Below are 101,386 nucleotides of genomic sequence, written 5' to 3' on the forward strand. Positions count from 1 at the left end.
ACCTGTGGCCTCTTCCTTATCAGGGAAGCGCTCTAACCGTCTGAGCTATAGCCCCTTGCCGCACTGAAAGATTAGCGGACCGATCGCCGATCCCCCAAATCCGATACGCCCGGGCCCCCGCCGGGCCGCTCCGGGACGGGCAGGTCGGACGCGGTGCCCGGGGCGGTACCGAAGGCGGCTCCGGGGGCGACCAGCCACTCCTCGCGGGTGGCGGGGAGGCGGGCCGAGCCCTCGGCGGTGGTGCGCACCGCGAGGATCTGGTTGACACCGATCCGGTTCTCCTCGAAGGCCAGCGCGCAGGCCGCCATGTAGAGCCGCCAGACCCGCGCCCGCCCCCGGCCCACCAGCCGGACCGCCTCCGTCCAGTGCGCCTCCAGGTTGGCCACCCACTCACGCAGGGTCAGCCCGTAGTGCTCGCGGAGCGACTCCAGGTCGCGCACCTCGAAGCCCGCCTCCTCCAGCCGGGAGACGGTGGAACCGACCGGGGACAGCTCGCCGTCCGGGAAGACGTAGCGGTCGATGAACGGGCTGGGGCGGTACGGCTCGCCGGGCCGGTCCGGCCGGCGGGCGATCTGGTGGTTGAGCAGCCGGCCTCCGGGCACCAGCAGCCGGTACAGGTGCTCCGCGTACACCCGGTACTGGGCCTCGCCGACGTGCTCGGCCATGCCGACGCTGGAGATCGCGTCGAACGGGCCGTCCGGGACCTCCCGGTAGTCCTGGAGCCGGATCTCCACCCGGTCCGCGAGACCGGCCTCCTCGACCCGCCGGCGGGCCAGCGCGACCTGCTCCTCGGAGATCGAGACGCCGACCGCCGTCACCCCGTGGTGCCGGGCCGCGTGCAGCACCAGCGAGCCCCAGCCGGAGCCGACGTCCAGCAGCCGCATCCCGGGCCGTAGGCCGAGCTTGCGGCAGATGAGCTCCAGCTTGGCCTCCTGGGCCGCCTCCAGGCTCTTGGCCGAGGGCTCCCAGTACGCGCAGGAGTAGACCATCGACGACCCCAGCACCAGGCGGTAGAAGTCGTTGCCGACGTCGTAGTGGTGGTGGATCGCCGCGCGGTCCCGGCTGCGGCTGTGCGCCCGCCCCCGGCCCGTCGGGGCCTCCTCGGGCGGCGGGGCCGGCTCGGGGCCGAGCGCGCCGGCCCGCAGCAGGGCGCCCACGGCCCGGCGGCCCCCGGCGCCCAGCACGTCCCCGGGTCCGAGCCGCAGCCGGCGGATCTCCGGGAGCTCGGTGAAGTGCGCGACGGCCCGCAGCACCTCGTACAGGTCGCCGCCCGGCGCGACGTCGAGGTCCCCGGCGACGTAGGCGCGGGCCAGGCCCAGCTCGCTCGGCCGCCAGAGCAGCCGGCGCAGCGCGCGGCGGTTGCGCAGCACCAGGGTGGGCGCGCCCGGCGGCCCCGCGACGCTGCCGTCCCAGGCCTGCACCCGCACCGGCACCGGTACCCCCAGCAGCCCGTCCAGGGCCTCGACCAGTCGCCTTGCGAGCTCCGCCATCGCGCGCCTCCGTCCTGCCGTGCCTGTGCGGCCGTGCCGGCCCCGCCGGTGGGTCCGGGGGACCGGGGGGGAGCCTGCGGCGGTCGGGTGGCGCGGAACGGCGGACCAAGCTAAGCCCACCGCGCCCCCGGCCCGTCCGGGAGGCGCGCCGCGCACCGCGGCTGTCACCCGAAATGCCGACGGGCCCCACCGGCTGCAACAGCCGGTGGGGCCCGTCGATTCCGTCCACGAAGGAATCGCGCCGTACGCGAAGGGAACTGAGCCCCGGTCACGCCCGGGTGGTCGGTCCGCCTCGGTCAGTGCTCCGCGGCCGGTGCTCCGAGGTCAGTCCTCCTCGGCGAGGGTGAGCTCGATGCCGCCGGTGAAGCCGGCCGCCGCGTTGTAGATGAACGCCGAGAGCGTGGACAGCGCGGTCAGCAGCACCACGTCGACCACGGCGATCAGCGAGGTGAAGGTCATCACCTTGCCGAAGCCCACGTAGTCCATGAGGTTCAGGCCGCCGCCGTTGGTGTCCGAGCCGGTGACGTCCTTCAGCGTCTTGGCCAGCGAGTCGAAGACGCCGAGCGAGTCCAGCGTCATCCACAGCACCGCGGCCGCCACGATGATGATGATCCCGACCGCCAGCGACAGCAGGAAGCTGACCTTCATGACCGACCACGGGTCGGCCTTGGTCACCCGCAGCCGGGCCTTCCTGGTCCGGCCCAGGCCCCCGGAGGCCGCCGGCGGGGCGGCCGGACGCCGGGTGCCCCCGGCGGGGGTCCCGCCAGGCGGCGGCGTGGGGCCGCCGCCGACCCGGGTGCCCCGGGGCGGGGTCGGCTGACCCTTGGCATAGGTGGTCGGCTGCGAGAACCCGCCGCCACCCGACGCCGGCGCGCCCGGCGGCGGAGGGGTCGGCTGACCGCCGTACCCCGCGCCGCCCTGGGCCGCGCCACCCACCGGGGGCATCAGCGAGGTGGACGCGGCCGGGTGCTCGGCCGGCGGCTGCGGCACGCCGTACGCCCCGCCGCCCTGTGCTGCGCCCGGACGGCCGCCGGTGGCTCCTCCCGCAGCACCCGTGGCTCCACTCACTGGTCCTCCCGCACTTCCCACCAGGGCGGCCGCACCGCCCTGCTTCGTCACTCGTCATCCAGCGCCCGGCGGGATTGCCCGGTACTGGTCGGCGGCCGGTACCGGCACGTCGTGTACGCATGTACGGACGTGACGGTACCGGCCGACGCGGTACGAGGTCAGGCCTCGGCGGTCTCCCCGCCCGGCGCCGTCCCCGTACCTTCGGCCGTCTCGGTGGTCTCGGCGGCCTCGGTGGCCACCTCGTCCTCCGCCGACTCCTCGTCCTCGGCCTCCGCGTTGCGAGCCATGCCCACGACCGCGTCGCGCTTACCCAGGTTGATCAGTTGGACGCCCATGGTGTCACGTCCGGTTTCACGAACCTCGGAAACCCTTGTGCGGATCACTCCGCCGGAGAGCGTGATCGCCATGATCTCGTCGCTCTCGTCCACGACGAGGGCGCCGACCAGCGAGCCCCGGCCCTCGACGATCTTCGCCGCCTTGGTGCCGTAGCCGCCGCGTCCCTGCACACGGTACTCGTCCACGCCGGTCCGCTTGGCGTAGCCGCCGTCGGTCGCGGTGAAGACGTAGGTGCCGGGCCGGACCACGTTCATCGAGAGCAGTTCGTCGTCCTCGCGGAAGGCCATGCCCTTGACGCCCGAGGTCGCGCGCCCGGTCGGGCGCAGCGCGTCGTCGGTCGCGGTGAAGCGGATCGACTGCGCCTTCCTGGAGACCAGCAGCAGGTCGTCCTCGGCGGAGACCAGCTCGGCGCCGATCAGCTCGTCGTCCCGGCCCTCGTCGTCCTGGCGCAGGTTGATCGCGATCAGACCGCCGGAGCGCGGGGAGTCGTAGTCCTTGAGCGGGGACTTCTTCACCAGGCCGGCCCGGGTGGCGAGGACGAGGTAGGGCTTGTCCTCGTAGGTGCGGACGGCCATCACCTGGGCGATGTGCTCGTCCGGCTGGAAGGCCAGCAGGTTGGCCACGTGCTGGCCGCGGGCGTCGCGCCCGGCGTCCGGCAGCTCGTAGCCCTTGGCGCGGTAGACCCGGCCCTTGTTGGTGAAGAACAGGATCCAGTTGTGGGTCGTCGTCACGAAGAAGTGGTCGACGATGTCGTCCTGCTTGAGCTGCGCGCCGCGCACGCCCTTGCCGCCGCGCTTCTGCGAGCGGTAGAGGTCGGAGCGGGTGCGCTTGACGTAGCCGCCACGGGTGATCGTGACGACGATGTCCTCCTCGGCGATGAGGTCCTCGATGGAGAGGTCGCCGTCCGAGGGGATGAGGGTGGAGCGCCGCTCGTCGCCGTACTTCTCGACGATCGCGGTGAGCTCCTCCGAGATGATCTCGCGCTGACGGGTCGGCGAGGCCAGGATCGCGTTGTACTCGTCGATCTTGCGCTGCAGCTCGTCGTGCTCGTCCATGATCCGGCGGCGCTCCAGGGCGGCCAGCCGGCGGAGCTGCATCTCCAGGATCGCGTTGGCCTGGAGCTCGTCGATGTCGAGCAGGCCCATCAGGCCGGTGCGGGCGGCGTCCGCGCTCTCCGAGGCCCGGATGAGCGCGATCACCTCGTCGATCACGTCCAGGGCGCGGAGCAGGGCGCGCAGGATGTGGGCGCGCTCCTCGGCCTTGCGCAGGCGGAAGGTGGTGCGCCGGACGATGACCTCGACCTGGTGGTTGACCCAGTGCCGGATGAAGGCGTCGAGCGAGAGCGTGCGCGGCACGCCGTCGACCAGGGCCAGCATGTTGGCGCCGAAGTTGGTCTGCAGGTCGGTGTGCTTGTAGAGGTTGTTCAGCACGACCTTGGCGACGGCGTCGCGCTTGAGCACGATCACCAGGCGCTGGCCGGTGCGCGAGGAGGACTCGTCGCGGACGTCGGCGATGCCGGCGACCCGGCCGTCCTTGACCAGGTCGGCGATCTTCAGGGCGAGGTTGTCCGGGTTCACCTGGTACGGCAGCTCGGTGATCACCAGGCACTGGCGGCCCTGGATCTCCTCGACCTCGACCACGGCGCGCATGGTGATCGAGCCGCGACCGGTGCGGTACGCCTCCTCGATGCCCCGGCGGCCGACGATCAGGGCGCCGGTCGGGAAGTCCGGGCCCTTGATCCGCTCGATCAGCGCCTCCAGCAGCTCCTCGTTGGAGGCCTCGGGGTGCTCCAGCGCCCAGAGCGCGCCGGAGGCGACCTCGCGGAGGTTGTGCGGCGGGATGTTGGTCGCCATGCCGACCGCGATGCCGGTGGCACCGTTGACCAGCAGGTTGGGGATGCGGGCCGGCAGGACGGTGGGCTCCTGCGAGCGGCCGTCGTAGTTGGCGGCGAAGTCGACGGTCTCCTCGTCGATGTCGCGCATCATCTCCATGGCCAGCGGCATCATCTTGCACTCGGTGTAGCGCATGGCCGCGGCCGGGTCGTTGCCCGGGGAGCCGAAGTTGCCGTTGCCGTCCACCAGCGGCATCCGCAGCGACCACGGCTGGGCCAGGCGGACCACGGTGTCGTAGATCGAGGTGTCACCGTGCGGGTGGTAGTTGCCCATCACGTCGCCGACGACGCGGGCGCACTTGTAGTAGCCCTTCTCCGGGCGGTAGCCGCCGTCGTACATCGCGTACAGCACGCGGCGGTGCACCGGCTTGAGGCCGTCGCGGACCTCGGGCAGCGCGCGGCTGACGATCACGCTCATCGCGTAGTCGAGGTACGAGCGCTGCATCTCGGTCTCGAGCTCGACGGGCTCGATCCGCAGGGTGACCGCGGCGGCGGCCTCGGGGGTCTCGGGCTGCTCGCCTTCGGGACGGTTGTCGTCGACCACTGGTGGTCAGTTTCCTTTCACGCGGACTGGTACGTGCGGGGCCTGGGTGCAGGCGTCACACGTCCAGGAAGCGGACGTCCTTGGCGTTGCGCTGGATGAAGGAGCGGCGGGCCTCGACGTCCTCGCCCATCAGGACGGAGAACAGCTCGTCGGCGCGGGCGGCGTCCTCCAGGGTGACCTGGAGCAGCAGGCGGTGGGCCTGGTCCATGGTGGTGACCCGGAGCTCCTCGGCGTTCATCTCGCCGAGACCCTTGAACCGCTGGATCGCGTCGTCCTTGGGCAGGCGCCGGCCGGCGGCCACGCCCGCGGCGATCACGGCGTCGCGCTCGCGGTCGGAGTAGACGTACTCGAAGTCGTCCTTGCCCCACTTGATCTTGTACAGCGGCGGCATCGCCAGGTAGACGTAGCCGGACTCGACCAGCGGCCGCATGAAGCGGAACAGCAGGGTGAGCAGCAGCGTCCGGATGTGCTGTCCGTCGACGTCGGCGTCGGCCATCAGCACGATCTTGTGGTACCGGAGCTTGGCCTCGTCGTAGTCCTCCTGGATGCCGCAGCCGAAGGCCGAGATCAGCGCCTGGACCTCGGTGTTCTGCAGCACCTTGTCGATCCGGGCCTTCTCGACGTTCAGGATCTTGCCGCGGATCGGCAGGATGGCCTGGATCCGCGGGTCGCGGCCCTGCTTGGCCGAGCCGCCGGCGGAGTCACCCTCGACGATGAAGATCTCGCACTCGGCCGGGTCCTTGGACTGGCAGTCGCTCAGCTTGCCGGGCAGCGAGGCGGACTCCAGCAGGCCCTTGCGGCGGGTGAGGTCGCGGGCCTTGCGGGCGGCGACGCGCGCGGTGGCGGCCTGGATGGACTTGCGGATGATGTCCGCGGCCTCGTTGGGGTTGCGGTCCAGCCAGTCGTTGAGGTGCTCGTGGACGACCTTCTGGACGAAGGTCTTCGCCTCGGTGTTGCCGAGCTTGTCCTTGGTCTGGCCCTCGAACTGCGGCTCGCCGAGCTTGACCGAGATGATCGCGGTCAGGCCCTCGCGGATGTCCTCGCCGGAGAGGTTGTCGTCCTTCTCGCGGAGCAGCTTCTTGTCCCGCGCGTAGCGGTTGACCAGACCGGTCAGCGCCGCGCGGAAGCCCTCCTCGTGGGTGCCGCCGCCGTGGGTGTGGATGGTGTTGGCGAAGGAGTAGACCCCCTCGGTGTACGAGGAGTTCCACTGCATGGCGATCTCGACCGAGATCGCCTTGTCCTTGTCCTCCGCCTCGAAGTCGATCACCGAGGGGTGGACCACGTCGCCCTTGCGGGAGTTGAGGTGGGCGACGAAGTCGGCGATGCCGCCGTCGTACTTGTAGGTGACGGAGAGCGGCTGGCCGGCCTCGTCGACGTGCTCGGGGCGCTCGTCGGTGAGGGCGATGGTCAGGCCCTTGTTGAGGAACGCCATCTCCTGGAAGCGCCGGGAGAGCGTCTCGAAGGAGTAGACCGTGGTCTCGAAGATGTCCGGGTCGGCCCAGAAGGTGACGCTGGTGCCGGTGTGCTCGGCGGCCTCGTGCTGGGACAGCGGGGCGACCGGCGTGCCGGCCTTGTACTCCTGCGTCCAGCGGTGGCCGTCGGTGTGGATCTCCACGGCGAGGCGCGTGGACAGCGCGTTCACCACGGAGACGCCGACGCCGTGCAGACCGCCGGAGACCGCGTAGCCGCCGTTGCCGAACTTGCCACCCGCGTGCAGGACCGTCAGCACGACCTCGACGGCGGGCTTGCCCTGGCCCGGCATGATGCCGACCGGGATGCCGCGGCCGTTGTCGACCACGCGCACGCCGCCGTCGGCCAGGAGCGTCACGTCGATGGTGTCCGCGTGCCCGGCCATCGCCTCGTCGACGGAGTTGTCCACGATCTCCTGCACCAGGTGGTGCAGGCCGCGCTCACCGGTCGAGCCGATGTACATGCCGGGGCGCTTGCGGACGGCGTCGAGGCCCTCCAGCACCTGGATGGCGCTGGCGTCGTACGACCGCTCGGACTGGTCGGTCTGGTCTGGGGTCTGGCTGGGGTTGCCGGAATCGGCCACGAAGCGCCCTCTCTGGCACAGCGCGGGCCGCATCCCCGCTCCCTGACGGGCGGGCGTGCGACCACGGCGTTTCGACTCGGTTGCCACTAGCAACAGTGTTTGGCCCCCAGTCTACCGGTACGACTGACATCGATGGGCGTTTGGCAGCCTCTGAGGGCAGAAATGCCGCTCTGAATCCCCTCGGGACATGTCCCGATACTCGCCCCGGGGGCTCAGAGCGTCTGGAAGGGCCGTCAGGGGTTCCGGAGGATTACGGTCCGCTCCTTTCCGGAACCCTCCGGGGTCACCCCCAGGTGTCGCCCGGGCCCTTGCTGCCGGGGGCGCGCAGCCGGCCGTAGCCGCGCACCGGGGCGGCCGGGCCGAGCACCTTGATGGTGCGGACCGTGCCGTGGCCCAGCTCGTGGTTCAGACGGGCCACCAACTGCCGTGCCAGCCAACGGAGTTGGGTCGCCCAGGCGGTGGAGTCGCACTGTACGGTGAGCACCGCCGCCTCGTCGTCGTAGGCGGTCGGGGTGCAGTGCGCGGCGATGTCAGGACCGACGATCTGCGGCCAGCGGCCCATCACCCCGCCGACCGCCGCCGAGGACTCCCAGCCGCGTTCGGTCAGCAGCCGGTTGAGCGCCGCCCCCAGCGGCACCGGGTCGCGGCCGTCCGAGCGGGCCCCGCTGCGCAGGCCGTGCCGCTTCGCCTCGCGCTTCTCGCGCACCTGTTCGCCGCGCGTGCGGGCCTGCGCCCGGGCCGCCCGCAGCGCCGAACGCGCCAGATCGGCACCGGTCGGCTCGGGGTGCTCCGCCGACTCGCTCACGGCGATCTCCTTATCCCCACCCTGTGGACAACGGTGAGCCGTCCAGCGTACGGGAGCCGGACGGGCCCGCGGCGGCGTGGGCGGGCGTCGTCGGACCCGGCTCCGCGGCCGCCCGACGGGGGCCTCGGAGGGGGGAGAGGCATGGAGGGCAGGATGGGGCTCAGCCGGTGACGCGCTGGACGGCGCCGTCGGCGACCGTGTACCGGGCGCCGGCCAGCGCCTTCGGCACGTCCTCGGCGACCGCCGCGGTCACCAGCACCTGCTCGCCGCCGGCCACCAGCTCGGCCAGCCGGTCGCGGCGGGCGGCGTCCAGCTCGGCGAAGACGTCGTCCAGGATCAGCACCGGCTCTCCCCCGTCCGAGCGCAGCAGCTCGTAGGAGGCCAGCCGCAGCGCCAGCGCGAACGACCAGGACTCGCCGTGGCTGGCGTAGCCCTTGGCGGGCAGCGGACCGAGCTTGAGCACCAGCTCGTCCCGGTGCGGGCCGACCAGGGTGATCCCCCGCTCGACCTCCTGCTTGTGGAGCGTCCGCAGGGCCTGGAGCAGCTGCTCCTCGGCCTCCTCGCGGCTGTTCGGCAGCTCGCCCTCGAAGGAGCTGCGGTACTCCAGGGCGGTCTCGCCGCCGGCCGGGGCGAGCTGCCCGTAGGCGCCGGAGACCAGCGGCTGGAGGGCGGCCACCAGCTGGAGGCGGAAGGCGGTGAGCTCGGCGCCGGCCCGGGCCAGGTGCCCGTCCCAGACCTCCAGGGTGGAGAGGTCGGCGCCCTTGCCGCCGCCGGCCCGGCGGGCCATCGCGGCGGTCTTCAGCAGGGCGTTGCGCTGCTTGAGCACCCGCTCGTAGTCCTGCCGGACCCCGGCCAGCCGGGGCGCCCGGGCGGTCAGCAACTCGTCCAGGAAGCGCCGTCGCTCCCCCGGGTCGCCCTTGACCAGGGCGAGGTCCTCGGGGGCGAACAGCACGGTGCGCAGCAGGCCCAGCACATCGCGCGGGCGGACGTTGTCGGAGCGGTTGATCCGGGCCCGGTTGGCCTTGCCGGGGGTGATCTCCAGCTCCACCAGGGTGGAGCGCCCCCGGTCGACCACCGAGGTGCGGATCACCGCCCGCTCGGCGCCCAGCCGGATCAGCGGGGCGTCGGTGGCGACCCGGTGGCTGCCCAGGGTGGCGACGTAGCCGACCGCCTCGACCAGATTGGTCTTGCCCTGGCCGTTGGGGCCGACGAAGGCCGTCACGCCCGGGTCGAGGGGAACCTCGGCCCGGGCGTAGGAACGGAAGTCGGCGAGCGACAGGTGCGCGACGTGCATGGCGGTGGACTGCGCTCGCCTTCTGTGGAGAACCTTCGGGACTACTTCGACTCGACCGCGTGGCCGCCGAACTGGTTGCGCAGCGCGGCGATCATCTTCATCTGCGGCGAGTCCTCCTGGCGGGAGGCGAAGCGGGCGAACAGCGAGGCGGTGATCGCCGGCAGCGGGACGGCGTGGTCGATCGCGGCCTCGACGGTCCAGCGGCCCTCGCCGGAGTCGGCGGCCCAACCCTTGAGCTTGGCCAGGTGCTCGTCGTCGTCCAGGGCGCGGACGGCCAGGTCGAGCAGCCAGGAGCGGATCACGGTGCCCTCCTGCCAGCTGCGGAAGACCTCGCGGACGTCGGTGACCTCGGGGGCGGCCTCCAGCAGCTCCCAGCCCTCGGCGAAGGCCTGCATCATCGCGTACTCGATGCCGTTGTGGACCATCTTGGCGAAGTGGCCGGCGCCGACCGCGCCCGCGTGCACCGAGCCGAAGTCGCCCTCGGGCTTGAGCGCGTCGAAGACCGGCTGCACCAGCGCGACGTGCTCGGCGTCGCCGCCGTACATCAGCGCGTAGCCGTTCTCCAGGCCCCAGACACCGCCGGAGACGCCGCAGTCGACGAAGCCGATGCCCTTGGCGGCCAGCGCCTCGGCGTGCTTGATGTCGTCGGTCCAGCGGGAGTTGCCGCCGTCGACGACCACGTCGCCCGGGGACAGCAGCTCGGCCAGCTCGTCCACGGTGGCCTGGGTGGCGGCGCCGGCCGGGACCATGACCCAGACCACGCGCGGGCCCTGCAGCTTGGAGACCAGCTCCTGGAGGCTCTCGACGTCGGAGATGTCGGGGTTGCGGTCGTAGCCGGTGACGGTGTGGCCGGCGCGGCGGATCCGCTCGCGCATGTTGCCGCCCATTTTGCCGAGACCGATGAGGCCGAGCTCCATAGCCAAATCCTTACCTGTGGTGACGTCCCTGCGGGCGGCGCCGTTGCCGCGCTTCCCTGAGCCTACGTGCTGGAGCGCAGGCGCCTCCCCGCGATCGGGCCGACCGGGGGAGGCGTCCACAGGTTTGCTCACAGGGCTGTGGACGAACGGCCCGGCGGGCCGGGCCGGTGTCACCGGCCCGGCCCCGGGGGCGTCGCCCGCTCGGTGCCCCGGCTCAGCCGGAGAGGCGGACCGGCATGATCAGGTACTGGTAGGCCTCGTCGGCCTCGGCGTCCACCGCGGCCTTGCCGCTGAGCAGCGCGGGCTTGGTCGGGGTGGTGAAGCTCAGCTGGGCGTAGGCGGAGTCGATGGCCTTGAGGCCCTCCTCCAGGTAGCCGGGGTTGAACGCGATCGAGATGGCGTCCCCCTCCAGCGAGGCGTCGATCCGCTCGGTGGCCTGGGCGTCGTCGCCGGAGCCGGCCTCCAGGGTGAGCACGCCCTCCTCGAAGTTCAGCCGGACCGGGGTGTTGCGCTCGGCGACCAGGGAGACGCGCTTGAGGGCCTCCAGGAAGGGCTGCGTCTGGATCGCCGCGATCGCGTTGAACTCGGTCGGGAAGAGGCTGCGGTACTTGGGGAACTCGCCCTCCAGCAGGCGGGTGGTGGTCCGCCGGCCGGCGCCCTCGAAGCCGATCAGGCCCTCGCCCGCGCCGCCCGAGGAGAGCGCGATGGAGACGCTGTCGCCGCTGCCCAGGGACTTGGCGATGTCCTGCAGGGTCTTGGCCGGGACCAGCGCGACCGCGGAGATGTCGGACTGCTCCGGCTTCCACAGCAGCTCGCGGACGGCGAAGCGGTAGCGGTCGGTGGCGGCCAGGGTGATCCGGTCGCCCTCGATCTCGACCCGGACACCGGTGAGCACCGGCAGGGTGTCGTCCCGGCCGGCGGCCACGGCGGCCTGGCTGACCGCGGAGGCGAAGACGTCGCCGGAGACGGTGCCGGTCGCGGTCGGCATCTGGGGCAGGGCCGGGTACTCGTCCACCGGGAGGGTGGGCAGGGTGAACCGGGAGCTGCCGCAGACCACGCTGACCCGCTGGCCGTCGGTGGAGATCTCCACAGGCCTGTTGGGAAGGTTGCGCGAGATGTCGTTCAGCAGCCGGCCGGAGACCAGCACGGTGCCGGCCTCCTCGATGTCGGCCTCCAGCTCGACCCGGGCCGAGACCTCGTAGTCGAAGCCGGACAGGGCCAGGCTGCCGTCCTGCGCCGTCAGCAGCAGGCCGGCCAGCACCGGCACCGGCGGCCGTGCCGGGAGGCTGCGGGCAGCCCAGGCCACCGCCTCCGCGAGGACGTCACGCTCCACCCGGAACTTCACCGGTAACCGCCTCCTGGATCGAGCGCTCCCGCTCGCACGTCTGGTTCTTCTGATCTTGGACTTCGGTGCGGCTGACCGCCGAGCTCCGCCGCTCCGCTTCCAGTCGCCGAGGACAGTCTGACGTACTCCACCGACAGACGGGGCAGACGGGCGGAAGCAAGTCGAACGGATGTCGGGGCGCAGTTGTCCACAGATTTCGAGCCCACCCGCTTTTGAACAAGGCGATGGGTCTATAGGTGTAGTGGTAGTAGTAGGGCCTGTGGAAACCGTGGATAACCCTGTTTGCGCAGGTCAGACCCGGTTTTTTGTCCACAGGACATGTGGATCGCGGCTGTGGACGAACACGGCCACCTGTGGACGGCGGAGCGTTACCCACAGGGCACGCTGAGTATCCACAGGTTATCCCCAGCACTGTCCCCAGATCTGGGCCGGGTTATCCACCGGCGCCGGTCAACTTTTCGTGACGCCTTTCACACCTGGGGGTGAACGTCCATCGAAGGTTGTCGAACTGTGGACACGGCTGTGGACAACCTGGGGATAACCTCCCCTTCCCTGGGGACAACCGGTGGACAACCCGAACGGCCCACTGACGGCCCGCCAATTGTCCACACCCTGTGGATAACCGTTGTGCACAAGTCCACAGGCACCTGACCTGCGCGGAAGAGCGTAGCGGTGGGCGCCCTGTGGAGGAATTCTGGATAACTCACAGCTCCCCGGCCTGTGGACAGTGGAGAACCGGCCCGGCCTGTGGATTTCCGCCTCGCGCACCCGGGGCGTTCGAATCCCTGGTCAGATGTTCGGCGCGACGTGCGGACTGGCGGAGCGTCCGTCCTCGGCATCCCTGCCCCGCCGGCCGGTGGCGCACACCTGTGGATATGCCGAAAGGGCGTCAGGATCGCTCCTGACGCCCTTTTCCGGCCACCCGCGGCCCGAACTCCGGGCCGGCGGCCGCGGCTAGCTCTTGATGCGGTTGGTGAGCTCGGTGACCTGGTTGTAGATCGAGCGCCGCTCGGCCATCAGCGAGCGGATCTTGCGGTCGGCGTGCATCACCGTGGTGTGGTCGCGGCCGCCGAACTGCGCGCCGATCTTCGGCAGCGAGAGGTCGGTGAGCTCGCGGCAGAGGTACATGGCGATCTGGCGGGCCGTCACCAGCACCCGGCTGCGGGAGGATCCGCAGAGGTCGTCCACGCCCAGGCCGAAGTAGGCCGCCGTCTGCTGCATGATCACCTGGGCGGTGATCTCCGGCCCGGCGTCCTCGTCGCCGCCCGGGATGAGGTCCTTGAGGACGATGCCGGCCAGCTCCAGGTCGACCGGCGCCCGGTTGAGGTTGGCGAAGGCGGTGACCCGGATGAGGGCCCCCTCCAGCTCCCGGATGTTCCGGGTGATCCGGGACGCGATGAACTCCAACACGTCCGCCGGGGCGTTGAGTTGCTCCTGGATCGCCTTCTTGCGCAGGATCGCGATCCGGGTCTCCAGCTCCGGCGGGGTGACGTCGGTGATCAGCCCCCACTCGAAGCGGTTGCGCAGCCGGTCCTCCAGCGTGGTCAGCAGCTTGGGCGGCCGGTCGGAGGAGAGCACGATCTGCTTGTTGGCGTTGTGCAGGGTGTTGAAGGTGTGGAAGAACTCCTCCTGCGTGGACTCCTTGCTCGCCAGGAACTGGACGTCGTCCACGAGCAGGATGTCCATGTCCCGGTAGCGCTTGCGGAAGGTGTCCGCCTTGCCGTCCCGGATGGAGTTGATGAACTCGTTGGTGAACTCCTCCGAGGACACGTACCGCACCCGGGTGCCCGGGAAGAGGCTGCGCGAGTAGTGCCCGATGGCGTGCAGCAGGTGGGTCTTGCCCAGCCCGGACTCGCCGTAGATGAAGAGCGGGTTGTACGCCTTGGCCGGGGCCTCGGCGACCGCCACCGCCGCCGCGTGCGCGAAGCGGTTGCTCGCGCCGATGACGAAGGTGTCGAAGAGGTACTTGGGGTTCAGCCGGGCGGCCGGCTCGTCCTTGCGGGGGCCGCCGGCCGGCGGGGCGCCGGGCGGCGCGGGGACCCCGGGCACCGCCGGCCGGTCGGTGGCGCGCTCGGCCGGTGCCCGGTCCGCGGCGCGCGCGGCGGGGCGTCCGGCCGGCGCGCGACGGCCGGATCCGGTCCGCGGGTGCTCGCCGGGGCCGGGGCCGTACGCGCCGCCGAAGAGGTCGCCCTGGGTGGTCGAGGACGACGGCAGGGCCCGCGGCGCGGGCCGGTCCATCGGCTCGTCGGGCTCGCGGTAGGCGGGTGGCCGCTCCTGGTAGCCGGGCCAGGGCGGACCGCCGGCCGGACCGCCGTACGGCGCGGGGCGCTGCTGGTAGCCGCCGTTGTCGTAGCGGGGCCGGTCGTAGTCCGGCTCGTAGGCCTGCGGGTGGCGGTAGCGCGGGTCCCCGTAGCCGTCGTCGTCGTGCTCGCCGTGCTCGTCGTGGCTGTCACGGCCGTCGTGCTCGTCATGGCCGGACGGGCTCGGGTACGGCTCGACGGGGGCCTGGGGGGCGGCCGCGGGCACGGTCGGCACCGCGTTGGCGTCGACCATCACGGCGATCCGCACCGGGCGGCCCAGCTCGCGGGAGAGCGCCTCGGTCAGCTGCGGGAGCAGCCGTCCCTCCAGCACCTGCTTGGCCCGCTCGTTCGGGGCTGCCAGCAGGGCGGTGTCGTGCATCATCCACATCGGTTGGGTGCGCTGCACCCACTGTTTGTCCATCTCCCCGACGTCCGGGTCGACGACCAGCCGCTCGACGACCCTCGCCCAGACCGGGACGAGGTCGCTGTTGACATCAGCCACTGGTGCACGCTTTCCAATGAACAAACCAGACAAGTCCTGCAACGGTAGTCAGCGAACAGAGCGGGATCAAGTCGTTGTCCACAGGCTGTGGGTAAACCGCCTCCGGGCGGCTGGTTTGACCCTCGTGCCCCGTCCCGCGTACCGTAACCAGGTCGAGTTGTCGATGGCCGCTGCCGCATGTCCGCGGGTCCACCCGCTCCATAAGGCGCGCAGCACGGGCGCCGTGGATTGCCTCAAACCCCAGCCGAACTGGGGCGATGGGCCGGATTTCCGTAACAGGGGAGATCACGCGGACGCACGGTGACGGCCAAGCGATTCCCCGTCATCCTACGATTCACCTCAGGAGCCCCCGAGTGAGCAAGCGCACCTTCCAGCCGAACAACCGTCGTCGCGCGAAGACCCACGGCTTCCGGCTGCGGATGCGTACCCGCGCCGGCCGCGCCATCCTGGCCGCTCGCCGTGGCAAGGGCCGCAGCAGCCTGTCCGCCTGATCCGCGCCAGAGTCTGTTGTGCTGCCCTCCGAGAATCGGCTGCGGCGGCGCCAGGACTTCGCGACCGCAGTGAAACGCGGTCGTCGGGCCGGTAGGCCCCTGCTGGTCGTCCATCTCGCCAGAGAGGACGGCCCCGGGGACCACACCGACCGGACCAGCGACACCTACCCGCACGTCGCCGAGGGGACTCCTTCGGCGCGTGCGGGTTTCGTCGTGAGCAAGGCCGTCGGCCCGGCGGTCACCCGCAACCTGGTCAAGCGCCGGTTGCGCCATCTCGTGCGTGATCGTCTGTCCCGGCTGCCCGCCGGTAGCCTGATAGTGGTGCGTGCGCTGCCTCCGGCCGCGTCCGCCTCGTACCAGGAACTCGAACGCGACCTGGACGCGGCGCTCAAACGGCTGCTCAAGGTCGAGCACGCCGCCTCGGCGCCGACGGGAGCAGGGCGATGAAGTACCTGCTGATGGGTCTGATCAGGGTCTACCAGTGGACCATCAGCCCACTGCTCGGTCCGGTGTGCCGCTACTACCCCTCCTGCTCCCACTACGGCTTCGAGGCCGTGAAGACGCACGGAGCGGTGAAGGGCGGCGCACTGACCGTGTGGCGCATCCTGCGCTGCAACCCATGGACGCCCGGTGGGGTGGACCATGTCCCGCCGCGCAAGCATCCGGTGTGGCACCGCCGGCTGCGGGACCGGCTGAAGGGCCGGTCCGCCGCCGACCAGCCGGTGATCATGCCCCCCGCCGGTCCGGACCCAGAGGGCCCGGCGACCATTGGCCCCGTGGGGCCAATCCCAATGTCCAAGGAGCCTGACCGGTGACCTTCTCCTTCCTCAACCCCCTGTACACAGCGGTGTCCTGGATCATCGTCCAGTTCCACTCGCTGTACAGCCACGTCTTCGATCCGAACGGTGGCTGGGCCTGGGGTCTGGCCATCGCCTCGATGGTGGTCGTCATCCGGATCTGCCTGATCCCGCTCTTCGTGAAGCAGATCAAGGCGACCCGGGCCATGCAGGCGATCCAGCCGAAGATGAAGGCCATCCAGGAGCGGTACAAGAACGACCGCCAGCGCCAGTCCGAAGAGATGATGAAGCTGTACAAGGAGGCGGGTACCAACCCGTTCTCCAGCTGCCTTCCGATCATCGTGCAGGCGCCGTTCTTCACCGCGCTCTACGGCGTGCTCGCCAAGGTCGCCGACGGCAAGCCGATCGGCGTGATCGACGGCACCCTGCTCGACAGCGCCCAGCAGGCCCACATCTTCGGCGCCCCGCTCTCGGCGACCTTCGTCGGCAGCAGCGAGGTCAGCGTCAAGATCGTCGTCGCCGTGATGATCATCCTGATGTCGCTGTCGCAGTTCATCACCCAGCGCCAGCTGATGACCAAGAACGTCGACCTCACGGTGAAGACGCCGTTCATGCAGCAGCAGAAGATGCTGATGTACGTCTTCCCGCTCATGTTCGCCGTGATGGGCATCAACTTCCCGGTCGGTGTCCTGGTCTACTGGCTGACCACCAACGTCTGGTCGATGGGCCAGCAGCTGATCGTCATCCGCAACAACCCGACGCCGGGCAGCAAGGCCTGGGACGAGCGCCAGGACCGTATGAAGAAGGCGGGCCGGCTGAACCCGGACGGCTCGGTCATCCAGGGTCCGCTCTGGGGCCTCCTGCCGGCGAAGAAGTCGGCGGCCACCGCCGAGGCCGTGGTGGAGGAGTCGGTGCAGGTGCGCCGGCAGCAGCCGCGGAAGCAGACCAAGTCGCAGCGCCAGCACGGCGGCGGCCAGCCCGCGAGCCTGACCAAGGACGCCCCGGCCGAGCAGCCCGCGGACGCCGTCCCGGCCGACGCGGCCGAGTCGGCCAAGGCGGCGGGTACCGGTGCGGGCGCGGCGGCCGGTGCGGCTGGTGCGGCTGGTGCGGCCAAGCAGACCGCGGCCCGGCCGGCGGGTGCCAAGCCGGGTGCGGCCCGTCAGCCGGGCGGCCGGCAGCAGCCCAAGCGCGGCGGGCAGCGGCCGAAGAAGAAGTGACCGGCCCGGTCCGGACCGCCCCCGCGGCCCCCTGAACCTCGTTACCGGCCCACCACCCGGGCCCATCTCCGAAGGAGTCCATCAGTGACGGAAGGCACCACCTCCGCCGTCGAGGCCGAGGCCGCCGCCAGCGCCGACGAGAACATCGTCGCCCGCCTGGAGCAGGAGGGCGACATCGCGGCGGACTACCTGGAGGGTCTGCTCGACATCGCCGATCTCGACGGTGACATCGACATGGACGTCGAGGGCGACCGCGCCCTGGTCTCCATCGTGAGCGACGGCAACGACCGCGCCCTGCAGCGGCTGGTCGGCCAGGACGGCGAGGTGCTGGAGGCGCTGCAGGAGCTGACCCGGTTGGCCGTCCACCGGGAGACCGGCGAGCGCAGCCGTCTCATGCTGGACATCGCCGGCTTCCGGGCCCGCAAGCGCTCGGAACTGGCGACCCTCGGGGCCCAGGCCGCGGATCAGGTCAAGAGTTCCGGGGAGCAGGTCAAGCTGCGTCCGATGACCCCGTTCGAGCGCAAGGTCGTCCACGACGCGGTGGCCGCGGCCGGTCTGCGCAGCGAGTCGGAGGGCGAGGAGCCCCAGCGTTGCGTGGTCGTGCTGCCGGCCTGACGGCAGGGTGACCGCCGGCCGCCCGGGCGGCCGGCTTGCGACACGAGGACCCGACCCCGTCCGCCAATGCGCGGGCGGGGTCGTCGTCCCTTCGCGGGGCGTCGGCCCGGCGAGAGATGTTTCACGTGAAACGGTGCAGGAGCGGGTCGATGGATCCGGGGAGCGGAGAGGTCGAGATGGACACGGAGAGCGCGGCTGCCGGCGGGCCGGAGACGGGGGCCGGCGGTCCGGGTGTCGAGGGTGCGGCCGTCGGCGGGCGTCCGGCGGTCGAACCGCCGCCCGTACCGCCGGCCGTCGCCCGGGAGGTCTTCGGCGAGCGGTACGACGCCGCCGTCCGCTACACCGAGCTGCTGGCCACCGCGGGCGTGACCCGGGGGCTGATCGGCCCCCGCGAGGTGCCCCGGCTCTGGGACCGCCATGTGCTGAACTGCGCGGTCCTCGCCGAGCTGCTGCCGGCCGGGACGACGCTCTGCGACGTCGGCTCCGGCGCCGGGCTGCCCGGTATCCCGGTGGCCCTGGCCCGTCCGGACGTCTCGGTGACCCTGCTGGAGCCGCTGCTGCGCCGGACCACCTTCCTGGAGGAGGTGGTCCGCGAGCTCGGTCTGGAGAACGTCACCGTGCTCCGCGGCCGGGCCGAGGAGATGGTCGGCAAGCTGGCGGTGGATGTGGTGACCGCCCGCGCGGTGGCGCCGATGGAGCGGCTGGCCGGCTGGGGCCTGCCGCTGCTGCGGCCGCACGGCCAGATGCTGGCGCTCAAGGGCGACAGTGCGGAGCAGGAGCTGACCGAATCGCGTGCCGCGCTGGCGAGGCTCGGCGCGGTGGAGTGGTCGGTGATCGCGGTCGGCGACGGCACCCTGGAGACCTCGACCCGGGTGGTCCAGGTCAAGGTCGGGGAGAGCCCCGGCGGGGTGCGGGCGGCGACCCGGCGGGCCAGGGCCGCGGCCAAGGCGGGCCGGACCGGGACGGGTGGTGCCGCCACGCGCGGCGGCGACCGGGCCCGGAGCCCCCGGCGGCGGGGCCGCTGAGCACCGCGGTAGGGCGTGACACGGGCGGGTGGTCCTCGGACCACCCGCCCGTGGTCGTTCACGGCGAGCCGCCCGGCGTTCACGGCGATCCGTCTGCGTTCCGGCTGGCGTCCCGGTGACGGCCGGCCTTTCGGTGACGGCCGGGTGGCCGTCGGGACGACGTCGGGTTCACCGGAGTGTCGCATCGTCAGAATTCCGACATTGCGGGCATGGTGTTTCACGTGAAACGTCGCTCTCTCCTCTCGGGAATCCTCTCGCGCAGCCGGGCGGTGACTGTTGCCGCTCCGGTTTCACGTGAAACACTGAGCCCCATGCAGGACTCGGAGACCATCGACCAGATCGATGACACGCCTATCGCGCGTGCCGCCCAGGCTGCGGTCCAGGCCATCGGCCGAGCGGGCGAAGGGCTGCCCCGGCCGGCCGCCACCCGGGTGATGGTGGTGGCCAACCAGAAGGGCGGGGTGGGCAAGACCACCACCACCGTCAACCTCGCCGCCTCGCTGGCCATGCACGGGCTGCGCGTCCTGGTGATCGACCTCGACCCGCAGGGCAACGCCTCGACCGCGCTCGGCATCGACCACCACGCCGAGGTGCCCTCGATCTACGACGTCCTGGTGGAGGGCAAGCCGCTGGCCGACGTGGTGCAGCCGGTGGTCGAGGTCGAGGGGCTGTTCTGCGTCCCCGCCACCATCGACCTGGCGGGCGCGGAGATCGAGCTGGTGTCGCTGGTGGCCCGGGAGAGCCGGCTGCAGCGCGCCATCGCCGCGTACGAGCAGCCGCTGGACTACATCCTGATCGACTGCCCGCCCTCGCTGGGCCTGCTGACGGTCAACGCCCTGGTCGCCGGCCAGGAGGTGCTGATCCCGATCCAGTGCGAGTACTACGCGCTGGAGGGCCTCGGCCAGCTGCTGCGCAATGTCGAGCTGGTCCGGGCGCACCTCAACCCGACGCTGCACGTCTCCACCATCCTGCTCACCATGTACGACGCCCGGACCAGGCTGGCCGCCCAAGTGGCGGAGGAGGTCCGGACGCACTTCCCGCAGGAGGTCCTGCACACCGCGATCCCGCGCTCGGTCCGCATCTCGGAGGCGCCCAGCTACGGTCAGACGGTGCTCACCTACGACCCCGGCTCCACCGGGGCGCTCTCCTACCTGGAGGCGGCCCGGGAGCTGGCACTGCGGGCGGTGTCCGCGGAGACCGGCGGATCGTTGGTGGGGCAGCAGCGGGACGGTTCGGGGCGGCACGGCGCCCCGGTGGCACAGCACGGTACGACGGAGGGCAATCGGTGAGTGGTCGCAGGGGTCTGGGACGAGGACTCGGGGCGCTGATCGCCCCCGCAGCCCCGGCGGTCGGCGGGGCCGGGAGCGCGGCGCCGGCCGCACCCGGTACGGCGTCGCCCACGGAGGTGCCGACGCTGCCCTCGGGCCGCGGCACGCTGGCGGCCAAGGCGGCCGCGGAGAGCCTGCGGGAGCAGGCCGCCGCCGAGGCGGGGCTCGCCCGGGTGGACGGCGCCTACTTCGCCGAGCTGCCGCTGGACGCGATCACCGCGAACCCGCGTCAGCCGCGCAAGGTCTTCGACGACGAGAAGCTGGACGAGCTGGTCGCCTCGATCAAGGAGGTGGGCCTGCTCCAGCCGGTGGTGGTGCGCCAGGCGGCAGCGGGGCGCTTCGAGCTCATCATGGGCGAGCGGCGCTGGCGGGCCACCCGGAAGGCCGGGCTGGAGCAGATCCCGGCGATCGTCCGGACCACCGAGGACGACAAGCTGCTGCTGGACGCGCTGCTGGAGAACCTCCACCGCGCGGAGCTCAACCCGCTGGAGGAGGCCGCCGCCTACGACCAGCTGCTGCGGGACTTCTCCTGCACCCACGACGAGCTGGCGGACCGGATCGGGCGCTCGCGCTCGCACGTGTCCAACACGCTGCGGCTGCTGAAGCTGCCGCCGGCGGTCCAGAAGCGGGTGGCCGCCGGAGTGCTCACGGCCGGGCACGCCCGGGCGCTGCTGGCGGCGCCGGACGCCGAGCGCCAGGAGACGCTGGCCAAGCGGATCGTCGCGGAGGGACTCTCGGTGCGGACCACCGAGGAGATCGTCAAGCTGATGGAGCGGGAGGAGCAGCCCAGGCGCCAGACTCCCAAGGCCGGCAAGCTGCTCTCGCCGGCCTTCAACGACCTGGCGAGCCGGCTCTCCGACCGCTTCGAGACCCGGGTGAAGGTCGAGGTCTCGCAGCGCGCCGGCAAGCTCGGCAAGGGCAAGGTGGTGCTGGAGTTCGGTTCGGTGGAGGACCTCAACCGGATCCTGGACAGCCTGGCGCCCGGTGAGGACGGGCTGCGGCTGTCGCAGGGCTGAGCCGCGCCGATTGCGGTACGCGATGGGTGCATGTGGCACGTGAGCGCTGTTTCACGTGAAACATGCACCCATCGGCGTTCGGGGGAATGCTCGACTGTGGAGTGGACGAGGAGGTGCGGGGCATGGGACGCCGGATCGTTCCGCTGACGCTGGACAACCTCGAGGATCTGCCGTCGACCTGCCGGTCCTGTGTGTTCTGGGAGCTGGACCCGGTCAGCGGCCGGGCGGCGGTCGAGTCCGGCAAGCCCGAGCTGGAGAAGGAGGGGTGGATCTCCGCGGTCCTGCTGGAGTGGGGATCCTGCGGCCGGATCGTCTACGTGGACGACCGGCCGGCCGGCTTCGTGCTCTACGCCCCGCCCGCGTACGTGCCCCGCTCGCAGTCCTTCCCCACCAGCCCGGTCGCCTCGGACGCCGTTCAGCTGATGGTCAGCCGGGTGCTGCCGGGCTTCCAGCGGCAGGGGCTCGGCCGGGTGCTGGTGCAGACGGTGGCCAAGGATCTGCTGGGCCGGGGGTTCCGGGCGATCGAGGCGTTCGGGGCGGTGGGGCGGCAGCCGGTCAGCTGTGTGCTGCCGGCCGAGCACCTGCTGGCGGTGGGCTTCAAGACGGTCCGCCCGCACCACCGCTACCCGCGGCTGCGGCTGGAGGCGCGGACCACGCTCTCCTGGCGGGGGGACGTCGAGGGGGCGCTGGAGCGGCTGCTGGGCGGCGGCCGGAAGGAGCCGGCGCTGCGGCCGTTCTGAGGCCGGAGGGCGGCCGGAGGGCACCCGGAGCGGGGTGGCGGGAACGGACGAGGGCGGGACTCCCGGTGGGGAGTCCCGCCCTCGTGGCGTCCTGGGGGACGGGGCTAGATCAGGCCGTCCAGCTCGCGCAGCAGCGCGATCTTCGGACGGGCACCGGTGATCTGCTTCACCGCCTCGCCGTTCTTGTAGAGGATCAGGGTGGGGATGGAGATCACGTTGTACGCCGCAGCGGTCTGCTGGTTGGCGTCGACGTCGAGCTTGGCGATGGTGAGCTTGTCGCCGTGCTCGGCCGCGATCTCCTCCAGGACCGGGGCGACCTGGCGGCACGGGCCGCACCATTCGGCCCAGAAGTCGACGAGAACGGGCTTGTCGCTCTTGAGGACGTCCGCCTCGAACGTCGCGTCGGTCACGGTGGTGGTGGCGCCGGCCACGGTCACTCCTAAGGGTCAAGCGGGAGAGGGGCTGCCAGGTCTACAACACCGCGGGAGGCGGTTCTGTTTCGTCCCGGCGGGACGGGTCTGTTTCACGTGAAACAGACCCGTCGGAGCGGTGGGTCGGTAGGGGTCAGACCGCCACGGTGACGGCCTGGGCCTCCAGGTCGGCCAGCGAGGCCAGGTAGCGCTCGGCGTCCAGGGCGGCGGAGCAGCCGGTGCCGGAGGCGGTGATCGCCTGGCGGTAGGTGTGGTCGACGACGTCGCCGGCGGCGAAGACACCCGGGATGTTGGTGCGGGTGGAGGGGGCCTCGACCTTGAGGTAGCCCTCGGCGTCGAGCTCCAGCTGGCCCTTGAAGAGCTCGGTGCGCGGGTCGTGGCCGATCGCGATGAACAGGCCGGTGACCGGGAGCTCGCGCAGCTCGCCGGTGGTGGTGTCGCGCAGGGTGACACCGGACAGCTTCGGGTCGCCGTGGATGGCCTCGACCGCGCTGTCCCACTCGAAGCTGATCTTCTCGTCGGCGAAGGCGCGCTCCTGCATCGCCTTGGAGGCGCGCAGGGAGTCCCGACGGTGGATGACCTTGACGCTGCGGGCGAAGCGGGAGAGGAAGGTCGCCTCCTCCAGGGCGGTGTCGCCGCCGCCGACCACCGCGATGTCCTGGTCGCGGAAGAAGAAGCCGTCGCAGGTGGCGCACCAGGAGACACCGCGGCCGGACAGCTTGTCCTCGTTGGGCAGCTCCAGCTTGCGGTGCTGGGAACCGGTGGTGACGATCACCGCGCGCGCCTTGTGGACGTTGCCCTCGGAGTCGGTGACGGTCTTGATGTCACCGGTGAGGTCGACCGCGACGATGTCGTCCGGGATCAGCTCGGCGCCGAAGCGCTCGGCCTGCGCCCGCATGTTGTCCATCAGCTCCGGGCCCATGATGCCCTCCCGGAAGCCCGGGAAGTTCTCCACCTCGGTGGTGTTCATCAGCGCGCCACCGGCGGTGACGGCGCCCTCGAAGACCAGGGGCTTCAGAGAAGCACGGGCCGTGTAGAGCGCGGCCGTGTAGCCGGCGGGGCCGGAACCGATGATGATCACGTTACGGACGTCGCTCACTGCATCTCCTGGTTCGCATCGCGACCCGCGTTTGCTGCGGGGAGGGCGGTCCTGCTCCGCCGCCCGGGACAACGACTGACCAGTGTCTCGCATTCCCAGGGGGATCAGTACCAGGTGGCCGCAGTGTGGGAGTGTCGCGCGGCCCGTGGCATGGATCGCACGGGAACCACCCGTCAGCGGGCGGGGACGGTGCGGTGCTGCAGGACCGGGCCGCAGTCGGGGGCGCGGAGGTAGACGTCGAGCTGGTCGGGACGGCCCGGCAGGGCGTACACCAGGAGGTCCACGGGCGCGCCGGCGTAGCTGCCGCGGTCGGTGGCCAGTAGGGCGGCGGTGCTGGGCGCCGGGCAGGCCGGGGTGGAGCGGCCGCCGCCGGTCAGGCCCTGACCGCCCTCGGCGGGCGGCACGGCGGTCGTACCGGGGACCTCCGAGGGGTCGGTGGCGCCGGCGCCCGAGCCGGGCCCGGCGGAGGGCTTGACCGGCAGGACGGGCCCGCTGGAGGCCGCTCCGGTGAGCAGCTGCCGGACCTGGGCGGCGAGCAGGTCGTCCTGGTAGGCCGTGCCGCCGGCGCCCCGGTCGGTCTTGGCACCGGTGGAGCTCTCGGCGGCGCTCGGGGCGGCGCTGGGGGCGGCGGTTCCGGCGGCGGGCCGGGCGGCGTCGGCGGTGGCGGTGAGGTCCTTGTGCTGGGAGGAGGACAGGGAGAGGAAGGTGCCGCCGAGGGCGAGGGCGAGCAGCGCGGCGGCCGAGCCGAGCAGCAGGGCCCGGCGGCGTCGGGGGCGTGCCCGGCCCGGTCCGGTGGCGGCGGCGGGGCGCGACGGCGGAGCGGTCGGCGGTGCCTTCGGCGACGCGGACAGCGCGGACGGCGCGGCCGGTGAGAGCGGGGTGGGCGGCGCGGACGGGGTCGGCTCGGCGGGCGCGGCGGCGGCCGCGAGGGCGGCGTCGATCCGCGCGGCGACGTCCTCCGGCATGGCCGGCGGCTCGGCCGCACCGAGCAGCGTCCGCACCTCGGTGAGCGCGTCGACGGTCTCCCGGCAGTCGGCGCAGCCGGTGAGGTGCCGCTGGAGCGCGTCGGCGTCGGCGGGGGCGAGCAGTTCCTCGGCCAGGTCGGCCATCTCGTCGACCGAGGGGTGCGGCCCGGCGGTGGGGTCGGGGGCGGAGAGCGGGGTCGTCATCGCGTGCTCGCGTCTCCTTCCAGAATCGGCCGGGCTGGATCCGGGACTGTCCCTGTGACGATGGGGCCGCCGGGTGGGTTCCCGGGCGGTCGGGCGGGGTCGGCGGCGGGCGGTGTTTCACGTGAAACATCGCTCCCCCGCGCCCCGGCGTCCGACTCCTCGCGCAGATGCCGGACCAGCGGCAGCAGCCGGGCACGGCCACGGGCGCAGCGGCTCTTCACCGTGCCCACCGGCACCCCCAGCAGCGCGGCGGCCTCGGCGACCGGGTAGCCCTGCATGTCGACCAGGACCAGCGCGGCCCGCTGCTCGACGGGCAGCTCGGCGAGCGCGGCGGACAGCTCGCGGTGCACCTCGGCGCGGACCACCGGGGAGTCGGCCGGTTCGGCGGAGCCCACCAGGGTGTCCAGCCGCTGCGGGTCGTCGTCGAGCGGCCGGGTCCGGCGGGTGGCCGCGCGTCGGGCGCGGTCCAGGCAGGCGTTGACCACGATCCGGTGCAGCCAGGTCGTGACGGCCGAACGGCCCTGGAAGGTGTGGGCGGAGCGGAAGGCGGAGACCAGGGCGTCCTGGAGGGCGTCGGCGGCCTCCTCGCGGTCGCCCAGGGTGCGCAGGGCGACCGCCCAGAGCCGGTCGCGGTGGCGGTTCACCAGCAGGCCGAAGGCCTCCCGGTCGCCGCCGACGTGCCGGGCGAGGAGCGACGCGTCGTCGTCGCCGCCCCCCGGTCCTCCGTCCTGCGCCACGTCCACCCCTCGTCGCTCGCGTCCCGTCACCGCCGCCCTCGGGTCAGCCGGAGACCTTCACGTCGAGGAGGTGACCCTGGTACTTGCCCGTGTTCTCCCCGGACGAGTTCCTGGACAGGCTGGTCAGCCAGACCAAGAGATAGCGGGTGGTGACCGGGCTGTCCAGGTTGTACTCGACGGCGGTGCCGGCCTGCTTGGCGAGCACGGTGAAGTCGCTCGGCTTGGCCGACTGCGGATTGCCGACGCCCTTGCCGGGCATGCGGAGCTCCGCCGTGGTGGGGGTGCCGAACTTGAGGCTGACCGAGGAGACCGTCTGCACCGAGCCGAGGTCGAGCAGCAGGCCGGTGCCCTCCTTGCTCTTCGGACCGAAGGGGTCGTTGTACCAGTTGGTCGTCCACTCGCTGGTCGGATCGTCGTCGATGGCCTTGCCCACGCTGGCCGCGCCGTCCGGCTGGGTGCCCAGCGGGTTGTAGGAGGTCGCCTCCTTGATCGGGATCGGCGCCGGGTCGTGGGTCGCCGCGTGGGCGCTCGGGCTGGCCGAGGAGCTGCTGGGCTGGGGGGCCGCGACGGCCTGGTTGCCCGCGCGCAGGTGGTCGACGACCTGCCAGGAGGCGACGCCGATGGCGCCGAGGGCGACCGTCCAGGCGGTCACCTTGACCACGGTGCGCAGCCGCCGCCCGCCGCGCCGCACCGGGGCCGCCACCGGGGTCGGCCCGGTGCCGGGGGCGGCGACCACCCGGGTCGGGTTGGGCGCGGTCGGCAGCGCGTGGGTGTTGTGGCGCGGCGGGCTGGTGAAGACCGGCAGCTCGGGTTCGGGCTGCCGGATGCGCGGCATCAGCGCGATCGCCCGGGCCAGCCCGTCGGGGGTGGTGATCGGCTCGGCGTGGTGCGGCGGGTGGTCGAACAGGGCGCGGGCGGCCAGCTCGGACAGCCCCTTGTGGACCCCGGCCCGCACCTGGTCGGGGGCCACCTCGCGGAGGTTCCTGGGCAGGCCCTGGAGGTCGTAGCGGTCCTCGGGGTACGGCCAGCGGTGGGTGAGCGCGGCGAACAGCAGGGCGCCGATGGCCCGGGTGTCGATGCGCTCGGCGTCCTCGCCGGTGGCCTCGCCGGGCAGGCCGCGCAGCGCGGCGTCCACCGCGATGCCGTTGATCCGGTACTGGCCGCTGTCGGTGCGCAGCACGCAGCGTGGGGTGAGCCGCAGATGGGCCTGGCCGCGCCGGTGGGCGGCGGCCACCGCGTCGGTGACCTGGCGGACCATCTGGTAGGCCTCGTGCGGCTCCATCGGCCCGTCGGCGAGCAGCTTGGCGAGGTCGGAGGCGTGCGGCAGCCACTCCCGCACGACGTAGACCAGCTCACCCTCCTGGACGGCGTCCAGGACCTGCACGAAGCGCGGGTCGCCGAGCAGGGCGGCCGACTTGGCGGCGGCCAGCACCTTGCGGGCGCGCTGGTGGCCGGCGGCCATCAGGTGGACCCCGACGGCCCGGCGCAGCTTCTCGTCGACCGCGCGCCAGCTGCTGAAGGTCTCGGTGGAGGAGATGCACTCCTCCAGCCGGTAGCGGTGGCCGATCATGTCGCCGCTGTGCCGCAGCGGGGCGGGGAGGGTCTGCGGCAGGGTGGCGGTGTCCCGGGGGTCGTGGGTGGGCTGCGGGTCCTGCGGCGGGCGCTTGGCGGGGCGGGCGGCGGGCGCGGTCTCGCCGGCGCGGCGGGCGGCGTCGCCCGCGGCCAGTTCGGCGGCGATCTCGGTGACCGACAGCGGGGCGGTCATCTCCGAGGTCTCCTCGCTCGGGGCCGGAGCCGGAGCCGGAGCCGCCTCGGCCGCGACGGGCGCCGGGTCGGCGGGGGCGTCCCCGTCGGCGTCGGTGCCCTCGTCCTCGTCGACGGCCTCGTCCTCGTCGGAGGCCTCGTCCTCGCCTTCGGCCTCGCCCTCGTCGGCGTCAGTGTCGGCGGCTTCGTCCTCGTCCTCGGCGACCGGGTCGCCGTCGGTGCGGGAGCCCTTCCCCGCGGGGGAGCCGGCCGCGGTGGCCCGGGCCGTGCCGTCGGCGAGTTCGTCGATCGCCGCCGCCAGCGCGGCCTCGTCCGCCGCACCGTCAGTTGCTGACGTGTCGACGACCGCCTTGGTGCCATCAGCCACCGTGGTCCTGCCTCCCCTTGTGTCGCCCCGGGCCTGAGAGAGAGTCGTTGGAGCGCTTCGGCCGGTGGCCCCGGTGCTCCAGGACAATTGTGCCCACTCTTCTCCACCTGGTACGACCGCCGAAAGGTCCGAGCGGTTGCCTGATGGTGGAGAGATGTGATGCATATCAGGCATCGGGCCGCCGTGCCCGGGTCCGGTAGCGGCCCGGGGCCCAGGTGGCGGCCCGACGCCGGGTCAGCGGCCCAGTCGGCCGCGCACCATACCCAGCATGGCGTTGAGTTCCTCGATCCGCAGCCGCTTCGCGATGAGCACGAAGACGGCCAGCTGGAGTCCGCCGGCCAGGACGACCGTCAGAACGGCCCCGGCCCAGCCTCCGACGACCCTGGTGACCGCCAGGCTGACGCCCAGACCGACCACCGCGGCCGGGACGGAGGCCGCCACGAGCCGGGAGTAGGTCTTGCCGATCCGCTTGGTGTCCAGGCCGCCGATCTTCTTCTTCAGCTTGGGCACCGCGACCGTCACTCCGATGGCGTACGCGAGACCGTAGCCGAACGCCATCCCGGTGACCGTCCACTCGGCGGGCAGGAGCACCCAGCAGAGCAGCGAGAAGCCGGCCTGGCAGGCGGCCACCCACACGGTGTTGGAGAACGGGGTGCGGGTGTCCTCGTAGGCGTAGAAGCCGCGGAGCATCACGTACTGCGCCGAGTACGGGATCAGGCCCAGGGCGAAGGCGGAGAGCATCAGGCCGACGTTCCGCGCGTTGTCCAGGGCCGTGGCGCCGCCGCCCACCGCGTAGATGGCCTGGCCGATGGCCGGCCCGAGCGCCAGGAAGAGGAACGCGCCCGGGACGACCGCGACGGCCGTGGTGCGCAGCCCGTAGGAGAGGTCGTCGCGGACGGCGCCGGCGTCCTCGTCGGCGGCCGCGCGGGACAGCCGGGGCAGCACCGCGCTCATGATCGAGACGGTGATGACGGCCTGCGGGAGCTGCCAGATCAGCAGGGCGTTGGAGAAGGCCGCGAGGCCGACGCCGCCGTGACCGCTCGCCTGGGCGTCGCTGCCGGCCGCGGTGGCCAGCTGGGTGATGACCAGGTAGCCGGCCTGGTTGGCGAGGACGAAGAAGAACGTCCACTTGGCCAGCCGGGCCGCCTTGCCCAGGCCGTGCCCGCGCCAGTCGAAGCGGGGGCGGAAGGAGAATCCGGCCGCCCGCAGGTACGGGACCATCGCCAGGGACTGCACGGCGAGGCCCACCAGGGTGCCGATGCCGAGCAGTCGGACGCCCTCGGGGGTGATGGTCTCCGGGGCGACGTGGGTGCCGTCGAAGCCGCCGTACACCCAGATGTAGGCGCCGAAGGTGAAGATCACCACGATGTTGTTGAGGACCGGGGTCCACATCATCGCGCCGAACCGGCCGCGGGCGTTGAGGATCTGGCCCATCACCACATGGACGCCCATGAAGAAGATGGTCGGCAGGCAGTACCGGGCCAGGGCGACGGTGGTGTCCGCGCGGGCCGCGTTCTCCATCATCGGGTGGGCGATCAGCTGGACCAGGACCGGTGCCCCGAGCACGGCCAGGAAGACCACGCCGGCCAGGCCGACCATCACCAGGGTGAGCAGCCGGTTGGCGTAGGCGGTGCCGCCGTCCGCGTCGTTCTTCATGCTGCGGACCAGCTGCGGCACGAAGACGGCGTTCAGCGCGCCGCCGCCGATCAGGATGTAGAGCAGCGTCGGCAGGGTGTTGGCCGCGTTGTAGGAGTCACCCATCACGGCGATGCCGATCGCGCCGGCGATCACCATGGTGCGCAGGAAGCCGGTGCCCCGGGAGACCAGGGTGCCGGCCGCCATGATCGCGCTGGAGTTCAGCAGCGAGGCGACCTTGCCGCCGCCACCGGCGGCCGGCTGCGCGGCGGGCGCGGCCGGGGCGGCGTCCGCGGGGCGGGCGTGCTCCTCGGCCGCGAGGTCGGCGAGCGGCTCCACGGCGGGCGGCAGCTGCACCGCGGCCACCTGGAGGGTGGCCTCCTCCTCGGAGAGCGGCGGGTCGAACTCGATCGGCGGGACGAACGGCCTGGGCCCGTCCGGACCGTGGCCGCCGTGGCCGCCGTGGCCGCCGTGACCGCGGTGGCCGCCGTGACCGGCGAGGCCGTGCGGGGGCTGCTGCGGCCCGTGCTGACCCGGGTACGCGCCGGCCGGGGGGAACGGCGCGGCCGGGGCGGTCGGGCCGGGTGCGGCCGTCGGCTGCGGGCCGGGCTGCTGGACCGGCTGCTGGACCTGGGGCTGGGGCTGGGGCTGCTGGAGCGGGGACTGCTGGGCCGGCGGGCGGGGCGCCTCGGCGGTCGCCCGGTCGCCGCCGAACAGCGCGTCCACCCCGACGTACTCGGTGGACTCGGCGTCCCAGGCGGAGTGCGCCGGGCCGGGCTGCCACTGCGGCTGCCCGCCCCACGCCCCGGCCGGGGAGGCCGGAGCCGCCGGCCCGCCGCCCTGCGCCGGGACCTCGCGCCAGTCCGCCTGCGCCGGGGTGTCCCAGCCGGGCTGGACCGGCGGCACCGGCGGGGTGAACGGCGTCGGCGGCACCGGAGCCGGGTAGTCGCCGCCCTGCGGCGGCAGCTGCGGCGGCACGTCGTACGCGGCCACCGGCGGCTGCGGCGCGGCGGGCGGGGTGGCGCGCAGACCGTACGGGTCCTGCTCGCCAGGAGCGCCCTGGTACGCCTCGGCGGCGTACGGGTCCTGGGCGTAGGTGTCGGCCACGTACCAGTCGCCGGACGGCGACTCGGCGCCCGGACGGCCCTCTCCGCGGCCCGGAGGCCGCTCATCGCTGCGCCCGGTCATGTCACCTTCTCGCTGTCGTGGGGGAGGCCGCTCCGGAGTCGGGCGGTATCGGCGGTGTCAAGGACCAACCTTCTCATCACTGGTGGCCCGATCCCGGCCATCCGCGCTGCTGTCGCGCGGTGTCCGCCCAGCTCCACCGCGTTCCGGCCGCTCCGGGCCGGTCCGGCCGTCCGCGTCCCGGGCGCCCCCGGACGCTTCCGACCTCCCCGTCCCCTCGGAGACCCCGGACCCCTCGGAGCCGTCCGGGCCGGTCCCGCCGTCCTGCGGGGCCAGCGGCGCGTCGCCCTCGTCGCCGTGCGCCACCCGGCGCTTGCGCTGGCGGACGAACCGCAGCGCCGCGAGCAGGAGCAGCACCAGGCCGCCACCGAAGACGTAGAGCACGCCGTTGGTCACCGAGGTGACCTCGACGGTGAACCTCACCGGCTCGCCGTACGGCTGCGGGTTGGGCCCGGTGGTGTACAGCTGGGCGATCATGCCGACCGTCCCGTTGTTCTTCGCCTCGGCCGGGAAGCGCAGGGTGACGCTCTGTGACGGCGGCAGCACCAGCTCCTCGGCCGGCAGCTCCACCCGGAGCCGGTTGGGCTGGCTCGGGGTCAGCACCAGCTTGAGGTTGGTGACCGTCTGGGTGAGGTCGTTGCGGACGCTGACCTGGAGCACGCCGGTGTTGCCGGCGAAGGTGATGATCCGCTTCGGCGGCACCTTCACCGCGCCGGTCAACTCCTTGAGGTACCCGCCCACGCCCTTGCGGTAGACGCTCCCGGCCTGGCCCTCGGTGCGCCACTCGGTGGACAGCGAGCGGACCATGGCCGCGCTGAACGGGCCGCGCACCCGCTGCGGCAGGGTCAGGACCCGCATCAGCGTGTCCAGGTCGGCCTGGATCTTGGTGGTGTCGGTCAGCTCGAGGGCGGACAGCTCCGAGTCGCGGGCCCGCCCCGGGTAGTCGGCGGGGGCCGGCACGGCCGTGTTGGCCTTCGGGTCCGGCGCCAGCTGGGCGAGTGTGTCCAGCTTGACCGGCTCCACCCACTTGCCGTCCTGGGCCGCCTGGAGGGCGACCGCGAGCACCTTGGCGGTGCTCGCGGTGAGCTCGCGCGGCGGCATCACCAGCAGGCCGCGCGGGTTCTGCGGCTCCTGGCGGGAGATCACGAAGGTCTCGGCGAGGAACCGCTGGACGACCCGGCTCTGGTCCTCCGGGGCCGTCAGGTCCTCCTCGAAGAGGGCGGAGATCACCTGGTCGGCGACCAGCGCGGTCTGCCCGTTGCCGATCGGCCGGGGGGCCGAGGGGGTGTACTTCAGCGCGTCCGACTCGGGCATGCTCGCGCCGTTCACCAGCACCAGGCCGTTGCCGGTGCGCTGGGCGACCGAGGCGATCCGCTGGTCCAGGTACCCCTGGTACGGCCAGGCGACGTCGGAGCGGGTGTCCACCGAGAGCCGGCCCTCGACGGTCAGCCGGCCGGCGGTGGCCGCCTTGCCGAGGGCGGCGTCGATGCCCTCCAGTTCGGGGGCGTTGTGCGCGATCGAGGCGAGGTCGGTGTCGGCGTACGGCAGCGCCACCACCTGGCTGCCCGGCCGGGCGACGGCGGCCCGCAGCTTCTCCAGCCAGGCCGTGGCGGCGGCCGTGCCGGTGCCGGCGACGGTGTTGTCCTCCTTGGCCGCGACGTTCTCGGTGCCCGGCTTCTGCACCACATAGCGCTTGGTCATCGCGAACGCGGTGTCCAGCAGGTCCGGGTCGACCACCCAGGTCAGTCCGGTCAGCGAGGCGCCGGTGTCGACCAGGGCGTACAGCCGCCCGCCGGGCGCGAACTCGGCGGCCAGGCTGTCGTCCCGGAGCACCGGGATGCTCTGGTCGTTGTCGGAGAGGGTCTGCGCGGCCAGCACCGGCGCGTGCACCAGCGGCCAGAGGGCGGTGACCTTGGACGGCTGCGCGTCGGCCGGGGTCGGGGAGTAGGGCAGGAAGGTGCGGGTGATGCCCAGCGGCCGGTCGCGCTGGTTGTCGGCGGTCGAGCCCCAGACGTCCACCGCCAGCTCGTACACGCCCTCGGTGGAGAACTCCAGGTCGGTGACGGCGACGCTCAGGGTGTACGGCTGGCTCTGGCCGGGGCCGAGCTCGTTCAGCGCGTACTGCGGGCTGTCCATCGAGATGCCGTCCGCGCCGACGGGCACGGTCCGGCCCATCACCGAGCCGAGTTCGCTGCGGGTGGTGATCGGCTTGTTCGACCAGGGCCTGCGGACCGCCGCGTGCGCGGACTTGAGCACCGACTTGCCGCCGTTGGTGACGTGCCCGGTGATCGTCACGGTGCCGTTCTGGACGGCCACCGGCTTGTTCACCGACTCGATGGTCAGGGCCACCGGGAAGTCCGCGGTGACCGCCGTGGTGCTGACCGGTCGCGGTCCCCCCGCCGGGGCGGCGCCGGCCGGGACGCCCGGCAGCGCCGCGGCGAGCACCAGTCCGGCGCCGAGCGCGCCGGTCAGCCGCCGGACGGTTCGTCCCAGGACCCGCCCCGGGCGCCCGTCCGCCCCCGTACCCGGGTGCCGTGCCGGCTCACTCACGCGGTTCGCCCTCGCTCACGGGTTCGCCCTCGCCGTTCTCGATCGCTGCTGCTGCTGCCGTGCTGCTGCGGATGTCCGTCGGCCGTGGAGGATGCCGCGAGGATCAGCCGTGAAGAACATGTGGTCGTCCGGAGCCCGGGCGGCCGTGACGGCGCACGGCGCCGCGGCCCGCGCTCGGTGCGCCGGATTCGTTCCACCGGAATGGTAACGATCTGCCGAGGGGTGCGGTGTTGCGGGCCGGGGAGTGAGCCGGTGGAAACGCGTGGGCGACCGGGGCTCCGGGCCACGTACCCTTGTGAGCCGTGTCCACTGCCAATGAGCCCACCGCCCATCCGACCGGTGCCCATCATCCCAGTTCCGCCGTCCAGGTCGTCCCAGGCCTGAGCGAGGCGCAGACCCTGGGTCTGCAGGAACTGCTGCGGGTCTCCCCGGTCGCCGACGAGATCGCCCGCCGCTTCCAGGCGGCCGGTCACCGGCTCGCACTGGTCGGCGGCTCGGTTCGGGACGCCCTGCTGGGCCGGCTCGGCAACGACCTGGACTTCACCACGGACGCCCGACCACAGCAGGTGCTGAAGCTGGTCAGGGGCTGGGCCGACGCGGTCTGGGACGTCGGCATCGCCTTCGGCACCGTCGGCGCGCGCAAGGACACCCCGCAGGGCTCCTTCCTGATCGAGATCACCACGTACCGCTCCGAGGCGTACGACCGCACCTCCCGCAAGCCCGAGGTGACCTACGGCGACACCATCGAGGAGGACCTGGTCCGCCGCGACTTCACGGTCAACGCGATGGCCGTCGACCTGCCAGGACGGGGCTTCGTCGACCCGCACCACGGCCTGGACGACCTGGAGGCCCGGGTGCTGCGCACCCCCGCCACCCCCGAGGAGTCCTTCTCCGACGACCCGCTGCGGATGATGCGGGCCGCCCGGTTCGCCGCCCAGCTGGACTTCGAGCCGGCCCCCGAGGTGATCGCGGCGATGACCGCGATGGCCGAGCGGATCACCATCGTCTCCGCCGAGCGGGTCCAGGCCGAGCTGAACAAGCTGCTGCTGGCCAAGCACCCGGTCAAGGGCCTGCGGCTGCTGGTCGACACCGGACTGGCCGACCACGTGCTGCCGGAGCTGCCGGCGCTGCGCCTGGAGCGCGACGAGCACCACCGCCACAAGGACGTCTACGAGCACTCGCTGACCGTCCTGGAGCAGGCCGTCGACCTGGAGCAGGACGGCCCCGACCTCACCCTGCGGCTGGCCGCGGTGCTGCACGACATCGGCAAGCCGCGCACCCGCCGCTTCGAGTCGGACGGCCGGGTCTCCTTCCACCACCACGAGGTGGTCGGCGCCAAGATGACCCGCAAGCGGATGCGCGAGCTGAAGTACTCCAAGGAGCTCACCGAGGACGTCTCGCGGCTGGTCGAGCTGCACCTGCGCTTCCACGGCTACGGCGGCGGCGAGTGGACCGACTCGGCGGTGCGCCGCTACGTGACCGATGCCGGGCCGCTGCTGGAGCGGCTGCACAAGCTGACCCGCTCGGACTGCACCACCCGGAACAAGAAGAAGGCGGCCGCGCTCTCCCGCACCTACGACGGTCTGGAGATCCGGATCGACGAGCTCAGGGCGCAGGAGGAGCTGGACGCCGTCCGCCCCGCGCTGGACGGCAACCAGATCATGGAACTGCTCGGCCTCAAGCCCGGCCCGGCGGTCGGCAAGGCGTACAAGCACATGCTGGAGCTGCGGCTGGAGCACGGCCCGATGGAGCACGACGCGGCGGTGGCCGCGCTGCGCGCCTGGTGGGACGCCCAGCAGTAGGGCGGCGGTCGGCCGCGGTACGGCGTGAGGGGTGGTCCCGGGTCTCCCGGGGCCACCCCTCGTCCGTCGGCGGGCCCGACGGGCCCCGCGGGTCAGAGCTTCTTCAGGCAGAGGACGAAGCTGAGCGCCTCGGTGCTGGAATCACGGGTGTAGGTGCTCTCGGTGCCGGTGACGTTGTCACAGGCCTTGTCGTTGTCGCTGGTCCCGTAGACCTTCTTGAGCACCTTGTACTGGGCCTTCGGGTCGCCGCACGGGAGCATGGTGATCCGCGGGCTGGCGTCGTGGGTGGCCGCGGTGCCGTTCTCGTTGCGCAGGCAGTCGCCGGCCTTGGCGGTGTCGATGTCGCTGGGCACCTTGGTGTTGGCGGACGGCGTCGGCATGGTGATCGTCGGGACCGGCGCCGGCGGCGGCATCGTGATGGACGGGAAGGTCGGCGCGGGGACGGTCGCCGTGCTCGCCGGGGGCAGCACCAGCGGCGGGTAGGAGTAGGAGCTGTCGTGCTTGGACGCGAAGAGCGCGCCGGTCGCGATCAGGACGATCCACGAGCCGATCCCGAGCACCGGCAGCAGCAGCATGAAGATGTGCGGTCGCTTGGTGAGCGGCACGCCCGGGTCGAGCTGCGGTCCGTGGGTGCCGGGGGCCGGCGGCGGCAGGTCCTTGATCTTGTTGTGGGCGGCGAGGTTCCGCAGCAGGGTGACGATGGTGAAGATGCCGGAGAGGTAGCTCCACCAGCCCTGGACCAGGGTGCGGGCGGACATGTCGCGGACCATCGCGGTGCCGCAGGTGCGGCAGAACGGTCCCGGCTGCTTCAGGAACCGCATGATGATGATGATGCCCTGGTGGCCGCGGACGGTCGTCTCGACGGCCGGGAAGCCGCCGCAGAACCGGCAGACCGGCCCGCCCTGCGGGGCGTAGCCGCCCGGCGCCGGGTAGCCGCCCGCCTGCGGCGGGGCGGCGGGGTAGCCGTAGCCGGGCGGGGCCTGGGCGGGCGCGCCGTAGGCGGGCGCGGCCTGCGGCGGGGCGGCCGGGTAGCCGTAACCGGGCGGGGCCGGGGCGCCCGCCGGCTGCGGGGCCGGGGCGCCGGCGTACGGATTGCCGGTGGCGTACGGGTTGGCACCGCCGGCGGGCGGCGTCGAGCCGTACGGCATCTGGGGCGGAACGGACAAGGGGATCCCCCGGGGGAAGTGCGGGTGGCGGACGGTCAGGACTTCTTGGCCGGCGGGGTGCCGGTGAGCGGGCCGAGGCAGAGCACGTACCGCTTCTTGTTCCAGCGGCGGCCGCTCTTGCCCGAGACGGTGCTGGTGGTGCCCGCGGTCTCGCGGCACCTGCTGGTGTCGGTGGTGGACTCGAACTTCGCCAGCACCTTGTAGTTCGCCTTGCTGTCGGTGCACTTGACCACCGAGACGTCGCGCGATCCGGCCGCCTTGACGCAGTCGCCGGCCTTGGCGCTGCTGACGCTGGGGCCGGTGACGAAGTAGCCGACGATCAGGGCGATCACACCCAGGACCAGGCCGACCGCCTTCAGCCGGGCCTTGCCGCGGCCCTTCGCTGGCGGTCCGGCCGACGGCGCGGCCGGCGGGTAGCCGTGCGGCGAGGCCTGGCCGTACGGGCCCTGCGGGCCGGGCGCGGGCGGCGCGGCCGGGTACGGGCCCTGCGGGTGGGCGGCCTGCGGGTAGGGCGGCGCGGCCTGCGGCGGGGCGGCCGGGTAGCCGTACCCCGGCGGGGGCGGCGGTGCGCCCCAGCCCGCGGGCGCCGGCTGGGGTGCGCCGTAGGGCTGCGGCGCGCCGTAGGGCTGTGGCGCCGGGGCGCCGTAGGGCTGCGGGACCGGCGCGGGCCCGTACCCGGGCGGCGGCGGCCCGTACGGATTGGGTGGTGTGCTCATCAGATTGTCCCCCGTGACAGCGTGCTGTGGCTCCGACAGATCTGACGTACCTTAGCGACTCGCCACGACGAGTTCGGGGGTGGAGGGGCCGCCGGGGCGGGAGGCCGTGGTCAGCGGGCCGGGTCACCGGGGAGCGGCCCGGTCCGGCGGGCCGCCCGCAGATAGAGCACGGCCGAGGCCGCGTACACCAGGGACACTCCCACGACGACCGTGACCGAGCGGCCGGAGAGCGGCAGCACCAGGGCGGTCACCAGGGCGGCGGCCACGAAGGCGACGTTGAAGAGCACGTCGTAGATGGCGAAGATCCGGCCGCGGAAGTCGTCCTCGACCGATTCCTGCACCACGGTGTCGGCGCAGATCTTGGTGCCCTGGGTGACCACGCCGAGCAGCAGTGCCGCGGTCAGGCAGGGCACCAGGCTGAAGCCGAGGCCCAGGGCGGGCACGAAGACCACCGGGGCGGCCAGACAGAGCGTCATCCACCCGGCGAGCCCGAGCCGGCGGCTGCACCAGGGGCTGATCACCGCCGCGATGAAGAACCCGGCGGCCGAGAGGCCGACCGCCTGCCCCAGGGTGGCCAGGCCGGCCGCGCTGTCCGTCGGGTCGTTGAAGGTGTACCGGGCGAGCATCACCACGACGACGATCAGCACGCCGTAGCAGAACCGGGCGGCGGTCACCGCGGCCAGCGCGTGCGCCGCCGGGCGGCGGTCCCGCACCAGGTGGGTGACGGCGGCCCGCAGTTCGCGGGCGGCCTGGGCCAGGGCCTGGCCGAGTGCGGGGCGGCCCGCGTGCTGGTCCGGTCCGAGCAGGTCCTTGTCCATCCGCAGCGCGGCCAGCGCGGCGGAGAGGTAGAGCAGCGCGGCGAGGGTCACCAGGGCCGCGTCGGCCCGGGGGCCGGGGGTCAGCACCTGGTGCAGCAGGAAGCCGAGCCCGCCGCCGCAGGCCGCCGCGACGGTGCCCAGGGTGGGGGAGAGCGCGTTGGCGGTCACCAACTCCTCGGGCCGCACCACCCGGGGCAGGGCGGCCGAGAGCCCGGCCAGGATGAACCGGTTGAGCGCGGTGACCAGCAGCGCGGAGGCGAAGAAGAGCCAGGTCGGCGCCTGGACCAGGAGCAGTCCGCCGGTGACCAGGCCGAGCCCGAAGCGGGCCAGGTTGCCCAGGTAGAGCACCTGGCGGCGGCGCCAGCGGTCCAGCAGGACGCCGGCGAACGGGCCGATCACCGAGAACGGCAGCAGCATCACGGCCAGCACCGAGGCGATGTCGGCGGGCGAGGACTGCTTCTCGGGGGAGAAGACGACGTAGGCGGCCAGCGAGACCTGGAAGACGCCGTCGGAGAGCTGGGACAGCACCCGGGCCGTCAGCAGCCGGCGGAAGTCGCGACCGCGGAGCAGGCCGAGGAGCGTGGCGCGGTGCGCGGCCTGGTGGGTACTGCCGTTCTCGGTGATCGCCACCCGCCCAGGGTGCCATGGAACGGGTCGGTGTTTCACGTGAAACATTCGCCGGGAAAAGGTGAACGGGTCCACGGTCGTCGACCATGGACCCGTTCGGTGCACAGCACCTCAGTACCTCAGCACTTCGACACCTCAGTGCCTCGGCGCCTCAGCGGCTCAGTGCGATCAGTGCGATCAGCGCTCGACCTCGCCGCGGATGAACTTCTCGACGTTCACGCGGGCCTCGTCGTCGAAGTACTGGACCGGCGGGGACTTCATGAAGTACGAGGAGGCGGAGAGGATCGGGCCGCCGATGCCGCGGTCCTTGGCGATCTTCGCGGCGCGCACGGCGTCGATGATGACACCGGCGGAGTTCGGGGAGTCCCAGACCTCGAGCTTGTACTCCAGGTTCAGCGGGACGTCGCCGAACGCGCGACCCTCGAGGCGGACGTACGCCCACTTGCGGTCGTCCAGCCAGGCCACGTAGTCCGACGGACCGATGTGGACGTTGTTGGCGCCCAGCTCGCGGTCGCGGATCTGCGAGGTGACGGCCTGGGTCTTGGAGATCTTCTTGGACTCCAGGCGCTCGCGCTCGAGCATGTTCTTGAAGTCCATGTTGCCGCCGACGTTCAGCTGCATGGTGCGCTCGAGGATGACACCGCGGTCCTCGAACAGCTTGGCCATCACGCGGTGCGTGATGGTGGCGCCGACCTGGGACTTGATGTCGTCACCGACGATCGGCACGCCGGCCTCGGTGAACTTGTCCGCCCACTCCTTGGTGCCGGCGATGAACACCGGGAGGGCGTTCACGAAGGCGACCTTGGCGTCGATGGCGCACTGGGCGTAGAACTTGGCGGCGGCCTCGGAGCCCACCGGCAGGTAGCAGACCAGGACGTCGACCTGGGCGTCCTTCAGGGCCTGGACGACGTCGACCGGGGTCTCGTCCGACTCCTCGATGGTCTCCCGGTAGTACTTGCCCAGGCCGTCGAGGGTGTGGCCGCGCTGGACGGTGACGCCGGTCGGCGGCACGTCGCAGATCTTGATGGTGTTGTTCTCGGACGCCGAGATGGCGTGCGCGAGGTCCTGGCCGACCTTCTTGGCGTCGACGTCGAAGGCCGCGACGAACTCCACGTCACGGACGTGGTAGTCACCGAACTGGACGTGCATCAGCCCGGGGACCCTGCCGGCCGGGTCGGCGTCCTTGTAGTACTCGACACCCTGCACCAGCGACGTGGCGCAGTTGCCCACACCCACGATGGCTACGCGAACCGAACCCATTTCCGGTTGCTCCCTGTGATCTCATGAGCGCCGCCGAGGGTCGGCGGTGCTCGTCCTGCTTCTTCGATGACTGCTGACGGGCGCATGACGCGCCCACTCCTGCCGCGCGGCACAGGGCAGACGCGGTGTCAGCGCTCCAGGTTGGAGCGCCCCGGGCGGTCGTGCGGTGGCCCGGACGGGTCCACGGACCCGTCCTCCTGGCCTCGGCCGTCCGAAGTCTTGGGTACTGCGGGGTCGGACCCGGCGGCGGACGCCCCGGTCCGGCCGGTGCGGTTGGCCCGCTCGGTCTCGATCAGCTCGTTCAGCCAGCGGACCTCGCGCTCCACCGACTCCAGTCCGTGCCGCTGCAGCTCGACGGTGTAGTCGTCGAACCGCTCCCGGGCCCGGGCCAGCGAGTTGCGCATCCGCTCCAGGCGCTCCTCCAGCCGGCTGCGGCGGCCCTCCAGGACGCGCATCCGCACGGCCCGGTCGGTCTGGCCGAAGAAGGCGAAGTGCACGCCGAAGTGCTCGTCCTCCCAGGCGTCCGGGCCGGAGTCGGCGAGCAGTTCCTCGAACCGCTGCTTGCCCTCGGGGGACAGCCGGTAGACGATCTTGGACCGCTTGCCGTTGAGCGCGGTGGCCGGGACGTACTCGACGTCCGGGTTGTCCTCGACCAGGAAACCCTGGGCCACCAGGCTCTTCAGACAGGGGTAGAGCGTCCCGTAGGAGAAGGCGCGGAACGAGCCGAGCAGGACGTTGAGCCTCTTGCGCAGCTCGTAGCCGTGCATCGGGGCGTCGTGGAGCAGCCCGAGAACGGCGAACTCCAGCACTCCTGAGCGCCTGCCCACTGCCGTCGTCCTCCCTTCCCCGGTCGGTCCGCGTCCCGCCTCGGTCGGCGGTATGTCGCTCCGATGTATCGGCTCGATATATCGAGAACAGTAAACCTGGGCCTGCGAACGGGCAAGGGGGACGCGCGTGAATGTGATCACAAGACGACGCGCGGGTGTGCTTGGCAACGGGCTTGTAATGATCTGTTGCCGTTTTGCGGTTATTAGAGGTTGATGCCCGATTAGGTCGGTTTCAGAGCTGCGTACGCTGTCGCGTGTGCACGAGGACCACCTCCGGGATCAGGGGGGTTGCGGGCATCGGACGTGGACCCTGCCTTCAGGCCGGCCTGGCGAGGAGTAGCTGGAACATGAGCGAACGACGGCGCAGGTCGCCCGGTGGCGACGGTCGTCCGCCGGGCGGCGACAACGGACGGTCGGAGGGGACCGGGAACGACGAGCTGGGCTCGCAGGGCCTGGGCCGACGGCGGCCGCCGGGCACGCGGGACACCGCCCAGCAGCCCCGGATGACCCGTGCCGAGATGCGCAAGGCGGCCCAGAAGGGCGGCCGGCGCGGCGGCGAGGCGGCGGGCGGCGCGGCCGCCGGGCGCGGCGGCTCCCCCGGTTCTCCCGGCTCCCCCGGCAAGAAGCGGTTCATCGACTACCCGCGCTTCGGCAAGCAGGGCGTCCGGCGCTGGCTGCCGTCCTGGCGGCAGTGGCTGAGCGCCGTGCTGCTGGTCTTCGCGGTGTGCGTGGGCGGGGTGTTCTACATCTACCAGAGCACCAAGATCCCGCCCCTGAACGCCCTGGTGAACGATCAGAACAACATCTACTACTGGGCCGACGGCACCGAGATGGTCCGCAAGGGCGAGACCAACCGGCAGATCGTCGAGCTGGCCGACATCTCGCCCAACCTGCAGAACGCGGTCATCTCGGCGGAGAACGCGACCTTCCGCACCGACAGCGGCATCGACCCCGGGGGCATGCTGCGCGCGGTGGTCAACATGGCCAAGGGCGGCCAGACCCAGGGCGCCTCGACGATCACCCAGCAGTACGTCAAGAACGCCTACCTGACGCAGGAGCAGACGCTCAGCCGCAAGGTGAAGGAGTTCTTCATCACCCTGAAGATCAATCAGGAGCTCGAGAAGAACGACATCCTCAAGGGCTACCTCAACACCAGCTGGTTCGGCCGCGGCGCGACCGGCGCCCAGGCCGCCGCGCAGGCGTACTACGGCGTCAACGCCAAGGACCTCGACCTGTGCCAGAGCGCCATGCTGGCCGCCCTGCTCAAGGGCGCGTCGTACTACGACCCGACCATCAAGGCCAACCAGGCGCGCGCCGAGGAACGCTGGAAGTGGATCCTCGACCGGATGGTGGAGACCAAGAACACCACCGCCGAGGAGCGGGCGAAGTGCACCGCCTTCCCCACCCCGATCAAGCAGGTCCCGTCGGCCAACATGAACGGTCAGATCAGCTACCTGGTCGACACCGCCAACAAGTACGTCATGGTCAAGGACCCGACGATCGACCAGCGGGCGATCGACAAGGGCGGCTTCAAGATCTACACGACCTTCCAGAAGGACAAGGTCGACGCCCTGAAGAAGGCCGTGGACGACGTCAAGGCGGAGACCCTCAACGCGCAGAAGCGTCCGAACAACGACAACTTCGTCCAGTTCGGCGCCGCCAGCATCGTCCCCAACGACGGTGCGCTCGTCGCCATCTACGGCGGTGACGGCGTGGAGAACGGGAACTTCGGCAACAACGCCGACGCCCAGGGCGTCCAGGTCGGCTCGACCTTCAAGCCCTTCGTGCTGGCCACCGCCATGCAGATCGGCGTGCAGACCGCGACCGACGACAAGGGCAAGCCGAAGCGGATCAACGCCGACAGCCGCTACCTCTCCGACGACATGTCGGAGATCCGCAAGCCGGACGGCTCGCTGGTGCTGGACGACAACGGCAAGCCCTACCGCCAGAAGAACGAGGAGAAGGGCAAGCGCGGCTACGTCTCGCTGCGGATGGCCATGCAGTACTCCTACAACGTTCCCTTCGTCCAGCTGAACCAGGACGTCGGCAGCCAGAACGTCATGCAGATCGCCGAGGCGATGGGCATCCGCAAGGAGAACATCGAGAAGGAGTCGAAGGCCGCGACCTTCCCGCTCGGCGTCTCCACCATCAGCCCGATCCGGATGGCCGACGCCTACGCGACCTTCGCCGCCAGCGGCAAGCAGGCCGACCCGTACTCGGTCACCAAGGTCCTGGTCGACGGCAAGGAGCGCCCCGGCTTCGGCAAGCACGAGACCAAGCAGGCGCTGGAGCCCGCCGTCGCCGACAACGTCACCGACGTGCTGGTGAACGTGGCGCGCAACGGTACCGGTAAGAAGACCAACACCCTGGGCCGCCCGGTGGCCGGCAAGACCGGTACCACCGACGAGAACAAGTCGGCCTGGTGGGTCGGCTACACCCCGCAGCTGACCACCAGCGTGGCGATGTGGCGCGAGGACCCGACCCAGCACGAGCGGCTCTCGCTCAACGGCACCGGCGGCAAGGACTCGGTGCACGGTGGTGACGTCCCGGCGGACGTCTTCACCCGGTACATGAAGGCCGCGCTGGCCAACGAGAAGAAGATGGACTTCCCGACCCCGCAGCCGGTCGGCTCGCAGGTCGACTCCTCGGGCGCGCCCAGCACGGCCAGCGCCGCGCCGACGCCGACCACGTCCGAGACCGCGCCCACCGCTCCGACGGACCCGAACGCCGACCAGCCGACCCAGCCGCCGGCCACCCAGGGCCCGGCCTGCGTCCCCGGCGTCGACTGCCCGGGCACCGTGCCCACCCCGCCGGCGCCGACCAAGACCAACCCGAACCCCGGCGGCGGGGCGACCGGCGGTGCCAACGGCGGCGCGACCGGCGGTGCCAACGGTGGCGGTGCCAACGGCGGCGGTGGCAGCAGCCCCTCGCCGGGCTGCTGGCTCGGGATCGGCTGCAGCAGCACGCCGACCCAGCAGCCGAGCCCGACCAGCGAACCGGGCGGCGGTGCCGGCGGGGCGACCGGCGGTCCGACCAGCAAGCCGCCGAAGCCGTCGAGCTCGCCCTCCGCGGGCGGGAGCGGCAACGCCGCGACGCCGTAGGACGGCGCTGACCGCAACGGCGGTGGGAGGCTCCCCGGAGCCCCCCACCGCCGTTTCGCCGTATTCGGAGCGATTCGTGCCGCTCCCCCGGCGGGCCCGCGTCCGGCACCTCGCCGCGGACCGGGAAAAGGGGGCAGGGGCCTCCTCGTACGGGCGGGCGGGGTGCGGCAGGATGTCCGCCATGACGTCCAGCACGCGTGACGAAGAGGACCGGGCCGCGCCGGTGGCCGGTCCGCAGGCCAACACCGTGGTGGTGCCGGCCGACGAGGACCCGGTCGCGGCCGCCGGCAGCGAGGTGATCGGAGGCCCGCCCGGACGGCGCGCCCTGCTCGGCGTCTCCTGGTGGATCCCCGCCCGCTTCCTGGCGCTGGCGGTGATCGTGGTCTCGGTGCTGGGCATGGCGCAGAAGCTGCCCTGCTACAACGCCGCCTGGTTCCAGCCCGGCTCGCCGCAGTACGTCCACGCCTGCTACAGCGACATCCCGCACCTGTTCTCCGGGCGCGGCTTCGCGGCCGGTCTGCACCCGTACCTGGACCGCATCCCGGGCACCTCGGGGGACCTCCAGTTCCTGGAGTACCCGGTGCTGACCGGCCTGTTCATGCAGGTCGCGGCCTGGCTGACGCCCGGCGGCGGCAGCCTGCAGGACCAGGAGCGCTGGTTCTGGACGATCAACGCGGGCCTGCTGATGGCCTGCGCGGTGGTCGCCGTGGTCGCGCTCTCCCGGACGCACCGCCGCCGCCCCTGGGACGCGCTGATGTTCGCCCTGGCGCCCGTCCTGCTGCTGAACGCCACCGTCAACTGGGACCTGCTGGCCGTGGCGCTGGCCGCCGTCGCGCTGGCCTGGTGGTCCGGCTCGCGGCCGCTTATTGCCGGTGTGTTCATCGGCCTGGCCACCGCGGCCAAGCTCTACCCGGTGCTGCTGCTCGGTCCCCTGCTGGTGCTCTGCTGGCGGGCCGGACGGTGGCGCGACCTGCGGGCGCTGCTCGGCGGCGCGGTCGGCGCCTGGCTGCTGGTCAACCTGCCGATCATGATGGCGAACTGGCAGGGCTGGTCGACCTTCTACGTCTTCAGCAAGCACCGCACCGAGGACTACGGCTCGCTCTGGCTGATCCTCATGCAGAACCGCGGCGTCGGACTGGCGAACCTCGACACCTTCATCGCCCTCGCGATGGTGCTGAGCTGCGCGGGGATAGCGTGGCTCGGGCTGGCCGCGCCCCGCCGTCCGCGGGTGGTCCAGCTGGCCTTCCTGGTGGTGGCCGCGTTCGTGGTGCTGAACAAGGTCTACTCGCCGCAGTACGTGCTCTGGCTGCTGCCGCTCGCGGTGCTGGCCCGGCCGCGCTGGCGGGACATCCTGATCTGGCAGGCCTGCGAGGTGCTCTACACCCTGGGCATCTGGGCCCACCTCGGCTTCGTCACCGGCGCCAAGCAGCAAGGGATCGGCGAGTCCTGGTACCACTTCGCGATCGTGCTGCACCTGCTCGGCACGCTCTACCTGGTCGGCCTGGTGGTCCGGGACATCCTGCTGCCGGACCGCGACCCGGTCCGCTGGGACGGCAGCGACGACCCGTCCGGCGGGGTGCTCGACGGGGCTCCGGACGTCTTCGTGCGCGGCGCCGCCCGCCGGCTGCGCGAGGAGGAGAGCTACGCCGGGTACGCGCCGGCCGGCCCCGAGGTGTGGCTCGACGAGCCGCCCGCCGCGGAACCGGCCGGAAGGGGCTGAGCGGACCGGCCCCCGCGGGGGCCGGGTCTCAGCGGTCGACCACCCGGTCGAAGTGCGTGGTGGTGTGCCGGACCTGGAGGCCCAGCTCGTCGCCGACCGCCGGCGGCTTGCTCTCGTCGTCCAGGAAGAGCAGCGAGACCTGCATGTGCGGCGGCTCGGCGAACCAGAGCTGCTTGCCCGCCCAGTGGTACGGCGACTTGGTCTTGTTGACGGTCGCCAGGCCGGCCCGGGCGATGCCCTTGGCCCGCGAGGACATGCCCTGGACGTACTTGGGCGCCTCCAGGCCGATGCCGTGCGCGGTGCCGCCGGCGACCACCAGCAGATGGCCGTCGGACGGCGCCGGGTGCTGGCGGTAGCCGTAGCGGTCGCCCTTCTGGATCGGGGTCACGTCCAGTACCGTGGCCCGGACCTCCAGCGCGCCGTGGTCGCCCAGCCAGAGCCGGGTGCCGATCCGGGCCCGGAAGACGGTCCCCGGGAAGCGCTGGGTCAGCTGGTCCATGCCCGCCGCGCCCAGGTGGCTGACGAAGACGGTGTGCACCGGGATGCCGGCGGCCCGGGCGGTCTCCACCCAGTACGCGACCTCCTCGACCGGGCTGGAGCCGTCCGGCCGGTCCATCGGCAGGTGCAGCGCGAGGCCCTCGAAGGCGACGCCCTCCAGCTCGGCGGCGACCGTCGGGAGGTCCGCCGCCGAGACGCCGTGCCGGCGCATGGTGGTCATGCACTCCAGCACCACCCGGGCGCCGTGCAGCGCCCGCAGGCCCGCCACGCTCGCCACCGTCCGGATCACCCGGGCGTGCGGCAGCGGGAGCGCCTCCTCGCCCACCCGGTACGGGGTGAGCACCAGCAGCTCGCCGCCGTACCAGTCGGCGGCGTCGGCGGCCTCGTAGGCGGTGCCGACCGCCAGGACGCCGGTGCCGAGGAGGGTCGCCTCCTCGGCCAGGCGGTGGTTGCCCAGTCCGTAGCCGTTGCCCTTCGCCACCGGCACCAGGCCGGGGAACTCGGCCAGGACGGAGCGCTGGTGGGTACGCCAGCGTTCGGTGTCGAGGTAGAGCGACAGCGTCATCGGGTCATCTCCCAGAGGGTGTTGGGCACGGCGGCTCGCGGGCTCGGCGGGGTTCCGCTCAGCGGCGCGACATGTAGAGGTCGAGGGCCTTGTGGAGCAGCTTGTTGAGCGGGAAGTCCCACTCGCCGAGGTACTCGGCGGCCTGGCCACCGGTGCCGACCTTGAACTGGATCAGGCCGAACAGGTGGTCGTTCTCGTCCAGGGTGTCGGAGATGCCGCGCAGGTCGTACACCCCGCCGCCCAGGGCGTAGGCGTCGCGCATCATCCGCCACTGGACGGCGTTGGACGGCTTGACCTCGCGCTTGTGGTTGGCCGAGGCGCCGTAGGAGTACCAGACGTGCTCGCCGACGACCAGCATCGTGGTCGCCGCCAGCGGCTCGCCCTCGTGGTAGGCGATGTACAGGCGCATCCGGTTCGGGTCCTCGGCCGTGAGGGCCTGCCACATGCGCTGGAAGTAGGAGAGCGGGCGCGGGGTGAACCTGTCGCGCTCGGCGGTCACCAGGTAGAGCTGGTGGAAGATCGGCAGCTCGTCGTAGCCGCCCTGGACCACCTCGACGCCGCTCTTCTCGGCCTTCTTGATGTTGCGGCGCCAGAGCTGGTTGAAGCCCTTCTGGATGTCGTCCAGCGAGCGGTTGGCCAGCGGCACCTGGAACACGTAGCGCGGCTGGACGTCGCCGAAGCCGGCGCCGCCGTCCTCGCCCTGCAGCCAGCCGGCCTTGCGCAGCCGGTCGGCGACCTCGAAGGCGCGCGGCTCGTACCAGTCGGCCTCGATGTCGCGCAGGCGCTTGGCCTCCTTCGCCGCGATGGCCTCCTTGATGGTCGGGGCGTTCCAGCGGCGGATGACCACCGGCGGGCCCATCTTCACCGAGAAGGCGCCCTGGGACTTCAGGTGCGCGAGCATCGGCTGCAGCCAGCGGTCGAGGTCGCGGTCGAACCAGTCGATCACCGGGCCCTCGGGCAGGTAGGCGAGGTAGCGCTTGACCTTGGGCAGCTGCCGGTACAGCACCAGGCCGGCGCCGACGAGCTGGTTGTTCTGGTCGAACCAGCCGATCGACTCGGTGCGCCACTCGGCCTTCACGTCGCCCCAGGACGGCACCTGCATGTGGCTCGCCGAGGCGCGGCTCCTGATGAAGGCGAGGTGCTCCTCGCGGGTGATCGTCCTCAGGCGCAGGCTCATGCTCGGTGCTCCTCGTCGGTCGGGCTGCGGTGGGCCCCGTGTTCTCGGGGTGACCCTATCGTCCGGGGTCCCGCCGGCTGTGGGCACGGCGGCTGTGGGCAAGGCGGCTGTGGGCACGGCGGCGCCCCCGCCGCGTATCGGTCTGCTGAAGACAGATACGCGGCGGGGGCGCCGGGGGTTCCGCGCCGGGTGGGGCTAGCCCCAGAGCCCGCCGCGCGCGATGCCGAGGTAGAAGCCGATCGCGGAGGCGCCGAGGGTGACCATCAGGACGAAGCGCTCCGCCGTGGTCACGGAGACGTACATCCCCACCAGGCCCGTGATGATCCCGAACAGGCCGGTCCACGAGGTCAGCAGATGCAGGTTGTGGAAGAACGAGGTGATGAACGCGATCGCGCCCAGCACGGCGGTGAGGCCGACCAGGGTGTTCTCGCGCGGGTGCGGGTGGCCGTCGGTGTTCAGGGTGAGGGCGGGCATGCGGTGGACGGTCTGGGCCATGTGTCCCACCTCCTGGCGTGGAGACGAACGAGCAGGAAACCCGTTCCGTCCAGATTGCGGCGGTTGGACCGGTCTCACAACCCCTATGCGTTTTGTTCGTCCGTCCGGGTGCGGGTAGGGTGTGTCGTCTGCACTGGTGTAGCTGTGCCCCCCCTCTGCCCTCTTACGGGTGAACGAGGACGGGCTGTCCGACCCGGCCGCTACGGTGGCCGGTGTCGTCACTGCTCCGGTGCCGACGCTGCACAACCCTCCTGCCACGGAGAGACCGTGGCCGTTGAGTCCAAAGGAGGTGGGTTACTCATGCGTCACTACGAGGTGATGGTCATCCTCGACCCCTCGGTCGAGGAGCGCGCCGTTTCCCCCCTGATCGAGAGCTTCCTGGCTGTCGTCCGCAACGCGGGCGGCAAGGTCGAGAAGGTCGACACCTGGGGTCGCCGCCGTCTGGCCTACGAGATCAACAAGCAGTCCGAGGGCATCTACTCGGTCATCGACCTCCAGGCCACGCCTGAGGTCGTCAAGGAGCTCGACCGCCAGATGGGCCTGAGCGAGTCGGTTCTGCGGACCAAGGTCCTGCGCCCGGACACCCACTGAGCCACCTCTGAGGCCTTCGGGTCTCGGGTAGCTCGCGTCCGCTGTTTCACGTGAAACAGCGGTGAACGGACATCTTCCCGAGAGGTCATCACCACCATGGCAGGCGAGACCGTCATCACCCTCGTCGGCAATCTCGTCGACGACCCCGAGCTGCGCTTCACCCCGTCGGGTGCGGCGGTCGCGAAGTTCCGCATCGCGTCCACCCCCCGCACCTTCGACCGCCAGACCAACGAGTGGAAGGACGGCGAGAGCCTCTTCCTCACGTGCAACGTCTGGCGGCAGCCGGCGGAGAACGTGGCCGAGTCGCTGCAGCGCGGCATGCGCGTCATCGTGCAGGGCCGACTGCGCCAGCGGTCTTACGAGACCAAGGAAGGCGAGAAGCGGACGGTCTTCGAGGTCGAGGTCGACGAGGTCGGTCCGAGCCTGCGCTCGGCGACCGCGAAGGTCACCCGGGCCAACCGGTCCGGTGCTCCCGGTGGCGGCGGCTTCGGCGGCGGCCAGCAGGGCGGCGGCGGCCAGGGCGGTAACTGGGGCGGCGGTGGCGGCCAGCAGGGCGGCGGCTGGGGTGGAAACTCCGGCGGCCAGTCCGGCCCGTCCGACGACCCGTGGGCATCCAGCGCTCCCTCCGGTGGAAACCAGAGCGGCGGCAGCTGGGGCGCCCCGTCCGGTGGCGGCTACTCGGAAGAGCCCCCGTTCTAAGAGCTGACAGATTTCGTGCGGCCCAGGTGCCGGCGTCGTGAGACGCCGGCCCGGTCGTGAACCCAATGGAGCACACAATGGCGAAGCCGCCTGCTCGCAAGCCGAAGAAGAAGGTTTGCGTCTTCTGCAAGGACAAGGTCAACTACGTTGACTACAAGGACACGAACCTGCTGCGGAAGTTCATCTCCGACCGTGGCAAGATCCGTGCCCGCCGGGTCACCGGCAACTGCACCCAGCACCAGCGTGACGTCGCCACGGCCGTGAAGAACAGCCGTGAGATGGCGCTGCTGCCCTACACCAGCACCGCGCGCTAAGAGAGGGTGACCGAACAATGAAGATCATCCTCACTCACGAGGTGCCGGGTCTCGGCTCCGCCGGCGAGGTCGTCGAGGTCAAGGACGGCTACGCCCGCAACTACCTGGTCCCGCGTGGCTACGCCATCCGCTGGACCAAGGGTGGCCAGAAGGACGTCGACGCGATCCGTCGCGCCCGCAAGATCCACCAGATCCAGACCCTCGAGGCCGCCAACGAGGTCAAGGGCAAGCTGGAGGGCGTCCAGGTCAAGCTGGCCGTTCGCTCGGGCGAGGCCGGCCGTCTGTTCGGCTCGGTGACCCAGGCCGACGTCGTCGAGGCCATCAAGGCCGCCGGCGGCCCGGCGGTCGACAAGCGCGCCGTCGCGATCTCCTCCCCGATCAAGACCGTGGGTACCCACAAGGTCTCGGTCAAGCTGCACTCGGACGTCCAGGCCAACCTGGACATCGCCGTCGTCGCCGCCTGAGCAGCGACAACGCCGTAGCAGTGGCCAGAGGGCCGGTCTCCCCGCTCGGGGAGGCCGGCCCTCGGTCGTGTCGCGGCCAGTAGCGCCCGTACCGCCGGGGCCCGTGCTGCTCGGGTTTGCGTTGCTCGGGTTTGCGTTGCTCAGCCGCGTACGGCGCCGGTGACCAGCCACTTGCCGCCGCGCGCCCGCCAGCCCAGGAAGCCGCCGCGGACCAGCATGAAGAGGTTCAGCGCCCACCAGAGCCCGGCCAGTCCGGTGCCGCTGGCCGGCACCAGCAGGGCGGCCGGCGCGAACACGACGAGCGTGGCCAGCATCGCCCAGGCCAGGAACGGGCCGTCCCCCGCGCCCATCAGCACGCCGTCCAGGACGTACACCAGCCCGGAGACCGGCTGGCAGAGCGCGAGCAGCAGCAGGACCGTGTTCAGCTGGTGCTGCACCGCCGGGTCCGGGGTGAACAGCGGGACGTACAGCGGCCGGGCGACCACCACCAGCACGCCCAGCACCGCCCCGGCGCCGATGCCCCACTCGATCATCCGCCGGGTGGCCGCCCGGGCGCCCGGGGCGTCCTCGGCCCCCAGGCAGCGGCCGATGATGGCCTGGCCGGCGATCGCGATGGCGTCCAGCGCGAAGGCGATGAACAGGAAGACCGTCATGGCGATCTGGTGCGCGGCGATCTCGTCGTCGCCCAGCCCGGCGGCCACCGCGGTGGCGATCATCAGGATGGCGCGCAGGCTCAGGGTGCGGACCATCAGCGGCCCGCCGGCCTTCGCGCTCGCCCGGATCCCGGCCGCGTCCGGCCGCAGCGAGGCGTGCTCCCGGCGGGCCCCGCGCACCACGACGAACAGGTAGGCGGCGGCCATGCCGGTCTGGGCGATCACCGTGCCCCAGGCCGAGCCGGCCACGCCGAGCCCGGCGCCGTAGACCAGGCCGGCGTTCAGGCCGAGGTTGGCGGCGAACCCGGCGACGGCCACGTACAGCGGCGTGCGGGTGTCCTGGAGTCCGCGCAGCACCCCGGTGGCGGCCATCACCATGAGGATCGCGGGTATGCCGAGCGCGCTGATCCGCAGGTACGTGACGGCGTACGGCGCGGCCGTCGGGGACGCCCCGAGCACCTCGGCCACCCCGGGCGCGAACAGCAGGGTCAGCGCGACCACCCCGGCGGAGAGCGCCAGCGCCAGCCAGATGCCGTCGATGCCCTGCTGGATCGCGGCCCGGCGGTCCCCGGCGCCGATCCGGCGGGCGACCGCGGCGGTGGTGGCGTAGGCCAGGAAGACGAACACCCCGGTCGCGGTGGTGAGGGCGGCCGAGGCGACGCCGACGCCGGCCAGCTGGGCGGTGCCGAGGTGGCCCACGATGGCCGAGTCGGCCATCAGGAAGAGCGGCTCGGCGACCAGGGCGCCGAAGGCCGGGACGGCGAGGGCGAGGATCTCCCGGTCGTGGCGGCGGCGGTCGGTGGTGAGGGTCATGGGGTCCAGGCTACTCATCCACAGGTAAGTGCCACCAGGGTATTTCATCGCTTACTCGTACGCCTGGGCGACCGGGCCGTCCGGGTCTGTGTCCACCGCCACCCGGCTGTGTGTGAAGAATTTCTCATGCACAGGCCCCGGAGGAGGGAATCGCAGGTCAGCGAGTTGACGGTGGATCGATGGTCTGGTTATCCACAGGGCTTTCCACAGGGGCGTCCACAGGTTTGCGGCACTTCTCCACAGCCGTGGGCCACTCGTCCACACCCCCTGTGGATAACCGCCTTGGCCGAAAGGCTCCCGGCGCCTTAGCGTGGGCCCTCCGTCCGACACTCCCAGCCACCCCGGCGTCCGATTTGTCGGTGCGGTGGCGTAGAAATGCGGTGGTGCGGAGTCGGGCTCCGGCCCGCCCCAGCCACCGGCAAGGCCCGCTCCAACTCGCACCACTCGCTGATCGGGGAACACGCGTGACCGGCCCCCAGTACGACGACCACGACGCCCCGCCCCCGCCGGAGGACGACTGGCAGGGCGCCGACGACCCCTTCCCGGTGAGTGCCTTCGCCGACGCCCCCTTCCCGGACGGTCCCGGCGACCGGCTGCCGGTCTCGCGTGCCCGCGCCAACGGCCAGGGACAGGGGCAGGGCCAGGGAAAGGGGCAGGGCGGCGGCTTCCAGAAGGGCGGCGGCTCGGGCGGCTCCGGCGGCTTCCAGCGGGACGGCGGCAAGCGGCGCCAGGGCGGCGAGGACGAGCGCGGCGGCGAGGGCGGCCTGGAGGGCTTCGAGCGCGTCCCCCCGCAGGACCTCGCGGCCGAGCAGTCCGTCCTCGGCGGCATGCTGCTGTCCAAGGACGCCATCGCCGACGTGGTCGAGGTGCTCAAGCCCGCCGACTACTACCGCCCCGCGCACGAGCTGGTCCACGGCGCGATCCTCGACCTGTACGCGCGCGGCGAGCCGGCCGACCCGATCACCGTGGCCGGCGAGCTGACCAAGCGCGGCGAACTCCAGCGGGTCGGCGGTCCCGGCTACCTGCACACCCTGGTCAACTCCGTCCCGACCGCGGCCAACGCCGAGTACTACGCCCAGATCGTGCACGAGCGCGCGGTGCTGCGCCGGCTGGTCGAGGCGGGCACCCGGATCGCGGGCATGGGCTACGCCGCCGAGGGCGACGTCGACGAGATCGTCAACGCGGCCCAGGCGGAGATCTACGCCGTCACCGAGCAGCGCACCAACGAGGACTACGCGCCGCTCGCCGACATCATGGAGGGCGCCCTCGACGAGATCGAGTCGATCGGCTCCCGCAACGGCCAGATGTCCGGCGTCCCGACCGGCTTCGCCGACTTCGACGCGCTCACCAACGGGCTCCACCCCGGCCAGATGATCGTCATCGCGGCCCGCCCCGCGATGGGCAAGTCGACCCTGGCGCTGGACTTCGCCCGGGCCTGCTCGATCCACCACAAGCTGCCGAGCGTGATCTTCTCCCTCGAAATGGGCCGCAACGAGATCGCCATGCGCCTGCTCTCCGCCGAGGCGCGGGTGGCGCTGCACCACATGCGCTCCGGCTCGATGACGGACGACGACTGGACCAGGGTCGCCCGCCGGATGCCGGACGTCAGCGAGGCGCCGCTGTTCATCGACGACTCGCCGAACCTGTCGATGATGGAGATCCGCGCCAAGTGCCGCCGGCTCAAGCAGCGCAACGACATCAAACTGGTCGTCATCGACTACCTCCAGCTGATGCAGTCCGGCGGCTCCCGCCGGGCCGAGAACCGTCAGCAGGAGGTCTCCGACATGTCGCGAAACCTGAAGCTGCTGGCCAAGGAGCTGGAGGTGCCGGTCATCGCGCTCTCCCAGCTGAACCGTGGCCCCGAACAGCGCACCGACAAGCGGCCGATGGTCTCCGACCTGCGCGAGTCCGGCTCGATCGAGCAGGACGCCGACATGGTCATCCTGCTGCACCGCGAGGACGCCTACGAGAAGGAGTCCCCGCGCGCCGGCGAGGCCGACCTCATCGTCGCCAAGCACCGCAACGGCCCGACCGCCACCATCACCGTGGCCTTCCAGGGCCACTACTCCCGCTTCGTCGACATGACCCGCGACTGACCCGCGACCGGCCGCGGATCGGCGGTGGATCGGCCGGGGGGTCCGGCTGCGGGGGATTCGCCCCGATTCGGAGGCGGTGTGGAGCTCCTGCACCGACCGTTCACGAAGGGGGGTGCGGAGCCCGCGCCGGAGATGGGCTAGCCTCCGGCGCGTGATGACAATCAGATCCCGCTTTCGCCGAGAAGTCACCGGAGCAGCCGCCGGATCCGCACCCCCGTCGGCGAACCGGCTCGGCTGGCTGGACGCGCTGCGCGGTATAGCGGCGCTGGCCGTCGCGGCCCATCACTTCGAGCTCCTGCGGATCGTCCCGTACGGCGGCGAGATCGCCGCCCACTTCGACCTCGGCTTCTACGGGGTCATCGCGTTCTTCATCGTCAGCGGCTACATCATCCCGGCCTCGCTGGAGCGCCGCGGTGACGTCCGGGCGTTCTGGATCGGCCGGATCTTCCGGATCTACCCGGCGCTGATCGTGGCGATGCTCCTGTCCGAGTTCATCCTGCCGTCCGCCTACCAGGTCCTGACCTTCGACAGCTACCACCACGACAAGCTCTGGCTGGTGGGCAACGGCCTGATGCTGACGGACGTCCTCGGTGTGTGGAACGGCTTCGGCGTGAGCTGGACGCTCACGTTCGAGATGCTCTTCTACTTCTTCGTCAGCAGTCTGTTCACGTTCGGCTGGCACCGGCGCAGCACGCCGATCGCGGTCGGGGCGGGGGCGGTCGCCCTGGTGATGGGCGTCTGGATCCCGTCGCACAGCCTGCAGAACAGCAACCAGGAGGTCTACAACCTCGTGACCGCGGCCCTGGCCGTCGTGGTCATGGGCGTGGCCTCCATGCTCAGCGGCAACGCCTCGCTGGCCCGGACCGGCGGTCTGCTGCTGGGCGGGCTCAGCCTGTACCTGGTGTGCACCAACGGCCGGGTGCCCGCGTTCGAGACCTTCACCATCTTCGCGACGATGTTCGCGGGCACGGTGTTCTACCGGGCGCAGCACGGGCAGATCGAGCGCGTCGAGGCCGGGCTGGCCGTCGGTTTCGTGGTGGTGGCGGGCGCCCTGGTGGGGTGGATGTACAACCGGGGCCCGTGGGCGGACGCGACCTCCACCTTCACCTGGGAGGCGTGGACCTACGCCTACCTGGGGGCGTGGGCGTCCTTCGGCCTCTTCTTCCTGCTGCGCAGGCGGCGGTGGCCGCGCGTGATGGTCTGGCTGGGCGCGGTGAGCTTCTCGGTCTACCTGCTGCACTGGCCGGTCAAGCGGTTCCTGCTGTGGCGGCTCGGCTGGGACCCCAAGTACTACTGGAAGAACCTGTCCGACCTGCCGTTCGCCGAGCGCTGGGCGTACGTGGCCGGGTACGTGGCGGTGCTGCTGCTGGTCTGCTGGGTGGTGTACCGGCTGGTCGAGGTGCCGTTCCAGAACCTGGGCCGCAAGCTGACCAAGGCGGCGAACCGGAAGTGGCCCCCGCAGTCCCTGGAGCACCCGGAGCCGGCCGCGGCGGTGGCCGCCGTCCCGGCGCAGGCCTCGGGAGCGGCGGAGCCGGCCCTGGTGGGCGCGGGCCAGGGCTCCGGGGGCCCGGCCGGGACGGTCTGAACGGTCTGAACGGTCTGAACGGTCTGAACGGTCTGAACGGTCTGAACGGGCGGGGCGTGCAGCCGGGCACCCGCCCGGCGGGCCTCGCCGACCGGGGTCAGAGGGTGACGGTCGCCCGGAAGACGGTGGCGGCGGTGCCGGTGAGCCGGGTCGGGGTGCCGTCGGCCGGGAGGAAGGCGGACTCGCCCTGGGCGAGGTCCAGCACCTCGCCGTCGGCCGAGGTCAGCCGGGCGTTGCCGGCGGTGCAGAGGAGGATCTGCGGGGCCTCGCCGCCGACCGTCCGCTCCTGGCCGGCCAGGTCGAAGCGGGAGAGCCGGAACTCGTCGATCGGTACTGGGTACAGCTCCTCGCCGGGCGTCCCGTCGACCGGGACCGGCAGCAGCGGCTCGGGCGCGGAGGGGGCGAACTCGACCACCCTGAGCAGCTCCGGCACGTCGATGTGCTTGGGCGTGAGGCCGGCCCGCAGCACGTTGTCCGAGTTGGCCTGGAGCTCGACGCAGACGCCGTGCAGGTACGCGTGCGGGACGCCGGCGCCCAGGTAGAGGGCCTCGCCGGCGCGCAGCAGGACGTGGTTGAGCAGCAGCCCGGCGATCAGCCCGCGGTCCCCGGGGAAGTCCCGGGCGATCCGGGTGTACGGCGCGTACGGCCCGGTCGGGTCCTCGGCGGCCGCCTTGCCGATCGCCTCGGCGGTGTCCCGGACCGCGGCCTCGGCGGCCGGGCCGTCCAGACCGAGGGCGGCGGCCAGGGCCCCGCTGAGCGCCTCGGACTCGTCCTCGGCCCGCAGCGGGGCGATCACCGGCTCCAGCGCGGGGACGTCGAGCCCGGCCAGCAGCGCGGCCGCCTCGGCCGGCCGGCGGAAGCCGCAGAGACCGTCGAAGTCGCCCAGCGCGCAGATGAGTTCGGGCTTGTGGTTGGCGTCCCGGTAGTTCCGGTGCGGGGCGTCCAGCGGGATCCCCAGGGCGTTCTCGGCGGCGAACCCGGCCCGCGCCTGGTCGAGCGAGGGGTGGGCCTGGATGGAGATCGGGATGCCCGGCGCGAGGACCTTCAGCAGGAACGGCAGGGTGGGGCCGAACCGCGCCACCGAGGCGGCGCCCAGCTCGCCCTCGGGGTCCGCGGCGATCAGCTCGTCCAGCCGGCGCGGCCCCTCGCCCCGGTCGGCCCGGGAGGGGTCGCCGGGGTGGGCGCCCATCCAGAGCTCGGCCTGCGGTTCGCCGGTCGGCTCCTGCCCGAGCAGCTCGGGGAGCGCGGTGACCGATCCCCAGGCGTACGGGCGGACGGTGTTGACGAGCTTGTCCATGGGCGCGGTCCTGCTCCTTTGCTGCGGTGGGCTGGCGGGCCTCGCCGCCGGGCGGCGCCCGCGGGCGGGGTGGACGGTGGCATCCGGGTATCCGGGCAAAGGCCGGGCATCGACCCTAGCCGACCCACACCTCCGCAGGGGAAACGCCGGGTGCCGCCGGGGAGTGCCTCGGGCGGAGGGTCGGTGCGAGGACGCGGTAGTAGGATGCCAGGATCCAGTGATTTCCACAGCGTTCTCCGGGTCGGCGGGTGCCGGCCGGGACTCTGTCTTCCGATGAGTGCGGGCAACGGTGACTGGCACTTCCCGCCACCGGCCGAGAGGTTAGTACGTGACCGTCAACCAGCAGAGTTTTGCTGATCTCGGCCGGGTGCTGGTGATCATCCCCACCTACAACGAGGTGGAGAACGTCGAGCGCATCGTCGGCCGGGTCCGCGCCGCCGTCCCCGAGGTGCACGTCCTCGTCGCCGACGACAACAGCCCGGACGGCACCGGCGAGCTCGCCGACAAGCTGGCCGCCGAGGACCCCCAGGTGCGTGTCATGCACCGCAAGGGCAAGGAGGGCCTGGGCGCCGCCTACCTGGCGGGCTTCCGCTGGGGCATCGACGAGGGCTACGACGTGCTCGTCGAGATGGACGCCGACGGCTCCCACCAGCCCGAGGAACTGCACCGGCTGCTCACCGCGCTGCGCGGCGCCGACCTCGTGCTCGGCTCGCGCTGGGTGCCCGGCGGCCGGGTCGTGAACTGGCCGAAGTCCCGGCTGCTGCTCTCGCGCACCGGCTCGACCTACTCGCGGCTGATGCTCGGCGTGCCGATCCGGGACGTCACCGGCGGCTACCGGGCGTTCCGCAAGGAGACGCTGCTCGGCCTGGGCATGGACGAGGTCGCCTCGGCCGGCTACTGCTTCCAGGTCGACCTGGCCTGGCGGACCGTGAAGGCCGGCTTCAAGGTGACCGAGGTGCCGATCACCTTCGTCGAGCGTGAGCTGGGCGCGTCCAAGATGAGCCGGCACATCGTGGCCGAGGCGCTCTGGCGGGTCACCTCCTGGGGCGTCGCCGCGCGGTTCGCCCGGCTGACCGGCGGAAAGCGCTGAGACCGCCGGACCACCCGGACACCTGATCGGGAAGGCGTGCCCCGCCGGGCGCGCCTTCCGCGTTTTCGGCGTGCCCTGCTCCCATGCTGTAGGGCGCCGGGCCGTCCCCGGGACCGCCGCCGTACGCGCGCGCACGCCCGTATGCCCGCTCGCCCGCTCGCCCGCACGACCGCCGCCGAACCAGAGGGAGCAGCCAGTGACGTCGTCGCCGTCCGAGGAGAACGCCGCCGCTGCGCCCGCCGCTGCTGCGCCCGCCGCTGCTGCGCCCGCCGCCGACGCGCCGGTCCGGCCGCTGGAGGTCGCCGTCTTCACCGGCCCCGAGACGGCCTTCTTCGCCACCTCCACGCTGATCCTCGGCGAGCACACCGCGATCCTGGTCGACGCCCAGCTCACCCGCAGCGCCGGCCGGGAGCTGGCCGAGTGGGTGGCGGGCAAGGGCCGCCGGCTGCTGGCCATCGTGATCACCCACCACCACCCCGACCACTACTTCGGCGCCGAGGAGGTGCTGCGGCTCTTCCCCGACGCGCGGCTGCTGGCCGCGCCGCCCGTCGTGGACGGCATCCTGCGCACCGCCGCCGCGAAGGTCGCCCAGTGGAAGCCGGTGTACGGCGACGACATCCCGGACCACCCGCTGGTCCCGGCCCCGCTGCTGCCCCAGCCGCTGATGCTCGACCGGCAGGTGATCCCGGTCCTGCTGCTCGGGCAGGGCGACTGCGACGGTTCCACCGTGGTGCACGTGCCGAGCATCCGCACCGTGATCGCCGGGGACTTCGTCTACAACGGCACCCACGTCTGGACCGCCGACACCACGCCGGAACGCCGCACCGCGTGGATCCGCAACCTCGGCCGGATCGGCGAGCTCGGCGTGGACCGGGTGATCGCCGGACACCGCGCGCCCGACCAGGGCGACGACGCGGCCCGGGTGCTCGCCTTCACCGGGGAGTACCTGCAGGACTTCGACCGGCTGCTGGCCGAGCACCCGGACGACCCGGAGGCGCTGGTCGCGGCCGTGAACCAGCGGTACGGGGAGCTGACCCTGCCGGCCGTGCTGGAGCTGAGCGCCGCCGCCAACACCGCCGCTGCCGACGAGACCGAGACCGAGGCCGCTGCCAAGGACGCGGACGAGGACGAGGACGAGGCGGGGGACGCGGCGGCCACCGCCTGACCCGGGCGGCGGATACTGACGGCATGACGCCGTACGACGTGATCGTCCCGGCCGGGGGAGCCGCCCGGCGGCTCGGCGGCGCGGACAAGCCCGGCCTGACCGTCGGCGAGACCACCCTGCTGGACCGGGTGCTCGCCGCCTGCGCCGGCGCCCGGACCACCGTGGTGGTCGGCCCGGCCCGGCCCACCGCCAGCCCCGGCGTCCGCTGGACCCGCGAGCGCCCGCCCGGCGGCGGGCCGGTGGCCGCCGTCGCCGCCGGCCTCGCCGAGGTGACCGCCGAGGTGGTGCTGCTGTTCGCCGCCGACCTGCCGTTCCTCGACGAGCGGACCGTCCACCGGCTGGTCACCGCCCTCGACGGAGCCGGCCCGGACACCGCGGCGGCCGTTCTGGTCGACGCCGCCGGCCGCGACCAGCCGCTCGCCGCCGCCTACCGCACCGCCGCCCTGCGCGCCGCGCTGGCCGCCGCCGGCGACCCCGCCGGCCTTCCCCTGCGCCGGCTCACCGGCCCCCTGCGCACCCTGCGGCTGGCCGACACCGACGACGTCACCTACGACTGCGACACCTGGGAGGACCTCGCCCGCGCCCGCGAACGCGACGGTTCCTAGCCGCCCTCTCACCGCCCGCCGCGCCCCGGCGTGAGGGAAACGACGCGCGGCGCTGACCGGGCAAACATTCCGGGGAAACCGCCGATCGGGCAGCATGTCCGCATGGAGCGCACGCTGGATGACTGGATCGCCGAGGTCCGTGCCGAGCTGGACATCGACCTGGAGGTCGATGTCCGGGGCCTGCTCGACCTGGCCCGGGTGGTCGCCCACGGGGTGGACCGGCCCGCCGCCCCGCTGACCGCCTTTCTGATCGGGTACGCGGCCGCGCAGCGCGGCGGCGGCCCGGAGGCGGTCGCCGAGGCGTCCCGGCAGGCCGCCGCGCTCGCCGAGCGCTGGGCGGCCCGGGCGGCCGACCCGGGGCAGCCGTGAGCATGCTGGAGGACCTCGCCGTGCTCGACCAGCCACCGGCCCCGACCGGCCCGGCCGGCCCGGCCGGCTGGGCGGCGGTCCGCGAGGCCGCCCGCCGGGCCGGCCGCCGCGCGTCGGCGCCGCCGCGCCTGCCGCTCGCCGAGGCGCCCGGCCGCACCCTCGCCGAGCCGCTCACCGCGCTCACCGACCTGCCCGCCTTCGACACCTCGGCGATGGACGGCTGGGCGGTCGCCGGCCCTGGCCCCTGGCGGGTGGCCGGCCGGCTGCTGGCCGGGCGTCCCGCGGACGGCCCGCTGGCCGACGGCGCCGCCGTCGAGATCGCCACCGGTGCCCAACTGCCGCCCGGCGCCACGGCCGTGCTCCGCCGCGAGCACGGCGAGCCGGACGGACCGCTGCTGCGCGAGCGCGTCCCCGGTGCGCTGACCACCGGCCAGGACGTCCGACCGCGCGGCCAGGAGTGCCGGCGCGGTGAGGTGCTGCTCCCGGCCGGGACCGAGGTCGGCCCCGCGGTGCTCGGCCTGGCCGCGGCCAGCGGTCACGACCGGCTGGCCGTGCACCGCCGCCCGGTGGTCGAGCTGCTGGTGCTCGGCGACGAACTGCTCGGCTCCGGCCTGCCCCGGCCCGGTCTGGTCCGGGACGCGCTCGGTCCGCTGCTGCCGCCGTGGCTGCGCGCGGCCGGCGCCGAGACCGGCGAACCGCGCGCCGTCCGCGACGACTTCGGGCTGCTCCGGGACGCGCTGCGGCACTCCACCGCCGATGTGGTGGTCACCACCGGCGGGACGGCGGCCGGTCCGGTGGACTTCCTGCACCGGGCGCTCGCCGAGGTCGGTGCCCGACTGCTGGTGGACGGCGTCGCCGTCCGGCCCGGCCATCCGATGCTGCTCGCCGAACTGCCCGGCGGGCGCCACCTGGTGGGCCTGCCCGGCAATCCGCTGGCCGCGGTCGCGGGGACGGTCACGCTCGCCCTGCCGCTGCTGCGCGCGTTGGCCGGCTGCGGCGCCGGCGACCCGGCCCGGGCCGTCGCCGTCGCCGTCGACGCGCTGCCCGGCCACCCGGTGGACACCCGGCTGCTGCCGGTCCGGCGGACCGCCCGCGGGGTGGTCCAACTCCCCTACGATGGACCGGCGATGCTGCGCGGACTGGCCCTGGCCGAGGCGCTCGCCGTGGTGCCGCCCGGCGGCGCGCCGGCCGGTGCCACCGTCGAACTGCTGGAGGCACCGTGAGCGCCGGAGCGGGCCGCGGCCGCGGTCTCGGCCGACTGGCCGGCCGGTCCGAGGCCGAGCCCTGGGCCGACGCCGGGATCGTGCTGCCCGCGCGGCGCACCGCCCCCGCCGTCCGGCAGGTCGGCTTCCGGCTGCTGCTGGCGCTGGCCGTGCTGGTGGCCACCACCCTGATCGTCTGGCTGGACCGCGGCGGCTACAACGACAACGCCGGGGGCGGGGTGAGCTTCCTGGACTCGGCGTACTACGCCACGGTGACGCTCTCCACGACGGGCTACGGCGACATCACCCCCTTCAGCGACACCGCCCGGCTCACCAACATCTTCGTGATCACTCCGCTGCGGGTGCTCTTCCTGATCATCCTGGTCGGCACCACCCTCGAAGTGCTCACCGAACGCACCCGCCAGCAGTGGCGGTTGAACCGCTGGAGGTCCACCGTGCGCGAGCACACCGTCGTGATCGGCTACGGCACCAAGGGCCGCAGCGCGGTCGACACCCTGCTCGGGCAGGGGATGCGCAAGGACGAGATCGTGGTGGTCGACCCGCAGCGCAAGGCGGTCGACCAGGCCGCCCAGCACGGCCTGGTGGGCGTACTCGGCGACGCCACCCGGACCGACACCCTGCTGCGCGCCGGACTGCCCACCGCCGCCCGGGTGGTGGTGGCGCCGGAGCGGGACGACACCGCCGCCCTGATCACCCTGACCGCCCGCCAGCTCACCCGCACGGCGACCGTCGTCGCGGCGGTGCGGGAGGACGAGAACGCCCCGCTGCTGCGGCAGAGCGGCGCCGACGTGGTGGTCACCAGCTCCAGTTCGGCGGGCCGGCTGCTCGGCATGTCGATGCTCAGCCCGCACACCGGCGCGGTGATGGAGGACCTGCTCACCTACGGCAACGGCCTGGACGTCATCGAGCGCCCGGTCACCCGGGCCGAGGCCGGGCACAGTCCGCGCGACTGCGAGGACCTGGTCGTCGCGGTGGTCCGCGGCCGGCGGGTGATCAACTACACCGAGCCGGAGGCCCGTACGCTGCAGATCACCGACCGGGTGATCGTCATCAAGTCGGGCGGTGCGACGTAGGGTTGGTGCCATGATCGATCAACCGCTGCTCCCGTTCGGCAGGTTCGAGTCCGCCGCCCCCGCGTTGGAGGTGGCCGACCGGCTGGCGGCCCCGGTGGCCGGGCTGCTGGAGGCGTGGGACGACCGGGAGGCTGCCCGGTCCGTGCTGTACGTCGACACCGACCCGGAGAAGGCCGACACCGCGGTCTTCTGCGAGACCTACGACGTGCCGCTCGACGCCTCGGCGAACTGCGTGGTGGTCGCCGCCCGGCGCGGTGGCGAGACGACTCTCGCCGCCTGCCTGGCGCTGGCGACCACCCGGGTCGACGTCAACCGGGTCGTCCGCAAGCACCTGGAGGCCCGCAAGGCCTCGTTCGCGCCGATGGACACCGCCGTCGAGGCGACCGGCATGGAGTACGGCGGGATCACCCCGGTCGGGCTGCCGGCCGACTGGCCGCTGCTGGTCGACGCGGCGGTGGCGGCGGTCCCGTTCGTGCTGGTGGGCAGCGGGCGGCGGCGGGGCAAGCTGATCCTGCCGGGCCGGGTGGCGGCCGCGCTGCCGGGTGCCGTGGTGCTCCCGGACCTGGCCGGCTGACAGGCGGGCTGCTGACAGGCGGGTTGGAGGACCGTCCGGCCGCCGGGGCGCAGTAGCGTCGGGCCCATGCATGCGATGACGATTCCTGAACCCGGCGGGCCCGAGGCGCTGCGCTGGGCCGAGGTGCCGGACCCGGTGCCCGGCGAGGGCGAGGTCCTGGTCGAGGTGGCGGCCACCGCCGTCAACCGGGCCGACCTGCTGCAGCGGCAGGGCTTCTACGACCCGCCGCCGGGCAGCTCGCCCTATCCGGGCCTGGAGTGCGCGGGCCGGATCGCCGCCCTGGGCCCCGGGGTGGCCGGCTGGGCGGTCGGCGACGAGGTCTGCGCGCTGCTGGTCGGCGGCGGCTACGCGGAGCGGGTCGCGGTGCCGGTCGGTCAACTGCTGCCGATTCCCAAGGGGCTGACCCCGGAACAGGCCGCGGCGCTGCCGGAGGTCGTCTGCACGGTGTGGTCCAACGTCTTCCTCACCGCGCACCTGCGGCCGGGGGAGACGGTGCTGGTGCACGGCGGCGCGAGCGGCATCGGGACGATGGCGATCCAGCTGGCCAAGGCGGTCGGCGCCCGGGTGGCGGTGACGGCGGGCGGCCCGGAGAAGCTGGCCCGCTGCGCCGAGCTGGGGGCCGACGTGCTGATCGACTACCGGGAGCAGGACTTCGTCGAGGCGGTCCGGGAGGCCACCGGCGGCGCCGGGGCGGACGTGGTCCTGGACATCATGGGCGCCGCGTACCTGTCGCGGAACGTGGACGCGCTGGCGGTCAACGGGCGCCTGGTGATCATCGGGCTGCAGGGCGGGGTGAAGGGCGAGCTGAACCTCAACACCCTGCTGCGCAAGCGCGGCGCGGTGATCGCGACCAATCTGCGCGGGCGGCCGCTGGCCGAGAAGGCGGCGATCGTGGCGGCGGTGCGCGAGCACGTCTGGCCGCTGGTCGAGTCCGGGGTGGTGCGGCCGGTCGTCGACCGGGTGCTGCCGCTGACGGAGGCCGCCGAGGCGCACCGGGTGCTGGAGGCCGGTGCGCAGGTCGGCAAGGTGGTGCTGCGGGCCTGAGCCGTGCGGACGGCTGCGGACCGGTGGGGCCCGAGCCCCGCCGGTCCGCCGTCCAGGTCCGCCGTCCCGGGCGTCCAAAATGCCCGGAATGGCGGACTGTGTGAGTCTGGACGGGAGCTGTCCCGCCGCCGACCCCGCCCTGCGCGGTCGGCCGTCGCGGAAGGACCTCGACCGTGCCCGCACCTTCGTCTTCGTCCGCGTTCCTCGGGCCGCTGCCGGCGGCACTGCCGCCGCATCCTTCCCGTCGCCGCTCCGGGCGCGCCCGGCGGCTGCTGGGGGTGGCGGTGTTCGGCCTCGCCGTGCCGCTGGTCATCGGGCCGGTGGCGGTGGCCGCGCCGGCCGGCGTCGGTGCCGTCCCCGTTCCGGTCGCCTCCCCGGAGCCGTCCGCGCCCTCCGACGCGCCCTCCGACGCGCCCTCCCCGGAGGCCTCCGCCAGGCCGATGCGACCGTCGGCCGGCGCCGACCCGGGCCCGGAAGCCGTCCCGGAGGAGTCCTCCCCCGAGGTCGAGCCGTCCACTGCTGCGACCCCCTCCACCACCGCCTCGGCCTGGCAGTCGGCCGCCCCGGGCCGATCCGGTCCGTCCTGGGCCGGGTGGGAGCAGCGCCGGTACCGGCACCGCCCCGCCTCGGCGCCCGAACGCCCCGAATCGGCCCCCGAGGGCGCGCCGGACCTCGGCCGGGCCCAGGCCGCCGAGCGGACGCCCGAGCGGACGCCCGAGCGGAGGCCCGAGCGGTCGGCCGAGGCCGGGGTGGACGCCGCCGGTCCGGTGGCCGGCCCGCAGGGCGGCACCTCCGCTGCGCCCGACTCCCCGGGCGCACCGGGCGAGGACTTCACCGGCGAGACGCTGGCGCTCGGCCTGCCCGGTCAGCAGACGGTGACGGTCGGCCCGGTCGTGCTGCCCACCCGCTGGGACGACGCGGCCACCCGCCAGCTCCCGCTGGGCGCCGGCCTCGGCCTGATCGGCTGCGGGCTGGGCCTGATCGGCCTGCGGTTGCGCCGCGACTGAGACCGGCCGCGACCGGCCGCGACCGACCGCCGCAGGGGCCGAAGGCCCGACGGTTCCGCGCTCCGGCAGGCGAACTGAGTACCCGTACGGATACCGGCACCCCGCGCCCGGGCGTAGCGTCGTCTCCGGACGACGGCGGACCGGGGCCGGTGGCGGCAGCGGCACCGGGCGGGGCGGGTTGGTCGGGGGCCGCCACCCGGGCAACCCCAGTGAGGAAGAATGTGATTCATGACGAATCCGATGAACGAGCGCTCGTCGCAGGAGTTCCACCAGGCCATGGGCGGGCAGCCGCAGGACGGCCAGAAGGTGCTGATCGTCGGACCGGACGGGCTGCCGGTGGGCCCGGCGATGGGCGGCCCGATGGGGGCCGACGACGGCGAGGGTCCGCGTGAACTGCCGGTGACCGAGATGGTCGAGCAGCCGGCCAAGGTGATGCGGATCGGCAGCATGATCAAGCAGCTGCTGGAGGAGGTCAGGGCGGCCCCCCTCGACGAGGCGAGCCGGGCGCGGCTGAAGGACATCCACGCCAGCTCGATCAAGGAGCTGGAGCTGGGCCTGGCCCCCGAGCTGGTCGCCGAGCTGGAGCGGCTGTCGCTGCCGTTCACCGAGGACTCGATCCCGACCGAGGCCGAGCTGCGGATCGCCCAGGCCCAGCTGGTGGGCTGGCTGGAGGGCCTGTTCCACGGCATCCAGACCGCGCTGTTCGCCCAGCAGATGGCCGCGCGGGCGCAGCTGGAGCAGATGCGGCGGGCGCTGCCGCCCGGCCTGCACGGCGGGGAGGCGGAGGGCGACGACCCGGGCGAGGGCCGCGGCATCCGCTCCGGCCCCTACCTGTAGGCCGTCGGCCGTACCCGCACCGCCACGGCCCCGCCGGGGCCGCACGTCACCGGGCGCGGTACGCCGACCCGGTGGCGGACGCACTACTGACGGGTGCCGGGTCGCGACCTGGACACAGTGTCGGCCCTGGGCCGGTCGGTGTCCTCGCGAGCCGATACCCTGGGCCCCTGTCGCAGGCCGGTCGAGCCGCGACAGGGGTCGGGCAGGCCAGCGGGCCGGGCCCGGGACACGCACGGACGAGACCGAATGTCACGGTCGCGGCGGCACGGCCGCGCCGAGGGGGAGCAGAGGACCATGAGCGAGCACGGCAACGCGGCGGTCGAGGGCTACTCCCTGGGCAACGGGCGGTACGTGCTGCAGCGGGTGCTGGGCGAGGGCGGCATGGCCTCGGTGCACCTCGCGTACGACAGCGTGCTGGACCGGCAGGTCGCGCTGAAGAGCATGCACAGCGAGCTGGGCCGGGACGACTCGTTCAAGGAGCGGTTCCGCCGCGAGGCCCAGGCGGTGGCCCGGCTGGAGCACCCGAACATCGTCACGGTCTACGACAGCGGCGAGGACATCGCCCCGGACGGCTCCAGCACCCCGTACATCGTCATGCAGCTGATCGACGGCCTGGGCCTGCGGGACGCCATCAACGAGGCGGTCGCCCAGCACGGCGCGATGCCGGTCGACGAGGCGCTGCGGGTCACCGTCGGGGTGCTGAACGCGCTGGAGGCCTCGCACGACATGGGCCTGGTGCACCGCGACATCAAGCCCGGCAACGTCATGTTCGACCGCAAGGGCAACGTCAAGGTCATGGACTTCGGCATCGCCCGCGCGCTGGAGAGCGGGGTCACCTCGATGACCCAGACCGGCATGGTGGTCGGCACTCCGCAGTACCTCTCGCCCGAGCAGGCGCTCGGCAAGCCGGTGGACGCCCGCTCCGACCTCTACTCGGTCGGCGTGATGCTCTTCGAGATGGTCACCGGCCAGCTGGTCTTCGACGGCGACTCGGCCTTCTCGATCGCGTACAAGCACGTCCAGGAGGAGCCGCCGGCGCCGTCCGCGCTGAACCCGCGGCTCTCCCCGGCGGTCGACGAGTTCGTCGCCACGGCGCTGCGCAAGGACCCGGCGCACCGCTTCCCGAGCGCCGCGGCGATGCGCGACGAGGCCGAGCGGCTGATCGCCGCGGCCAAGGGCGGCGGCAGCCCGCTGGCGGCCAGCAACCCGCTGCTGATCACCGACGGGCCGCGTTCGGTGCACGCCGCGCACACCCCGCCGCAGACGCCGCCGCCGTTCCCGCAGCCGCAGCCGTACCAGACGCCGCCGCCGGCGTTCCAGGCTCCGCAGACGCCGCCGCCGTTCCCGCAGCCGCAGCCGTACCAGACCCCGCCGCCGGCCTTCCAGGCGCCGCACACGCCGCAGCCCTTCCCCCAGCAGGCGCACACCCCGCCGCCGCACCCGATGCCGGCGCCGCCGTTCCAGCCGCAGCCGGCGCCCGCGTCGAACAGCGGTGGCTGCTCGACCGCGCTGGTGATCATCGGCATCATCGTCGGCGTGATCGTCCTGGCGGTCATCATCATCGCGATCGTGGTCAACCGGGCCGAGCGGGACTCGAAGTCCGGGTCGAAGACGCGCGTCTCGGGGCCGACGGCCACGGTGCTCCACCTGGACGGTCCGGCCGACCGGAATGGCCTGCTCTGACGCGTTCCGTCCGGATCGCTCGTGCCGCAGGGGTCGGCCGGAGGCGGTAGCGTTCGGGGAATTACGAGCGACAGGGCACCGCGATCCGAGCGAACGCCCGGGGCGAGGAGCGATGGCACAGACGCAGCGACCGGACGACGACGAGGGGGCCTGGGCGACCGGTCCGACCGGCGGGGCCCCGCGGACGCCCGAGCCCGGTAGCGACGCCGCCACGACCGCGCTCCCGCCGTACGGTGGCCCGCAGACCCCCGGCCGGGGCACCACGGCCCCGCTGGGCACGGTCGGTGACGGCCGCTACCGGCTGACCCACCGGCTCGGCCGGGGCGGCATGGCCGAGGTGTTCGCCGCCCAGGACGTCCGGCTCGGCCGGACCGTCGCGGTGAAGCTGCTCCGCGGTGAACTGGCCCAGGACGAGATCGCCCGGCTCCGCTTCACCAGGGAGGCGCACGCCGTCGCGGCGCTCAACCACCACGCGATCGTCGCGGTGTACGACACCGGCGAGGAGTACGTCGGCGAGGAGTCGACGCCGTACATCGTGATGGAGCTGGTCGAGGGCCGGACCGTCCGCGAGCTGCTGGTGGACGAGGCCGCCCCGCCGGTCGACCAGGCGCTGATCATCATCGCCGGGGTGCTGGAGGCGCTCTCCTACAGCCACCGGCACGGCATCGTGCACCGGGACATCAAGCCGGCCAACGTGATCATCACGACCGCCGGCGCGGTCAAGGTGATGGACTTCGGCATCGCCCGGGCGCTCACCGGCACGGCCTCGACGATGACCCAGACCGGCATGGTCATGGGCACCCCGCAGTACCTCTCGCCGGAGCAGGCGCTCGGCAAGCCGGTCGACCACCGCTCCGACCTGTACGCGGCCGGCTGCATGCTCTTCGAGCTGCTGGCGCTGCGCCCGCCGTTCACCGGCGACACCCCGCTCTCGGTGGTCTACCAGCACGTGCAGGACCAGCCGGTGCCGCCCTCGCAGGCCAATCCGCGGGTGCCGGCCGGGCTGGACCCGCTGGTGCTGCGCTCGCTCGCGAAGAACCCGGACGACCGCTTCCAGGACGCCGACGAGTTCCGCGCGCACATCGAGCACGCGCTGCGCGAGCTCACCGGCGGCACCGGCGGCTGGCCGACCGGCGCGGCGGCCGGGCTGGCCGCGGCGGGCCAGGGCCACAGCGGCGGGATGCCGTCGATCGGCACGGACGAGACGGCCGTGCTCGGGGCCGGTGTCCCCGGCGACCCGACGGCGATGCTGCCGTACCAGGTGCCGGGCGGCCCGCACACGCCGTCCTCCGCCTACCCGCCCTACGGCGGCGACGGGCACGACGGTGACGGGCCCGGGCGCGGCTCCGGCCGGCGCGGGCCGTGGCGCTGGGTGGCCGGCATCGCGGCGGTGGTCGTGGCGGCCGGCATCGGCATCGCCATGGCGCTGAGCGGCAACGACGGCGGCGGTGGCGGGAAGCCGGGCAACCTGACCCCGGCCACCAGCGCGGTGTCGACGGCGCCGGAGCCGACCACGCCCACCTCCGGCTCGACCGCGACCACGTCGCCGTCCGGCCAGAACACGCGCCGTCCGCAGCAGCAGCCGACCGACACCTACAACGGCGGCAACCAGAGCCAGGGGCCGAGCCAGCCGGGCGGCAAGCACTCGCCGAGCCCGACGATGACGCCGAGCCCGACCGGCAGCAAGCCGTCGACCCCGACCGCGAGTTCGACCGGGACGGGCTCCGCCTCGCCGACCACCCCGCCGACCACGGGGACGGGCGGCGGCGCGACGACGGCCCCGGCCACGCCGCCGGCGACCAACCCGCCGCCGGCCGGTGGCGGTGGCGGTGCCACCCAGACGCCGCCGGTCGGCGGCGGTGCCGGCGGCACCACGCCGAAGCCGACCGGCGGGGCGGCCACTCCGCTGGTTCCCTGACGGGACCGGCTGGCCCGCTGGGCCGGTCGACCGCCGGGTCAGTCGGCGAGTCGGCCGGCCGCCGGGTCAGTTGGCGAAGGCGTCCAGGACCTGCTCGTACTCCTGGCACCACCACGCCAACTGGCCCGCCGAGGCGGGGTAGAGCGGGTCGGCCCGGTGGTCGGCCCGCTGGTAGCGCCACTGGAGCATCCAGAAGTCGTTCAGCCGCTCCCACCAGACCCGGTGGGTCGCGGCGGCCAGGTGCTCGGCCGTGGCGGCCCCGGTCGCCCGGTAGGCCTGCGACCAGTGCCGGACCCGGACGAGGTCCAGCACCCCGGTGGCGCGGTCGTTGAAGACCAGGGTGGCCGCGCGGACGGCCTCCTCCGCGCGGGGCTGCGGCCCCAGCTTGTCCCAGTCCAGGACGGCCGCGATCCGCCCGCCGTGGTGCAGCAGGTTGAGTCCGTGGAAGTCGCCGTGGGTCCAGCCGGTGGGCGGGGCGGACTGCGGGGCGGGCCGCCGGTGGGCGTGCTCGGCGAGCAGCTCCAGCCGTTCGGTCAGCCGGCGCTCGACCAGGGCGTCGAGCTCGCCGTGCGGACGGTGCTCGCGGGCCCGCCGGCGCAGGTCGAGGGCGAGCGCGGTGCTGTCGAGCGGGTCGGCGCTGCCGTAGCCGGAGGGCTGCGCGAGCGGGGCGCAGATGTCGTCGAGGGCGCCGTGCAGCCGGCCGAGCAGCGCGCCGAGTTCGTCGCACTGCGCCAGGGAGAGCTCGGTGCCGTGCCGGTGCCCGCCGTCCACCCAGGGGAAGAGGGCGAAGAGCCGGCCGCCGAAGGGCGCGATCGTGCCGGTCCGCTCGGCGAGCGCCAGCGGGGGCGCGACGGGCAGGCCCAGGGCGGCGAGCGCGCCCATCGCGCGGTGGTGGCCGAGGACCGCCTCGCGGCCGGCGGTCGCGGCGTCGACGTAGCACTTCAGGAAGTAGCCGCCGGCCTCGGCGGTGACCCGGTAGCCGCGGTTCAGCAGGCCTTCGGCGACGGGTTCGGCGGTGAGCAGGCGGCCCACCCGGTAGTGGCGCAGGACCTCGGCGAGCGCGGCGTGGGGGACGGGCGGGCTGAGGGTTCCTATCGGGGGAGCGGTGAGGTCGGGACGGGCTGGTGCGCAGGCGAGGGTCTGGCTGAAAGTCACAGCCAGAGGTTAGGACCTCTCGGCGGGGGGACTTGACAGACCGTCAACTATGTGCATCCACAGCATCAATGCTGGTGGTCCGCCTGGTGCCGGGCCACGAAAGCCGCCGCCTGGGTCCGTCGCTCCATCCCCATCTTGGCGAGCAGACTGGAGACGTAGTTCTTCACCGTCTTTTCGGCGAGGTGCAGTTCATTGCCGATCTGACGATTGGTCATCCCCTCGCCGATCAGGTCCAGGATGCGGCGCTCCTGCTTGGTGAGCTGGGTGAGCCGCTCGTCCTCCTTCTCGCCGCCGTCCCGCAGCCTGGCCAGCACCCGGCTGGTGGCCACCGGGTCGAGCAGCGACTTGCCGGCCGCGACGTCCCGGACGGCGGTGATCAGGTCGGTGCCGCGGATCGCCTTCAGCACGTAGCCGGAGGCGCCCGCCATGATCGAGTCGAACAGGGCCTCGTCGTCGGAGAACGAGGTCAGCATCAGGCACTTGATCTCCGGCAGCCGGGAGCGGATCTCCCGGCAGACCTCGACGCCGTTACCGTCCGGCAGCCGGACGTCGAGCACCGCCACGTCGGGGTGGACGGCCGGGATCCTGGTCAGGGCCTCGGCGGCGGTGCCGGCCTCGCCGACCACCTCGATGTCCTCCTCGACGGAGAGGAGTTCGTGGACACCCCGACGGACCACCTCGTGGTCGTCGAGGAGGAATACCCTGATTTGTCCAATATCAGTCACGCGCAAAGCCTCCCATATCACCCTACGAAATACCTCTCGCCCGCACCGTTCCGGGAATGCGATCCGGCCGGAGCGGTCGAAACCCATGCCGGTAACCCCCTTACGCGGGAGCCTCCGCCCGGATAACGTGCGCTGGTGTCCTGAAGGCGACCGAATTGAGAGCTGCGCCACACGCGCGTTTGTGGACCCCGAACAAGTAGGACGTCCTAGCGCAGACGCGTCGAGGGCGGACGCTGGGTAACGTTCTCGTGAGGGACGCCGTCGGAAAGGGATCACCACCTGCCCCGCAGCGGGTGCGCACACCCACGCGCGCCCCGCGAGGAGGTGACCGGACCGGTCACCGGCGACCCCGGGCGGCCGGACAGACCGAGGAGTGAACGTGACCGTCAAAAGCACGGCGAGGGCGCGCAAGAAGGCGGCCCCCGGCGTCCGCGCCACGGCCAAGGACGCCCAGCCGGAGCTCGTGCAGCTGCTCACCCCGGAAGGCGAGCGGGTCGAGCACCCGGACTTCCCGCTCACCGTGGAGGCGGACGAGCTCCGTGCCCTCTACCGTGACCTGGTGCTGGTACGCCGCTTCGACGCCGAGGCGACCTCGCTGCAGCGCCAGGGCGAGCTGGGCCTGTGGGCCTCGCTGCTCGGCCAGGAGGCCGCCCAGGTCGGCTCCGGTCGCGCGATGCGACCCGGCGACTACGCCTTCCCCACCTACCGCGAGCACGGTGTCGCCTGGTGCCGCGACGTCGACCCGCTGAACCTGCTCGGCATGTTCCGCGGCGTGAACCACGGCGGCTGGGACCCGAACGAGAAGAACTTCCACCTGTACACCATCGTGATCGGCGCGCAGACCCTGCACGCCACCGGATACGCGATGGGCATCACCAAGGACGGCGCCGACGACGCGGTGATCGCGTACTTCGGCGACGGCGCCTCCAGCCAGGGCGACGTCAACGAGGCCTTCACCTTCGCCTCGGTCTACAACTCGCCGGTGGTCTTCTTCTGCCAGAACAACCAGTGGGCGATCTCCGAGCCCACCACCACCCAGACCAAGATCCCGCTGTACCGCCGGGCCTCCGGCTTCGGCTTCCCTGGCATCCGGGTCGACGGCAATGACGTGCTGGCCTGTCTCGCGGTGACCCGCTGGGCCCTGGAGCACGCGCGCACCGGCAACGGCCCGGTGCTGATCGAGGCGTTCACCTACCGGATGGGCGCGCACACCACCTCCGACGACCCGACCCGCTACCGGGGCTCCGAGGAGACCGAGGCCTGGAAGGCCAAGGACCCGATCACCCGGCTCCGCGCCCACCTGGAGAAGGAGGGCCTGGCCGACGAGGAGTTCTTCGCCTCGATCGAGGCCGAGAGCGAGCGGCTCGGGCTGCGGGTGCGCGAGGGCGTGCGCGGCATGCCGGACCCGGACCCCACCCTGATCTTCGACCACGTCTACGCCGAGCCGCACACGCTGGTCGATGAGGAACGGGCCGAGTACGTCGAGTACGCGGCCTCCTTCGAGGCGGGGGAGAACCTCTGATGGCCGGTCAGCTCAGCATTGCCAAGGCGCTCAACGACGCGCTGCGCAAGTCGCTGGAGAGCGACCCGAAGACCGTCCTGATGGGCGAGGACATCGGCAAGCTCGGCGGTGTCTTCCGGATCACCGACGGCCTGCAGAAGGACTTCGGCGAGGACCGGGTGATCGACACCCCGCTCGCCGAGTCCGGCATCGTCGGCACCGCGATCGGCCTCGCGCTGCGCGGCTACCGCCCGGTCGTGGAGATCCAGTTCGACGGCTTCGTCTACCCGGCCTTCGACCAGATCGTCTCCCAGCTGGCCAAGATGCACGCCCGTGCGCTCGGGCACATCAAGCTCCCGGTCACCGTCCGCATCCCCTACGCGGGTGGCATCGGCGCGGTCGAGCACCACAGCGAGTCGCACGAGGCGTACTTCGCGCACACCGCCGGTCTGCGGGTGGTCAGCCCGTCCAACGCGCACGACGCGCACTGGATGCTGCGCCAGTCCATCGAGTCGGACGACCCGGTGATCTTCCTGGAGCCCAAGCGCCGCTACTGGGACAAGGGCGAGGTCGGCGACTCCGCCGACCTGGGCCTGCACGACGCGCGGATCGTCCGGCCCGGCGCCGACGCCACGCTGATCGCCTACGGCCCGATGGTCAAGGTCTGCCTGGAGGCCGCCGCGGCCGCCGAGGAGGACGGCCGCCGGCTGGAGGTCGTCGACCTCCGCTCGCTCTCCCCGGTCGACTTCGCCGCCCTGGAGGAGTCGGTCAGGCGCACCGGGCGCGGCATCGTGGTGCACGAGGCCCCGGTGTTCCTGGGCATGGGCGCGGAGCTGGCCGCTCGGCTCACCGAGCGCTGCTTCTACCACCTGGAGGCGCCGATCCTGCGGGTCGGCGGCTACCACGCGCCGTACCCGCCGTCCCGGGTCGAGGAGTCCTTCCTCCCCGACCTGGACCGCGTGCTCGACGCCGTCGACCGCGCGTTCGCGTACTGACCGGGGAGCGAAGATGACCACCGAAGTTCGCTCGCTCCGCGAGTTCAAGATGCCCGATGTGGGCGAGGGCCTGACCGAGGCCGAGATCCTCAGCTGGTACGTCAAGCCCGGTGACACCGTCACCGACGGGCAGGTCGTCTGCGAGGTCGAGACCGCGAAGGCCGCCGTGGAGCTGCCGATCCCGTTCACCGGGGTCGTCGAGCAGCTCTTCTTCCCGGAGGGCGCGACGGTCGACGTCGGCACCGCGATCATCTCGGTCGCGGTGGCCGGCGGGGCGGGGGCGCCCGCCGCGGCCGCACCCGCCGCTGCTGCCCCGGCCGCCGCTCCGGCGCGGGCCGCGGAGGCCGAGCCCGAGCGGCGCGAGGTGCTGGTCGGCTACGGCCCGCGGACCGGCGGCAGCCAGCGCCGGGCGCGCCGCACCACGGCCGCCGCCCCGGCTCCCGTTGTGGTGCAGGCTCCGGCGCCGGCCGTCGAGGTGTCCGGTGACCGGCCGCTGGCCAAGCCGCCGGTGCGCAAGCTCGCCAAGGACCTCGGGATCGACCTGCGGGCCGTCACCCCGACCGGCCCGGACGGCGTGATCACCCGCGAGGACCTGCACGCCCACGCGGCCACCGCCGCCGCCCCGGCGCCGGCTCCCGTCGAGGCCCCGGCCGCCGAGCCGGCCGTCGCCGCCCCGGTGACCGCCACCGTGGTCCTGCCCGGCGCGGGCGACGTCCGGGTGCCGATCAAGGGCGTCCGCAAGGCGACCGCGCAGGCGATGGTGGCCTCGGCCTTCACCGCCCCGCACGTCACCGAGTTCGTCCAGGTCGACGTGACCCGGACGATGAAGTTCGTCCGCCGGCTCAAGGAGAGCGGCGAGCTGGGCCGGGACGTCCGGGTCAGCCCGCTGCTGCTGGTCGCCAAGGCCCTGCTGACCGCGATCAAGCGCAACCCCGAGATCAACGCCCAGTGGGACGAGGCGGCCCAGGAGATCGTCATCCGGGGCCAGGTGAACCTCGGCATCGCCGCGGCCACCCCGCGCGGCCTGATCGTCCCCAACATCAAGGACGCCGGCGCCCGGACCCTCTCCGGCCTGGCGGTCTCGCTCGGCGAGCTGATCGAGACGGCCCGCCAGGGCAAGACGTCGCCCGGCGACATGCAGGGCGGCACGATCACGATCACCAACGTCGGCGTCTTCGGCGTCGACAGCGGCACCCCGATCCTCAACCCCGGCGAGGCGGCCATCCTCGCCTTCGGGGCGGTCCGGGAACTGCCGTGGGTGCACAAGGGCAAGGTCGTCCCGCGCCAGGTCACCACACTGGCCCTCTCCTTCGACCACCGCCTGGTCGACGGCGAGCTGGGCTCCAAGGTGCTGGCCGACATCGCGGGCATCCTGGAGTACCCGAAGCGCCTGATCACCTGGGGCTGACCCACCCGGGAGACCTGAAGGGGCCTGCCTCCGCACCCTCGTGCGGAGGCAGGCCCCTCGTCATTCCGCGGCCCCGGTGGCGCTCAGGACCAGGCGGTGTCGTCGGCGTGAGCGACGGCGGTCTGCTCGTACATGGCGTGGCTCCAGGTTTCGTCCTCTGATGGGTGGGACGTCCGACTCCGGTCGGGGCTGTCGCCGTTCCGCCGGAACTTCCGCACCACCCTCGGCGGGGGTGTCGTCGGTGTCGGCGTCCGCGTCAGCGCTGGGCGCGCAGTCGGCGGACGGTGAGCACCATGCCCGCGCCGAGCGCGGCGATACCGGCGGCGATGCCCGCGAGCAGGCCGTTCGGGGTGCCGGCGCCGGTCTGGGCGAGCTCCGGGGTGCCGGCCGGCGCGGTGGTGGCCGGCGCGGTGGTGGGGGTGCTCTTCGGCGCGGCCGGGGCGGCCGGCTTCGCGGTCTCCTTGGCGGGTGCGGGCTTCGAGGTCGGGGCGGGCTTCGGCGCGGTCGGGTGGTCCACCGCGAAGGTGCGGTTCGCGCCCAGGCCGTGAGTGGCGGGCCCGACCTTGGCCGAGGTGCCGACGTTGAACGACTTCAGGTCGACGGCCTTGCCCGAGACGGTGATGCGGAAGCGGAAGTCGGCGGTCTGACCGTCCGCGAGGTTCTTGGAGATCAGCGAGCTGGTGTCCGCCCACATCACGGGGTCGCAGAACTGCTGGAGCGGGAGCTTCTTCCAGCCGTTGGGCGTGGCCGCCTCGACCGTGAAGTCCGAGATCCGGTTGCCGCTCGTGCTGTCCAGCGCGATCAGCGGCCGGACGCGCTGGTACGGCGCGCCGGTGGAGTTGCGGAGGCTGACGGAGACCTCGAGGGGCTTTCCGCCGGCGGTGACGTGCTGACCTTCAGGGGCCGTCTTGAAGGCGATGGAGAGGTCACCGTGGTGGTCGGCGGACTCGGCTGCCACAGCGGCGGCCTCGTCGGCGGCGGACACCGGCCCGGCCGCGCCGCAGGCCCAGGAGGACTCGGCGGTCAGGAGCTGGACGGAGCCGGCGAGCAGCAGGGTGGCGGCGACAGCCGCGACGCGGCGGTGGACAACGGTGTTCTTCATGGAAACGGGCATGGTGGACGTGCGCATGACAGGACCCCCCGAGGGCTGATGTCGTGGTGATGGTGGTGGGTGGTGAAGGTGGCCGGATCGCTCCGTCGACTCGGTAGCGCCCCCCCGGCCTTCGCCGGTCTCGCTCTCTCCCGCGTCCTTCGTCCGTACAGACCCCGATCCGGGGCCCGTAGTTGCAGGATGAACAAAAGATTTTCACGATTATTTTCGGTAATTCCATGGTCACGGGTAGTGATCCTGATCAACCTGGTCGGGCTCATAGGTATGACTGGTGGATTCCGGTCGTTCGTCCAGGCCGGTGACTTTTTCGCCGTTCGGTGGGGACGACACGCCGGGCCGGGTACGTCTTCGCGTCCACCACCCGGGCGACGCCGGGTGACCGGAAGGTCGAGGACGCACCCGTATGCCGCCTGGCAACCCTGGCCGGATCGTCCGGAGTCTGGCCGCGCTCGTGCTGGTGTCCACCGCCGTACTCCCGGCCGCGCTCGAACTGGCCGGACCCTCACCGTTCGGGGTGATCGGGGCCGGCGCCCCGGCCGACCGCGCGGTGCCACCGCACACCGCGGTGCAGCGCGCCGAGCTGCGCACCGCCGGGGACGCGCCGACCGTCGACATACGGCGGACCGGGGACCCGGCCAACCGGATCACCCTCGTCCTGCTCGGCGACGGCTACACCGCCGAGGAGCAGGACGCCTTCCGCGAACAGGCCGACCGGGCCTGGCGCGCGCTGATGGAGATCGAGCCGTTCCGCAGCTACCAGGGGTTCTTCAACATAAGGCGGGTCGAGGTGGTCTCCCCGGTCTCCGGGATCGCCGAGACCGAGAGCCGCGGCCGCAACCCGGCCACGCCGCTCGGCATGCACTTCTGGTGCGAGGGCACCGCCCGGCTGCTCTGCGCCGACGAGGAGGCGACCGCCCGGTACGCCGGCCGCGGCGAGGGCCCGCAGTACCTCATCGCGCTGGCCAACTCCACCGAGTACGGCGGAGCCGGCGGCACCGGGGTGACCACCCTGGCCGGCGGCAGTGCCGACGCCGGGCGGATCATCCAGCACGAGATAGGGCACACCGTCGGCGACCTCGGCGACGAGTACGACAGCGCGCCCGACGACGCCGACTACCCCAACCTCGCCACCGAGAACGCCGAGGAGATGCGCCGCAAGCAGTCCAAGTGGTGGCGCTGGCTCGGCGTGGAGTCCCCGGACGGCGCCGGGACCGTCGGCGCCTACCGCAGCGCCAACGGCATCTACCGGCCCACCCCGGACTCGGTGATGCGCACCCTCGGCGGGGCGTACAACCTGCCCTCGCGGGAGGCGATCATCGAGGAGATCTACCGCCGGATCCGCCCCACCGACACCCCCGTGCCGGCCCCCGGCGACGTCACCGGCCGGCCCCGACTGGAGGTCAGGCCGGTCCCGCTGACCGGGGCCCGGCAACTGCGGGTGGACTGGACGGTGGACGGCGTCCCGGTCGAACCGCAGGCGGCCGACCGCAGCTGGCTGGACACCGCCCCGCTGGCGCTGGAGCCCGGGCACAGCACCAACGTCACGGCGACCGTCCGGGACACCACGGACTGGGTCCGCGACGAGGCCTTCCGGGAGCGCTACATGACGCGCTCGGTCTCCTGGACGGTGGTCGGCTGAGCGGGGCGCGTGCGGGCGCGCGGGGGGTCGACGGGGTCCGGGCCGGAGGGGGCGCCGCACGTCCGTCCCCCGGGCCCCGCCCTGGGGATCCAATGATGGGATGACTACCCTGGGGCCACTATGACCGTGGAGCCCGCCAGTTCAGCCCGCCCCCAGTCCGCCTCCGCTCCCCGTGCCGCCGACGACCGCCCCGCCGGCCTCACCACCGCCGGCCTCACCACCACCGGCCTCACCACCGGCCATCCGCAGCCGCCGGGTGGCCGGGCCGCCTGGCTGGCCTGGTCGATCGGCGTCACCGTCTACGTCCTGGCGGTCATCCACCGCACCAGCCTCGGCGTCGCGGGCCTGGACGCCGCCGACCGCTTCGGCATCGGCGCCTCCGCGCTCTCCACCTTCTCGATCCTCCAGGTCCTCGTCTACGCGGCCATGCAGATACCCGTCGGCGTGCTGGTCGACCGCTTCGGGCCGCGCAAGGTCCTGCTGCTCGGCGTCCTGCTGCTCAGCACCGGCCAGCTCGCCTTCGCCTTCTCCGACGCCTTCGGCCCCGCACTGGCCTCCCGGGCCGTGCTCGGCTGCGGCGACGCGATGACCTTCATCAGCGTGCTGCGGATCGCCGCCCGCTGGTTCCCCGCCGCCAAGAACCCGCTGATCGCCCAGCTCACCGGCCTCGCCGGGATGAGCGGCAACCTGGTGACCACCGTCGTCCTCGCCCAGGCCCTGCGCAGCGAGGGCTGGACGCCCACCTTCGCCACCATCGCCCTGCTCGGCACCGCCGTCTTCGCGCTCGTCGCGCTCTTCCTCCGCGAGGCACCGGAGGGGGCCGTGCCGACCGCGTCGACCGGGTCGGCGGCACCGGCGGCCGACCGGCCCCGGCTCGCCGTCGGGCGGCAGGTCCGGGAGGCCTGGCGGGAGCCGGGAACCCGGCTCGGGCTCTGGATCCACTTCACCACGCCGTTCCCGGGCAACGCCTTCGGGCTGCTGTGGGGCCTGCCGTACCTCGTCGAGGCCCAGGGCATGACCCGCACCGAGGCCGGCGGGCTGCTCACCCTGCTGGTGCTCGCCAACATGAGCTTCGGCTTCCTGTTCGGCCGGCTGCTCTCCCGCACCCCCCGGGCCCGGATGCCGATCGTGCTCACCACCATCGCGGTCACCGCACTGCTCTGGGCGGTGACCCTCGCCTGGCCCGAGGGTCACCCGCCGCTCTGGCTGCTGGTCACCCTCGTCCTGGTGATGGGCAGCAACGGCCCGGCCTCGCTGGTCGGCCTCGACTACGCCCGCGCCCACAACCCCGTCGAACGCTTCGGCACGGCCTCCGGCATCGTCAACATGGGCGGCTTCATCGGCACGATGATCACCCTGTTCGGCATCGGCGTCCTCCTCGACACCCTGACCCCGGCCGACGCGGGCACCTACTCCGCGAGCGCCTTCCGGTGGGCCTTCTGCTGGCTGTACGTCCCGATGGCGGCGGGCACCCTGATGATCCTGCGCCTGCGCCGGAAGCTCGCGGCGGCGGCGCCGTAGGGTTACTGACCTGCGGAAAGGGGGTAACCCTTGTTTCGAACAAGGGTTACCCCCGTTCGGTCAGCCCGCGTACTCGCGCATGAACTCGGCGATCTGCGGGGGCGTCCCGATGATCCGGGCGCCGTGCAATTCGACGAGCACGTTCTCGGGACCGCGTTCAGGGGTTTCCCCGGACGCCGGCGGAGCCCCGGCCTCGTCCCGCATCCGGACCAGGTCCACGATCCGCAGCTTCGGGCAGCCCGGGACCACGCGGCTGCCCCGGATCCCGACGTGCTCCCCGCCCGGGCACTCGAAGTACGGGCCGAACGGCGGGCCGCTGTCGTCCGGGCCGGGAAGCCGGAGCGCCATGTCCCCGTGCCGACAGTGGACCGTGCCGTCGGAGTGGACGGTCAGGCCCGGCCAGTCCTCGTGCTCGATCCGCGCGACGACGTACACCTGCTGCCCGATCGCCTCGGTGAGCGTCTCCGCCATCCGCCGCTGCTGGGTGGGGATGTCGGTGTCGCCCCGGCGGATGGACGGGAGCAGCTCGTGGGTGACCCAGTCCTGAAACGGCTTGGCATTGGGCTTCTTGGACCTCATGACGAGGAGGTAGAGCCCAGCCTCGCTGACGAGGTTCAGCATCGGGTTTCCACGAGTGGGGGCATTCCCACCTGCGGAAACGTCGTATGCCTGAGTTGAACTCAGGCATACCGAGCGCATATCCACCGTCCGCGTGTCGCGGGCATCGACCATCCTGCTGGCCCAGCTCGGGCTTCCCCGGTCGAGCACGGCGCACACATCGGTGGTCGCGAACCACGGCTCGCCGTTGATCATCACGACCCTGATCGGCTGGCCCGTGACCGGGAAGCTCGACCGGACCAGTTCCATCCGTTCCTGCATCGTCTGTTCGTCGTCCATCTGTGGACGCCCCTCCTTCTTCCGGGTGACGCTGCCCGGAACAACGAGGCCGAACGGTCGGGGCCACTGGTCCCAACGTGACGCACGGGAGCACGAGGCGCACCCACCCGGCGCGCACGATCCGTGTACGCCGGGCGGGTGACGCGACGGGCTACGGGGTGACGGAGAAGTTCGCCAGGACGCGCTCGGCGAGCTCCTTGTCCCCCTCGACGATCACCGAGCCGGGGCGGCCGCGGCCGCAGGCGAGGCGCATGTACGTCTCCCAGTCGAGGGTGAGCTGGACGTCGGGGGCCAGGCTGATGGACTCGTCGACGCTGCCGCGTCCGGCGGAGTCGACCCGGACGGTGCGTAGGAACTCCACCGGGCCGGTGACGTCGACGACCAGGGTGCTCCCGGCCGGGGCGCCGGCCCGGTGGGCGACGGCCTTCGGCAGGCCCTGCAACAGGACGTCGCGGGCGACCTGGGCGGCCGGGGAGTCGAGGTTGCCGGGAGCGCCGAGGGCGCGGCGGAGGTCCTGCTCGTGCACCCAGACGTCGAAGGCGCGCAGGCGGAGCAGCTCGTGGTACGGGATGTCGCGGCTCTGCGGGCCGGCCGGCCAGCGGACCGGCTCGTTGGGCATCTGCTTGGCGTTCCGCAGCGCCCGGGAGCGGCGGATGATCGTGTACTCCAGCTCGCTGGTCATCTCCAACGCCGTGTGGCACCGCCGCTTGTCGACGGGCAGTTCGAGGTAGCGGGTGGCCTCGGTGGTGACGTGGCGCAGGTCGCGCGGCAGCGAGTGGATCGGCCGCGGGTCGCCCAGGAGCTCGGACTCGACGGCGATCACGTGTGAGACGACGTCCCGGACGGACCAGCCGGGGCACTCCGTGGCCCGGTTCCAGGAGCCCTCCGGCAGAGGGGTCACCAGTTCGGATATCGCCTCGATGGACTGCGTCCACGCGTCGGTGTACGCCTGCACGGTCTGGTTGTCCGTCACGGGAATCTCCGGCCCTCCGTCAGCTGCCTTGCCACGCGTGCCCGCGCGTTCCGGGATCGGCCGGGAAGGTCCGGCATCCGGGCGCACACGCTAACCGCACGTTACGCTGCCTGGTGAGAGCAGGGCAGCGCTTTCGGGTGACGATCGTAGGACTCTTGTCGTGGACGGTGGTACTGTGCGCGCTTCATTGATCCAACTCGCGGTCTCCGACGCCGAGCCCCCGGCCGAGCGGCGGGCCCGCGCGGCCGCTCTGGTGCGGGCCCAGCAGGGGTCCGATCTGGTGGTCCTCCCCGAGCTGTGGGCGCTCGGCGGATTCGCCTACGACCTCTGGTCGGACGGTGCCGAGGCGCTGGACGGGCCGACCTCGGACGCGATGGCGTCGGCGGCGAAGGCGGCGGGGGTCTGGCTGCACGCCGGTTCGATCGTCGAGCGCGACCCGGACGGGCCGATCTACAACACCTCGCTGCTGTTCGCCCCGGACGGGGAGCTGGCGCACACCTACCGCAAGATCCACCGCTTCGGCTTCGACAGCGGTGAGGCGGTGGTGATGGGCGCGGGGCAGGAGATCGTCACCGCGGCCACCGACGTCGGCACGCTGGGCCTGGCGACCTGCTACGACCTGCGGTTCCCGGAGCTGTTCCGGGCGCTGCTGGACGCCGGTGCGCAGGTGCTGGTGGTCCCGGCGGCCTGGCCGGCGCGGCGGCGGGAGCACTGGACGCTGCTGAACCGGGCGCGCGCGGTGGAGGAGCAGGCGTACGTGCTGGCCTGCAACACGGCGGGGACACACGGCGGGGTCGAGCAGGCGGGCCACAGCATCGCGGTGGATCCGTGGGGCCGGGTGCTGGCCGAGGCGGGGCCCGGTGAGGAGGTGCTGACCGTGGAGTTCGATCCGGCCGAGGTGGCCAAGGCGCGGGACGAGTTCCCGGTGCACCGGGACCGGCTGCTCGGCATCCCGGCGCCGGTCCAGCGCTGACGGCGCCCCCGAAGCTGTACCGGGCAGGGCGTACGAGGACAGGTAGACGAGGGCAGCCGCGCGGGGAGTGCGGCCGGGGCGCATGTGGGGGCTTGTACACGGGCGTGTCCTTTTTGAGAAGATGAGCCCTCGTCGTGTTACCAGCCGTTCTTCCGCAGGTCTGTCCCCGTCAGGCCGCCAGCCCACCCGAGGAGGTCGCGCGCATGTCCGGCACCGGCGCGGGCGACACCCGCCCCGTGATCCAGCGCAACAGCCTGCGCGAGCAGATCGCGGGCGCGCTGCGCGAGGAGATGATGGCCGGCCGGCTCGCCGCCGGGCAGAACTTCACCGTCAAGGAGATCGCCGAGCTCTACGGCGTCTCGGCGACCCCGGCCCGCGAGGCGCTGGTCGACCTCGCCTCGCAGGGGCTGCTCCGGGCCGCGCACCACCGGGGCTTCACCGTCCCCGAGTTCGGCTGGGACGACTTCCGGGAGATCTTCGAGGCCCGGGTGCTGATCAGCGACAGCTACTTCCGTCGGCTGTCCGTGAACCCCGGTCCGACCGACGAGAGCCGGATGCCCTCGCTGCGCCGCCGGGCGGACGCTGCGGTGCGGGCGGCCCGGGCGGGCAACCTGGACGTCATGGTGGGCTGCGACCGCCGGTTCTGGCAGGAGATCTCCGGCCTGCTGCGCAACCGCAGGATCGCCGACTACCTGGACTGGCTGCGGGTGCAGTCGTGGATGTTCGCCGCGCGGTACCTGCGGTCGATGCCGCAGCTGGCCGGGGTCTGCTGGGACGGCCATCTCGACCTGGTGGACGCGATCGAGTCGCGCGACGTGGTGCGCGCGCACCGGCTCGTCTGCGCGTACAACCTCTTCACCGTCGAGCTGCTGGCCGAGCTGGCCGGGCAGCCGGTGGAGTCGGTGGGGGTGCTGCCGCTGCTGACCGGGTGGTCCGCCGGTGCGCCGGACGGGCCCGCGGCCGGTGCCTCGGACGGCGCCGTACCGAGGAGCGCGTCGGACGGCCCCGAGGCCCAGGACGACCCGGCGGCGGGCGGAACGGAGGCCGCGGAGGCCGCGGAGCCCCCGGGGGACGCAGCGGCGGGCCGGACCGGCGCGGGCACCGCGCACCACCGGACCGAGCCGGGCCGCGCGGCCGGCGGTGCCCGGAACCGGGAGCGCGAGCTGGGCCGGGAGCTGGGCCGTGAACTCGGCCTGGGCCTCGGCCTGGTGCCGCAGCCGCGGTCGGTGCCGTACGGGCGGTTCGGCCACCGGTCGCCCGAGCCGCCGTCCGGCCAACTGCCCGAGGGGCGGCCGGATCCGCATCGCGCGCCGGGCCGGTAGGGTGGGCGGTCGTTCGCCCCGGCCGCTCCTCGTACCGATCGTCCGGGTGCCGACCCGCCCATCCGCCGTCCGCCGCCGCGCGGCCGGTCACCGCAGCCCGAGAGGAAGAGCCGGCCATGGCCTGCGACCTCTGGCTCGTCCCGCTGGTGGACGTGCTGAGCCACAGCCCCGACAACCCCTTCCGGGACGACCTCGTGCTCTACAACCGGGTGCTGGCCGCGAACGGCCTGCCCGAGATGCCGGTCTACCGGTACGTGCCGGGGCTGAGCGGGGCGGTCGAGCCGATAGCCGCCTTCGACTACGACTCGCTGCACTTCCTGCGCCGGGCCTACCTGCTGGGCCTCACCGGTCTGGACATCACACCGGTGGACGAGCTGGGCGGTGACTACGAGCAGCTGCTGGAGATGTTCGAGAGCAGCGCCGAGCAGTCGCACCTGGTCTGGCACTTCGACCACGCCGGCGCCTATGTGCCGATCGAGTTCGCCGTCCCGCTGGTGGAGGAGTCGCTGCTCGCCGCGGGCGGGCCGCTCGGCTCCAGCCACGGGCTGCTGCGCGAGCTCCAGGCCGTCGCCCCGGCGCTGGGCATCGACCCGCTCGACCCGCCGGCGCCGACCCGGCCGCTCGGCCCGACCGGCCTGGAGCAGCCGTTCGGCCCGCCGCTGGACGACCTGCACCCCTTCGCCCGGGAGCGGCACGCCTGGGCGGGCCTGTACGCGGCGGCGACCCGGAGCCTGCACCAGGGCTCGATGATCGTCTTCGCCTGAGCCCGGCCGGGCCAGCCTGAGCCCGGCCGGACCCGGACGGCACCCCGCGAGCCGTCCGCCGTCCGCCCGCCCTCCGCTACCGCAGTGGCCCCTCCGGCGGCCGTTGGCGCGGCATGGTGGGCCTGGCCCCCGGCGGCGGCAGCACCCGCACCTGGGCGCCGACGCCCGGCTCGGTGCGACCGCCCCAACTGCCGGAGGCCTGGGTCGGCAGCTGGGTCATCCCGGCCCGGAACTCCAGCATCCACTCCGAGGTCTCGGTACGGACCATGTCCGAGATGTCCTCGCAGAACCGCCGCAGCACCCCGAGGCACCGCTCGGCGGCCTCGCCCGCGGTGCCCTCGGTGGGGCCGAGCACCTCCCGGACGCACTCCGACGCCCAGTCGAACTGGAAGGCCTCCAGTCGGCGCTGGAGCGCCTGCGCGGTGGAGACGTCGCGCATCCAGCCGGAGGTCAGGCCGAACGCCCGGTCCGCGCCGTAGCAGGCGCCGGCCAGCGCCAGCCCGACGTAGCCCCAGCTGGTGGCGTGGGCGACCGTCCCGGTGAGGTCGACCAGCGGGGCGGTGACCCCGCCGACCGCGAAGCCGGCCGTGCCGAACCGCAGCAGCCGGGCCCAGCGGCGCTTCCAGACCCGGTCCCTGCGGTACCAGTCGATGGCCTCGACCGCCCGCTCCTCGGACCAGCGGTACAGCTCCTCCAGTCGCTCGGCGGGCTCGCCCCAGTCCCCGAGCGGGAACTGGCGGGCGCTCAGATCGGACCGGCGGCGGGTCGAGGCGCGGCGCGCGACGGTCGCGGCGGGCGGGTCCTCCTCGCCGATCTCCTTGCCCCAGGCACTCTCCTCGGGCTGCATTTCCGGCTGGCTCACCTGTGGGGCTCCCTGTGGCGGGCGGACTGCTGGTCTGGCTGGTTCCGACTCTGCGCGGACCGGCGTGACGGGCCTGACGGCCCGTGAAACGCCGGACGACGCGCCGAACACGCCTCCTCCGGGGCGGGGTGTGGGTGTCCCGGGGCGGCACCACCGGCGGCCGCCGGTGGTGGTCCAACAGCACTTCTTACCGCCAAATGGCTGACCGTGGGGGCGCTTCACCAATGATCGTTATCTGATTCGGCCACCGGATCCCGTGGTGGGAGGGTTGCGGCGGTCGGCGGGATTTCACCCGTCCGAGCGAGTCGCCGGTGACCCGCTGTCCTGACCCGGGCTCCGCGCGGCGATCACGGGGGGCCCGCGACTGGAGGATCCTCCGAGGCCGTGCGTGTACCCGGGCCCCTCGGCTGTCTCTTCCTACGGGACCGGAGCGCGGCCCGAACCGGCCACCGGCTACCCTTGCGCAGCGTGAAGGTCCTCGTCATCGGCGGCGGCGCCCGCGAACACGCCCTGTGCCGCTCTCTGTCCCAAGATCCCGCCGTCACCGAGCTGCACTGCGCCCCGGGCAACGCCGGGATCGCGCAGGTGGCGACGGTCCACCCGGTCGACCAGCTCGACGGCGCGCAGGTCACCGCGCTCGCCGGGCGGCTCGGCGCCGAACTGGTCGTGGTCGGCCCGGAGGCCCCGCTGGTCGCGGGTGTCGCCGACGCCGTGCGCGCGTCCGGCGTCGCGGTGTTCGGCCCGTCCGCCGAGGCCGCCGAGCTGGAAGGCTCCAAGGCCTTCGCCAAGGACGTGATGGCCGCCGCCGGCGTGCCCACCGCGCGCTCCTACGTCTGCACCACCGCCGCCGAGGCCGCCGAGGCCCTGGACGCCTTCGGCGCGCCGTACGTGGTCAAGGACGACGGCCTGGCCGCCGGCAAGGGCGTCGTGGTCACCTCCGACCGCGAGGAGGCGCTGGCCCACGCCGCGGCCTGCGAGCGCGTGGTGATCGAGGAGTACCTGGACGGCCCCGAGGTCTCGCTGTTCGCGATCACCGACGGCGTGACCGTCCTCCCGCTCCAGCCCGCCCAGGACTTCAAGCGCGCGCTGGACGGCGACCAGGGCCCCAACACCGGCGGCATGGGCGCCTACTCGCCGCTGCCCTGGGCCCCCGAGGGCCTGGTCGAGGACGTCCTGGCGACCGTGCTGCAGCCGACCGTGGACGAGCTGCGCCGCCGCGGCACGCCGTTCTCCGGCCTGCTCTACGCGGGCCTGGCGCTGACCTCGCGCGGCACCCGGGTGATCGAGTTCAACGCCCGCTTCGGCGACCCGGAGACCCAGGTCGTGCTGGCCCGGCTGCGCACCCCGCTGGCCGGCGTACTGCACGCCTCGGCCACCGGCACGCTGGACCAGCTGGAGCCGCTGCGCTGGGACGAGGGCGCTGCGGTCACCGTGGTGATCGCCGCCGAGGGCTACCCGGCCGCGCCGCGCACCGGCGACCCGATCGAGGGCCTCGCCGAGGCGGAGGCCGAGGACGGCACCGCGTACGTGCTGCACGCCGGGACGAAGGCGGACGCGGACGGCCGGGTGCTGAGCGCCGGCGGCCGGGTGCTGTCCGTCACCGCGACCGGCGCCGACCTCGCCGAGGCGCGGGACCGGGCCTACCGGTCGGTCGAGCGGATCTCGCTGGCCGGCGGCCAGCACCGCGGGGACATCGCGCTGAAGGCCGCGCAGTAGCGGCCGCGCACTCCCGTTCCGTCCCCCGGGCCCCCGGCGCGCGATCCGCGCGCCGGGGGTTCGGGCGTTTCCGGCCCGCGCCGCCCGGCCCCGTATCCCGACGCCCCGGTGCCGTCTCGCCCAACCCCGTCCCGCGAACCCCGTCCCGCGAACCCCGTCCCGCGAACCCCCGCCGACCCCCGCGGACAACCCCCATGGACGCAGCGCGCCCCGGCGTTTCGGGGGCGGGTGGGGCGGGAGCGGCGCCCGGGGACGCCACACCGTTCGGTCGCCGGAATCCAGCCCATCGAGTGACAGCGCCCGCATCCGGCTGACGTAACCGGCTGCCCGGCCTTATGGTGCGCTGGACCACGGCGCCACCGGCCGGGCCGTTTCCGGCCGCCGCCGGGTAGCGGCGGTCGCGCGGGGGGATGCTGGACGGCGTCCGGCCGGACCGGACCCGCCGGGCGTCGCCCGGGGGCGGTCGTCCGGAATTCGGGCGGCGTCACCGGGACGAGTGGAAACCGGGGCGATCCGGAACACCCACCCGGACACCGGCGTCGAACATGTCATAAGCGCCACGCAGCATGTACTACCGGGGCTCGGACACCACCGTTTCCCGGTCGGACCTGATCGTTTCGAATCGGCTCAGGGCCCCGTCGCCGGGCGCCCGAGGGCTCCGAAGGGGGTGCCGCACCGTATGGCCGCTGTCGACACCGCGCGCGCTCATGCCCAGGCGATCCTGCGGATCCGGGGTCTCGCCCTGGCCGCCGCCGCGCTGCCCGCCGCCACCGCGGTGGTGCTGCTCGCCGGCCGGTTCACCGGCCGGATCGGCGCCCCCGGCTCCCCCGACGCCGTCGGCTGGGACCTCGCCCGCTGGGCGGTCTGCGCGGTCGCCGCGCTCACCCTGCTGGTGGCCGGCCTGGCCGCCCGCGCGTACCGCCGGGCCGTCCCGCCGCAGACCCCGGCCGTGCCGCTGGACCGCGCCCAGGCCCCCGAGCTGTACCGGCTGATCGCCGAGCTGGCCGACCGCCTGGAGGTCCCCGCGCCCTCCGCCGTGGCGCTCACCCCGGACTGCGACAGCTGGCTGGAGGAGGTGCCCGCGCCGCGGCCCCGCCGCTCCCGGGCCGCCGGCCACGAGCCGACCGCTCCGGTCCTGGTCATCGGCTCGCCCTTCCTCTGGTGGATGCGCGCCGGCGAGCTGCGCGCCCTGCTCGCCCCGGTGGTGGCCGGCACCGCGGCCGCCGCCGACCCGGAGATCGCCGCCGCCCGCCGCTTCCTGCGCGCGCTGGACGCCAGCCTGGACGCCGACCCCGCCGCCGGCCTGCCGGGCGCCGCCCCCGGGTCCGGCGCCCTGCGCCCGCTGCGCCGCGGCCCGGCCGCGCTCACCGACCGGATCACCGACGGCATCACCCGCCGGCTGCTGGGCGCCTGTCGCGAGTACGCCGCCGAGCTGGAGCGCTCCGTCGCCGGCTGGGCCTCCGAGCAGGCCCGCGGCGTCGACTACGGCCTGCGGATCGCCGCCCAGGAGCAGGTCGGCCTCGCCTACGCGGGCTGGGACCGGCTGCTCACCCGGGTCGCGCTGCCCGCCTGGCGGCTCGGCCGGCACCCCGCGCACCTCAACGCCGGCGTGGTCGCCGCGCTCACCGAGCTCTCCCGGCGCGACCGGCTGGCCGACGGCTACGGCAACCGGCTCGGCGACCGCCCGGCCTGCGACCTGCTGGAGGAGCCCGGCTCGGTGGACGCCGCGGTCTCCCGGCTCGCCGCCGAGCTGTTCTTCGGCGCACCCGCCGCCGGTGGCTGGCGCGAGCTGGAGTGGGTCGACTACCCGGCCGAGGTGGTGGACGCCGGCTGGCGGGCCCGCGCCGCCGCCCTGCAGTCCGCGCTGGACCTGCTCGCCCCGCAGGCCCGCCCCGGCGCCCCGACGCTGACCAGGCTGCTGGGCCGGCTGGCCGACGGCGACGGCGAGCGGCTGGCCGCCGCGCTCGCCGCCCAGCTGGCCCGCACCACCGCGCCCGCGCCGCTGCTCGAACCGGTCCGGTCCGGGCGGGACGTGCTGGTCGACCACGTCACCGCGATGGTCTGCTGCGCCGCCGTGGACACCGCGGGCGCCGTCCCCGGGCTGGACTGGCTGGACGGCCCGGTCCTGCTGCTCGGCGGGGTCCGCCGTACCGACCTCGCCGAGCCGGTCGCCCAGGCCGTCGAGCAGGGCCAGGACGGGCCGCTGCGGGCCTGGCTGGACGCCGCGGACGTCCGGCTGGAGAAGCCCGTCCGGCTCTGACCGGCCCCTCGGGGGCGCGAGCCCCGGCGGTGAGCGCCCCCGGACGGACCGGCCGCCCCGGGTCTTCGCAGGCCGGAGGCCCTCCGTCCGGCGGGCCGGAAGATTCCCGCCACTAGTTGCTACCGTGGGGTGACGCAGCGCCAGCGCGGTGTGGTGTATTAGACCGCACGCACATCCGGGAGGCACATGCCAACCGGAACGGAGGTGCACCTGGGAGGGGCGCGCGTGGGGACCGAACTCAACCGCCGCTGGGAGTCCGGGACGCACGCGCACAGCGTCTCCGACCCCTTCGGCCAGGGCCCGCTGCCCTGGCTGCGCAGTCCGGACCAGTACGTCGCCGGCACCGAGGGCGACGTCCCCTGGTACGTCTCGGTGGACGCCCCCGGGCAGCGCCCGCTGGCCGCCGGGGTGCGCGGCAGACCCCCGGTCGGCAGCCCGCTCAGCGCCAACGACGAGGAACAGCAGATCAAGGGCTTCGCCTCGGCCGGGGTGGTCCGGCCCGGCGGCTCGGTGGATCTCAGGGTCACCGTCAACCCGCCCCGCGAGTTCACCGTCGACGTCTACCGGATCGGCCACTACGCGGGCGACGGCGCCCACCACATGACGTCCAGTCCGCTGATCGCCGGCATGGTCCAGCCCGCCCCGATGGTGGTCGGCCGGACCGTCTCCTGCCACCACTGGTGGCACACCTGGCGGCTGCAGATCCCGCAGCACTGGCGGCCCGGCGCGTACGTCGCCGTGCTCACCACCGCCGACATGCTGCACCGCAGCCACATCCCGTTCACCGTCCGGGACTTCGAGGACCAGAACCGCGCCGCAGAGCTGCTGCTGGTGGTCCCCGACGTGACCTGGCAGGCGTACAACCTCTTCCCCGAGGACGGCCGCAGCGGCGCCAGCCTCTACCACGCCTGGGACGGCGGCCGACTGGTCGGCGAGCCCGAGGCGGCCGTCACCGTCTCCTTCGACCGGCCGCACGCCACCGCCGGGCTCCCGCTGCACGTCGGCCACGCCTACGACTTCATCCGCTGGGCCGAGCGCTACGGCTACGACCTCTCCTACGCCACCGCCACCGATCTGCACGCCGGACTGGTCGACGCCTCCCGGCACAAGGCGCTGATCTTCCCCGGCCACGACGAGTACTGGTCCGAGCCGATGCGCCGCGCCGTCGAACGGGCCCGGGACGGCGGCACCTCGCTGGTCTTCCTCTCCGCCAACACCATGTACTGGCGGGTCGAGCTGAGCCCCGGCCCCTCCGGCGAGCCGCACCGGATGCTGAACTGCCGCAAGCGCCAGAAGGTCGGACCGGGCAGCCCGGCCGCCGGGGTGCCGGGCGCCGCCAGCGCGCTCTGGCGCGACGCCGGCGAGCCCGAGCAGCACCTGCTCGGGCTGCAGTACTCCGGCCGGGTCGCCGCGCCCGTCCCGCTGGTCGCCCGGCACACCGCGCACTGGCTCTGGGACGGCACCGGCGTCCAGGAGGGCGAGGAGCTGCCCGGGCTGGTGGCCGGTGAGGCGGACCGCTACTACCCCAAGGTCGCGCTGCCCGAGCACACCGAGCGGGTGCTGCTCGCCCACTCCCCGTACCGGGACCCTTCGGGCCGCACCCGGCACCAGGAGACCTCGCTCTACCGGGCGCCCAGCGGCGCGTACGTCTTCGCCTCCGGCACCTTCGCCTGGTCGCCCGCGCTGAACCGCCCGGGGCTCACCGACGAACGGATCCAGCGGGCCACCGCCAACCTGCTGGACCGCCTGTGCAAGAACGGCTGAGCCTCCCCCGGCGGGGTCCGGTCCGGGGGCGGGGCGGGTGGCCATGACAGACTCGACCCCAGTGACCTCCCCTTTCGCGCCCCACGCCCGCGAACGACCCCTGAGGACTGAGACGATCTTGAGCGGATTTGTCACCAAGCCCGAGCCGGTCCAGGTACCCGGCCTGGTCCACCTGCACACCGGCAAGGTGCGCGACCTGTACCGCGCCGAGTCGGGCGACCTGGTGATGGTCGCCAGCGACCGCACCTCGGCCTACGACTGGGTGCTGCCCAACGAGATCCCGGACAAGGGCCGCATCCTCACCCAGCTCTCGCTGTGGTGGTTCGAGCGGATCGCCGACATCGTGCCCAACCACGTGATCTCCACCGAGGTCCCGGCCGGCGCCCCCGCCGACTGGAAGGGCCGCACCCTGGTCTGCCGCAGCCTGGAGATGGCGCCGGTGGAGTGCGTGGCCCGCGGCTACCTGGCCGGCTCCGGCCTGGAGGAGTACCGCGCCTCCCGCACCGTCTGCGGCATCGCCCTGCCCGAGGGCCTGGTCGACGGCTCCGAGCTGCCCGCCCCGATCTACACCCCCGCCCTCAAGGCCGAGGTCGGCGAGCACGACGAGAACGTCTCCTACGAGGAGACCGCCCGCCGGGTCGGCGCCGAGCTGGCCAACCGGCTCCGCCGGACCACCCTGGACGTCTACGCCCGGGCCCGCGACATCGCCCGCGACCGCGGCATCGTCCTGGCCGACACCAAGTTCGAGTTCGGCCTGCTGGACGGCGAGCTGGTGATCGGCGACGAGGTGCTCACCTCGGACTCCTCGCGCTTCTGGCCGGCCGACGAGTGGGAGCCCGGCCACCCCCAGCCCTCGTTCGACAAGCAGATCATCCGCGACTGGCTGACCTCCCCGGCCTCCGGCTGGGACCGCAGGAGCGAGCAGCCGCCGCCGGAGCTGCCCGCCGAGGTCGTCGAGAAGGTCCGCGCCAAGTACGTCGAGGCCTACGAGCGGCTGACCGGCCTCAGCTGGGTCTAGGCCCTGTCCGAGCCCGGACGGAACGCCCGCGGGCCCGGCGGTCAGATCCAGCCGTGCTCGCGGGCGATCCGCACCGCCGCGTGCCGGTTCTCCGCGTTCAGCTTGGCCGCCGCGGAGGACAGGTAGTTGCGCACGGTGCCCTGGGAGAGCGCGGCGCGCGCGGCGATCTCGGCGATCGAGGTGCCGTCGGCGGCCAGCTCCAGCACATCGGTCTCGCGCGGGGTCAGCGGTGTCTCCCCCGCGGCGATCGCGTCCGCCGCCAGCTCCGGGTCCACGTACCGGCCGCCGGCCCGGACGGTCCGGATGATCCCCGCCAGGTCGGCCGCCGAGACGGTCTTCGGCAGGAAGCCCCGGATGCCGACCTCCAGCGCCCGCTTCAGATAGCCGGGGCGGCCGTGGCCGGTGACGATCATGCAGCGGCAGTCCGGCAGCAGCGTGCGCAGCCGGGTGGCCACCTCGATCCCGTCCAGGCCGGGCATCTGGAGGTCCAGCACCGCGATGTCCGGCCGGTGCGCCTCGGCCATCGCCAGCGCCTCCGGGCCGGAGGCGGCCTGGGCGACCACGGCGATGTCCTCCTCCAGGGCGAGCAGCGCGGCGAGCGCGCCGCGGATGAGGTGCTCGTCGTCGGCGAGCAGGACGCGGACGGGCGTGGTGTCGGTCATCGGCGGGCCTTCCGTACGTACGGCGGGGATCAGAGCGGGACGCTGGCGAGCAGTCGGAAGACGCCGGGCCCGGCGTCCGGGACGGTCAGCTCGCCGTCGTGGGCGGCGAGCCGCTCACGCAGGCCGCGCAGGCCGGTCCCGCCGCCCTGGGAGGGCAGCGGTACGGCCGGCACCCCGTCGTTCTCCAGCTCCAGCACCGCCCGGCCGGCCTCCCGGTGGAGCCTGATCGAGCAGCGGCCCGCCTCGCTGTGCCGCAGCACGTTGGTGGTGGCCTCGCGGATCACCCAGCCGAGCACCGACTGGACGGACGCGGGCAGCTCGTCGGCGTCCTCGCCGAGGTTGATCTCGCAGGCCACGTCGGCGGAGCGGAGCACCGCGCGGGCGCCGACCGCCTCGGCGTGCAGGGCCGCCGTGCGGTAGCCGCGGATCACGTCCCGCACCTCGCGCTGGGACTCCTGGGCGATCTGCTGGACCTCGGCCATCTGCTCGGCGGCCTCCGGACGGCCGCGCCGGGCCAGCTGGACGGCCAGCTCGCTCTTGAGCGCGATGGTGGTGAGGTTGCGGCCCATCACGTCGTGCAGGTCGCGGGAGAAGCGCAGCCGCTCCTCGGCGACGGCCAGCCGGGCCTGGGCCTCGCGGGCGGCGTCCAGCTCCCAGACCACCGACTGGAGCCAGGCGAAGCTGCGGCAGCTGCAGCCGATGAAGATCATCGCCACTCCGGTGCCGACCAGCAGCCCGGTCGTGGTGCCCGGGGCGGCGCCGGCCAGCAGCATCGCGGGGGCGACGGCCAGCAGTGCGGCGGCTCCGGCGAGCGCCGCCCGGCGGGGCGGCAGCCCGACCGAGGCCGGGCCGAAGGCGGAGAAGAGCATGGTGCTGGTGATGGGGTGGGTGAACACCACCTCCTCCGTGCCCGGCGCCGAGCCGACCCGGGGGCCGAGCAGCAGCAGCACCCAGGAGCCGGCCACCGCGATGCCGCCGTTGACGGCGAGCCACCGCAGGTGGTCGGTGGGCCGGTTCAGGTAGTGGTCCAGCGAGGTGCGGTAGGCGCGCAGGGTGACCAGGGTGAGGGCGAGGCCGATCACCAGGGCGACCCGGGAGGCCGGCTCCCGGCCGACCTCCTGGTCGGAGGAGTTGATCAGCAGCGCCACCGGCAGCGGGGCGAGCGCCATCAGGTAGAGCGACCAGCGGAGGTAGAGCTCGGAGCGCTGGGGCTTGGAGGAGTCCCGCCACCTGCGCACCGGATTCACGACACCCACCTGTTCCGCCCCCCGTTTTTCCAAGATCGTGCTGCGGTCTTCCTATCAGAGGCCGGACGGCGCGCGGGCCCCCGTGTCCGGATCGGGACCGGGGGCCGGCGGGGCCGGGGCGGGGCTCAGCGGCGCGGCTCCCAGCGGAAGTACCGGACGGCGCCCCAGACCGCGAGGGCGAGCCAGACGCCCCCGGTGACCAGGTGCGGAGCGGCGGTGGCCCAGCTGCCGGCGAACCCGGTCGGGGCCTCGGAGCCGTCGGTGCCGAACCAGCCCACCCGGACCAGCTGGAAGGCCGGGGTGGTGGGCAGCAGCCGGCAGATGTCGGCGACCCGATCCGGCATGACCTCCAGCGGGACGAACAGGCCGGAGCCGAACTGGGTGAGCAGCAGGACGGGCATGGTGGTGATGCCGGCGCTCTCCACGGTCCGGGTGAAGGCGCTGGAGACGGCGGCCAGCGCCATCAGCGTCGCCACCACCAGGGCCAGGCCGACGACCAGCAGCAGCGGGTTGACCGGGGCGCTCAGGTGCAGCGCGGAGGCGCCGACGCCGCCGATCACCGCGCACATCAGCAGGGCCAGGCCGACCGAGGGGACGGCGGTGCCGGCCAGGATCTCGATGTCCCGGGCCTCGCCGGTGCGCAGCCGCTTGAGCACCAGCTCGCCGCGGCGGGCCACATAGGCGGCGGTCAGGTTGTAGTAGACGACGAAGGCCAGCACCATGCCGACCGCGCCGTTGACCATCAGCGAGTCGACGTCCAGGCCGGGGGTGGTCTCGGCCTGCTGGTCGAGGACGTTCTTCAGCCCGCCGATCAGGAGCAGCGGCAGCAGGACGGCGGTGAACAGGGCGGTCCGGTTGCGGAGCAGCAGGATCCCCTCGGCCCGGCCGAGGGCGAGCAGCCGGCGGGCGGTGGTGCTCCGCGGCCCGACGCTCTGCGGACCGGTGTGCTGAGGACCAGCGGTGGTGGTGGCGGCGGTGGTCATCGGGCGAGTCCGATCAGCTTGCGGCGGGCGGGGGGAGCGGCGGGGGTGTCGGCCGGGGGCTGGTGGGCGGCCTCGGAGGCGATGGCCAGGAAGGCCTCCTCCAGCGAGGCGCTGCGGGCGTCGAGGGCGTCGAGGGCGATCCCGTGCCGGTCGGCCCAGCCGAGCAGCTCGGTGAGGGTGGCCTGGAGCCGGGGCGTCTGGACGGTGATCCTCCGGCCGTCGACGGTCACCGTGGCGCCGGCCAGCGGCGGGAGCGAGGTGCCGTTGAAGGCGGGGAGCTCGAAGGTGATCCGGGACGGGCGCCCGGCGATCACCTCAGACACCGTGCCGGCCACGACGATCTGTCCGCCGTGCATGATCGCCAGCCGGTCGGCCAGCTCCTCGGCCTCCTCCAGGTAGTGCGTGGTGAGCAGCACCGTGGTGCCCTGGGCGCGCAGTTCGCGGACCAGCCGCCAGACGGCGGCGCGGGCCTCCGGGTCGAGGCCGGTGCTCGGCTCGTCCAGGAACAGCACCTCGGGCCGGCCGAGCAGGGCCATCGCCAGGTCGAGGCGGCGGCGCTCGCCGCCGGAGAGCTGCTTGACCCGGACGTTACGGCGGTGGCCGAGGTCGACCAGTTCCAGCGCCTCGTCCAGCGGTCGGGCGTAGCTGGTGGTGCCGGCCCAGGCGCGGCCGGTCTCGGCGACGGTGAGGTCGCCGGGGAAACCGCCCTCCTGGAGCATGATGCCGATCCGGGGCCGGACGGCGGCCCGCTCGTGGTGCGGGTCGTGCCCGAGCACCCGGACCCTGCCCTCGGTCGGGGCGGCGAGGCCCTCGATCAGCTCCATGGTGGAGGTCTTGCCGGCCCCGTTGGTGCCCAGCAGGGCGAACAGCTCGCCGCGGCCGACGGTCAGGTCGACGCCGCGGACGGCGTGGTAGCGACCGCTGCCGGTGCCGTAGTGGCGGTGCAGGTCGGTGACCTCGATCACGTGGTCGCCGGCGGGGTGGGGCTGGCTCGTTTCCATGCCTCAAGCCTTCCGCCGCCCGGGCCCCGCGGGCAGTGCGCGGTCTCATCGGAACGCGGTGCGGATCCACGGGTCGGCGATGACAAATGTCATGGGTACGGCCCGGAATCGCTCGGCTACCGGTCGGCCGGAATACCGGAGCGGGAAACGCCGAAGGGCCCTCTCGACCGAGAGGACCCTTCGTACTGGAGCGGACGACGAGATTCGAACTCGCGACCCTCACCTTGGCAAGGTGATGCTCTACCAACTGAGCCACGTCCGCAGGATGGAACTATTGAGTTGTGCTGTGCTCGCACACTGCGAGCGGACGACGAGATTCGAACTCGCGACCCTCACCTTGGCAAGGTGATGCTCTACCAACTGAGCCACGTCCGCCTGGTGCCTTGTGGGGCACCCGCCGCCTCTTCGGATCTCTCCGTTGCGGCGACGAGGAATACTCTACAGCATCCGAAGGGGTGGTCGCCCCACCCTTCTGCTGCGGGCGGGACGACCGGGGCCGGGGCGGTCAGTTCGCCTCGGCGAAGGCCTCGTAGACGTGCTTCGGGATACGGCCGCGGGCGGGCAGCTCCATGCCGCGGGACTGGGCCCAGGCGCGCACGGCGGCCGGGTCCGGGGTCAGGGCGGTCCGGCGGAAGGACTTTCCGGTACGGCTCTGGCGGCGGCCGGCCGCGACGAACGGGGCGAGGGCCTCCCGCAGCTTTTCCGCGTTGTCCACGGACAAATCGATCTCGTACGACTTCCCGTCGACGCCGAAGTGGACGGTTTCTGCGGCGGCGCCGCCGTCCAGGTCGTCGGAGAGCGTGACAACTACACGCTGAGCCATGGGTGTCAATCCTCTCGGGCAATTCGACCGCAGGGCGCGGGTGCGCTCCGGGGCCTGATGTGCACCCTTCGCGCAAGCGCATACGGGCAGGCCGGATGGCCGTGCCGGATACGCAGCACTTGTCGCGGCAGGTGGCCCTATTCTGCACCCGAAGCGGGGAGAAATCGAAGAGTCCGGCTTTCTTTTCCGGATATTCACGTGTCTTCGCCGGGTGCCGGATACCGGTGCACTCGGCTGGCCGATCTGTCCGGAGTGCCGGTATTCGGGTGCTCTTCGGTGGTTCTCGTGGGGGTCCAGGAATCCGGTGAAAAGGGGCACCGGGCGGGGGGCGGCCGCCGCCCGGAGGCCTTGCGGCGTAAGGGGCGTGGGTCTACGCGCGTCACCATCCCCGGCCAGCAATCCCGCCCGAAACCCCCGGTAGTCTGGAGTTCCCCCGCCTCACGAAGACACCACCGGGAGTGCCAGTGGCACGCGTCGTAGTCGACGTCATGCTCAAGCCGGAGATCCTCGACCCCCAGGGACAGGCGGTGCAGCGCGCACTGCCCCGTCTCGGATTCACCGGGATCGCCGACGTCCGCCAGGGCAAGCGTTTCGAGCTGGAGCTGGAGGGCCCGGTCGACGACGCCGCGCTCGCCCGTATCCGCGAAGCCGCCGAGACCTTTCTCGCCAACACCGTGATCGAGGACTTCACCGTCCGCGTCGAGGAGGAGGGCAAGTGACCACCCGCGTCGGCGTCGTCACTTTCCCCGGCTCCCTCGACGACCGCGACGCCCGTCGCGCGGTCCGCCTCGCCGGCGCGGAGCCGGTCGAGCTCTGGCACCGTGACAAGGATCTCCACCAGGTCGACGCGGTCGTCCTGCCGGGCGGATTCAGTTACGGCGACTATCTGCGCTGCGGCGCGATCTCCCGGTTCTCGCCGGTGATGGAGACCGTCATCGAGCAGGCCCGCCAGGGAATGCCGGTTCTCGGTATCTGCAACGGCTTCCAGGTGCTGTGCGAATCGCACCTGCTGCCCGGGGCGCTCACCCGCAACGACTCGCTGCACTTCGTCTGCCGCGACCAGAAGCTGCGGATCGAGAACAACGGCACCGCCTGGACCCGGGATTACGCCCCCGGGCAGGAAATCGTGGTCCCGTTGAAGAACGGTGAGGGCCGCTTCGTCGCGGACGCGCGCGTCCTGGACGAGCTGGAGGCCGAGGGCCGGGTGGTCGCCCGGTACCTGGACGTCAACCCCAACGGTTCGTACCGTGACATCGCCGGCGTCACCAACGCCGCCGGCAATGTCGTCGGTCTGATGCCGCACCCCGAGCACGCCGTGGAGCCGCTCACCGGTCCCACCACCGAGGGCCTGGGCTTCTTCACTTCCGTCCTGAAGCAGCTGGTGAACGCCTGATGAGCCTCGACACCGTCAAGAACGCCGAGCAGACCCCGGACGCCGCCCAGCCCTGGGCCGAACTCGGCCTCAAGGAGGACGAGTACGCGCGGATCCGGGAGATTCTCGGCCGCCGCCCGACCGGCGCGGAACTCGCCATGTACTCGGTCATGTGGTCCGAGCACTGTTCGTACAAGAGCTCCAAGGTCCACCTGAAGCAGTTCGGCGAGAAGAAGCCCGAGACGGACGCGATGCTCGTCGGCATCGGCGAGAACGCCGGTGTGGTCGACGTCGGCCAGGGCTACGCGGTCACCTTCAAGGTCGAGTCGCACAACCACCCGTCGTACATCGAGCCCTACCAGGGCGCGGCCACCGGCATCGGCGGCATCGTCCGCGACATCCTGGCGATGGGCGCCCGCCCGGTCGCCGTGATGGACCCGCTGCGGTTCGGCGCGGCCGACCACCCGGACACCCGGCGCGTGCTGCCCGGGATCGTCGCGGGCATCGGCGGCTACGGCAACTGCCTGGGCCTGCCGAACATCGGCGGCGAGGTCGTCTTCGACTCCTGCTACCAGGGCAACCCGCTGGTCAACGCGCTGTGCGTGGGCGTCATGAAGCACGAGGACATCCACCTCGCGCAGGCCTCCGGCGCCGGCAACAAGGTCATCCTGTACGGCGCCCGCACCGGTGGCGACGGCATCGGCGGCGTCTCGGTGCTCGCCTCCGAGACCTTCGACGACACCAAGCCGACCAAGCGCCCGGCGGTCCAGGTCGGCGACCCGTTCCAGGAGAAGCTCCTCATCGAGTGCACCCTGGAGATCTTCCGCGAGAAGCTCGTCAAGGGCATCCAGGACCTCGGCGGCGCCGGGCTCTCCTGCGCCACCTCCGAGCTGGCCTCGGCCGGCTCCGGCGGCATGCGGATCGACCTCGACACCGTGCACCTGCGCGACCACACGCTCTCGCCGGAGGAGATCCTCATGAGCGAGTCGCAGGAGCGCATGTGCGCCATCGTCGAGCCCGAGAAGGTCGCCCGCTTCCTGGAGATCTGCGAGAAGTGGGACGTCATCGCCAACGTGATCGGTGAGGTCACCGACGGCGAGCGCCTGGAGATCTTCTGGCACGGCGAGCTCGTGGTGGACGTGCCGCCGCGCACCGTCGCCCACGAGGGCCCGACCTACCAGCGCCCGTACGCCCGCCCGAGCTGGCAGGACGCGCTGCAGGCCGACGCCCCGACCGGCGAGCGGCTGGCCCGCCCGGCCACCGGCGAGGGCCTCAAGGCCGACCTGCTGAAGCTCGCCTCGCACCCGAACCAGGCCTCCAAGTCCTGGATCACCGACCAGTACGACCGCTACGTGCTCGGCAACACCGTGCTGTCGGTCGGCGAGGACTCGGGCATGATCCGGATCGACGAGGAGACCAACCTCGGCGTCTCGGTCGCCACCGACGGCAACGGCCGCTACACCAAGCTGGACCCGTACACCGGTGCCCAGCTGGCCCTCGCCGAGGCGTACCGCAACGTCGCGGCCGGCGGTGCCAAGCCGCTCGCCGTCTCGGACTGCCTCAACTTCGGCTCCCCCGAGGACCCGGACGTGATGTGGCAGTTCGCCGAGGCCACCCGCGGTCTGGCCGACGCCTGCCTGACCCTCGGCACCCCGGTGACCGGCGGCAACGTCTCGCTGTACAACCAGACCGGCGAGGTCGCCATCCACCCGACCCCGGTGGTCGCGGTGCTCGGCGTCATCGACGACGTCACCCGCCGCACCCCGGTGGCCTTCGCCGAGGAGGGGCAGCTGCTCTACCTGCTCGGCGACACCGAGGACGAGCTGGGCGGCTCGGCCTGGTCGCAGGCGGTCCACGAGCACCTGGGCGGCCTGCCGCCCAAGGTCGACCTGGAGCGTGAGCGCCTGCTCGGCGACATCCTGATCGCCGGCTCGCGCGACGGCATGATCGACGCCGCGCACGACCTCTCCGACGGCGGCCTGGGCCAGGCCCTGGTGGAGAGCTGCCTCAAGGGCGGCCACGGTGCCCGGATCGTCGTGCCCGAGGGCATGGACCCGTTCGTGTTCCTGTTCTCCGAGTCGGCCGGCCGCGCCGTCGTGGCGGTGCCGCGCAGCGAGGAGCTCCGGTTCAACGACATGTGCACCGCGCGGGGCCTGCCGGCCACCCGGATCGGTGTGGTCGACGGCGACACCCTGGACGTCCAGGGCCAGTTCACCGTCTCGCTCGCGGAGCTGAAGGACGCCCACACCGGCGTCATCGAGGCCCTGCTGGCCTGATCGGCGATGCTCCCCGAGGGGCGGACGGTTCCAACCGGAACGTCCGCCCCTCGGCGTATGTTGGGCCCCATGCCTCCCAAGTCCCGTACCTACCAGCCCGCGAAGGTGCGCGCCGCGCTCGCCGGGCAGATCGACGCGCTGAGCGATGCCGTGCGGCTGCTCTGCGCCCGGCCGGACGCCGAGGAGCTGCTCGACCGGCCGACCCGGCTGGGGGAGTGGCGGGTGCGCGAGCTGATCGCGCACCTCGCCGTCCAGATCGACTGGGTGCCGGCGCACATCGATGACCCGCTGGAGGGCCGGCCTCCGCTGGACCTGCTGCGGTGGGTCGCGCGGGTCGGGACCGTCGCCCCGCTGCTCGACGAGCAGGCCAGGGAGAAGGCGGCCGGCGAGTTCGGCGGCGATCCGGCCGCGGTGGCGGCGGCCTTCCGGGAGGCCGTGGCGAGGCTGGCCCTCGTCCTGGCCCGGGCCGACCACACGGACCCGGCCAGGCGGTTCGAGATCCGGCTCGGCTCGATGCTGCTCACCGACATGTGGGTGACCCGGCTGGTGGAGACGGTCGTGCACGCCGACGACCTGGCCGACGCGCTCGGCCTCGCGGACTTCCCGCACGACCGGCAGGCGGTCGCCGCCGTCACCCGGCTGCTCGCCGACGCCTTCGCCGAGCAGGCGCCCGGCGGCGCGGTCGAGCTGCGGGTGCCGCCGTACGCGGTGGTGCAGGCCGTCGAGGGGCCCCGGCACACCCGGGGCACCCCGCCGAACGTGGTCGAGACCGACCCGTTGACCTGGATCCGGCTGGCCACCGGCCGCACCGACTGGGCGGCCGCGGTCGACGCCGCCGCGCTGTCGGCCAGTGGCGAGCGCAGCGATCTGCGGGCGTACCTGCCGGTGCTGGGCTGAGCCCCCGGGGGTGCTTCAGGGGCTCGGGGCCGGCTCAGGGGACGGCGGGGCCGCTCAGGTAGGTGCCCTCGGCGCTGTACGGCCAGGCGTTGGACTTGCAGCCCTTGAGGCCGTAGATCTGCTGCATCATCGCGGGCGCCGGCTTGCCGGGGCCCGGGCAGGTCTCGTGGCCGTGGCCGATCCGGTGGCCGACCTCGTGGTTGATCACCAGGGCCCGGTACTCGTCGATCGGGCCGTCGAACTGGGGTGAACCGGAGGTCCAGCGCTTGACGTTGACCAGGACCTGGTTGCCGACGTTGCAGTTCACCTCGCCGCGGGTGTCCAGTCCGGCGGCGCCGCAGATCCGGTCCACGGTGGCGGCGGAGGCGATCTTCACGGTGAAGTCGTAGGTGCCGCCGGAGACCAGCTGGAAGCCGTTCCTACGGTCGTTGGTCCAGCCGCGCTTGTCGGCGAGGATGCCCTGGATCTGGGCGGCGGAGGCCGCCGGGTCGACGCCGATGCCGTCCTCGACCTCGACCCGGTAGCGGCGGACGGTGCCCCGGCCGACCGGGTCGGCGGAGCCCTGGGCGACGGTGAAGGCGCCGGTGCCCTTGGCGGGCGGGCTCTCCGGCGCGCCCGGCGCGGGCTCGGCCGGCTGCGGCGCGGCCGGTGGCGGGGTGGCCGTCGGGGGCTGGGCCGGGGGCGGTGTCGCCGGGGCGGCGGTGGTCGCGGGAGCGGGAGCAGCGGGAGCAGCGGGAGAGGCGGGGGCGGGTGCACCGTCCGGCGGGGCGACCCGGGCCTGCGTGGTCCGTTCGCCGCCGGGCAGCGCGTCCGGGCGGTTCAGGACGACCAGGGTGCCGCCGAGGATCACCACGGCGGCGACCAGGGCGGTGAGCATGCCGCGATCCGGCCGGCGGCGGCGCGGGCGCCGGCGGCGGTGGCGGGCCGCCCGGCCGCCG

The 101,386-nt window shown here is 73.0% G+C and carries 82 protein-coding genes, 2 tRNA genes and 1 pseudogene; 45 read left to right on the forward strand and 40 right to left on the reverse strand.

Annotation, left to right across the window (positions count from 1 at the left end):
* Positions 1-71 precede the first annotated feature (71 nt).
* The 9 genes from ACFP3U_RS22780 to dnaA form a co-directional block, all read right to left on the reverse strand.
* Complete coding sequence (locus tag ACFP3U_RS22780) at positions 72-1,490, reverse strand: class I SAM-dependent methyltransferase (protein ID WP_380227472.1); 1,419 nt, start codon at positions 1,488-1,490, stop codon at positions 72-74.
* A gap of 324 nt (positions 1,491-1,814) precedes the next feature.
* Entirely contained in the window at positions 1,815-2,558 is a 744-nt protein-coding gene (locus ACFP3U_RS22785) for a DUF3566 domain-containing protein (protein ID WP_380227473.1), read from the reverse strand.
* A 158-nt stretch (positions 2,559-2,716) separates the two neighbouring features.
* Positions 2,717-5,329, reverse strand: coding sequence for a DNA gyrase subunit A (gene gyrA / locus ACFP3U_RS22790; protein WP_380227474.1), 2,613 nt, complete (start codon positions 5,327-5,329; stop codon positions 2,717-2,719).
* Between the two features lie 55 nt (positions 5,330-5,384).
* Positions 5,385-7,415: a DNA topoisomerase (ATP-hydrolyzing) subunit B gene (gyrB, locus tag ACFP3U_RS22795; protein WP_380227475.1), complete on the reverse strand. Its 2,031-nt coding sequence runs from the start codon at positions 7,413-7,415 to the stop codon at positions 5,385-5,387.
* Positions 7,416-7,665: 250 nt separating this feature from the next.
* Positions 7,666-8,187, reverse strand: a complete 522-nt coding sequence (locus ACFP3U_RS22800; RefSeq protein WP_380227476.1) for a DciA family protein — start codon at positions 8,185-8,187, stop codon at positions 7,666-7,668.
* Positions 8,188-8,347: 160 nt separating this feature from the next.
* Complete coding sequence (recF, locus tag ACFP3U_RS22805; protein ID WP_380227477.1) at positions 8,348-9,481, reverse strand: DNA replication/repair protein RecF; 1,134 nt, start codon at positions 9,479-9,481, stop codon at positions 8,348-8,350.
* Positions 9,482-9,522: 41 nt separating this feature from the next.
* On the reverse strand, positions 9,523-10,398 hold the full coding sequence (gene gnd / locus ACFP3U_RS22810; protein ID WP_380227478.1) for a phosphogluconate dehydrogenase (NAD(+)-dependent, decarboxylating): 876 nt from the start codon (positions 10,396-10,398) through the stop codon (positions 9,523-9,525).
* A gap of 214 nt (positions 10,399-10,612) precedes the next feature.
* Positions 10,613-11,743, reverse strand: a complete 1,131-nt coding sequence (dnaN, locus tag ACFP3U_RS22815; RefSeq protein WP_380227479.1) for a DNA polymerase III subunit beta — start codon at positions 11,741-11,743, stop codon at positions 10,613-10,615.
* A gap of 954 nt (positions 11,744-12,697) precedes the next feature.
* Positions 12,698-14,545 (reverse strand): chromosomal replication initiator protein DnaA, encoded by a 1,848-nt coding sequence (gene dnaA, locus ACFP3U_RS22820; RefSeq protein ID WP_380227480.1) that lies wholly within the window; start codon positions 14,543-14,545, stop codon positions 12,698-12,700.
* Between the two features lie 353 nt (positions 14,546-14,898).
* On the opposite strand from dnaA, the gene rpmH reads away from it, so the two are divergent.
* From rpmH to ACFP3U_RS22865, 9 genes are all read left to right on the forward strand, one after another.
* A complete protein-coding gene (rpmH, locus tag ACFP3U_RS22825; protein WP_030305394.1) occupies positions 14,899-15,036 on the forward strand; it encodes a 50S ribosomal protein L34 in 138 nt (45 codons plus the stop codon).
* Positions 15,037-15,054: 18 nt separating this feature from the next.
* Positions 15,055-15,483, forward strand: coding sequence for a ribonuclease P protein component (rnpA, locus tag ACFP3U_RS22830; RefSeq protein ID WP_380227481.1), 429 nt, complete (start codon positions 15,055-15,057; stop codon positions 15,481-15,483).
* Positions 15,480-15,851, forward strand: coding sequence for a membrane protein insertion efficiency factor YidD (gene yidD, locus ACFP3U_RS22835; RefSeq protein WP_051769555.1), 372 nt, complete (start codon positions 15,480-15,482; stop codon positions 15,849-15,851). The genes rnpA and yidD overlap by 4 nt, the downstream gene beginning before the upstream one ends.
* On the forward strand, positions 15,848-17,050 hold the full coding sequence (yidC, locus tag ACFP3U_RS22840; RefSeq protein WP_380227482.1) for a membrane protein insertase YidC: 1,203 nt from the start codon (positions 15,848-15,850) through the stop codon (positions 17,048-17,050). The genes yidD and yidC overlap by 4 nt, the downstream gene beginning before the upstream one ends.
* An 84-nt stretch (positions 17,051-17,134) precedes the next feature.
* Positions 17,135-17,665 (forward strand): Jag family protein, encoded by a 531-nt coding sequence (locus ACFP3U_RS22845; RefSeq protein ID WP_380227483.1) that lies wholly within the window; start codon positions 17,135-17,137, stop codon positions 17,663-17,665.
* 176 nt (positions 17,666-17,841) lie between these two features.
* Positions 17,842-18,690 (forward strand): 16S rRNA (guanine(527)-N(7))-methyltransferase RsmG, encoded by an 849-nt coding sequence (gene rsmG / locus ACFP3U_RS22850; protein WP_380227484.1) that lies wholly within the window; start codon positions 17,842-17,844, stop codon positions 18,688-18,690.
* 311 nt (positions 18,691-19,001) lie between these two features.
* Complete coding sequence (locus tag ACFP3U_RS22855; protein ID WP_380227485.1) at positions 19,002-19,979, forward strand: ParA family protein; 978 nt, start codon at positions 19,002-19,004, stop codon at positions 19,977-19,979.
* Positions 19,976-21,034, forward strand: coding sequence for a ParB/RepB/Spo0J family partition protein (locus ACFP3U_RS22860; RefSeq protein WP_380227486.1), 1,059 nt, complete (start codon positions 19,976-19,978; stop codon positions 21,032-21,034). The genes ACFP3U_RS22855 and ACFP3U_RS22860 overlap by 4 nt, the downstream gene beginning before the upstream one ends.
* A 122-nt stretch (positions 21,035-21,156) precedes the next feature.
* Positions 21,157-21,774 (forward strand): GNAT family N-acetyltransferase, encoded by a 618-nt coding sequence (locus ACFP3U_RS22865; protein ID WP_380227487.1) that lies wholly within the window; start codon positions 21,157-21,159, stop codon positions 21,772-21,774.
* Between the two features lie 104 nt (positions 21,775-21,878).
* Here ACFP3U_RS22865 and trxA read toward each other — a convergent pair whose 3' ends face one another.
* The 7 genes from trxA to ACFP3U_RS22900 form a co-directional block, all read right to left on the reverse strand.
* Positions 21,879-22,205, reverse strand: a complete 327-nt coding sequence (gene trxA / locus ACFP3U_RS22870) for a thioredoxin (protein WP_380227488.1) — start codon at positions 22,203-22,205, stop codon at positions 21,879-21,881.
* Between the two features lie 133 nt (positions 22,206-22,338).
* Positions 22,339-23,304 (reverse strand): thioredoxin-disulfide reductase, encoded by a 966-nt coding sequence (gene trxB, locus ACFP3U_RS22875; protein ID WP_380227489.1) that lies wholly within the window; start codon positions 23,302-23,304, stop codon positions 22,339-22,341.
* A 173-nt stretch (positions 23,305-23,477) separates the two neighbouring features.
* Positions 23,478-24,473 (reverse strand): anti-sigma factor, encoded by a 996-nt coding sequence (locus ACFP3U_RS22880; protein WP_380227490.1) that lies wholly within the window; start codon positions 24,471-24,473, stop codon positions 23,478-23,480.
* Complete coding sequence (gene sigM, locus ACFP3U_RS22885; protein ID WP_380227491.1) at positions 24,470-25,210, reverse strand: RNA polymerase sigma factor SigM; 741 nt, start codon at positions 25,208-25,210, stop codon at positions 24,470-24,472. The genes ACFP3U_RS22880 and sigM overlap by 4 nt, the downstream gene beginning before the upstream one ends.
* A 43-nt stretch (positions 25,211-25,253) precedes the next feature.
* Entirely contained in the window at positions 25,254-27,341 is a 2,088-nt protein-coding gene (locus tag ACFP3U_RS22890; RefSeq protein ID WP_380227492.1) for a protein kinase family protein, read from the reverse strand.
* Positions 27,342-27,575: 234 nt separating this feature from the next.
* Positions 27,576-30,164, reverse strand: coding sequence for a murein biosynthesis integral membrane protein MurJ (gene murJ / locus ACFP3U_RS22895; RefSeq protein ID WP_380227493.1), 2,589 nt, complete (start codon positions 30,162-30,164; stop codon positions 27,576-27,578).
* 57 nt (positions 30,165-30,221) lie between these two features.
* Positions 30,222-32,711, reverse strand: coding sequence for a DUF6049 family protein (locus ACFP3U_RS22900; protein WP_380227494.1), 2,490 nt, complete (start codon positions 32,709-32,711; stop codon positions 30,222-30,224).
* 380 nt (positions 32,712-33,091) lie between these two features.
* On the opposite strand from ACFP3U_RS22900, the gene ACFP3U_RS22905 reads away from it, so the two are divergent.
* Complete coding sequence (locus ACFP3U_RS22905; RefSeq protein ID WP_380227547.1) at positions 33,092-34,513, forward strand: CCA tRNA nucleotidyltransferase; 1,422 nt, start codon at positions 33,092-33,094, stop codon at positions 34,511-34,513.
* Between the two features lie 92 nt (positions 34,514-34,605).
* Here ACFP3U_RS22905 and ACFP3U_RS22910 read toward each other — a convergent pair whose 3' ends face one another.
* From ACFP3U_RS22910 to ACFP3U_RS22930, 5 genes are all read right to left on the reverse strand, one after another.
* A complete protein-coding gene (locus tag ACFP3U_RS22910) occupies positions 34,606-35,679 on the reverse strand; it encodes an LppU/SCO3897 family protein (RefSeq protein WP_380227495.1) in 1,074 nt (357 codons plus the stop codon).
* Between the two features lie 35 nt (positions 35,680-35,714).
* Positions 35,715-36,395: an LppU/SCO3897 family protein gene (locus tag ACFP3U_RS22915; RefSeq protein ID WP_380227496.1), complete on the reverse strand. Its 681-nt coding sequence runs from the start codon at positions 36,393-36,395 to the stop codon at positions 35,715-35,717.
* A gap of 110 nt (positions 36,396-36,505) precedes the next feature.
* A complete protein-coding gene (locus tag ACFP3U_RS22920) occupies positions 36,506-37,843 on the reverse strand; it encodes an MFS transporter (RefSeq protein ID WP_380227497.1) in 1,338 nt (445 codons plus the stop codon).
* Positions 37,844-38,017: 174 nt separating this feature from the next.
* Positions 38,018-39,100 (reverse strand): inositol-3-phosphate synthase, encoded by a 1,083-nt coding sequence (locus ACFP3U_RS22925; RefSeq protein WP_380227498.1) that lies wholly within the window; start codon positions 39,098-39,100, stop codon positions 38,018-38,020.
* A 128-nt stretch (positions 39,101-39,228) separates the two neighbouring features.
* On the reverse strand, positions 39,229-39,927 hold the full coding sequence (locus tag ACFP3U_RS22930; RefSeq protein WP_380227499.1) for a PadR family transcriptional regulator: 699 nt from the start codon (positions 39,925-39,927) through the stop codon (positions 39,229-39,231).
* Between the two features lie 347 nt (positions 39,928-40,274).
* Here ACFP3U_RS22930 and ACFP3U_RS22935 point away from each other — a divergent pair, with 347 nt between their 5' ends.
* Together ACFP3U_RS22935 and ACFP3U_RS22940 are read left to right on the forward strand one after the other, a co-directional pair.
* Positions 40,275-43,028: a transglycosylase domain-containing protein gene (locus tag ACFP3U_RS22935; protein ID WP_380227500.1), complete on the forward strand. Its 2,754-nt coding sequence runs from the start codon at positions 40,275-40,277 to the stop codon at positions 43,026-43,028.
* Positions 43,029-43,209: 181 nt separating this feature from the next.
* Positions 43,210-44,748, forward strand: a complete 1,539-nt coding sequence (locus ACFP3U_RS22940; protein ID WP_380227501.1) for a glycosyltransferase family 87 protein — start codon at positions 43,210-43,212, stop codon at positions 44,746-44,748.
* 28 nt (positions 44,749-44,776) lie between these two features.
* Here ACFP3U_RS22940 and ACFP3U_RS22945 read toward each other — a convergent pair whose 3' ends face one another.
* The 3 genes from ACFP3U_RS22945 to ACFP3U_RS22955 form a co-directional block, all read right to left on the reverse strand.
* Positions 44,777-45,811: an alanine racemase gene (locus ACFP3U_RS22945; RefSeq protein WP_380227502.1), complete on the reverse strand. Its 1,035-nt coding sequence runs from the start codon at positions 45,809-45,811 to the stop codon at positions 44,777-44,779.
* Between the two features lie 58 nt (positions 45,812-45,869).
* Positions 45,870-46,988 carry a lipid II:glycine glycyltransferase FemX gene (locus tag ACFP3U_RS22950; protein WP_380227503.1) on the reverse strand — a complete coding sequence of 373 codons (1,119 nt, stop codon included), beginning with the start codon at positions 46,986-46,988 and terminating at the stop codon, positions 45,870-45,872.
* Between the two features lie 195 nt (positions 46,989-47,183).
* Positions 47,184-47,483 (reverse strand): hypothetical protein, encoded by a 300-nt coding sequence (locus ACFP3U_RS22955; RefSeq protein ID WP_380227504.1) that lies wholly within the window; start codon positions 47,481-47,483, stop codon positions 47,184-47,186.
* Between the two features lie 300 nt (positions 47,484-47,783).
* On the opposite strand from ACFP3U_RS22955, the gene rpsF reads away from it, so the two are divergent.
* The 4 genes from rpsF (at position 47,784) to rplI (ending at position 49,551) form a co-directional block, all read left to right on the forward strand.
* Positions 47,784-48,074: a 30S ribosomal protein S6 gene (gene rpsF, locus ACFP3U_RS22960; RefSeq protein ID WP_030304539.1), complete on the forward strand. Its 291-nt coding sequence runs from the start codon at positions 47,784-47,786 to the stop codon at positions 48,072-48,074.
* Between the two features lie 96 nt (positions 48,075-48,170).
* Positions 48,171-48,773 (forward strand): single-stranded DNA-binding protein, encoded by a 603-nt coding sequence (locus tag ACFP3U_RS22965; protein WP_380227505.1) that lies wholly within the window; start codon positions 48,171-48,173, stop codon positions 48,771-48,773.
* A gap of 77 nt (positions 48,774-48,850) precedes the next feature.
* Positions 48,851-49,087: a 30S ribosomal protein S18 gene (gene rpsR / locus ACFP3U_RS22970; RefSeq protein ID WP_030304537.1), complete on the forward strand. Its 237-nt coding sequence runs from the start codon at positions 48,851-48,853 to the stop codon at positions 49,085-49,087.
* A 17-nt stretch (positions 49,088-49,104) separates the two neighbouring features.
* Positions 49,105-49,551 (forward strand): 50S ribosomal protein L9, encoded by a 447-nt coding sequence (rplI, locus tag ACFP3U_RS22975; RefSeq protein WP_380227506.1) that lies wholly within the window; start codon positions 49,105-49,107, stop codon positions 49,549-49,551.
* Positions 49,552-49,691: 140 nt separating this feature from the next.
* Here rplI and ACFP3U_RS22980 read toward each other — a convergent pair whose 3' ends face one another.
* Positions 49,692-51,017, reverse strand: a complete 1,326-nt coding sequence (locus tag ACFP3U_RS22980) for an MATE family efflux transporter (RefSeq protein WP_380227507.1) — start codon at positions 51,015-51,017, stop codon at positions 49,692-49,694.
* 545 nt (positions 51,018-51,562) lie between these two features.
* On the opposite strand from ACFP3U_RS22980, the gene dnaB reads away from it, so the two are divergent.
* Together dnaB and ACFP3U_RS22990 are read left to right on the forward strand one after the other, a co-directional pair.
* On the forward strand, positions 51,563-53,113 hold the full coding sequence (dnaB, locus tag ACFP3U_RS22985; RefSeq protein WP_380227548.1) for a replicative DNA helicase: 1,551 nt from the start codon (positions 51,563-51,565) through the stop codon (positions 53,111-53,113).
* A gap of 154 nt (positions 53,114-53,267) precedes the next feature.
* On the forward strand, positions 53,268-54,698 hold the full coding sequence (locus ACFP3U_RS22990; RefSeq protein ID WP_380227508.1) for an acyltransferase family protein: 1,431 nt from the start codon (positions 53,268-53,270) through the stop codon (positions 54,696-54,698).
* A 97-nt stretch (positions 54,699-54,795) separates the two neighbouring features.
* On the opposite strand, the gene manA is transcribed toward ACFP3U_RS22990, so the two are convergent.
* Positions 54,796-55,995: a mannose-6-phosphate isomerase, class I gene (manA, locus tag ACFP3U_RS22995; protein WP_380227509.1), complete on the reverse strand. Its 1,200-nt coding sequence runs from the start codon at positions 55,993-55,995 to the stop codon at positions 54,796-54,798.
* Positions 55,996-56,323: 328 nt separating this feature from the next.
* Between manA and ACFP3U_RS23000 the strand changes: the two genes are divergently transcribed.
* The 11 genes and pseudogenes from ACFP3U_RS23000 to ACFP3U_RS23050 all read left to right on the forward strand — a co-directional run bounded on the left by ACFP3U_RS23000 (position 56,324) and on the right by ACFP3U_RS23050 (position 68,583).
* The gene (locus ACFP3U_RS23000) at positions 56,324-57,085 is read left to right on the forward strand and encodes a polyprenol monophosphomannose synthase (protein ID WP_380227511.1); all 762 of its coding nucleotides are present in this window, start codon (positions 56,324-56,326) and stop codon (positions 57,083-57,085) included.
* A gap of 196 nt (positions 57,086-57,281) precedes the next feature.
* On the forward strand, positions 57,282-58,250 hold the full coding sequence (locus ACFP3U_RS23005; protein ID WP_380227512.1) for an MBL fold metallo-hydrolase: 969 nt from the start codon (positions 57,282-57,284) through the stop codon (positions 58,248-58,250).
* 23 nt (positions 58,251-58,273) lie between these two features.
* A pseudogene (locus ACFP3U_RS23010) lies at positions 58,274-59,224 on the forward strand (NTP transferase domain-containing protein).
* A gap of 2 nt (positions 59,225-59,226) precedes the next feature.
* Positions 59,227-60,447, forward strand: coding sequence for a molybdopterin molybdotransferase MoeA (locus ACFP3U_RS23015; RefSeq protein WP_380227549.1), 1,221 nt, complete (start codon positions 59,227-59,229; stop codon positions 60,445-60,447).
* Positions 60,444-61,520: a potassium channel family protein gene (locus ACFP3U_RS23020; protein ID WP_380227513.1), complete on the forward strand. Its 1,077-nt coding sequence runs from the start codon at positions 60,444-60,446 to the stop codon at positions 61,518-61,520. The genes ACFP3U_RS23015 and ACFP3U_RS23020 overlap by 4 nt, the downstream gene beginning before the upstream one ends.
* Before the next feature lie 10 nt (positions 61,521-61,530).
* Positions 61,531-62,094: a YbaK/EbsC family protein gene (locus tag ACFP3U_RS23025; RefSeq protein WP_380227514.1), complete on the forward strand. Its 564-nt coding sequence runs from the start codon at positions 61,531-61,533 to the stop codon at positions 62,092-62,094.
* A gap of 66 nt (positions 62,095-62,160) precedes the next feature.
* The gene (locus ACFP3U_RS23030; RefSeq protein ID WP_380227515.1) at positions 62,161-63,138 is read left to right on the forward strand and encodes an NAD(P)H-quinone oxidoreductase; all 978 of its coding nucleotides are present in this window, start codon (positions 62,161-62,163) and stop codon (positions 63,136-63,138) included.
* 173 nt (positions 63,139-63,311) lie between these two features.
* Complete coding sequence (locus tag ACFP3U_RS23035; protein WP_380227516.1) at positions 63,312-64,145, forward strand: chromosomal replication initiator protein DnaA; 834 nt, start codon at positions 63,312-63,314, stop codon at positions 64,143-64,145.
* 228 nt (positions 64,146-64,373) lie between these two features.
* Positions 64,374-64,982, forward strand: coding sequence for a bacterial proteasome activator family protein (locus ACFP3U_RS23040; protein ID WP_380227517.1), 609 nt, complete (start codon positions 64,374-64,376; stop codon positions 64,980-64,982).
* Positions 64,983-65,276: 294 nt separating this feature from the next.
* Complete coding sequence (locus tag ACFP3U_RS23045) at positions 65,277-66,665, forward strand: protein kinase domain-containing protein (protein WP_380227518.1); 1,389 nt, start codon at positions 65,277-65,279, stop codon at positions 66,663-66,665.
* 112 nt (positions 66,666-66,777) lie between these two features.
* The gene (locus ACFP3U_RS23050; protein ID WP_380227519.1) at positions 66,778-68,583 is read left to right on the forward strand and encodes a protein kinase domain-containing protein; all 1,806 of its coding nucleotides are present in this window, start codon (positions 66,778-66,780) and stop codon (positions 68,581-68,583) included.
* Positions 68,584-68,649: 66 nt separating this feature from the next.
* Here the strand turns inward: ACFP3U_RS23050 and ACFP3U_RS23055 are convergent, their stop codons facing one another.
* Together ACFP3U_RS23055 and ACFP3U_RS23060 are read right to left on the reverse strand one after the other, a co-directional pair.
* Positions 68,650-69,738 (reverse strand): phosphotransferase enzyme family protein, encoded by a 1,089-nt coding sequence (locus tag ACFP3U_RS23055; protein WP_380227520.1) that lies wholly within the window; start codon positions 69,736-69,738, stop codon positions 68,650-68,652.
* 65 nt (positions 69,739-69,803) lie between these two features.
* Positions 69,804-70,463 (reverse strand): response regulator, encoded by a 660-nt coding sequence (locus ACFP3U_RS23060; RefSeq protein ID WP_380227521.1) that lies wholly within the window; start codon positions 70,461-70,463, stop codon positions 69,804-69,806.
* 379 nt (positions 70,464-70,842) lie between these two features.
* On the opposite strand from ACFP3U_RS23060, the gene pdhA reads away from it, so the two are divergent.
* The 3 genes from pdhA to ACFP3U_RS23075 are packed head-to-tail and all read left to right on the forward strand — an operon-like array spanning position 70,843 to position 74,367.
* Positions 70,843-71,985 (forward strand): pyruvate dehydrogenase (acetyl-transferring) E1 component subunit alpha, encoded by a 1,143-nt coding sequence (gene pdhA / locus ACFP3U_RS23065; RefSeq protein WP_380227522.1) that lies wholly within the window; start codon positions 70,843-70,845, stop codon positions 71,983-71,985.
* Positions 71,985-72,959, forward strand: coding sequence for an alpha-ketoacid dehydrogenase subunit beta (locus ACFP3U_RS23070; protein WP_380227523.1), 975 nt, complete (start codon positions 71,985-71,987; stop codon positions 72,957-72,959). The genes pdhA and ACFP3U_RS23070 overlap by 1 nt, the downstream gene beginning before the upstream one ends.
* 13 nt (positions 72,960-72,972) lie before the next feature.
* A complete protein-coding gene (locus ACFP3U_RS23075; RefSeq protein ID WP_380227524.1) occupies positions 72,973-74,367 on the forward strand; it encodes a dihydrolipoamide acetyltransferase family protein in 1,395 nt (464 codons plus the stop codon).
* Positions 74,368-74,623: 256 nt separating this feature from the next.
* Here the strand turns inward: ACFP3U_RS23075 and ACFP3U_RS23080 are convergent, their stop codons facing one another.
* Positions 74,624-75,469: a hypothetical protein gene (locus ACFP3U_RS23080; protein WP_380227525.1), complete on the reverse strand. Its 846-nt coding sequence runs from the start codon at positions 75,467-75,469 to the stop codon at positions 74,624-74,626.
* Between the two features lie 412 nt (positions 75,470-75,881).
* Here ACFP3U_RS23080 and ACFP3U_RS23085 point away from each other — a divergent pair, with 412 nt between their 5' ends.
* A complete protein-coding gene (locus tag ACFP3U_RS23085; RefSeq protein ID WP_380227526.1) occupies positions 75,882-77,117 on the forward strand; it encodes a M64 family metallopeptidase in 1,236 nt (411 codons plus the stop codon).
* Positions 77,118-77,237: 120 nt separating this feature from the next.
* Positions 77,238-78,638 (forward strand): MFS transporter, encoded by a 1,401-nt coding sequence (locus tag ACFP3U_RS23090; RefSeq protein ID WP_380227527.1) that lies wholly within the window; start codon positions 77,238-77,240, stop codon positions 78,636-78,638.
* A 60-nt stretch (positions 78,639-78,698) separates the two neighbouring features.
* On the opposite strand, the gene ACFP3U_RS23095 is transcribed toward ACFP3U_RS23090, so the two are convergent.
* Positions 78,699-79,535 carry a BRO-N domain-containing protein gene (locus ACFP3U_RS23095; RefSeq protein WP_380227528.1) on the reverse strand — a complete coding sequence of 279 codons (837 nt, stop codon included), beginning with the start codon at positions 79,533-79,535 and terminating at the stop codon, positions 78,699-78,701.
* A 151-nt stretch (positions 79,536-79,686) separates the two neighbouring features.
* Positions 79,687-80,508, reverse strand: a complete 822-nt coding sequence (locus tag ACFP3U_RS23100) for a maleylpyruvate isomerase family mycothiol-dependent enzyme (protein ID WP_380227529.1) — start codon at positions 80,506-80,508, stop codon at positions 79,687-79,689.
* Between the two features lie 175 nt (positions 80,509-80,683).
* On the opposite strand from ACFP3U_RS23100, the gene ACFP3U_RS23105 reads away from it, so the two are divergent.
* The 3 genes from ACFP3U_RS23105 to ACFP3U_RS23115 all read left to right on the forward strand — a co-directional run bounded on the left by ACFP3U_RS23105 (position 80,684) and on the right by ACFP3U_RS23115 (position 83,567).
* Positions 80,684-81,481 (forward strand): carbon-nitrogen family hydrolase, encoded by a 798-nt coding sequence (locus ACFP3U_RS23105; RefSeq protein ID WP_380227531.1) that lies wholly within the window; start codon positions 80,684-80,686, stop codon positions 81,479-81,481.
* 203 nt (positions 81,482-81,684) lie between these two features.
* Complete coding sequence (locus tag ACFP3U_RS23110) at positions 81,685-82,803, forward strand: GntR family transcriptional regulator (RefSeq protein ID WP_380227532.1); 1,119 nt, start codon at positions 81,685-81,687, stop codon at positions 82,801-82,803.
* A 116-nt stretch (positions 82,804-82,919) separates the two neighbouring features.
* On the forward strand, positions 82,920-83,567 hold the full coding sequence (locus ACFP3U_RS23115) for a hypothetical protein (protein ID WP_380227533.1): 648 nt from the start codon (positions 82,920-82,922) through the stop codon (positions 83,565-83,567).
* 76 nt (positions 83,568-83,643) lie between these two features.
* Here the strand turns inward: ACFP3U_RS23115 and ACFP3U_RS23120 are convergent, their stop codons facing one another.
* Entirely contained in the window at positions 83,644-84,429 is a 786-nt protein-coding gene (locus ACFP3U_RS23120) for an SLATT domain-containing protein (RefSeq protein ID WP_380227534.1), read from the reverse strand.
* Between the two features lie 468 nt (positions 84,430-84,897).
* On the opposite strand from ACFP3U_RS23120, the gene purD reads away from it, so the two are divergent.
* The 4 genes from purD to ACFP3U_RS23140 all read left to right on the forward strand — a co-directional run bounded on the left by purD (position 84,898) and on the right by ACFP3U_RS23140 (position 91,187).
* Positions 84,898-86,145, forward strand: a complete 1,248-nt coding sequence (purD, locus tag ACFP3U_RS23125; RefSeq protein ID WP_380227535.1) for a phosphoribosylamine--glycine ligase — start codon at positions 84,898-84,900, stop codon at positions 86,143-86,145.
* A gap of 679 nt (positions 86,146-86,824) precedes the next feature.
* A complete protein-coding gene (locus tag ACFP3U_RS23130; protein ID WP_380227536.1) occupies positions 86,825-88,405 on the forward strand; it encodes a hypothetical protein in 1,581 nt (526 codons plus the stop codon).
* Between the two features lie 225 nt (positions 88,406-88,630).
* Positions 88,631-90,169 (forward strand): N,N-dimethylformamidase beta subunit family domain-containing protein, encoded by a 1,539-nt coding sequence (locus ACFP3U_RS23135; RefSeq protein ID WP_380227537.1) that lies wholly within the window; start codon positions 88,631-88,633, stop codon positions 90,167-90,169.
* A gap of 118 nt (positions 90,170-90,287) precedes the next feature.
* Positions 90,288-91,187: a phosphoribosylaminoimidazolesuccinocarboxamide synthase gene (locus tag ACFP3U_RS23140; protein ID WP_380227538.1), complete on the forward strand. Its 900-nt coding sequence runs from the start codon at positions 90,288-90,290 to the stop codon at positions 91,185-91,187.
* Between the two features lie 41 nt (positions 91,188-91,228).
* Here the strand turns inward: ACFP3U_RS23140 and ACFP3U_RS23145 are convergent, their stop codons facing one another.
* The 7 genes from ACFP3U_RS23145 to ACFP3U_RS23175 all read right to left on the reverse strand — a co-directional run bounded on the left by ACFP3U_RS23145 (position 91,229) and on the right by ACFP3U_RS23175 (position 95,903).
* Positions 91,229-91,849, reverse strand: a complete 621-nt coding sequence (locus ACFP3U_RS23145) for a response regulator (protein WP_380227539.1) — start codon at positions 91,847-91,849, stop codon at positions 91,229-91,231.
* A 29-nt stretch (positions 91,850-91,878) separates the two neighbouring features.
* Complete coding sequence (locus ACFP3U_RS23150) at positions 91,879-93,096, reverse strand: sensor histidine kinase (RefSeq protein WP_380227540.1); 1,218 nt, start codon at positions 93,094-93,096, stop codon at positions 91,879-91,881.
* Between the two features lie 125 nt (positions 93,097-93,221).
* Positions 93,222-94,079 (reverse strand): ABC transporter permease, encoded by an 858-nt coding sequence (locus ACFP3U_RS23155; RefSeq protein ID WP_380227541.1) that lies wholly within the window; start codon positions 94,077-94,079, stop codon positions 93,222-93,224.
* A complete protein-coding gene (locus ACFP3U_RS23160; protein ID WP_380227542.1) occupies positions 94,076-95,080 on the reverse strand; it encodes an ABC transporter ATP-binding protein in 1,005 nt (334 codons plus the stop codon). Before ACFP3U_RS23160 ends, ACFP3U_RS23155 begins: the two co-directional genes overlap by 4 nt.
* Positions 95,081-95,266: 186 nt before the next feature.
* Positions 95,267-95,342: transfer RNA gene (locus ACFP3U_RS23165), tRNA-Gly, on the reverse strand.
* Between the two features lie 40 nt (positions 95,343-95,382).
* Positions 95,383-95,455: transfer RNA gene (locus ACFP3U_RS23170), tRNA-Gly, on the reverse strand.
* A gap of 130 nt (positions 95,456-95,585) precedes the next feature.
* The gene (locus ACFP3U_RS23175; RefSeq protein WP_030304494.1) at positions 95,586-95,903 is read right to left on the reverse strand and encodes a histone-like nucleoid-structuring protein Lsr2; all 318 of its coding nucleotides are present in this window, start codon (positions 95,901-95,903) and stop codon (positions 95,586-95,588) included.
* Positions 95,904-96,367: 464 nt separating this feature from the next.
* On the opposite strand from ACFP3U_RS23175, the gene purS reads away from it, so the two are divergent.
* From purS to ACFP3U_RS23195, 4 genes are all read left to right on the forward strand, one after another.
* Positions 96,368-96,622 (forward strand): phosphoribosylformylglycinamidine synthase subunit PurS, encoded by a 255-nt coding sequence (gene purS, locus ACFP3U_RS23180; protein WP_030304493.1) that lies wholly within the window; start codon positions 96,368-96,370, stop codon positions 96,620-96,622.
* A complete protein-coding gene (gene purQ / locus ACFP3U_RS23185) occupies positions 96,619-97,296 on the forward strand; it encodes a phosphoribosylformylglycinamidine synthase subunit PurQ (RefSeq protein ID WP_380227543.1) in 678 nt (225 codons plus the stop codon). Before purS ends, purQ begins: the two co-directional genes overlap by 4 nt.
* Entirely contained in the window at positions 97,296-99,551 is a 2,256-nt protein-coding gene (purL, locus tag ACFP3U_RS23190) for a phosphoribosylformylglycinamidine synthase subunit PurL (RefSeq protein WP_380227544.1), read from the forward strand. The genes purQ and purL overlap by 1 nt, the downstream gene beginning before the upstream one ends.
* 69 nt (positions 99,552-99,620) lie before the next feature.
* Positions 99,621-100,448 carry a sterol carrier family protein gene (locus tag ACFP3U_RS23195; RefSeq protein ID WP_380227545.1) on the forward strand — a complete coding sequence of 276 codons (828 nt, stop codon included), beginning with the start codon at positions 99,621-99,623 and terminating at the stop codon, positions 100,446-100,448.
* Between the two features lie 34 nt (positions 100,449-100,482).
* Here the strand turns inward: ACFP3U_RS23195 and ACFP3U_RS23200 are convergent.
* The coding region (locus ACFP3U_RS23200; protein WP_380227546.1) for a DUF3152 domain-containing protein at positions 100,483-101,386 on the reverse strand (904 nt) is incomplete at its 5' end.

It is taken from the genome of Kitasatospora misakiensis (assembly GCF_042656005.1).
Taxonomy (GTDB): domain Bacteria; phylum Actinomycetota; class Actinomycetes; order Streptomycetales; family Streptomycetaceae; genus Kitasatospora; species Kitasatospora misakiensis.

Bases quoted from the DNA above. Each gene is read 5' to 3' on its own strand.
- ACFP3U_RS22780 (WP_380227472.1), bottom strand. From the start codon at position 1,490: ATGGCGGAGCTCGCAAGGCGACTGGTCGAGGCCCTGGACGGGCTGCTG.
- gyrB (WP_380227475.1), bottom strand. From the start codon at position 7,415: ATGCGGCCCGCGCTGTGCCAGAGAGGGCGCTTCGTGGCCGATTCCGGC.
- recF (WP_380227477.1), bottom strand. From the start codon at position 9,481: ATGCACGTCGCGCACCTGTCGCTCGCCGACTTCCGTTCCTACGCCCGG.
- gnd (WP_380227478.1), bottom strand. From the start codon at position 10,398: ATGGAGCTCGGCCTCATCGGTCTCGGCAAAATGGGCGGCAACATGCGC.
- yidD (WP_051769555.1), top strand. From the start codon at position 15,480: ATGAAGTACCTGCTGATGGGTCTGATCAGGGTCTACCAGTGGACCATC.
- rsmG (WP_380227484.1), top strand. From the start codon at position 17,842: ATGGACACGGAGAGCGCGGCTGCCGGCGGGCCGGAGACGGGGGCCGGC.
- ACFP3U_RS22855 (WP_380227485.1), top strand. From the start codon at position 19,002: ATGCAGGACTCGGAGACCATCGACCAGATCGATGACACGCCTATCGCG.
- ACFP3U_RS22865 (WP_380227487.1), top strand. From the start codon at position 21,157: ATGGGACGCCGGATCGTTCCGCTGACGCTGGACAACCTCGAGGATCTG.
- ACFP3U_RS22880 (WP_380227490.1), bottom strand. From the start codon at position 24,473: ATGACGACCCCGCTCTCCGCCCCCGACCCCACCGCCGGGCCGCACCCC.
- murJ (WP_380227493.1), bottom strand. From the start codon at position 30,164: ATGACCGGGCGCAGCGATGAGCGGCCTCCGGGCCGCGGAGAGGGCCGT.
- ACFP3U_RS22915 (WP_380227496.1), bottom strand. From the start codon at position 36,395: ATGAGCACACCACCCAATCCGTACGGGCCGCCGCCGCCCGGGTACGGG.
- ACFP3U_RS22925 (WP_380227498.1), bottom strand. From the start codon at position 39,100: ATGGGTTCGGTTCGCGTAGCCATCGTGGGTGTGGGCAACTGCGCCACG.
- ACFP3U_RS22935 (WP_380227500.1), top strand. From the start codon at position 40,275: ATGAGCGAACGACGGCGCAGGTCGCCCGGTGGCGACGGTCGTCCGCCG.
- ACFP3U_RS22940 (WP_380227501.1), top strand. From the start codon at position 43,210: ATGACGTCCAGCACGCGTGACGAAGAGGACCGGGCCGCGCCGGTGGCC.
- ACFP3U_RS22945 (WP_380227502.1), bottom strand. From the start codon at position 45,811: ATGACGCTGTCGCTCTACCTCGACACCGAACGCTGGCGTACCCACCAG.
- ACFP3U_RS22950 (WP_380227503.1), bottom strand. From the start codon at position 46,988: ATGAGCCTGCGCCTGAGGACGATCACCCGCGAGGAGCACCTCGCCTTC.
- ACFP3U_RS22955 (WP_380227504.1), bottom strand. From the start codon at position 47,483: ATGGCCCAGACCGTCCACCGCATGCCCGCCCTCACCCTGAACACCGAC.
- rpsF (WP_030304539.1), top strand. From the start codon at position 47,784: ATGCGTCACTACGAGGTGATGGTCATCCTCGACCCCTCGGTCGAGGAG.
- ACFP3U_RS22965 (WP_380227505.1), top strand. From the start codon at position 48,171: ATGGCAGGCGAGACCGTCATCACCCTCGTCGGCAATCTCGTCGACGAC.
- rpsR (WP_030304537.1), top strand. From the start codon at position 48,851: ATGGCGAAGCCGCCTGCTCGCAAGCCGAAGAAGAAGGTTTGCGTCTTC.
- rplI (WP_380227506.1), top strand. From the start codon at position 49,105: ATGAAGATCATCCTCACTCACGAGGTGCCGGGTCTCGGCTCCGCCGGC.
- ACFP3U_RS22980 (WP_380227507.1), bottom strand. From the start codon at position 51,017: ATGACCCTCACCACCGACCGCCGCCGCCACGACCGGGAGATCCTCGCC.
- ACFP3U_RS22990 (WP_380227508.1), top strand. From the start codon at position 53,268: ATGACAATCAGATCCCGCTTTCGCCGAGAAGTCACCGGAGCAGCCGCC.
- manA (WP_380227509.1), bottom strand. From the start codon at position 55,995: ATGGACAAGCTCGTCAACACCGTCCGCCCGTACGCCTGGGGATCGGTC.
- ACFP3U_RS23015 (WP_380227549.1), top strand. From the start codon at position 59,227: ATGCTGGAGGACCTCGCCGTGCTCGACCAGCCACCGGCCCCGACCGGC.
- ACFP3U_RS23025 (WP_380227514.1), top strand. From the start codon at position 61,531: ATGATCGATCAACCGCTGCTCCCGTTCGGCAGGTTCGAGTCCGCCGCC.
- ACFP3U_RS23030 (WP_380227515.1), top strand. From the start codon at position 62,161: ATGCATGCGATGACGATTCCTGAACCCGGCGGGCCCGAGGCGCTGCGC.
- ACFP3U_RS23040 (WP_380227517.1), top strand. From the start codon at position 64,374: ATGACGAATCCGATGAACGAGCGCTCGTCGCAGGAGTTCCACCAGGCC.
- ACFP3U_RS23045 (WP_380227518.1), top strand. From the start codon at position 65,277: ATGAGCGAGCACGGCAACGCGGCGGTCGAGGGCTACTCCCTGGGCAAC.
- ACFP3U_RS23050 (WP_380227519.1), top strand. From the start codon at position 66,778: ATGGCACAGACGCAGCGACCGGACGACGACGAGGGGGCCTGGGCGACC.
- ACFP3U_RS23070 (WP_380227523.1), top strand. From the start codon at position 71,985: ATGGCCGGTCAGCTCAGCATTGCCAAGGCGCTCAACGACGCGCTGCGC.
- ACFP3U_RS23075 (WP_380227524.1), top strand. From the start codon at position 72,973: ATGACCACCGAAGTTCGCTCGCTCCGCGAGTTCAAGATGCCCGATGTG.
- ACFP3U_RS23080 (WP_380227525.1), bottom strand. From the start codon at position 75,469: ATGAAGAACACCGTTGTCCACCGCCGCGTCGCGGCTGTCGCCGCCACC.
- ACFP3U_RS23085 (WP_380227526.1), top strand. From the start codon at position 75,882: ATGCCGCCTGGCAACCCTGGCCGGATCGTCCGGAGTCTGGCCGCGCTC.
- ACFP3U_RS23090 (WP_380227527.1), top strand. From the start codon at position 77,238: ATGACCGTGGAGCCCGCCAGTTCAGCCCGCCCCCAGTCCGCCTCCGCT.
- ACFP3U_RS23095 (WP_380227528.1), bottom strand. From the start codon at position 79,535: ATGGACGACGAACAGACGATGCAGGAACGGATGGAACTGGTCCGGTCG.
- ACFP3U_RS23110 (WP_380227532.1), top strand. From the start codon at position 81,685: ATGTCCGGCACCGGCGCGGGCGACACCCGCCCCGTGATCCAGCGCAAC.
- ACFP3U_RS23115 (WP_380227533.1), top strand. From the start codon at position 82,920: ATGGCCTGCGACCTCTGGCTCGTCCCGCTGGTGGACGTGCTGAGCCAC.
- ACFP3U_RS23130 (WP_380227536.1), top strand. From the start codon at position 86,825: ATGGCCGCTGTCGACACCGCGCGCGCTCATGCCCAGGCGATCCTGCGG.
- ACFP3U_RS23145 (WP_380227539.1), bottom strand. From the start codon at position 91,849: ATGACCGACACCACGCCCGTCCGCGTCCTGCTCGCCGACGACGAGCAC.
- ACFP3U_RS23155 (WP_380227541.1), bottom strand. From the start codon at position 94,079: ATGACCACCGCCGCCACCACCACCGCTGGTCCTCAGCACACCGGTCCG.
- ACFP3U_RS23160 (WP_380227542.1), bottom strand. From the start codon at position 95,080: ATGGAAACGAGCCAGCCCCACCCCGCCGGCGACCACGTGATCGAGGTC.
- ACFP3U_RS23175 (WP_030304494.1), bottom strand. From the start codon at position 95,903: ATGGCTCAGCGTGTAGTTGTCACGCTCTCCGACGACCTGGACGGCGGC.
- purL (WP_380227544.1), top strand. From the start codon at position 97,296: ATGAGCCTCGACACCGTCAAGAACGCCGAGCAGACCCCGGACGCCGCC.
- ACFP3U_RS23195 (WP_380227545.1), top strand. From the start codon at position 99,621: ATGCCTCCCAAGTCCCGTACCTACCAGCCCGCGAAGGTGCGCGCCGCG.